Origin of the sequence: Pigmentiphaga sp. NML080357 (assembly GCF_002188465.1) — a bacterium.
Taxonomy (GTDB): Bacteria; Pseudomonadota; Gammaproteobacteria; order Burkholderiales; family Burkholderiaceae_B; genus Pigmentiphaga.
Genome location: NZ_NINW01000049.1, coordinates 111,164 through 222,444, shown reverse-complemented (window position 1 = coordinate 222,444; position 111,281 = coordinate 111,164). Strand labels below are relative to the sequence as shown.

Annotated in this window: 109 protein-coding genes, 1 tRNA gene and 1 riboswitch (2 of these 111 running past the window's edge); of the genes, 43 read left to right on the top strand and 67 right to left on the bottom strand. The window is 66.9% G+C overall.

Annotated elements, in window-relative coordinates:
- The 4 genes in view from CDO44_RS23515 to CDO44_RS23500 are tightly spaced (at most 42 nt apart) and all read left to right on the top strand, a layout consistent with a single transcriptional unit that may run on beyond the window.
- Nucleotides 1-212 carry the end of an amino acid ABC transporter substrate-binding protein gene (locus CDO44_RS23515; protein WP_087782673.1) on the top strand. It extends 997 nt beyond the left edge of the window, so the window shows 212 of its 1,209 coding nt (coding positions 998-1,209); its start codon lies off the left edge, out of view; the stop codon is at nt 210-212.
- The gene (locus tag CDO44_RS23510; protein WP_158213413.1) at nt 209-1,228 is read left to right on the top strand and encodes an acetamidase/formamidase family protein; all 1,020 of its coding nucleotides are present in this window, start codon (nt 209-211) and stop codon (nt 1,226-1,228) included. Before CDO44_RS23515 ends, CDO44_RS23510 begins: the two co-directional genes overlap by 4 nt.
- Before the next feature lie 42 nt (nt 1,229-1,270).
- Nucleotides 1,271-2,032, top strand: a complete 762-nt coding sequence (locus CDO44_RS23505) for an SDR family NAD(P)-dependent oxidoreductase (protein ID WP_087782671.1) — start codon at nt 1,271-1,273, stop codon at nt 2,030-2,032.
- Nucleotides 2,013-2,510 carry a 2,4'-dihydroxyacetophenone dioxygenase family protein gene (locus CDO44_RS23500; protein WP_087782670.1) on the top strand — a complete coding sequence of 166 codons (498 nt, stop codon included), beginning with the start codon at nt 2,013-2,015 and terminating at the stop codon, nt 2,508-2,510. The genes CDO44_RS23505 and CDO44_RS23500 overlap by 20 nt, the downstream gene beginning before the upstream one ends.
- Before the next feature lie 22 nt (nt 2,511-2,532).
- Here the strand turns inward: CDO44_RS23500 and CDO44_RS23495 are convergent, their stop codons facing one another.
- A complete protein-coding gene (locus CDO44_RS23495; protein WP_087782669.1) occupies nt 2,533-3,495 on the bottom strand; it encodes a LysR substrate-binding domain-containing protein in 963 nt (320 codons plus the stop codon).
- 149 nt (nt 3,496-3,644) lie between these two features.
- Between CDO44_RS23495 and CDO44_RS23490 the strand changes: the two genes are divergently transcribed.
- The 8 genes from CDO44_RS23490 to CDO44_RS23455 all read left to right on the top strand — a co-directional run bounded on the left by CDO44_RS23490 (nt 3,645) and on the right by CDO44_RS23455 (nt 10,023).
- On the top strand, nt 3,645-4,160 hold the full coding sequence (locus CDO44_RS23490) for a DUF4863 family protein (protein ID WP_087782668.1): 516 nt from the start codon (nt 3,645-3,647) through the stop codon (nt 4,158-4,160).
- A 66-nt stretch (nt 4,161-4,226) separates the two neighbouring features.
- On the top strand, nt 4,227-5,399 hold the full coding sequence (locus CDO44_RS23485) for an ABC transporter substrate-binding protein (protein WP_087782667.1): 1,173 nt from the start codon (nt 4,227-4,229) through the stop codon (nt 5,397-5,399).
- Between the two features lie 12 nt (nt 5,400-5,411).
- Nucleotides 5,412-5,999 carry an NADPH-dependent FMN reductase gene (locus tag CDO44_RS23480; protein ID WP_198951428.1) on the top strand — a complete coding sequence of 196 codons (588 nt, stop codon included), beginning with the start codon at nt 5,412-5,414 and terminating at the stop codon, nt 5,997-5,999.
- Nucleotides 5,996-6,910, top strand: a complete 915-nt coding sequence (locus CDO44_RS23475) for a branched-chain amino acid ABC transporter permease (protein WP_087782666.1) — start codon at nt 5,996-5,998, stop codon at nt 6,908-6,910. The genes CDO44_RS23480 and CDO44_RS23475 overlap by 4 nt, the downstream gene beginning before the upstream one ends.
- 3 nt (nt 6,911-6,913) lie before the next feature.
- Nucleotides 6,914-7,864, top strand: coding sequence for a branched-chain amino acid ABC transporter permease (locus CDO44_RS23470; protein ID WP_087782665.1), 951 nt, complete (start codon nt 6,914-6,916; stop codon nt 7,862-7,864).
- Entirely contained in the window at nt 7,857-8,615 is a 759-nt protein-coding gene (locus tag CDO44_RS23465) for an ABC transporter ATP-binding protein (protein ID WP_087782664.1), read from the top strand. Before CDO44_RS23470 ends, CDO44_RS23465 begins: the two co-directional genes overlap by 8 nt.
- A gap of 11 nt (nt 8,616-8,626) precedes the next feature.
- A complete protein-coding gene (locus CDO44_RS23460) occupies nt 8,627-9,337 on the top strand; it encodes an ABC transporter ATP-binding protein (RefSeq protein ID WP_087783087.1) in 711 nt (236 codons plus the stop codon).
- Nucleotides 9,338-9,372: 35 nt separating this feature from the next.
- Nucleotides 9,373-10,023 carry a flavin reductase family protein gene (locus CDO44_RS23455; RefSeq protein ID WP_087782663.1) on the top strand — a complete coding sequence of 217 codons (651 nt, stop codon included), beginning with the start codon at nt 9,373-9,375 and terminating at the stop codon, nt 10,021-10,023.
- Nucleotides 10,024-10,087: 64 nt separating this feature from the next.
- Here CDO44_RS23455 and CDO44_RS23450 read toward each other — a convergent pair whose 3' ends face one another.
- Both CDO44_RS23450 and CDO44_RS23445 read right to left on the bottom strand, forming a co-directional pair.
- Nucleotides 10,088-10,345: a YkgJ family cysteine cluster protein gene (locus CDO44_RS23450; protein ID WP_087782662.1), complete on the bottom strand. Its 258-nt coding sequence runs from the start codon at nt 10,343-10,345 to the stop codon at nt 10,088-10,090.
- A 16-nt stretch (nt 10,346-10,361) separates the two neighbouring features.
- A complete protein-coding gene (locus CDO44_RS23445; RefSeq protein WP_087782661.1) occupies nt 10,362-10,913 on the bottom strand; it encodes a hypothetical protein in 552 nt (183 codons plus the stop codon).
- A 147-nt stretch (nt 10,914-11,060) separates the two neighbouring features.
- On the opposite strand from CDO44_RS23445, the gene CDO44_RS23440 reads away from it, so the two are divergent.
- The 4 genes from CDO44_RS23440 (at nt 11,061) to CDO44_RS23425 (ending at nt 15,890) form a co-directional block, all read left to right on the top strand.
- Nucleotides 11,061-11,900: an alpha/beta hydrolase gene (locus CDO44_RS23440; RefSeq protein ID WP_233146322.1), complete on the top strand. Its 840-nt coding sequence runs from the start codon at nt 11,061-11,063 to the stop codon at nt 11,898-11,900.
- 274 nt (nt 11,901-12,174) lie between these two features.
- Nucleotides 12,175-12,594, top strand: a complete 420-nt coding sequence (gene rnk, locus CDO44_RS23435) for a nucleoside diphosphate kinase regulator (RefSeq protein WP_087782660.1) — start codon at nt 12,175-12,177, stop codon at nt 12,592-12,594.
- A gap of 66 nt (nt 12,595-12,660) precedes the next feature.
- Nucleotides 12,661-12,905: riboswitch (cobalamin riboswitch) on the top strand.
- A 146-nt stretch (nt 12,906-13,051) separates the two neighbouring features.
- Nucleotides 13,052-14,911, top strand: coding sequence for a TonB-dependent receptor domain-containing protein (locus CDO44_RS23430; protein WP_087782659.1), 1,860 nt, complete (start codon nt 13,052-13,054; stop codon nt 14,909-14,911).
- 10 nt (nt 14,912-14,921) lie between these two features.
- Nucleotides 14,922-15,890, top strand: coding sequence for a helical backbone metal receptor (locus tag CDO44_RS23425; RefSeq protein ID WP_087782658.1), 969 nt, complete (start codon nt 14,922-14,924; stop codon nt 15,888-15,890).
- Between the two features lie 77 nt (nt 15,891-15,967).
- On the opposite strand, the gene CDO44_RS23420 is transcribed toward CDO44_RS23425, so the two are convergent.
- Nucleotides 15,968-16,043: transfer RNA gene (locus CDO44_RS23420), tRNA-Arg, on the bottom strand.
- Nucleotides 16,044-16,329: 286 nt separating this feature from the next.
- Between CDO44_RS23420 and CDO44_RS23415 the strand changes: the two genes are divergently transcribed.
- Nucleotides 16,330-17,238: a cytochrome c5 family protein gene (locus tag CDO44_RS23415; RefSeq protein ID WP_087782657.1), complete on the top strand. Its 909-nt coding sequence runs from the start codon at nt 16,330-16,332 to the stop codon at nt 17,236-17,238.
- A gap of 105 nt (nt 17,239-17,343) precedes the next feature.
- On the opposite strand, the gene CDO44_RS23410 is transcribed toward CDO44_RS23415, so the two are convergent.
- From CDO44_RS23410 to CDO44_RS23400, 3 genes are all read right to left on the bottom strand, one after another.
- Nucleotides 17,344-18,576: a CaiB/BaiF CoA-transferase family protein gene (locus CDO44_RS23410; RefSeq protein ID WP_087782656.1), complete on the bottom strand. Its 1,233-nt coding sequence runs from the start codon at nt 18,574-18,576 to the stop codon at nt 17,344-17,346.
- A gap of 163 nt (nt 18,577-18,739) precedes the next feature.
- Entirely contained in the window at nt 18,740-19,906 is a 1,167-nt protein-coding gene (locus CDO44_RS23405) for an ABC transporter substrate-binding protein (protein ID WP_087782655.1), read from the bottom strand.
- Complete coding sequence (locus CDO44_RS23400; RefSeq protein ID WP_087782654.1) at nt 19,903-20,949, bottom strand: aromatic ring-hydroxylating dioxygenase subunit alpha; 1,047 nt, start codon at nt 20,947-20,949, stop codon at nt 19,903-19,905. The genes CDO44_RS23405 and CDO44_RS23400 overlap by 4 nt, the downstream gene beginning before the upstream one ends.
- Before the next feature lie 208 nt (nt 20,950-21,157).
- On the opposite strand from CDO44_RS23400, the gene CDO44_RS23395 reads away from it, so the two are divergent.
- On the top strand, nt 21,158-21,904 hold the full coding sequence (locus tag CDO44_RS23395) for a GntR family transcriptional regulator (RefSeq protein ID WP_087782653.1): 747 nt from the start codon (nt 21,158-21,160) through the stop codon (nt 21,902-21,904).
- A 283-nt stretch (nt 21,905-22,187) separates the two neighbouring features.
- Entirely contained in the window at nt 22,188-23,162 is a 975-nt protein-coding gene (locus CDO44_RS23390) for a tripartite tricarboxylate transporter substrate binding protein (RefSeq protein ID WP_158213412.1), read from the top strand.
- 27 nt (nt 23,163-23,189) lie between these two features.
- On the opposite strand, the gene CDO44_RS23385 is transcribed toward CDO44_RS23390, so the two are convergent.
- Nucleotides 23,190-23,963 (bottom strand): GntR family transcriptional regulator, encoded by a 774-nt coding sequence (locus CDO44_RS23385; RefSeq protein WP_087782651.1) that lies wholly within the window; start codon nt 23,961-23,963, stop codon nt 23,190-23,192.
- A gap of 131 nt (nt 23,964-24,094) precedes the next feature.
- On the opposite strand from CDO44_RS23385, the gene CDO44_RS23380 reads away from it, so the two are divergent.
- Nucleotides 24,095-24,562 (top strand): YbaK/EbsC family protein, encoded by a 468-nt coding sequence (locus CDO44_RS23380; protein ID WP_087782650.1) that lies wholly within the window; start codon nt 24,095-24,097, stop codon nt 24,560-24,562.
- A 32-nt stretch (nt 24,563-24,594) separates the two neighbouring features.
- Here CDO44_RS23380 and CDO44_RS23375 read toward each other — a convergent pair whose 3' ends face one another.
- The 13 genes from CDO44_RS23375 to CDO44_RS27730 all read right to left on the bottom strand — a co-directional run bounded on the left by CDO44_RS23375 (nt 24,595) and on the right by CDO44_RS27730 (nt 40,177).
- The gene (locus CDO44_RS23375) at nt 24,595-25,371 is read right to left on the bottom strand and encodes a GntR family transcriptional regulator (RefSeq protein WP_158213411.1); all 777 of its coding nucleotides are present in this window, start codon (nt 25,369-25,371) and stop codon (nt 24,595-24,597) included.
- Between the two features lie 94 nt (nt 25,372-25,465).
- The gene (locus tag CDO44_RS23370; RefSeq protein WP_158213410.1) at nt 25,466-25,861 is read right to left on the bottom strand and encodes a RidA family protein; all 396 of its coding nucleotides are present in this window, start codon (nt 25,859-25,861) and stop codon (nt 25,466-25,468) included.
- On the bottom strand, nt 25,854-26,999 hold the full coding sequence (locus CDO44_RS23365) for an alpha/beta fold hydrolase (RefSeq protein ID WP_158213409.1): 1,146 nt from the start codon (nt 26,997-26,999) through the stop codon (nt 25,854-25,856). Before CDO44_RS23365 ends, CDO44_RS23370 begins: the two co-directional genes overlap by 8 nt.
- Before the next feature lie 61 nt (nt 27,000-27,060).
- Nucleotides 27,061-27,885, bottom strand: a complete 825-nt coding sequence (locus tag CDO44_RS23360) for an extradiol dioxygenase (RefSeq protein WP_087782646.1) — start codon at nt 27,883-27,885, stop codon at nt 27,061-27,063.
- Nucleotides 27,882-28,652, bottom strand: a complete 771-nt coding sequence (locus tag CDO44_RS23355) for a dienelactone hydrolase family protein (RefSeq protein WP_158213408.1) — start codon at nt 28,650-28,652, stop codon at nt 27,882-27,884. The genes CDO44_RS23360 and CDO44_RS23355 overlap by 4 nt, the downstream gene beginning before the upstream one ends.
- A gap of 19 nt (nt 28,653-28,671) precedes the next feature.
- The gene (locus CDO44_RS23350; protein ID WP_087782644.1) at nt 28,672-30,858 is read right to left on the bottom strand and encodes a hydantoinase B/oxoprolinase family protein; all 2,187 of its coding nucleotides are present in this window, start codon (nt 30,856-30,858) and stop codon (nt 28,672-28,674) included.
- 16 nt (nt 30,859-30,874) lie between these two features.
- Entirely contained in the window at nt 30,875-32,968 is a 2,094-nt protein-coding gene (locus tag CDO44_RS23345) for a hydantoinase/oxoprolinase family protein (protein ID WP_144389578.1), read from the bottom strand.
- Between the two features lie 319 nt (nt 32,969-33,287).
- The gene (locus tag CDO44_RS23340) at nt 33,288-35,312 is read right to left on the bottom strand and encodes a UvrD-helicase domain-containing protein (protein WP_087783085.1); all 2,025 of its coding nucleotides are present in this window, start codon (nt 35,310-35,312) and stop codon (nt 33,288-33,290) included.
- A 193-nt stretch (nt 35,313-35,505) separates the two neighbouring features.
- Nucleotides 35,506-37,665, bottom strand: a complete 2,160-nt coding sequence (locus tag CDO44_RS23335) for a primosomal protein N' (RefSeq protein WP_087782642.1) — start codon at nt 37,663-37,665, stop codon at nt 35,506-35,508.
- Between the two features lie 437 nt (nt 37,666-38,102).
- Nucleotides 38,103-39,176 carry a uroporphyrinogen decarboxylase gene (gene hemE / locus CDO44_RS23330; RefSeq protein ID WP_087782641.1) on the bottom strand — a complete coding sequence of 358 codons (1,074 nt, stop codon included), beginning with the start codon at nt 39,174-39,176 and terminating at the stop codon, nt 38,103-38,105.
- 79 nt (nt 39,177-39,255) lie between these two features.
- On the bottom strand, nt 39,256-39,588 hold the full coding sequence (gene mdtI, locus CDO44_RS23325; RefSeq protein WP_087782640.1) for a multidrug/spermidine efflux SMR transporter subunit MdtI: 333 nt from the start codon (nt 39,586-39,588) through the stop codon (nt 39,256-39,258).
- 9 nt (nt 39,589-39,597) lie between these two features.
- Entirely contained in the window at nt 39,598-39,981 is a 384-nt protein-coding gene (locus tag CDO44_RS23320; protein WP_087782639.1) for an SMR family transporter, read from the bottom strand.
- Between the two features lie 40 nt (nt 39,982-40,021).
- Entirely contained in the window at nt 40,022-40,177 is a 156-nt protein-coding gene (locus CDO44_RS27730; RefSeq protein ID WP_158213407.1) for a hypothetical protein, read from the bottom strand.
- Between the two features lie 362 nt (nt 40,178-40,539).
- Here CDO44_RS27730 and CDO44_RS23315 point away from each other — a divergent pair, with 362 nt between their 5' ends.
- Nucleotides 40,540-41,439, top strand: a complete 900-nt coding sequence (locus tag CDO44_RS23315; protein ID WP_087782638.1) for a LysR family transcriptional regulator — start codon at nt 40,540-40,542, stop codon at nt 41,437-41,439.
- A 76-nt stretch (nt 41,440-41,515) separates the two neighbouring features.
- On the opposite strand, the gene CDO44_RS23310 is transcribed toward CDO44_RS23315, so the two are convergent.
- The 4 genes from CDO44_RS23310 to CDO44_RS23295 all read right to left on the bottom strand — a co-directional run bounded on the left by CDO44_RS23310 (nt 41,516) and on the right by CDO44_RS23295 (nt 46,139).
- Entirely contained in the window at nt 41,516-42,283 is a 768-nt protein-coding gene (locus tag CDO44_RS23310) for a helix-turn-helix domain-containing protein (protein ID WP_158213406.1), read from the bottom strand.
- Between the two features lie 135 nt (nt 42,284-42,418).
- The gene (locus tag CDO44_RS23305) at nt 42,419-44,698 is read right to left on the bottom strand and encodes a penicillin acylase family protein (RefSeq protein ID WP_087782636.1); all 2,280 of its coding nucleotides are present in this window, start codon (nt 44,696-44,698) and stop codon (nt 42,419-42,421) included.
- Nucleotides 44,695-45,075, bottom strand: coding sequence for a RidA family protein (locus CDO44_RS23300; RefSeq protein ID WP_087782635.1), 381 nt, complete (start codon nt 45,073-45,075; stop codon nt 44,695-44,697). Before CDO44_RS23300 ends, CDO44_RS23305 begins: the two co-directional genes overlap by 4 nt.
- Nucleotides 45,076-45,122: 47 nt before the next feature.
- Nucleotides 45,123-46,139 carry a tripartite tricarboxylate transporter substrate binding protein gene (locus CDO44_RS23295; RefSeq protein ID WP_158213405.1) on the bottom strand — a complete coding sequence of 339 codons (1,017 nt, stop codon included), beginning with the start codon at nt 46,137-46,139 and terminating at the stop codon, nt 45,123-45,125.
- A 68-nt stretch (nt 46,140-46,207) separates the two neighbouring features.
- Between CDO44_RS23295 and CDO44_RS23290 the strand changes: the two genes are divergently transcribed.
- Both CDO44_RS23290 and CDO44_RS23285 read left to right on the top strand, forming a co-directional pair.
- On the top strand, nt 46,208-47,284 hold the full coding sequence (locus tag CDO44_RS23290; protein WP_087782633.1) for an AraC family transcriptional regulator: 1,077 nt from the start codon (nt 46,208-46,210) through the stop codon (nt 47,282-47,284).
- 69 nt (nt 47,285-47,353) lie between these two features.
- Nucleotides 47,354-47,593: a hypothetical protein gene (locus CDO44_RS23285; protein ID WP_087782632.1), complete on the top strand. Its 240-nt coding sequence runs from the start codon at nt 47,354-47,356 to the stop codon at nt 47,591-47,593.
- 31 nt (nt 47,594-47,624) lie between these two features.
- Here the strand turns inward: CDO44_RS23285 and CDO44_RS23280 are convergent, their stop codons facing one another.
- Genes CDO44_RS23280 through CDO44_RS23270 form a run of 3 tightly spaced genes read right to left on the bottom strand, consistent with a single transcriptional unit; the run spans nt 47,625 to nt 50,942 of the window.
- Entirely contained in the window at nt 47,625-48,605 is a 981-nt protein-coding gene (locus tag CDO44_RS23280) for a fumarylacetoacetate hydrolase family protein (protein WP_087782631.1), read from the bottom strand.
- Between the two features lie 56 nt (nt 48,606-48,661).
- Nucleotides 48,662-49,963 (bottom strand): homogentisate 1,2-dioxygenase, encoded by a 1,302-nt coding sequence (gene hmgA, locus CDO44_RS23275; protein WP_087782630.1) that lies wholly within the window; start codon nt 49,961-49,963, stop codon nt 48,662-48,664.
- A gap of 16 nt (nt 49,964-49,979) precedes the next feature.
- The gene (locus tag CDO44_RS23270) at nt 49,980-50,942 is read right to left on the bottom strand and encodes a tripartite tricarboxylate transporter substrate binding protein (protein WP_087782629.1); all 963 of its coding nucleotides are present in this window, start codon (nt 50,940-50,942) and stop codon (nt 49,980-49,982) included.
- Nucleotides 50,943-51,069: 127 nt separating this feature from the next.
- Between CDO44_RS23270 and CDO44_RS23265 the strand changes: the two genes are divergently transcribed.
- The gene (locus CDO44_RS23265; protein WP_087782628.1) at nt 51,070-51,858 is read left to right on the top strand and encodes an IclR family transcriptional regulator; all 789 of its coding nucleotides are present in this window, start codon (nt 51,070-51,072) and stop codon (nt 51,856-51,858) included.
- A gap of 46 nt (nt 51,859-51,904) precedes the next feature.
- Here CDO44_RS23265 and CDO44_RS23260 read toward each other — a convergent pair whose 3' ends face one another.
- Together CDO44_RS23260 and CDO44_RS23255 are read right to left on the bottom strand one after the other, a co-directional pair.
- Nucleotides 51,905-53,008 (bottom strand): mechanosensitive ion channel family protein, encoded by a 1,104-nt coding sequence (locus CDO44_RS23260; protein WP_087782627.1) that lies wholly within the window; start codon nt 53,006-53,008, stop codon nt 51,905-51,907.
- Between the two features lie 191 nt (nt 53,009-53,199).
- Entirely contained in the window at nt 53,200-54,462 is a 1,263-nt protein-coding gene (locus CDO44_RS23255) for an MFS transporter (RefSeq protein WP_158213404.1), read from the bottom strand.
- A gap of 79 nt (nt 54,463-54,541) precedes the next feature.
- On the opposite strand from CDO44_RS23255, the gene CDO44_RS23250 reads away from it, so the two are divergent.
- Nucleotides 54,542-55,159 (top strand): TetR/AcrR family transcriptional regulator, encoded by a 618-nt coding sequence (locus tag CDO44_RS23250; protein ID WP_087782625.1) that lies wholly within the window; start codon nt 54,542-54,544, stop codon nt 55,157-55,159.
- 71 nt (nt 55,160-55,230) lie between these two features.
- On the opposite strand, the gene CDO44_RS23245 is transcribed toward CDO44_RS23250, so the two are convergent.
- From CDO44_RS23245 to CDO44_RS27505, 13 genes are all read right to left on the bottom strand, one after another.
- Nucleotides 55,231-55,653 (bottom strand): F0F1 ATP synthase subunit epsilon, encoded by a 423-nt coding sequence (locus CDO44_RS23245; RefSeq protein ID WP_087782624.1) that lies wholly within the window; start codon nt 55,651-55,653, stop codon nt 55,231-55,233.
- A gap of 142 nt (nt 55,654-55,795) precedes the next feature.
- Nucleotides 55,796-57,214, bottom strand: coding sequence for a F0F1 ATP synthase subunit beta (gene atpD, locus CDO44_RS23240; RefSeq protein WP_087782623.1), 1,419 nt, complete (start codon nt 57,212-57,214; stop codon nt 55,796-55,798).
- A gap of 42 nt (nt 57,215-57,256) precedes the next feature.
- Nucleotides 57,257-58,135, bottom strand: coding sequence for a F0F1 ATP synthase subunit gamma (gene atpG / locus CDO44_RS23235; protein ID WP_087782622.1), 879 nt, complete (start codon nt 58,133-58,135; stop codon nt 57,257-57,259).
- 125 nt (nt 58,136-58,260) lie between these two features.
- Nucleotides 58,261-59,799 (bottom strand): F0F1 ATP synthase subunit alpha, encoded by a 1,539-nt coding sequence (atpA, locus tag CDO44_RS23230; protein ID WP_087782621.1) that lies wholly within the window; start codon nt 59,797-59,799, stop codon nt 58,261-58,263.
- A gap of 53 nt (nt 59,800-59,852) precedes the next feature.
- Complete coding sequence (locus tag CDO44_RS23225; RefSeq protein ID WP_087782620.1) at nt 59,853-60,392, bottom strand: F0F1 ATP synthase subunit delta; 540 nt, start codon at nt 60,390-60,392, stop codon at nt 59,853-59,855.
- Between the two features lie 85 nt (nt 60,393-60,477).
- Nucleotides 60,478-60,948, bottom strand: coding sequence for a F0F1 ATP synthase subunit B (locus CDO44_RS23220; protein ID WP_087782619.1), 471 nt, complete (start codon nt 60,946-60,948; stop codon nt 60,478-60,480).
- Between the two features lie 82 nt (nt 60,949-61,030).
- The gene (gene atpE, locus CDO44_RS23215) at nt 61,031-61,273 is read right to left on the bottom strand and encodes a F0F1 ATP synthase subunit C (RefSeq protein ID WP_087782618.1); all 243 of its coding nucleotides are present in this window, start codon (nt 61,271-61,273) and stop codon (nt 61,031-61,033) included.
- A gap of 225 nt (nt 61,274-61,498) precedes the next feature.
- Complete coding sequence (gene atpB / locus CDO44_RS23210) at nt 61,499-62,365, bottom strand: F0F1 ATP synthase subunit A (RefSeq protein WP_087782617.1); 867 nt, start codon at nt 62,363-62,365, stop codon at nt 61,499-61,501.
- 78 nt (nt 62,366-62,443) lie between these two features.
- The gene (locus tag CDO44_RS23205) at nt 62,444-63,070 is read right to left on the bottom strand and encodes an ATP synthase subunit I (protein ID WP_087782616.1); all 627 of its coding nucleotides are present in this window, start codon (nt 63,068-63,070) and stop codon (nt 62,444-62,446) included.
- 209 nt (nt 63,071-63,279) lie between these two features.
- Nucleotides 63,280-64,041 (bottom strand): class II aldolase/adducin family protein, encoded by a 762-nt coding sequence (locus CDO44_RS23200; RefSeq protein WP_087782615.1) that lies wholly within the window; start codon nt 64,039-64,041, stop codon nt 63,280-63,282.
- A 153-nt stretch (nt 64,042-64,194) separates the two neighbouring features.
- Nucleotides 64,195-65,166 carry a tripartite tricarboxylate transporter substrate binding protein gene (locus CDO44_RS23195; RefSeq protein WP_087782614.1) on the bottom strand — a complete coding sequence of 324 codons (972 nt, stop codon included), beginning with the start codon at nt 65,164-65,166 and terminating at the stop codon, nt 64,195-64,197.
- 69 nt (nt 65,167-65,235) lie between these two features.
- A complete protein-coding gene (locus CDO44_RS23190) occupies nt 65,236-65,799 on the bottom strand; it encodes a cupin domain-containing protein (protein ID WP_158213403.1) in 564 nt (187 codons plus the stop codon).
- A 125-nt stretch (nt 65,800-65,924) separates the two neighbouring features.
- Complete coding sequence (locus CDO44_RS27505) at nt 65,925-66,875, bottom strand: LysR family transcriptional regulator (RefSeq protein WP_158213402.1); 951 nt, start codon at nt 66,873-66,875, stop codon at nt 65,925-65,927.
- 125 nt (nt 66,876-67,000) lie between these two features.
- Between CDO44_RS27505 and CDO44_RS23175 the strand changes: the two genes are divergently transcribed.
- The 4 genes from CDO44_RS23175 to CDO44_RS23160 all read left to right on the top strand — a co-directional run bounded on the left by CDO44_RS23175 (nt 67,001) and on the right by CDO44_RS23160 (nt 71,291).
- On the top strand, nt 67,001-67,951 hold the full coding sequence (locus CDO44_RS23175) for an alpha/beta hydrolase (protein WP_158213401.1): 951 nt from the start codon (nt 67,001-67,003) through the stop codon (nt 67,949-67,951).
- A gap of 96 nt (nt 67,952-68,047) precedes the next feature.
- A complete protein-coding gene (locus CDO44_RS23170; protein WP_087782611.1) occupies nt 68,048-68,971 on the top strand; it encodes a LysR family transcriptional regulator in 924 nt (307 codons plus the stop codon).
- A 320-nt stretch (nt 68,972-69,291) separates the two neighbouring features.
- Nucleotides 69,292-70,266 (top strand): tripartite tricarboxylate transporter substrate binding protein, encoded by a 975-nt coding sequence (locus CDO44_RS23165; RefSeq protein WP_158213400.1) that lies wholly within the window; start codon nt 69,292-69,294, stop codon nt 70,264-70,266.
- Nucleotides 70,267-70,298: 32 nt separating this feature from the next.
- The gene (locus CDO44_RS23160) at nt 70,299-71,291 is read left to right on the top strand and encodes a 4,5-dihydroxyphthalate decarboxylase (RefSeq protein ID WP_087782609.1); all 993 of its coding nucleotides are present in this window, start codon (nt 70,299-70,301) and stop codon (nt 71,289-71,291) included.
- Nucleotides 71,292-71,348: 57 nt separating this feature from the next.
- Here CDO44_RS23160 and CDO44_RS23155 read toward each other — a convergent pair whose 3' ends face one another.
- Nucleotides 71,349-72,398, bottom strand: a complete 1,050-nt coding sequence (locus CDO44_RS23155; protein ID WP_198951427.1) for an NADP(H)-dependent aldo-keto reductase — start codon at nt 72,396-72,398, stop codon at nt 71,349-71,351.
- A 130-nt stretch (nt 72,399-72,528) separates the two neighbouring features.
- On the opposite strand from CDO44_RS23155, the gene CDO44_RS23150 reads away from it, so the two are divergent.
- A complete protein-coding gene (locus tag CDO44_RS23150) occupies nt 72,529-72,870 on the top strand; it encodes a YidH family protein (RefSeq protein WP_087782607.1) in 342 nt (113 codons plus the stop codon).
- Nucleotides 72,867-73,175, top strand: a complete 309-nt coding sequence (locus CDO44_RS23145; RefSeq protein WP_087782606.1) for a DUF202 domain-containing protein — start codon at nt 72,867-72,869, stop codon at nt 73,173-73,175. Before CDO44_RS23150 ends, CDO44_RS23145 begins: the two co-directional genes overlap by 4 nt.
- A 6-nt stretch (nt 73,176-73,181) precedes the next feature.
- Here CDO44_RS23145 and CDO44_RS23140 read toward each other — a convergent pair whose 3' ends face one another.
- Nucleotides 73,182-74,018, bottom strand: a complete 837-nt coding sequence (locus tag CDO44_RS23140) for an alpha/beta hydrolase (protein WP_158213399.1) — start codon at nt 74,016-74,018, stop codon at nt 73,182-73,184.
- 41 nt (nt 74,019-74,059) lie between these two features.
- A complete protein-coding gene (locus tag CDO44_RS23135; RefSeq protein ID WP_087782604.1) occupies nt 74,060-75,019 on the bottom strand; it encodes a tripartite tricarboxylate transporter substrate binding protein in 960 nt (319 codons plus the stop codon).
- A gap of 96 nt (nt 75,020-75,115) precedes the next feature.
- Between CDO44_RS23135 and CDO44_RS23130 the strand changes: the two genes are divergently transcribed.
- Entirely contained in the window at nt 75,116-76,039 is a 924-nt protein-coding gene (locus CDO44_RS23130; RefSeq protein ID WP_087782603.1) for a LysR family transcriptional regulator, read from the top strand.
- 45 nt (nt 76,040-76,084) lie between these two features.
- Here CDO44_RS23130 and CDO44_RS23125 read toward each other — a convergent pair whose 3' ends face one another.
- Nucleotides 76,085-76,729 (bottom strand): cysteine hydrolase family protein, encoded by a 645-nt coding sequence (locus CDO44_RS23125; protein WP_087782602.1) that lies wholly within the window; start codon nt 76,727-76,729, stop codon nt 76,085-76,087.
- Here CDO44_RS23125 and CDO44_RS28260 point away from each other — a divergent pair.
- Nucleotides 76,728-76,853: a hypothetical protein gene (locus CDO44_RS28260; RefSeq protein ID WP_255407816.1), complete on the top strand. Its 126-nt coding sequence runs from the start codon at nt 76,728-76,730 to the stop codon at nt 76,851-76,853. The genes CDO44_RS23125 and CDO44_RS28260 overlap by 2 nt on opposite strands.
- An 18-nt stretch (nt 76,854-76,871) precedes the next feature.
- Here the strand turns inward: CDO44_RS28260 and CDO44_RS23120 are convergent, their stop codons facing one another.
- Nucleotides 76,872-77,981: a zinc-binding dehydrogenase gene (locus CDO44_RS23120; protein ID WP_087782601.1), complete on the bottom strand. Its 1,110-nt coding sequence runs from the start codon at nt 77,979-77,981 to the stop codon at nt 76,872-76,874.
- A gap of 5 nt (nt 77,982-77,986) precedes the next feature.
- Entirely contained in the window at nt 77,987-79,285 is a 1,299-nt protein-coding gene (locus tag CDO44_RS23115) for a Rieske 2Fe-2S domain-containing protein (protein WP_087782600.1), read from the bottom strand.
- Nucleotides 79,286-79,427: 142 nt separating this feature from the next.
- On the opposite strand from CDO44_RS23115, the gene CDO44_RS23110 reads away from it, so the two are divergent.
- The 3 genes from CDO44_RS23110 to CDO44_RS23100 all read left to right on the top strand — a co-directional run bounded on the left by CDO44_RS23110 (nt 79,428) and on the right by CDO44_RS23100 (nt 82,440).
- Nucleotides 79,428-80,399, top strand: a complete 972-nt coding sequence (locus CDO44_RS23110) for a tripartite tricarboxylate transporter substrate binding protein (RefSeq protein ID WP_087782599.1) — start codon at nt 79,428-79,430, stop codon at nt 80,397-80,399.
- Nucleotides 80,400-80,552: 153 nt separating this feature from the next.
- Complete coding sequence (locus CDO44_RS23105) at nt 80,553-81,332, top strand: IclR family transcriptional regulator (RefSeq protein WP_087782598.1); 780 nt, start codon at nt 80,553-80,555, stop codon at nt 81,330-81,332.
- 13 nt (nt 81,333-81,345) lie between these two features.
- Nucleotides 81,346-82,440 (top strand): GTP-binding protein, encoded by a 1,095-nt coding sequence (locus tag CDO44_RS23100; protein ID WP_087782597.1) that lies wholly within the window; start codon nt 81,346-81,348, stop codon nt 82,438-82,440.
- Between the two features lie 17 nt (nt 82,441-82,457).
- On the opposite strand, the gene CDO44_RS23095 is transcribed toward CDO44_RS23100, so the two are convergent.
- The 6 genes from CDO44_RS23095 to CDO44_RS23070 form a co-directional block, all read right to left on the bottom strand.
- Nucleotides 82,458-83,393, bottom strand: a complete 936-nt coding sequence (locus CDO44_RS23095; RefSeq protein ID WP_087783083.1) for a ParB/RepB/Spo0J family partition protein — start codon at nt 83,391-83,393, stop codon at nt 82,458-82,460.
- 20 nt (nt 83,394-83,413) lie between these two features.
- The gene (locus CDO44_RS23090) at nt 83,414-84,295 is read right to left on the bottom strand and encodes a ParA family protein (protein ID WP_233146321.1); all 882 of its coding nucleotides are present in this window, start codon (nt 84,293-84,295) and stop codon (nt 83,414-83,416) included.
- 57 nt (nt 84,296-84,352) lie between these two features.
- Nucleotides 84,353-85,066: a 16S rRNA (guanine(527)-N(7))-methyltransferase RsmG gene (gene rsmG, locus CDO44_RS23085; RefSeq protein WP_369824705.1), complete on the bottom strand. Its 714-nt coding sequence runs from the start codon at nt 85,064-85,066 to the stop codon at nt 84,353-84,355.
- Between the two features lie 2 nt (nt 85,067-85,068).
- Entirely contained in the window at nt 85,069-87,006 is a 1,938-nt protein-coding gene (gene mnmG, locus CDO44_RS23080) for a tRNA uridine-5-carboxymethylaminomethyl(34) synthesis enzyme MnmG (RefSeq protein WP_087782595.1), read from the bottom strand.
- 1,334 nt (nt 87,007-88,340) lie between these two features.
- Entirely contained in the window at nt 88,341-88,856 is a 516-nt protein-coding gene (locus CDO44_RS23075) for a MarR family winged helix-turn-helix transcriptional regulator (protein WP_144389575.1), read from the bottom strand.
- A 307-nt stretch (nt 88,857-89,163) separates the two neighbouring features.
- Nucleotides 89,164-89,637, bottom strand: a complete 474-nt coding sequence (locus tag CDO44_RS23070) for a fasciclin domain-containing protein (RefSeq protein WP_087783081.1) — start codon at nt 89,635-89,637, stop codon at nt 89,164-89,166.
- Nucleotides 89,638-89,880: 243 nt separating this feature from the next.
- Between CDO44_RS23070 and CDO44_RS23065 the strand changes: the two genes are divergently transcribed.
- The 3 genes from CDO44_RS23065 (at nt 89,881) to CDO44_RS23055 (ending at nt 93,140) form a co-directional block, all read left to right on the top strand.
- The gene (locus CDO44_RS23065) at nt 89,881-90,801 is read left to right on the top strand and encodes a LysR family transcriptional regulator (RefSeq protein ID WP_158213398.1); all 921 of its coding nucleotides are present in this window, start codon (nt 89,881-89,883) and stop codon (nt 90,799-90,801) included.
- A gap of 230 nt (nt 90,802-91,031) precedes the next feature.
- Nucleotides 91,032-92,117, top strand: a complete 1,086-nt coding sequence (locus CDO44_RS23060; RefSeq protein WP_087782592.1) for a porin — start codon at nt 91,032-91,034, stop codon at nt 92,115-92,117.
- Between the two features lie 57 nt (nt 92,118-92,174).
- Nucleotides 92,175-93,140: a tripartite tricarboxylate transporter substrate binding protein gene (locus tag CDO44_RS23055; protein WP_087782591.1), complete on the top strand. Its 966-nt coding sequence runs from the start codon at nt 92,175-92,177 to the stop codon at nt 93,138-93,140.
- A 7-nt stretch (nt 93,141-93,147) separates the two neighbouring features.
- Here CDO44_RS23055 and CDO44_RS23050 read toward each other — a convergent pair whose 3' ends face one another.
- Entirely contained in the window at nt 93,148-95,013 is a 1,866-nt protein-coding gene (locus tag CDO44_RS23050) for a phosphoenolpyruvate carboxykinase (GTP) (protein WP_087782590.1), read from the bottom strand.
- A gap of 205 nt (nt 95,014-95,218) precedes the next feature.
- On the opposite strand from CDO44_RS23050, the gene CDO44_RS23045 reads away from it, so the two are divergent.
- Nucleotides 95,219-96,223 carry a D-2-hydroxyacid dehydrogenase family protein gene (locus CDO44_RS23045; protein ID WP_087782589.1) on the top strand — a complete coding sequence of 335 codons (1,005 nt, stop codon included), beginning with the start codon at nt 95,219-95,221 and terminating at the stop codon, nt 96,221-96,223.
- 284 nt (nt 96,224-96,507) lie between these two features.
- Here the strand turns inward: CDO44_RS23045 and CDO44_RS23040 are convergent, their stop codons facing one another.
- A complete protein-coding gene (locus CDO44_RS23040) occupies nt 96,508-96,714 on the bottom strand; it encodes a cold-shock protein (RefSeq protein ID WP_087782588.1) in 207 nt (68 codons plus the stop codon).
- Between the two features lie 239 nt (nt 96,715-96,953).
- Entirely contained in the window at nt 96,954-97,991 is a 1,038-nt protein-coding gene (locus tag CDO44_RS23035) for an AbrB family transcriptional regulator (RefSeq protein WP_087782587.1), read from the bottom strand.
- 95 nt (nt 97,992-98,086) lie between these two features.
- Between CDO44_RS23035 and CDO44_RS23030 the strand changes: the two genes are divergently transcribed.
- Nucleotides 98,087-99,253, top strand: a complete 1,167-nt coding sequence (locus CDO44_RS23030) for a methionine aminotransferase (protein WP_087782586.1) — start codon at nt 98,087-98,089, stop codon at nt 99,251-99,253.
- Between the two features lie 24 nt (nt 99,254-99,277).
- Here the strand turns inward: CDO44_RS23030 and CDO44_RS23025 are convergent, their stop codons facing one another.
- From CDO44_RS23025 to CDO44_RS23005, 5 genes are all read right to left on the bottom strand, one after another.
- Nucleotides 99,278-100,816 carry a tripartite tricarboxylate transporter permease gene (locus CDO44_RS23025; RefSeq protein ID WP_087782585.1) on the bottom strand — a complete coding sequence of 513 codons (1,539 nt, stop codon included), beginning with the start codon at nt 100,814-100,816 and terminating at the stop codon, nt 99,278-99,280.
- Nucleotides 100,813-101,250, bottom strand: coding sequence for a tripartite tricarboxylate transporter TctB family protein (locus CDO44_RS23020; protein ID WP_087783080.1), 438 nt, complete (start codon nt 101,248-101,250; stop codon nt 100,813-100,815). Before CDO44_RS23020 ends, CDO44_RS23025 begins: the two co-directional genes overlap by 4 nt.
- Before the next feature lie 17 nt (nt 101,251-101,267).
- The gene (locus CDO44_RS23015) at nt 101,268-102,263 is read right to left on the bottom strand and encodes a tripartite tricarboxylate transporter substrate binding protein (RefSeq protein ID WP_087782584.1); all 996 of its coding nucleotides are present in this window, start codon (nt 102,261-102,263) and stop codon (nt 101,268-101,270) included.
- Nucleotides 102,264-102,429: 166 nt separating this feature from the next.
- The gene (locus CDO44_RS23010; RefSeq protein WP_087782583.1) at nt 102,430-103,854 is read right to left on the bottom strand and encodes a sensor histidine kinase; all 1,425 of its coding nucleotides are present in this window, start codon (nt 103,852-103,854) and stop codon (nt 102,430-102,432) included.
- Nucleotides 103,851-104,519: a response regulator gene (locus tag CDO44_RS23005; protein ID WP_087782582.1), complete on the bottom strand. Its 669-nt coding sequence runs from the start codon at nt 104,517-104,519 to the stop codon at nt 103,851-103,853. Before CDO44_RS23005 ends, CDO44_RS23010 begins: the two co-directional genes overlap by 4 nt.
- A gap of 584 nt (nt 104,520-105,103) precedes the next feature.
- Between CDO44_RS23005 and CDO44_RS23000 the strand changes: the two genes are divergently transcribed.
- Nucleotides 105,104-105,937, top strand: coding sequence for an NAD-dependent protein deacetylase (locus CDO44_RS23000; protein ID WP_087782581.1), 834 nt, complete (start codon nt 105,104-105,106; stop codon nt 105,935-105,937).
- Between the two features lie 37 nt (nt 105,938-105,974).
- Here the strand turns inward: CDO44_RS23000 and CDO44_RS22995 are convergent, their stop codons facing one another.
- Nucleotides 105,975-106,907 carry a LysR family transcriptional regulator gene (locus CDO44_RS22995; protein ID WP_087782580.1) on the bottom strand — a complete coding sequence of 311 codons (933 nt, stop codon included), beginning with the start codon at nt 106,905-106,907 and terminating at the stop codon, nt 105,975-105,977.
- A gap of 118 nt (nt 106,908-107,025) precedes the next feature.
- Between CDO44_RS22995 and CDO44_RS22990 the strand changes: the two genes are divergently transcribed.
- A complete protein-coding gene (locus CDO44_RS22990) occupies nt 107,026-108,564 on the top strand; it encodes a CoA-acylating methylmalonate-semialdehyde dehydrogenase (RefSeq protein ID WP_087782579.1) in 1,539 nt (512 codons plus the stop codon).
- A 15-nt stretch (nt 108,565-108,579) separates the two neighbouring features.
- Here CDO44_RS22990 and CDO44_RS22985 read toward each other — a convergent pair whose 3' ends face one another.
- The 3 genes from CDO44_RS22985 to leuC all read right to left on the bottom strand — a co-directional run.
- Nucleotides 108,580-109,479, bottom strand: a complete 900-nt coding sequence (locus CDO44_RS22985) for a LysR substrate-binding domain-containing protein (RefSeq protein WP_087782578.1) — start codon at nt 109,477-109,479, stop codon at nt 108,580-108,582.
- 128 nt (nt 109,480-109,607) lie between these two features.
- A complete protein-coding gene (leuD, locus tag CDO44_RS22980; protein WP_087782577.1) occupies nt 109,608-110,264 on the bottom strand; it encodes a 3-isopropylmalate dehydratase small subunit in 657 nt (218 codons plus the stop codon).
- 11 nt (nt 110,265-110,275) lie between these two features.
- On the bottom strand, nt 110,276-111,281 hold the 3' portion of the coding sequence (leuC, locus tag CDO44_RS22975; protein WP_087783079.1) for a 3-isopropylmalate dehydratase large subunit. The gene runs 395 nt beyond the window's last position; the window shows 1,006 of its 1,401 coding nt (coding positions 396-1,401); its start codon lies beyond the right edge, outside the window; it ends in the stop codon at nt 110,276-110,278.

Genomic DNA, 111,281 nt, shown 5'->3' with positions numbered 1-111,281 from the left:
CGCGCGCCGGATCGGTCGATCGCAAGGCGGTGTCCGAGCAGATCCGCACCGGCAGCTTCGACACGGTGCTCGGGCCGGTCAAGCTGACCAACCGCCTGTGGGCCGAAGCCTCGAGCGTGGGGCAATGGCAGAACGGCGTGTTCCAACCCATTGCGCCCAAGAACGCGATCGGCGTCAAGCCCGCCGTCTTCCCCAAGCCGGCCTGGAAATGATCGCCGCCACGCCCGACCACGTCCTGCCCTGCACGCCCGATACGGTGGTGTGGGGTTTCCTCGGGCCGGGCGTGCGCCCGGCGCTGCGCATACGCCCGGGGGAAACGGTACGCATCGACACCGTCAATCCGGTGGGCGTGCCGCTGCCCCCCGATGAAGCGCGGGCGTTCTTCGACGGTCACGGCATTCCGGTGGAAGGCGCCGTCGCCGAGATGCTCGAGATCATGCGTACCGTACCCAAGGACGTGGGTCCGCACATCCTGACGGGGCCGGTGCGCGTCGAAGGCGCCCTGCCCGGCGACGTGCTCGGGGTGGAGATCCTGGGCATCTCGCCACGCCTTCCGGCCTACGGCGTCAATTTCACGCGGCCCGGCGCGGGCAGCCTGCCCGGCCTGCCCAAGGCGCCCTGGCTCAAGGTGATGCGGCACGACCTCGCGCGCGGGACGGCGCGCTTCAGCGACCGCATCGGGATCCCCCTCGCGCCGTTCATGGGCACCATGGGCGTGGCCCCGACCCGCAAGGTATCGTCCGTCCCGCCCGGCCCCTTCGGCGGCAACATCGACCTGAAAGACCTGCGGCCGGGGGCGATCCTGTACTTGCCGGTACAGGTGGAGGGCGCGGACTTCTTCGTTGGCGACGGCCACGCCGCGCAAGGCCATGGCGAGGCCAACCTCACCGGCCTCGAGACGTCGATGACCGGCGTGTTCCGCTTCCAGCTGCACAAGGCGCGCGCCGTGCGCTGGCCGATGGCGGAAACCGCCGACCACTACATCGCCATGGGCCTGGACGCCGACCTGAACACCGCCGCCGAACTGGCCGTTTCGCAATCCGTCGCGGTACTGGAGCATTTCGGGGAACTGGAGGCCGAAGACGCCTACGCCCTGGCAAGCATGGCGGTGGATTTCGAAATCACGCAGCTGGTCGACGGGGTCAAGGGGGTCCACGGCCGCATTCCCAAGCGCCTGCTGGCGGGTTGCCCGCGCGCCGCGGCTCCACGCTGGGGCCCGCTACCCTGACCAGGCGCTCTCCAGCCATTCTTCCCTTCCAGGAAACGATCCATGAACATGAAGGACCAAGTCTGCATCGTTACCGGCGGCGCCGGCAGCCTCGGGCTGCACAGCGCGCTGGCCATGCTGGATCAAGGCGCGCGCGTCCTGCTGGTGGACCGGCACGCCGAGGCGCTGGAGACCGCGCGCCTGCAGGCCGCGGTCCATGGCGACCGCGTTGCCGTCTTTGCCGCCGACGTGACCGACGCCGCGCAGACCCGCGGCTATGTCGAGGAGGCGCTGCGGCGCTGGGGCCGGCTCGACGTGCTGGTCTGCAACGCCGGCATCAATGGCGCCATCAAACCGATCGCGGACTATCCCGATGACGTCTTCGACGCCGTCATGGCAGTCAACGTCAAGGGCACCTTCCTCGCGTGCAAGCACGCGCTGCCGCGCATGGCCGACGGCGGCAGCATCGTCATCGTTTCCAGCGTCATGGGGGTGACCGCCGACCCCGGCGTGTGCGCCTATGCCGCATCCAAGCACGCACTGGTCGGCTTGATGCGGGTGGCCGCCAAGGAAGCGGCCGGCCGCGGGATACGCGTCAACGTGGTCGCGCCCGGCCCCATCGCCAATGCCTTCCAGGCCGACATCGAACGCCGCCTGGGCGAAGTGCTGGGCCGGGACGCCACGCGCATGCTGGACGAAGCCATCCCGCTGGGCCGCCACGCGCGCGTGGAGGAAATCGCGCAAACGGTGCTGTTCCTCGCTTCGCCGCAAGGCAGCTTCTCCACCGGCAGCGTTTTCATGGCCGATGGCGGCATGCACGTCTGATCCTCCCGGGCTGCCGGGAACGTTCCTGTTCCTGGCGCGAACCGAGCTGGAAGACCCGCGCTACCTGGTGGCGCTGGACGAGGTCTTCTCGTTTCGCCCGATCTGGATCGCGCCGGACCGCAACATGTGGTGCGACGTGCTGACGGCCCGGCGGCCGGGTTCGGCGCGCCCCCACATGCATGCCCGTCCCGCCTTCGCCTATACCCTGAGCGGACGCTGGGGCTATGCCGAGCGCGACTGGACGGCGGCGCCCGGCGACTTCGTCTGCGAGCCGGCCGGCATGCGGCACACGCTGGTCGCGCATGCGGGCGACGCCCCCCTGCGCGTGCTGTTCGTCGTGCAGGGACCGCTGGTATGGCTCGACGACGACGGCAACCCCGACGGCTACTTCGACGTCCACCAATACGTGGCCCGCTGCGCAGCGCATTTCGAACGCGTGGGGCTGGGCGAGGCGCGGGTGCGCGCCTTGATGCGCTAGGCGCGGCGGCGCGGGCGGTGCCTCATGCCCGATGATGGGCCGGACGCTCGAGATGCGAGTCCGCCGGCGCGAGCGGCCATGCCGCCTTGTCGCGCATGGCCGGATCGGCCTTGAGCAGGTCGGCGATGAACTCGATGACGACACGCGTGCGCAACGGCAGGTTGCGGCGCGACGGATAGACGATGTAGAGCGGCAGGCGCGCGGGCGGAAACTCGGGCAGCACGGTCGTGAGCCGCCCGGTGCGCAGGTCGTCCGCCACCATCAAATGCGAAAGAATGGCGATGCCATTGCCCGCCAGCACGGCGTGGTGGACGGCCGAGGCATTGTTCGCGCGGAGCCGGCACGGCACGTTGACCGATACCTGCCCCTCGGGCGCCTCGAACCACCAGGTGTCGTCCCTGCCCCAGCGGCTGTAGACCACGCAGTCGTAGTTGACCAGGTCCTGCGGCGAACGCGGCTGTGCCTTGCCGGCCATATAGGACGGCGCGGCAACCAGGAATGCAGAGGTCATTCCCACCCGCCGCGATATCAATGAACTGTCGTCGATGGGCCCGATGCGCACTTCCAGGTCCAGGCCTTCCTCGATCAGGTTGCTGGTGCTGTCGCGCACCACCATGTCGAGGCTCAGGTGGAGGTGGCTGTCGAGCAGCGACCGGACATGGGAGCACATATGCAGCGCCAGCGGCGCCGGCAGGCTCAATCGAACCTTGCCCATGGGTCGCGCCTGGTCGGGATTGGCCGCCAGGCTGAGACTCTCGGCGGCCTCCACCAGGCTGCGCGCCGCGGGGAGCAGGTTGCGGCCCTCCTCGGTCAACACGACGCCGGTGGTGCTGCGCTGGACCAGGCGCATGCCGACATGCTCCTCGAGCGCGCGGACCTGCCGGGAAATGGCCGGCTGGGTGACGCCCCGTTCGCTGGCCACCACCGAGAACGAGCCGGTTTCCGCGACGCGCAGGAAAGCGAGGAGCGAGGAGATCAGGTCCATGGCGAGCTTCCCAGGATACGCGCGATGCCGGGCCGCGCTTTCATACTTTTTTTACGAACGATTATACGGACCGCGCTCCTAGTGCCGGAGGGGGATTGCCCCTAGGATGCGCTCGAAACACGAGTGCGGTCCAACACAAGGTAGCGTCGATGAACAAGCAGTCTGAATTGCCCACCGGCCCCAGCAAGCCCGAGATGATGCAAGCGGTCAGGGAATTGCTGGATTTCATAGGCAACCGTCCGCTCGGCCCGGAACTCGAAGCCGCGCTCAACGAGCGCTATGGCGCGCACACCGAGTCCTACGCCCGCCTGCTGACCCTGCTGCGCCGCGGCATGCAGGAGGGCTGGTCCTGTTACGCCGAGATCGACGGGCCGGACTACCGCCGCGGCCGGATCGCCCACGCATCGGCCGAGACCCACGGGTTCACCGTGGAAAGCGGCTGCCTGCGCAATGTGCTGGGCAACTATCACCGCCATCCGCTGGGCGAGATCAACATGATCGGACCGGTGGACGAGACGGGCCGCTTCTGCGGCAGCGGCGCGGGATGGAAAGTCTTCCCGCCCGACAGCTCGCACTTCCCGACCGTGACGGGCGGCGCGGTCACCATGCTGTTCTTCCTGCCCGGCGGCCAGATCGAATACAAGGACCCGCCCGGCCGGCCCTGAGCATGGAGCGGTTCCGCAGCACCCTGTCGTTCCTGTCGCAACGTTTCATGTCCAGGGGGTATCACCATGCACGTCAAGTGGCTCGCATTGCCGGTCGCAATGCTGTTGGCAGTATCCGCGCACGCCGCGGACAAGGTAAAGATAGGTTTCATCAGCACGCTGTCGGGCCCGCTGGCATCGCTGGGCACCGAGATCCGCGACGGGTTCCGCCTCGCGCTGGAGGAGACCGGCAACAAGCTGGGCGGCCTGCCCGTCGAGGTGGTGGAAGGCGACGACCAGGCCAATCCAGGGGTGGGCAAGCAGCTGGCCGACAAATTCCTCAAGCGCGACAAGGTCGATTTCATGACCGGCGTGGTCTATTCGAACGTCATGCAGGCGGTGGGCGCACCCACCTTCGCGGCCAAGACGTTCTACGTCAGCGCGGCGGCAGGCCCGGCCTCGCTGGCGGGCGCCCAGTGCAACCCCTACTTCTTCGCGCTGGCCTGGCAGAACGATGGCCAGAGCGAGGCAATGGGCCGCTACATGAGCGACCAGGGCTACCGGCGCGTCGTCATCATGGCGCCCAACTACACGGGCGGGAAAGAAAACCTCGAAGGCTTCAAGCGCATGTTCAAGGGTACGGTGGCCGACGAGATCTACGTCAAGCTGGGCGAGCTCGACTTCGCATCCGAGATCGCCAAGATCCGCGCCCAGAAACCCGACGCCCTGTTCTTCTTCCTGCCGGGCGGCATGGGGATCAATTTCATCAAGCAATTCCAGGCCTCGGGGCTGGCCGGCGAAGTGCCCTACTTCGTGCCCGGCTATTCCGCCGACGAGGACACCATCCAGGCGCTGGGCGACGCGATGATCGGCCTGCGCAACTCGTCCCACTGGGCATGGGACCTGGACAACGCAGCCAACCGCAATTTCGTGGCGCGGTTCCAGCAGCGCTATCGCCGGCTGCCGTCGATGTATGCCTTCCAGGGATACGACGTGGTGCGCCTGCTGGATCGCGCGGTGGCGGACGTGGGTGGCCGCCTCGAAGACAAGCGCGCGCTGCATGCCGCCATCGCCGCGGCCCGCTTCGAGTCCGTGCGCGGCAGCTTCAAGTTCAACACCAACCAGTTCCCGATCAACGACTTCTATCTGCGCGTCGTGCAGAAGGACGAATCGGGCCGCGTCACCAACAAGACGCTGGGCAGGATCATGACGGCGCATACCGACAGCTATGCCGGCGCCTGCAAGATGAAAGGCCTTTGAGGAACTTCGAGAATGCTCAACATGACTGCTCCCAAGATATTGGCTTTCGCCGGCAGTTCCCGCGGCGCGTCGCTGAACAAGCTCCTGCTGGCCGTGGCGGCCGAGGGCGCCCGCGCCGCCGGAGCCGACGTCACGCTGGTCGACCTGCGCGACTACCCGATGCCGATCTACGACGGCGACGACGAGATGCGGTCCGGCGTTCCGGGGAATGCGCTGGCATTGCGCGGACTGATCGCCGACCATGATGCCCTGCTCGTGGCGACGCCCGAATACAACGGATCGGTGAGCGCGCTGCTGAAGAACGCGCTGGATTGGTGTTCGCGTCCGGTGGATGGCGAGGACGGCCTGCTGCCCTATCGCGGCAAGATGGTCGGGCTGCTGGCGGCCTCGATGGGACCGTTCGGCGGCATCCGGGCGGTGGCCCACGCGCGCGGCATCTTCAGCAAGATGGGCGCGGTCGTATTGCCCGACGAGGTGCTGCTTGCGCAGGCGCAGCAAGCTTTCGACGCCGGCGGCAACCTGCTCAACGAGACCTCGCGCAAGCTGGCGCGGCAGCTGGGCGCCAACCTGGCCGTGCAGGCAGCGCGGTACGCCGCATGAGCGCGATCATCGAATCCGCGCTGAACGGCGTGCAGTTCGGCCTGATGCTGTTCCTGCTGGCAGCCGGCCTGACCCTCGTGTTCGGCATCATGGACATGATCAACCTGGCCCATGGCTCGCTGTACATGTTCGGCGCGTACCTGACCGCCGCGCTGGTGGGCCCCATGGGTTCGTTCCTGGCGGCCATGGCCACCGCGATGCTGGCCACGGCCGTCATCGGCATGCTGCTGGAGACCACGGTGCTGCGCACGCTCTACCAGCGCGACCACTTGTCGCAAGTGCTGGCCACGTTCGCGCTGATCCTGATCAGCAACGAGCTGGTCCGCATGATCTGGGGTCCGCAGCCGCGCGGACTGCCGCTGCCCGAACTGTTCTCCGGTCCCGTCGACATAGGCTGGGGCATCCAGTATCCGTCGTATCGCCTGCTGGTCATCGGCGTCGGCCTGGCGGTGGCCCTGCTGCTGTACCTGGTGGTGGCGCGTACGCGGGCCGGCATGTGGGTGCGGGCGGGCGCCTCGAACCGCGAAATGGCGACCGTCATGGGGGTGGACATCAAGCGCCTGTTCACGCTGGTGTTCGGCCTGGGCGCAATGCTGTGCGCCGTCGCGGGGGCGCTGCTCGGCCCGCTGTTGTCGGTCCAGGTTGGCATGGGCGAGAGCATCCTGATCCTGGCCTTCGTGGTCGTCGTGATCGGCGGCATAGGTTCGATTCGCGGCGCGCTCGCGGGGTCGCTGATGGTCGGCATGGTGGACACGGTCGGCCGCACGCTCGTGCCGGGCGCGCTGGGCACGGTCTTCTCCCCCTCGGTGGCGTCGAGCCTGGGGCCGACGCTGGCTTCGATCATGATCTACGTACTGATGGCGGCCGTGCTGTTCTGGAAGCCGCAAGGCCTGTTTCCGGCGCGAGGGTAGGACATGGCACCACTGGACCAAACCTTGCGCCGGTCGGCCGGCGCCGCGCTCCTGGCACTCGGGGCCGCGTTCCCGCTGGCCGCGGACTGGCTGGGGCAGGGCTTCTATATCGACCTGGCCGCCCGCATCATGATTTTCGCGCTCGCGGCGACCAGCCTGAACCTCGTCATGGGTTTCGGCGGGATGGTGTGCTTCGGCCATGCGGCGTTCCTGGGCATCGGCGCCTACACGGTGGCCATCCTGATGGACGCAGGCGTGGACGCGGCCTGGATCGGTTGGCCGGCGGCCGCCGCGGCGGCGGGCCTGGCCGCCTGGGTAATCGGTATGATCAGCCTGCGCACGCGCGGGGTGTACTTCATCATGATCACCCTGGCCTTCGCGCAGATGCTGTACTACGTGTTCGTCTCGCTGAACGTCTATGGCGGCGACGACGGCATGCCGCTTGCGGCACGCTCGGCGTTGCCTTTCGGCCTGGACGGGGCGTCCGACATCACGTTCTACTATGTCGTGCTGGCCATCCTGGCCGCGGCGATGTGGCTGATGCAACGGCTGGTCAATGCCCGCTTCGGACGCGCCCTGCAGGCCATACGCGAGAACGAGGTGCGCATGGAAGCCATCGGCTACCCGGTGTTCCGGATCAAGCTGACGGCCTTCGTCATCGCGGGCGCCGCGGCCGGGCTGGCCGGCGCGCTGATCGCGAACCAGACCGGCATGGTGAGCCCGGGCCTGATGTACTGGACCCAGTCGGGATCCCTGATGATCATGGTCATCCTGGGCGGGGTGGGCTACCTGTATGGCGGCGTGGTGGGCGCCGCGCTGCTCCTGGTGCTCGAGGAATACCTGTCCGGCCTCACGTTGTACTGGCAGCTTCCGCTGGGGCTCTTGCTGCTGGCCGCGGTGCTCTATGCGCGCAACGGCGCGCTCAGCCTTGCCGGGAGGTGGCGTCATGGCTGATTCCTGCAAGCTGCGTGTTTCCGGGCTGGTCAAGCGCTTCGGCGGGCTGACCGCCACCGACGGCGCCAGTTTCGAAGTCGCCACGGGGGAAGTGCATGCGCTGATCGGCCCGAACGGCGCGGGCAAGACGACGCTCATCCACCAGATCTCGGGGATGCTGCGGCCGGACGGGGGCCGGATATCCATGGACGGCGCCGACATCACCCTGCTTCCCATGCACAGGCGCGTGCATCTCGGCTTGGCGCGTTCCTACCAGATCACGAGCGTATTCAAGACATTCAGCGTGCTCGACAACGTGGCGATGGCGGTGCAGGCGCGCACCGGCGGGAGCAGGGGATTCTGGCGGCGGGCACGGGGCGAGGCAGACCTGTTCGGACAGGCCCTGCACGCGCTGGAACGCGTAGGACTGGCCGCGCGGGCCGACGCGCCTGCGCGCAGCCTGTCCCATGGCGAACAGCGCAGGCTGGAAGTCGCGCTGGCGCTGGCCACCGCCCCCAGCCTCCTGCTGCTGGACGAACCGATGGCAGGCATGGGTTCCGACGAGTCCGAAGCCATGGTGGACCTGCTGCTGGGTCTGCGGGGAGAAATCACCATGCTGCTGGTCGAGCACGACATGAATGCGGTATTCCGCCTGGCCGACCGCATTTCGGTACTGGTCTACGGCCGCGTGATCGCCACGGGATCCCCCGACGCGATCCGCCGCGACCCCGAGGTCTGCAAGGCCTATCTGGGCGACGAGGAGCCCGCATGACCGGAGGTCCGATGAACCAGGTACTGGAAGTGAAAGGCCTGCAGGCCGCCTATGGCAGCAGCCAGGTCCTGTTCGACGTCTCGCTCGATATCGCGGCGGGCACGATGCGCACCTTGCTGGGCCGCAACGGCATGGGCAAGACCACCACGATACGGACGCTGCTGGGGCTGACTCCCACGCACAGCGGCGAGGTCCGCTTTCTCGGCCAACGCATCGACCGCCTTCCGCCGCACCGCATCGGCCGGCTGGGAATCGCGGTCGTCCCGGAGGGGCGGCAGATATTCCCCAACCTGAGCGTGCGGGAGAATCTCACGGCGTTCGCGGCCAATCGCAGCCGCCAGGCCGAGCCCTGGACGCTGGACCGGATCTACGCGCTCTTCCCCCGCCTGCGCGAGCGCGAGGGAAACATGGGCAACCAGTTGTCGGGCGGCGAGCAGCAGATGCTGGCCATAGGCCGCGCCCTGATGACCAATCCCCACCTGCTGATCCTGGACGAGGCGACCGAAGGCCTGGCGCCGCTGATCCGCGAGGAAATCTGGGATTGCCTGACGGCGCTGCGGCGGGCCGGCCAGACGCTGCTGGTCATCGACAAGTACGTGGAGCGCTTGATCGGGATCGCGGATCGCCACACCATCATTGAACGAGGGCGCGTAGCCTGGGAAGGCAGCTCCCGCGAGCTGGACGCCAATCCGGCGATCTGGCAGCGCCATGTGGGACTGTGACGGAACGAGGCGGCGCATATGACCGGAGCAATCGAATGAAGCACGTATCCATGGCCGGGCTGAGCGAAATGCAGCGCTACTGGCTGATCACCGGCAGCGTCGGACCGCGGCCCATCGCCCTCGTCACCAGCCTGAACGAGGACGGCATGTGCAACGCCGCGCCGTTCAGCGCGTTCAACTACATGGGCGAGGATCCGCCCCTCTTCGCCATCGCCGTGGTCGCCTACGGGCAGGAAAGCCACCGGCCGGGCGAGGCCAAGGACACCCTGCGGAACATCCGGCGCAACGAGGAGTTCGTCGTCAACATGGTGGACGAGGCCATCGTCGACAAGGCGGTGCTGTGCGGCAGCGATTTTCCGGCCCACGTCTCGGAACCCGAGGCGGTGGGGCTTTCCCTTGCGCCCTGCGCCACGATACGTGTGCCGCGCATCGCGGAAGCGCCGATCTCGTGGGAGTGCCGGCTGTTCCGGATACTCGACATCACGACGCAGCGGGCCATTGTTTTCGGCGAGATCCTGGCGATGAATTTCCGGGATGACCTGCTCGACGAACAGGCCCTGCGAGTCGACGTCGGGCGCTTCGCGCCTGTCGGCAGACTGGGCGGTCCGAACTATTGCCTGACCAGCGAACGCCGCCGCATCCCGGTGCCGACGTATCTGGCCTGCGCCGGACAGCCGCGCGAGTAGCGGCGGCGAACCGCGCGCCCGGCGCGCCGGGATACGCTTCCGGCCGGGGCCCGCGGCCTGCGCCTCAAACAGGCCGGGTCTGCTCTTCCAGCCACCCCAGCCAACGCATCGCGTGCTCCCGGTCCGCCCCGCACATTTCCCGCCCGGGCAGCAGCGAGAGACAGACGGCTGGCCGCTCCGGCCGGCCGAACAGCCTGCAGCGTTCATCGTCGTCCAGCTGGACGCATCGCACGCCGGCCGGCTTGCCGCCGGGCATGCCCGGTATCGGCGAGGTGATGGACGGTGCGATGCAGCAGGCACCGCAGCCGAGACGGCAATCCATTTCCGGTTCCATCGGCTCAATCGGCCCTTGCCGATTGCACGAAAGTCTCGGCCGCGTCGCGCGGCAATTCGTCTTCGCGACCCAGCGCCACGACTTCGATCAGGTGATTGCCCAGGAGGTAGACGCGGCCCAGCAGCCACGAAGGCGCATTGGCCACGGTGCCGTGCACTTCCACTTCCACCGCGCGTTCGAGCTTGCGCGTGTCGGCCGGGGCCTGCCTGAGGGTGACGTCCCGCCGGTGAGCCAGCGTGCCGCGCAGGTTGGCGCGCAGGACTTCTTCGAAGGCGTCGGCCACCTTGGCCAGTTCGGCCGGATCGGCCATGATGGACTCGGGCAGCACGACGTGGCCGACCGCGAAGATGGACGTATCCACCGGCGCGATGTCGAAGGACAGCGGCAAGGTGTGGCCGGCGATATCCACGTCGCGCCGGTCGGGCTTGGGCCGGGCCGGGAAGGTGACGCGTATCGCGCCATCGGCCGCGGGCATCTCGCGCCAGTTGAATTTGGGCGAGCAGGCCGCCAGCAGGCCCAGGGCGAGAACGAAAAAGAGGCGAAGCAGCGAGGGCATGAGCATTCCACCGGCAGTCTGCGCCGCCGCCGTCCGCAAAACCGCGACAAAACGGTACAAGCTGTTACACCAGACCAGTCGGCCCGGCGTAAGCGGCTGAGCGACAATCCGCCTTTGAATCCAACACGAATCACACAGGACAACGAATTGTCGCTGATTTCCATGACGACCGCTCCCGACGGCACGCAACTCGCGGCGTACCGCTGGGACGTGCCGCCGCGCCCGGAAGGCTACCGGCCTGCCTACCTGCTGCACGGTCTGGGCGAACATGCCGGACGCTACGAGGGGCTGGTACGCTGGCTGGCCGCCCGCGGCTGGTCGCTGGCGGCGCACGATCACCGGGGCCATGGACGTTCCAGCGGCAAGCGCGGCTCCCTGCGCACCAGCGACGACCTGGTGGTGGACGCCGAGCACCGGCTGTCGGAATACGCGCGCGAAACGGGCACCCCGCCGCTCTTGGTCGGCCATAGCCTGGGCGGCCTGGTGGCGGCGCGCGTGGCGCTGCGCGGCAACGTGCCGCTGGCGGGACTGGTGCTGTCGTCGCCCACCTTCAACATGGAGCTGTCGGCCGGGCAGCGCTGGCTGCTCGACATGCTGGGCGGCCTCGCGCCCGACCTGCGGGTCGGCACGGGATTGAAGATCTCCAAGCTGTCGCATGACCAGGCCGTCATCGACGCCTATGCCAACGACCCGCTGGTGCACGACCGCATCAGCGCCCGCCTGATGCGCTTCATTACCGAGGCCGGCGCGCAATCCATCGCCGAGGCCTCCGAGCTCAGGCCGCGCACGCTGCTGATGGTGGCGGGCGCCGACGCCATCGTCCCGCCGGCGGGCAGCCGCAGTTTCGCGGACTCGGCCGCTCCCGGCAAACTGGCGCTGCGCTGGTATCACCAGGCCTATCACGAAGTCCTCAACGAGGCCCCCGCGCTGGCGGCGCCCGTCTACGCCGACCTGGAGACCTGGCTCGCCACCCTGGAGCCTGTTTGAACCGGCTGGCTGGAATGGGCTATCCTTGGCCTATGGAATCCATCCGGCGTGCCTCGCAGGCACCCGCCTCCTCGCATCGATCCCGCTCGACGCGCCTGTTCGCGCGTCGCGTGCCGTCGCGCGCATCGATTCTGTTCCCGACCATCCCGGCCTTTCACTCCTGAGCCCGGCGATCCCCACCCCCTCTACCGCTTTTGTCGTCATCGATCGCCGGGCTTTCTGAACGAATGCATCCAGCGCCGCCGTGCGGCACCACCGTTTTCAGGAGACAGGCATGCAATCCGGCAGCCCTCACTACATTACCGTCAGCGAACTCGATTACGTTCGCCTCGCCAACCTGCTGAGCCAGATGGAGCGCGAACCCGCGCCCGGCACCACCCAGGCCATCGTGGCCGATGCGCTCGACCAGGCCGACCAGGTCGACCCGCGCGAGATGCCGGCCGACGTCGTCACCATGCACACGCGCGTGGAAGTCGAGGACGACACCGGCACCCGGCTGATCACGCTTTGCTATCCCAGGGAGGCCGATGCCGGCAAAGGCATGGTGTCGGTCTTCTCGCCGCTGGGCGCCGCCCTGCTGGGCGCGCAGGTCCCGGGGACCATCAGCTGGACGCCGCCCGACGGCGAACGGCGGCAGTTGCGCGTCGTGCGCATCGACTACCAGCCCGAAGCCAACGGCGACTACACCGTCTGACTCCTCCCCGCGGCAGCCGAACAACACTCCCTCCCGCATCTGGCGGCCCCGGCTCCCGCGCCGTGCTAGAGTAGCCGCCGAGTCGGTGCTTAGCAGTTAAACGGGAAACAGGAGGACCCCCGCACCGGGGATCTAACCTGTGCTGCCCCCGCAACGGTAAGCATTCCGTCCGCGTGGCCTTGCCGCGCGCGACACGCCGCATCGAGCCCACTGTGCCCTGCCCCGCCGCATCCTCCGGCGCGGCCGCGCATGGGAAGGGGATGCGGCCGCGAATGCCAGCCCGGATACCGGCCGGCTCAACGGTCCCGAGGGACCACCAAGGGGGAAGCGCCGCGGGTGGGCGGCGAGCCGAGTACATCTGCCTGGATGGCATGCGCATGGCGCGTGCCCGCGCGCGACGCTTCCCGAATCGCAAGCCGACGTGCGGGGATGCGCGTCAACGACACAGCAGGCATTCATGTCATCCAGTCTCACCTCCAGGCGCCTGGCCGGCGCCGCCGGCGCGCTGCTTTGCGCCGCCAACGCCCAGGCCCAATCTCCCTCCGCGCCCGCTACCCTCGATCCTGTCACGGTCACGGCCTCTCGCACGGAACAGCCGCTGTCGCGCGCGCTGGGCGACGTCACCGTGATCGATGCCGACACCATCCAGCGCGCCGGGCAGAGCAGCATCGCCGAGCTGCTGCAGCGCGAGCACGGCGTGGACATCTCCACCAATGGCGGCCCCCAGACGACCACCAGCGTATTCCTGCGCGGCGCCAACAGCGGCCACACCGTGTTCCTGATCGACGGACAGCGCGTGGGCGGATCGACCTCGGGCATCATGGGGCTGGGCGCGGTCTCGCTGGCCGACGTGGAGCGCATCGAGATCCTTCGCGGCCCGGCCAGCGGCCTGTACGGTGCCGATGCGATCGGCGGGGTCGTCAACATCATCACGCGCCGCCCCGCCGCCGACGTGCCGCTGCAAGTGCGCGGCTCGGTCGGCCTGGGCTCCTGGAACACCCGCAAGGCCGACGCCGGCCTGTCCGGCAGCCAGGGCGGATGGACCTATTCGCTGTCGGCGGGCCATGCCCGCAGCGACGGCTACAGCGCCGCCAAGCCGAACAACCCCGGCGGCGTCTACAACCCCGACCGCGACGGCTACAAGCTCGAGCATGTGGCGGGCCGGCTCGGCTATGCCTGGCGGGAAGGACAGGAACTGGAAGCTTCGTTCTACCGCTCGCGGCTGAACGGCCAGTACGACGGAAGCCCGGCCTTCGACGACCGCAACATCCAGCGCATCGAAAGCTACGCCCTCGTCAGCCGCAACCGCATCAGCGACACCTGGTCCAGCCGGCTGAGCGTGGCGCGCACCGTGGACGACAACCTCAGCATCTACGCGCCCGGCGAACTGGGCCGCGGCGCCTTCCGCACCCGCCAGACGCTGTTCGCCTGGCAGAACGACATCGCGCTCTCGCCGTCGCAGTCCCTATCGCTGGCGGCCGAGCGCCGGGTCGAAGACGTGGACGGCACGACCCTGTTCGACCAGACCAACCGCATCACCAATTCGGCCGTGGGCGTCTATCGCGCCGACCTGGGCGCGCACCACGTGCAGGCGAACCTGCGGTACGACCACGTCGCCCGCTACGGCAGCCGCACCACGGGCGGCCTGTCCTACGGCTACGACCTGGCGCCGGGATGGCAGGTCACGGCCGCGGCCAACACCGGCTTCCGGCTGCCTACCTTCAACGACCTGTACTATCCGGTGTACGGCAATCCCGACCTGCGTCCCGAGACCTCGCGCAGCGTCGAGGCCGGCCTGCGCTACCGCCACGGCGGCACCGAGGCGGGCATCGTCGCGTATCGCAACAAGATCGAGAACCTGGTCCAATACCAGGGCTACACCCAGGTCGCCAACAAGGACGCCACCATCAAGGGCGTGACGCTGAGCGCCTCGCAGCGACTGGGGGCGACCGTCGTGCGGGGCAGCTTCGACTGGATGGATCCCAAGGACGACAATACCGGCCAGATGCTGGCGCGGCGGCCCCGGGCGGCGTTCAAGTTCTCGGCCGACCACCCGTTCGGTCCCTGGCGCATCGGCGCGGAATGGCTGGCCAGCGGCTACCGGATGGACACTTCCTACAACAGTGCCACGTTCGCCAACGAAACCACCCGCCTGGGCGGCTATAGCGTGATCAACCTGGTGGCCTCGTACGACATCAACCGGAAGACGCAAGTGCAGGTGCGATGGAACAACGTGACCGGCAAGGATTACGAACTGGTGCGCGGCTACGCCACGCCCGGCTCCAACGTGTTCGTCACCCTGAGCTACCGGCCTTGAGATCGCGGCCATGACGCGGCGCCGTTTCGTCACGTCCCCCCGCGGTTTGCCGGCACGGTTCGCGCTGGCCCTGCCGCTGGCCGCGTGCGCCGCCGCCCATGGCGCGCCGGTGCGCGACGACGCCGGCCGGGAGATCGTCCTGCCTGCACCGGCACGGCGCGTGATCGCGCTGGCTCCGCATGCGACGGAGCTCGTGTTCGCCGCCGGCGGCGGGCAGGCCCTGGTCGGCGTGGACCGCGACAGCGACTTTCCTCCGCCGGTGCGGGACCTGCCCAGGATCGGCGACGGCATGCGGCCCGATCCCGAGCGCCTCCTGGCGCTGCGGCCGGACCTGGTCGTGGCGTGGGCCTACGGCGGCCCCACCGCGGCCGGCGGCCTGCGCGCCGGCCTGCTGGGCCAGCTCGGCGTCGCCGTCTATTACAGCAGTCCCACGCGGCTGGCGGACATTCCGGACAGCATCGAGCGCCTGGGCGAACTGCTGGGCACGTCGGCGCAGGCCCGCGCCGCCGCCGCGCCCCTGCGCCGCCGGCTGGAGGACCTGGCCGCCCGGTATGCGGGCCGGCGTCCCGTGCGCGTGTTCTACCAGGTGGGCATCCAGCCCATGTACACCGTGAGCGACCGCGGCATCATCGGCGATGCCCTGCGCCTGTGCGGGGCGGTCAACGTGTTCGGGAACATGGCCGCCACCGCGCCGATGGTCGGCGCCGAAGGCGTGCTGCGAGCGAATCCGGAAGTCATCGTGATCGGCCAGTCGGGCAGGGAGGCCGAGGCGGCCCTGGAAGAATGGCGCGCTTTCGGCCCGGCGCTGGCGGCCGCGCCGGACCGCCTCTGGACGGTGGATCCCGATACCATGCACCGGCCCGGCCCGCGCATGATCGAGGCCACCGCGCGCTTGTGCGAACGCATCGACGAGGCCAGGCGGCACCCGCCGCACGGCGGCTCCGGGCAGCCCCGGGCACCCGGGCGGACGCTCCCCTGATGGCGCGCGGCAGCAACGCCATGCCGGGACGGCACGGGCCTGCGACGGAAGAAAAAAAGGGGGCGGAGAAGAAGGAATGGCGCGCCCGGCTGGGATCGAACCAGCAACCCCTGCCTTCGGAGAGCAGTACTCTATCCATTGAGCTACGGGCGCGTAGCCGCCTATTGTACCTTGCCCGGACGATTTCGTCTTTTCTCTTCCCGCAACGCCCGCGCGGAGCCCTTCTTGCACGATCGCGCACCGCTTCGAAACCGAACATTGAACCCAGATACAGGGCTGCCGTTATAATCAGGCGTTTATGTGCGGGAAAGCAGCCGACCGGGAGGAGACAGGCGGCCGCGCATCCAGCGCAGTACAAGTATCAAAGCAAGCAGTCATCAAATCCCATAAACCGTCACGTGTCGGGCGTGCCCGGCCCATAGACTTGCAGGACTTGGCAATGAGCAACGCGCAGCATAACCACTCGGAAGAACATACATCGCCGATCAGGACGCCCCGCCAACTGATCACGGTGGTCATACTGGCTTTCCTCGTCCCCATCATCGTCATCCTGCTGCTCGTGAATTTCGTCGCCAGCGGCACCAAGTCCAACGCCGGCTCCGACGCGCAGACGCCGGAAGCCATCGAGGCCCGCATCAAGCCCGTGGGCGGCTTCGAGCTGCGCGACGCCAACGCCCCGCGCGTGTTCCAGACCGGCGAAGCGGTCTACAAGGCCGTATGCTCCACCTGTCATGCCGCCGGCGTGGCGGGCGCGCCCAAGTTCGGCGACAACGCCTCGTGGGCCAAGTTCATCGCCACCGGCTTCGACGCCATGCTGCAGGTGGCCATCCACGGCAAGGGCGCCATGCCGGCCAAGGGCGGCAACCCCGACCTGGACGATTTCGAGGTGGCGCGCGCCGTGGTCTACATGGCCAACCACAGCGGCGGCAATTTCAAGGAACCGGCCGAGCCCGCTCCCGCCGCGCCGGCCGCGGAAGGCCAGGCTCCGGCCGAAGCGGCGGCACCTGCTGCCCCGGCCGCTCCCGCGCCGCAAGCCGCCGCCCCCGCACCGGCTCCTCAGGCCGCTGCCCCCGCTCCGCAGGCGGCCGCACCGGCGGCGGCTTCCACGGCCGACGGCAAGAAGCTCTACGATTCCACCTGTTTCGCCTGCCACGGCACGGGCGTTGCCGGAGCGCCGAAGTTCGGCGACAAGGCGGCCTGGGCGAAGTACATCGCCACCGGCATGGATGCGATGGTCTCCGTGGCCATGCAGGGCAAGGGCGCCATGCCGCCGAAGGGCGGCGCGGCGAATGCGAGCGAAGCGGAAATCCGGGCCGCCGTCCAATACATGGTTGACGCCGCCAAGTAATCGGCCGCCTCCAAGCGTGAAGAATAAGCCCGGCTGTCCGCAGGCAGCCGGGCTGTTTTTTGTGGCCGCGCGGGATTTCTCCGGATCGAGGAGCCCGCGCTCCCCTCAGCGTGTGGCGGGCGACGCGATCCGCCGCGCTTCTTCTTCGCTCATGCCCAAGTATTCCCGCAGCACCGCTTCGGTGTCCTGGCCCAGCAGTGGCGGCGCATTGCGGTAGCGTACGGGCGTGTCGGAAAGCCGCAGGGGGCTGGCGACGGAAGGCGCGGTGCCGGCAAGGGGGTGCGGCAGGTCCAGGCGCAGGCCGCGAGCCTGGACCTGGGGGTCGTCGAAGGTCTGGTCGATGGTATTGATGGGACCGCAGGGCACGCCGACGGCCTCGAGCCGCTCGAGCCAGTAGTCGCGCGGTTTTTTCTCCATGATCCCGGCCAGGATGGGCACCAGCTTGTCGCGGTTGATGACGCGGTTGCTGTTGATGCTGTAGTCCGGATGCTCGGCCAGGTGGGGCGCCTCCAGCACGCCGCAGTAGGCGCGGAACTGCCCGTCGTTGCCAACGGCGACGATGAGATGGCCATCGGATGCGGCGAACACCTGATAGGGCACGATATTCTGGTGGGCGTTGCCGGCGCGCCGGGGCGCGACGCCCGAGGTGAGGTAGTTGAGGGCCTGGTTGCCCAGCATGGCGACCACGCTGTCCAGCAGCGCGACGTCCAGGTGCTGGCCGAGGCCGCTGCGATGGCGCTCCTGCAGGGCTGCCAGGATGCCGACCGTGGCATACATGCCGGTGAGGATGTCGGCCACCGCCACGCCGGCCTTTTGCGGACCGGCGCCGGGCAGGCCGTCGCGCTCGCCGGTGATGCTCATGAAGCCGCCCAGTCCCTGGATCATAAAATCGTAGCCGGGACGCCGGGCATAGGGGCCGGTCTGGCCGAAGCCGGTGACGGAGCAATAGATCAGGCGGGGATTCACCGCCTTGAGCGAGGCGTAGTCCAGCCCGTACTTCGCCAGCCCGCCCACCTTGAAATTCTCGATCAGTATGTCGCACTTCGCCGCGAGCTCGCGCACCAGCCGCGCTCCTTCCGGCGTGGCGATGTCGAGGGCGACCGAACGCTTGTTGCGGTTGACGCTCAGGTAGTAGGCGGCCTCGGCGGTATCCCGGCCCTCGGTGTCCTTCAGAAACGGCGGCCCCCAGCCGCGCGTGTCGTCGCCGCTGCCCGGCCGCTCGATCTTGATCACCTCGGCGCCCAGGTCGGCCAGGTTCTGGGTACACCACGGACCGGCGAGCACGCGCGTCAGGTCGAGGACGCGAATGCCGGCCAGGGGGGAAGAACGTTCGGTCATTGTTCTGCTCTGTTTTGGTGGGGGAATGCCGGAGACCGGCGACCGCAATGCAGTTCGTAAGCTTACCCCAGCCCTCGCAGCGACCGCCGGGAACAAATGCCGATGCGGGCGGCGCGGTGCCCGCATCGGCGATACGTCGGCGGCCCTCCCCCGCTTTCCGCCTTCAGTCCATCCGGCACTCCCCGGCGTAGGAGTCGCGGCTGCGTTCGAAAATGACGCCCTTGCTGGCAAGCGCCGCCTGTCCGTCGCGCCCCTTGATCACGTCCACCCGATAGAACGGCGAGATGGGAAATTGGTTGGTGTTGAACGCGAAATACCCGCGCACGGATTGGAAGTCGGCAGCCTTCAACGCCGCGCGGAACGCCGCCTTGTCGTCGACGTTGCCTCCCGTGCGCCGCAACGCCGACGCGATGAGGCGCGCGGCATCGTAGGATTGCGCCGCGTACAGCGACGGCTCGCGGCCGTACTTCTTGCGGAAAGCCTGGACGAATTCCCTGTTGGCCGCATTGTCGAGGTCGGGGGCGTAGGGAGAACTCGTTACCGCGCCCAGCGCCACCTCGCCCAGGGCCGGCAGCGTAGAGCCATCGATGGTTGATACCGAGACCATCGGGATCTTCGTCATCAGCCCCGCCTGCTGGTACTGCTTGGTAAAGTTCACGCCCATTCCGCCGGGATAGAAGGTATAGATCGCGTCCGGCCTGGCGGCGGCCACGGTGGCAATTTCCACGGAGTAGTCCGGCTGGTTCACGGCGCTGAAGCGTTCCCCCACGATCTCGCCCTTGTAATTGCGCTTGAACCCTTCCATCGCGTCCTTGCCCGCCTGGTAGTTCGGCGCCAGCAGATAGACCCGCTTGACGCCCATGCGGTTGGCCAGTTCGCCCGCCGCCTCGTGCAGCTGGTCGTTATTCCATGACGTGGAGAAAAAATAGGGGGAACAGCCCTTTCCCGTAATGGGCGTGGGCCCGGCATTGGATCCGACCAGGAATACCTTCGCGGAGGTGATCGGGCGATGGACCGCCATCATGACGTTGGAGAACACGATGCCGGTGACGATGGAGACCCGGTCCCGATCGAGCAGTTGGCGGGCAATCTGCACGCCCTTCTCCGGCTTCATCTCGTCATCCTCGCGCAGGATCTTGACCTCGACGCCGCCGAGCCTGCCGTTTTCCTGGTCCACGGCCAGCATGAAGCCGTCGTACTGGTCGACGCCCAGCGCCGCGCCCGGCCCCGAAAGCGTCGACAGGAAGCCGATTCTTACCGGCGCCGCCGCGGCGGTACCGCCGAGCAGCAGGGTCGCCAGAACGATTGATCGCATAGCGCGCATGGTCATGCTCCCGTTGCTTCGCTGGCCGCCTCGGCGGCAATCATCCGCTTGACCGCGCGGCGCATGTGGACCCGGGCGGCGTCGGAAACGATGTCGATCAGGCCCTGCTCGCCGCGGGCGGTCAGCATGGCCTGCTGGGCCTCGACGATGGCCTTGTCCTCGCGGAATGCGGTGTCGATTTCATGAAAGAGCGCATCGGTCGCGCCGGGGTCGTCCTGCCTGTAGCCGTTGGCGGCCGACCAGAAATAGAAACAGGTCGTGTCGGTTTCCGGGGTCAGTCCATGGAAGATGCGCAGCGAAAACCCGGGCTGGTTCCGGTTTTCGACGGCGCCCTTGCCGCTGTCGATGCCCCCGGTCCACTGCAGCACCGCTCCGGGCGCGATGTACTGGAATTCCATCCAGCGATCGATGCGTTCGGCCAGGGGCACCGCCTTGGCATAGGTGGGAGGCGGCGCGGAGTCCATCAGCCAGCGGATGAAATGCAGGCCGTCGTCCGTCGGCGTCACCGTCATCTTGGCTTCCACGTGCGCCTTGGGATTGCCGCCTATGGTGTTCTTGTGCACGAAAGCCAGGTGGGTCAGGTCCATGAGGTTGTCCACCAGCAGCATGTAGTTGGCCTTGACGTGGTAGACCTGGCACTTGTGCGGCCAGCGGGCATGATCGTTGTGGAACGGATAGGGAACGATCTTGCCCGGGTCCGCGCGGTCCGGCTCTCCCATCCATATCCATATCAGCTCGTCCCGCTCGACCACCGGGAATGCCTGGACCCGGGCCTTGGGCGGAATCGAGGCCTGTCCGGGAATGCGGATACAGGCGCCGGCGGTGTCGAACACCATGCCGTGATAGCCGCATTCCAGCCCTTCCGGCACGACTTGCCCGAATCGCAACGGTGTGCCGCGATGGCAACAGCGGTCGAGAAGCGCCGCCGGCTTGCCCGTGCCGCGATCCCGGAACAGCACGACAGGAACGCCACACAGGGTGCGGGCGAACGGCACGGGCCCGATTTCGTGCGCCCAAGCGGCGACATACCAGGCGTTTTTGACGAACATCTCGCCTCCTTTGATGGGTGTGGGAGTTTGCGCTGTGTGCACGCCATTGTTTTTGAATTTCTATTCAGCGTATACGCAAAAAACTAAAAACACAATTTATTGCCTATTTTTTACGCATAAACCCCTATTAACGTATACTTCACGTATTCATTCCCCGTTCTAGAGACGTTCTGCACCATAATTGCGGACTCGCTCGCCCTCCTCTCCTATGGAAACCGATCCCAACCTGTCGCAAACCGAAAGGGCCGTCTATGGACTGCGCGGCTTGATCGTCCAAGGCAAGCTCAAGCCAGGCGACCGGGTCCTCGAACAAACCCTGGTCGATGCGTTCGGCGTTTCGCGCACGCCGGCACGCGCGGCCATGCAGCGCATCTGCGAAGAAGGGCTCATTTCCACCCTGCCCTCGGGCGGCTATGTGGTTTCCAGCTTCACGGAAGACGACGTCTTCGATGCGATCTCCATCCGCGGCACGCTGGAAGGCATGGCCGCGCGCATGGCGGCCGAGAAGGGCGCGCCGCCGCGCGTACTCAAGGCCATGCACGAATGCGTGAAGGAACTGGACGCGGTCGTGGCCGCGCCCGACGTGGCCGCTCGCCAGAACGATTACGTGGTGCTCAACGACCGGCTGCACGACCTGATCTGCAGCGCGGCGCAAAGCCCCATGGTCACGCGCGCTTTGCAGCGGCTGGTGGCCATTCCCTTTTCGGTCAACAACTCGTTCACCGACGTTCCTCCGTCGGCCGAGGCCGGGGTACGCGAGATCCTGTGCGGCGCCCAGGAGCAGCATCGCAACATTGTCGAGGCCATCGAGAACCGCGAGGGCACGCGCGCGCAGGCGCTGATGATCGAGCATTCGCGCTCGACGTGGAAATACCTCAACCTGATGCTGCACCTGCCGGAACCGGTGGCGCTCCCCGGCGGACTGGAAGCCGCGCTGCGGGCACGGCGCGCCTGAGCGGCGCAAGACCGCTCACGCGTCGTTCATCGCCAGCGAATCGGCGACCTGGGGCGCGATCATCAGGGAACGCCACATTACGGCGCAGTAGCCGCTCCTTCCTTCCGGCGATCACGCCGGACACGGGTTCCTGCCTTTGAGTCCGGGACGCCGCAGGGCGCGCCTATGCGGTTTATCCCTCTATCGCTCCATAATAACTAGTAGTATAGTTTACTGATCTACTAGCAAAGACGGCCGGACAAGCACCCGCCGCGCGCCCGTGCGGCGCAAGAAGGAGACGACCTTGCAGCTCTACCATTCGTGGCGCGCCGCCCTCGCCGCGCTGGCCCTGGTGTGCGCCGCCCCCGCGCACGGTGAAGACTTCCCGGCGCGGCCGATACGCCTCCTGACCCCTTATCCCGCCGGCCTGACGCCGGATGTCGCCACCCGCATCCTGGCCGAAAAACTGGGCAAGCTCTGGGGCAAGCCGCTCGTCATCGAAGCCAAGCCGGGCGCCAATGGTTTTCTGGCGCTGGGCGCCGCCAGGCAGGCCGCGCCGGACGGCTACACCTTGCTGGTGGTGGGCGATGCCCACATGACGACCAACCCCAAGCTGCTGTCCTCCGTCCCCTACGATCCGCAAAAGGATTTCGAGCCGGTATCGCTCTTCTTCCGCGCGCCGTTCCTGTTCTACACTTCGGCCTCGGCGCCCTATGCGTCCATGCGCGACCTCATCGAGGCGGCGCGCAAGGATCCGAAGAAAATCACCTACGGCACTCCCTACGTGGGCAGCCCGGCCCATTTCGGCGGCGCCATCCTGGCGCAGGCCACCCAGACCCGGATGATGCCGGTGCACTACAAGGAAGGCGCGCAGATCTACACCGCGGTCTCGAACGGCGACATCAGCTTCAGCGTGGCCACCATCGGCTCGGGCCTGCCGCTGGTCAAGGCCGGAAAAATGAAGATGCTGGCCACCGCTTCGAAGGAGCGGCTGGCCGACTATCCCCAGGTGCCTACGGTCCGGGAATCGGGCGGCCCGGACCTGGTCGTCGAGACCTGGGTCGGCCTGGTCGCGCCCGCGGGCACGCCGCCCGCCATCGTCCAGAAGCTCAACGCCGGCATCGCGCAGGTCCTGAAGGACCCGGAGCTGGTCGAGAAATTCGCCGCGCTCGGCATCGCGCCGCAAAGCAGCACCCCGGCCGAACTGGCCACGCGGGTGCGCGACGAACTGGCCGAAGTGGAAACGCGCATCAAGCGCCTGGGCATTACCATCGAATAGCGGCCCTGGAGGGCGCGGGGGCCGCGCCTACTTCAACCGCATGTGCACCCGCACGAAATCGCTGCGGAACAGCCCTTGCGACTCGTACATCAGGACCTCGTCCTTGTCGAACACCGAGCGGGTAACCACCATGATGGCGGTGTTCACCGGCACGTCGAGCAGCTGGGCCACCTCGAAATCGGCATTGCTGGCCTGTATGGTCTGCTCGGCGCGGCCGATGCGGTTGCCCGAGTGATTCTGTATCAGCTGCATGGGCACGGGCGAATTGAATGCCTTCTTGCCGATTTCGCGGAAAATCGTGCGCTCCACGTAGGAGTCGCCGACGAAATAAGGGATGTGGTTGTGCTTCTGCAGCCGGCGCAGATGCTGGTAGCCGTCGGGCGAGAGCGTGCCGCCGTGGTGGTTGATCGATTGCGGCCGCATGACGGTACTGGTTTCCAGCCACTCGATCTGGATGTCGGGAACGTGGTTGACCAGGGTGTCCCAGCTGGTGGGGATGTCGTAGAACACCTCGCTCTGCGGGCGCCGCAGCACGAAGGTTCCCCGGCCCCGGTAGCGGCCGATCAGGCCCTCGGCCTCGAGAAAACCGATCGCATGGCGGATGGTCGCGCGCGCCACGCCCTCTTCGCGCGCCAGTTCGTCCAGCGAAGGAATCTGCTGGTCGACCGCCCATTCCCCCGATTCGATGCGCTTCCTGAACGCCATTACCAGCTTGACGTAGATAGGGGTGCCTACTTGTGCCAGGTTCGCGATGGCGGTCGACGAGGTCGTGCGCGATGCGGAGGGCGGAGGCAGCGTCATAGGATGGTTATGCTGGTTGACTAGATGTTTATTCTATCAGCGCCTCTTCCCCTGATACGCGCGCGGGCACGGGTCGGGCGGCCTCATCCGTGGGCTATATTCGTCGGTTGTTCCGCCAACGTGCTTGCCCCATGAGCCTCGAATCCGTCCGCACCTTCCTCGCCGCCAAGGCGCCCGACATCTCCATCATCGAACTGGAACAAAGCACCGCGACCGTCGAACTGGCGGCGCGGCACCACGGCGTCGAGCCGGGGCAGATCGCCAAGACCCTGTCGCTGCGAGCGGGTGATCGCGAGGTGCTGGTGGTCACGCGAGGCGACGCCCGGCTCGACAACAAGAAGGCCAAGGCGGTGTTCGGCGGACGGGTGAAGATGCTGTCCGCCGACGAAGTGGTGGCCGTTACCGGCCATCCGGTAGGCGGCGTGTGCCCCTTCGGGCTCGCCCGGCCGCTGCCCGTGTATTGCGACGTCTCGCTGCGGGCCTATGACCAAGTGCTGCCCGCCGCCGGCTCCACGCACAGCGCGGTGCGCATCGATCCGCTGCGCATGGCGCAGCTGGTCGAGGCGGAATGGGTGGACGTCTGCCAGGCGGCCGCCTGACGGCCCGCCGGCGGGCCCCCTTGCGGGCCGGCCTACTTCAGGTCGGTGTGGATCTCGACGAAGTCGCCGCGGAAGATGCCCAGCGATTCATAGACCAGCATGCCCTCGCGGTCGAGGACCGACCGCGTCACCTGGATGACCGGGGCCCCTGACGTCAGGTCCAGGAGGCGGGCGGTATCGAGGTCCGCCACGCTCGCGCGGACGGTCTGCTCGGCATGGCCGATGCCGCCCGGCAGCCGGGCATCGAGGATCTTCAGCGGGATGGGCTTGGCGAGCACGTCGGCGCCGATGGCCTCGTATACGTTTTTCTCGATGTAGGTATGGCCGATGCCATAGGGAATGCGGTGGCGCAGCAGCCGGCGCTTCAAGGCCTGGTAGGCCTCGCCGAGCCTGGCGCTCGCGTGGACCGAGGCCGGCGGCTGCGCGCATTCGTGGGTCTCCAGCCATTCGACCTCGATGTCGGGCTGCGCGCCGGTGAGTTCGTCCCAGTTCATCGGGATGCGATACCAGATGTTGGACTGGGGCCGCGCCATCACGAAAGTGCCGCGGCCACGGTAGCGCCCGACCAGCCCTTCGGCCTCCAGCATGCCGAGTGCGTGCCGGACGGTAACGCGTCCCACGCCGAATTCCTGCATCAGTTCGTCGAGCGAGGGAATGCACTCGTTCAGCGGCCAGGTGCCGTTCTCGATGCGCTGGCGGAACAGCGCGAAGAGCTGGGCGTACATCGGCAAGCCGCCGCGCGCGCCATTGCCCGCGGCGCCGCGGGCGGCGGAATCGGTATCGGCGGTCTGCCGTCGTGCTGATGCCATGGGACGAATCATCTGCCGGGAAGGATGCGCGCAAGACGCAAACGCGTATTGTGCCGGGGCGCCCGGCGCGCTGGCAATCGCATGCGGATGCCGGTCAAGGCGCCAGCGCGATCACGTCCAGGACATAGTGCGCGTTGCCGCCCGGCGCCGCATTGGCGTCGGCCACGCCCACCGCCAGCCGGGCGGGCGGATCCTCTGGGAAGAACTCCATCCAGGCTCGATGGAAGGCCTGGCGCGCCTCGAGATCATGCAGGTAGAGCGTCACCTTCACCACGTGCCGCCGCGTCGCGCCGGAGGCGGCCAGCACCGCCTCGAGATTGCGCAGCGCCTGGCACGCCTGTTCGTAGGGATCGTCCGGCATGCGGTTGGTGGCCGGGTCGCGTCCGCGTATGGCCGACAGGAACAGGAAACCGCCCGCGCGCACCCCGGGCACCATGCCGGCCATGCGCTCCGGCGCGTCGGGCGACTGCGGCATGGTCCGCCTATCCATTGAGGAACTCCCGGATGATGGCGGCGGCGCGGTCCGGCGCGTCGGTCTGCACCTGGTGGCCGGCGCCCTCCACCCATTCGATGCGCGCATCGGGCAGCATCTCGGCCAGGGCGTGTCCGGTGGCCGGCACGGCGAAGGTATCGTCGGTGCCCCACAGGATGAGGGTGGGGATGCGGCGCGTGAGCGCGGGCAGCGCCTCCTGCCATTGCGTCTGTAGCTTGAGCACGGGGTCATTGCGCACGAAATCGATGCCCTGCGCCATGCGCCGGAAGGCCTCGAGCGCGCCGGGCCGCGTGGCGGCGCGCTGGCGATCGTCGATGAGCTGGTCGGTGATGCGCGACTTGTCGATGATCAGCGCCTCCAGGAGGCGCTTCATCCCTTCCCGGCTGCCGTCGTAGCCCATCAGCGCCCGCATCGCTTCGTTGGGCTCCTGCTTGATGCCCATGGACGTGGCGATGGTGAGCGACGACACGATGATCAGCTTCTCGACGCGGTCCGGATGCAGCATGGCGTAGTACGCCCCCGACCACGCGCCTTGCGAATTGCCCAGCACGCTGAATTTGTCGAGACAGAGGGCGTCGACGAAATCGGCGGTATGGGCGGCGCGGCTGATGAGGCCATACGGCGTGGGCACGCTGGTGTCGGTCAGGCCGAAGCCGCCGATGGAATCGGGCGCGACCACGCGGAAGTCCCGGCCCAGCAGCGGCAGCACGGGCCCCATGCCCGACGCGCCCGACGAACCGGCGCCGCCGCCGTGCAGCGCGACCAGCGTCCTGCCGTCATGGCCGGCCTCCGAATAATGCGTGCGCACGCCATTGGCCAGCACCCAGCGGGAACGTATGTCGGTTTCCTTCATGGTCGATGTCTCCGTTCGATGTAATGAAAAAGGTTCGCGTAGGGGGGTGCCGAGTCCGCGCGCCCGGTAGGCCTGCACGTAGCTCAGGCCCAGCGTGCCGGCAAAATTGCGTATCAGGAGCGGATGCACGCCCCATTCGTACAAGGTGGCGAGGTCGCGCTCGCGCAGCGTGCGCCGCTCCTCCTCGTCCAGGCCGTAGCCGTCGAAGGCGTCGGCGGCATCCGCCTCGAGCGCCGCCTGCAGGGCGGGCTCCTTGTCGAAGCGGAAGAGGAATCTTTCCAATCCGGCGCGGCTCATCGATGTTCCCTCCCGCGCTCCGCATCCTTCCCAGGGACGAAAGCGCTCATGACTCGAGCTCCGTCACCGCGATGCCGGTCACCCATGCGCCGACGGGCTCGTAGGCCCGCACGCGCGCAGCGCGGGCACGCGCCGCGCCCGCCGCCAGCAGCCAGTTGCGGATCTCGGCCGCCCCGTTGCCGGCGCTGCGCACCACCTCGTCCGCATCCCAGGCGGCGATGTGGTCGAAGCGGCCCGCCGAATAGTGCTCGAGGAAACGGCGGTCGAACGCCTGGTTGATGTGTCCGGTCTCGGGCATGCCGACCCAATGGCTGAGCCCGCCGGTGCCGATGACGGCGACGCGCGGCGCGAGCGTCTGGCGCCGCAGCGCCTCGCCCATCGCCCGCCCGAATGCCAGGCAGCGGTCCAGGCGAGGCAGCGGCTCCACCGTGCAATTCACGTATATGGGCAGGACGGGCGCGTCCCAGCCGGCCAGCAGCAACTGCAGCGGGCACGAGAAGCTGTGGTCCAGCGGCAGCTCGCGCGCGCTGGCGGCGTCGAAGCCCGCCGCCACCAGGTCCGCATGCACGGCCTCGCCCAGGCCCGCCACGCCCGCGTAATCGCGCTTGGGCACGCCGAATTCGCCATGGCCGGGAAAATGCGTGCCGGTGCCGACGGCGAACAGCGGCAAGGCGGCGTAGTCGAAGGTCAGGAAGTGGTCGGTGGCCGCCACCACGATCACGTCGGGCCGCGCCGCCTTCAACGAGGCGGACAACGCCGCGAATCCGGCGAATACCCGCTCGGCCCGTGCCAGGTCGTCGGGATCGCCCTTGGGCGCGCGCATCATCGCGCCCGTATGGGCGGTGGCCGCGGCCCAGACGATCTCGCTCATCGCCCCGCCCCCGCATCCAGGTGGCGATGCAGGAACGCCACGAAGCGCGCATAGGTCAGCGCGGCGGCTTCGGGCGAATACCGGTCCAGCGTGCTGTCCATGTACGCGTGGCGCGCGCCGGGATAGACGTGGAACTCCACCGGCTGCGGCGATTCCGCGTCGAGCGCGGCCTTGAGCGCCCGCGTCTGGTCCATGGGGATTGCCTCGTCGGCCTCGCCGAAATGCAGCTGCATCGGGCTCTGGATGCGCGGCGCCAGGGCGATGCGCGAGCGCTCGCGGCCGTCCGGCGCATAGGCCGCCGGCACCACCGGCAAGGCGTACAGCACCACCGCGCAGGCCAGGTCTTTCGTCTGTGCCGCCCAGGCCAGCACCGTGCCGCCGCCTAGGCAGTAGCCGATGGCGCCGATGCGGTCAGGCGCCACGCGCGGGTGCGTGCGCAGCCATGCCAGCGCGGCTTGGCAATCGGGCACGACCACTTCGTCGCGGGCGGCAATGAAAGCCTTGCTGCGCCGCTCTTCGGCGGTGGTGTAGTCCTGGGGCGGGCGCCCGCCTATGCGGCTGTACGGATCCACCGTCAACACGATGAAGCCTTCGGCCGCCAGGCGCCGGGTCTCCTCTTGCCGGTGTCCGGTCACGCCCAGGTTCTCCGGCGCGCACACCACCGCGCCCAGCACCTCGTCGCCATCGGGTTCGGCCAGATAGCCGCGAACCTGGTCGCCGCCGCTGGGGAAGGTCACCCAGCGGCCCTGGCTCGTCCTCGTCGTCATGCTGCCTCCTCGCGCGCGCTCATGCCGCCACTTGTATGTCGAACAACGATGCCTCGCCCTTGCGCCGCACCTCCACGTCGAGCAGGGTCGCGCAATGCGGGCAGGCATGCTGGACCACTTCGAGATCGTGGTGGATGCGCACGCGCGGACCGAGCTCTTCGGCCGCGGCCAGGTGATGGCGTGCGTAGTCCTTCCAGTTCTCCGCAGCCGGCGCGATGGCGTTGTCGCACTGGTTGCAGACCAGGTAAGGGGTACCGGCCTCGCGCACGATGCGCGCCACGTCTCCGACGATGGCGACCGGCTCGGCCCGCGCCACCGCGGGCCGGGCCGCCAGCGTCTTGTCCGCCGGCCAGGCCAGCCGCCGCCGGCGGATCGCGGCGCGCGCCGCCTGGGTGGCCGCCTCGTCGGCAACGCCGTCCCGGATCACCACGCCGAAGATGCGCTCGGCCACCAGCGCCGAGAAAGCGCCCGCCGCGACGTCGCCGGCGACGCTTGCCGCAGGCCGCGCCAGCGGATCGCCCCAGCCGCCGCCGGCGGTGGGGTTGCACTCGTACACGTCGTCCTTGCCGAACTCGAATTCGGGCGGCTTGGCGTTGAACTCGACGGCTTCGCCTTCGAGCCCGTCCATGCGGTCGGGAAAGACGCCGTCGGCCAGCAGTTGCCGGATATTGGTGTGCCGCAGGAAACGCCGATGATTGCAGCCGCTGGGATAGCCGCCGAACAGGCCGCGCGAGGTGGGCGACTCGTAGCCGTGGCAAGCCACCAGCGATTCGACTTCGTCCACGCCGTGCAGCACGAAGGCCGCGCCGGCGGCCTGGCCGCCCACGTTGCGGCCGGCGCCCGAGCTGTCGGTAACGATGCGGCGGTACATGTAGAGCACCGGCAGCTTGAGTTCGGTGGTCTCGACGTTGGGTGCGCGGCCGGCGGTGATGTTGCGCTGGCCCGATACGTTCACGCCGTCGCGGTGCGCATAGGCGCCGCCGCCGGACAGCATCACCTCGAGGATGGGCGCGGTAGCGGGTTCGCCGTACTGGTTCTTGCCATGGATGTGGAACAGGTCCGGCCCGCTGGCCGGCGCGGCCTGCGCCTCGGCAAGGTAGTCCGGATGCGTGGCCATCAGCTTGGAGATGACCTCGGTGGTCGTGACCTCCACCAGCCACATCGCTCCCAGCGGCCCCTGGCTGCACGGCGCGGGGAACTTGCACGAGACGATGGACCCTTCGTGCGCGAGCACTTCCAGCGGCCGCAAGAGTCCTTCATTCCACGGCAGGTCGTAGGCGATCACCGGCAGGATGCCGGCATAGACGCCGGCCAGCAATCCGGTGCGCGTGGCGTTGACGAAGCCCGGCGCCTGCGGATCGGACCCGGTGTAGTCGAACTCGATGCGGTCGCCCCGCTTGCGCAGCTCGACGTGGATCTTGTAGACCTTGTTCTCGAAGCCGTCGTGGTCCAGGAAGGCCTGGGCGCGGAACACGCCGTCGGGCAACTCCTTGAGCCGGTTGCGCATCTTGGTCTCGGACAGGGTCATCATGCCGTCCATCACCGTCAGCACGGTATCGACGCCATACTTGGCGATAGTATCCAGGACGCTTTTCACGCCTATGTTGTTGGCCGCCATCAACCCCTTCAGGTCCAGGCTGATGTTGGTGGGCAGGCGCGACATGCCGGTGATGAAATTGAGCACGTCGCTGCGCAGCTCGCCGCGGTCGATGATCTTGACCGGCGGGATCAGCATGCCCTCCTGCCGGATGTCCTTGGCCATGGACGCGAAGCTGCCCGGCACCATGCCGCCCACGTCGAGCTGGTGCGCGCAGGCGCCGGTCCAGCCAATGCGCTTGCCGTCCACGAAGATGGGCGCCAGCACGCCCACGTCGGGGCAGTGCAGCGCGCCCTTGTGCGGGTGGTTGACAATGAACATGTCGCCCGGATTGATGCCGACGGTGTCTTCGCAATCCTCGATCACGTGCTTGACCATCAGCGACAGCGAGGCGGCGTGGAAGGTCACCGTCTTGCCCATGGTGACCACTTCGCCGAAGGCGCGATATAGCCCGGTGTTGAAGTCGGTGGCCTCGTTCACCAGCGCCGACCCCGACACCGACGCCAGCGTGGCGGCCTGCTCGTCGGTGATCGACAGCAGCCGGTGCCGGATCACCTCGAAGGTGATCGGGTCGACCTCCTTGGCCGTGTATTCATAGACCTGATGCATGGTTGTCTCGATCCCGTTATTGATTGCGCGCAATGGAAATCACGAAGTTGCCGTAGGGCTCCATCTCGGCCGTCTGGCCGGGGCCGACCACGATGGTGGTGTCGGGCCGCTCGATGATGCAGGGCCCCTCGATCGCGTGGCCCGGCCCCACGTCTTCGCTGCGGTAGATGTCGGTGCGGATGAAGCCATGGCCGTAGAAGTAGACCTGGCGGTCGGAGACCGGCCGGTTCGAGCGGCCGCCGCCGTCCACCTGGCGCGGCATGGGCTTGATCACGGGCGAGGTGCCTTCCACCCGCACCACGGTGAACTCCACGCCCGAACTGCGCAGCGCGGTGTTCTTTCCGTAGATGCGCTCGTACTGGGCCTCAAACGCGTCCACCAGCGCGTCCACGTCGGCGGCCTCGAGCTCGCCCGCCGGGACCTCGACGCCGATCTCGTGCACCTGCTGGCGAAAGCGCATGCCGATGTAGCGATGGATGGTCACGTCGTCGCCCAGCGCTTCGCGCGCGCGCCCCTCGATCTGGGCAAAGCCTTCGTTCAGCGCGGCGATGTCGATGTGGTCGGACGCGCGCTTGAAGCGCGCCGGCGCATGCTGGCCCACCGCCAGCGAGAACGACCGGTGGCGATCGCCCGTCACGGTGCCGTAGGCCGAGTGCGCCGGCCCGGTATTGGGCACGACCACCTTGCCGATGCCGGCCACCTCGGCGTATTGGTGCGCATGGGTAGCGCCCGCCCCGCCGTAGGCCATCAGCACGAAATCGCGCGGATCGTAGCCGGCACGCAGCGTGACGCGGCGCAGGAGGTCGGCCATCTGGTTGTTGGCCACTTCGCGGATGCCGGCCGCCGCCTCTTCCACGCTCATGCCCAGCGGCTCGGCCACGTGCTTGCGCACCGCCTCGCGCGCGGCCTCGACGTCCAGGCCCATGCGCCCGCCCAGGAAGTAGCGCGGATCGATGATGCCCAGCACCACGTCGGCGTCGGTGATGGTGGGTTCGACCCCGCCGCGCCCATAGCAGGCCGGTCCCGGCGTGGACCCGGCGCTTTCCGGGCCCACGGTCAGATGGCCGTCCTGCACGCGGGCGATGGAACCGCCGCCCGCGCCAATGGCGGTGACCTTGATGGACGGCAGGGCCACGTGGAAGCGCCCCACTTCGCGCACGGTTTCCAGCAACGGCTGGCCGTCCACGATCAGGCCCACGTCGAAGCTGGTGCCGCCCATGTCGGCCGTCAGCACATTGCGATAGCCCAGCAGCTCGCCCAGCTTCTGCGAGGCCAGCACGCCGCCGGCGGGCCCCGAAGTCAGCAGGTTGGCGGCCTGGAACGCGGCCTCGGCAGCCGGCAGCACCCCGCCGCCCGACTCCATGATCGAGATCGGCCCCGTGAAGCCGAAGCGGCGGATCGCGCCTTCCAGCCCATTGATGTAGCGGTGGATGACCGGGCCGAGGTAGGCGTTGATCGAGGTCGTGGACGTACGCTCGTATTCGCCGATGATGGGCACCAGCAGCGAGGAGGTGGTGACGAACAGGCCCGGCGCTTCCTCGTCCACCAGCTCCGCCAGGCGGCGCTCATGCGCGGGATTGCGGAACGACCACAGCAGGCTGATGGCGATGGCCTCCACGCCGGCGTCGCGCAGCTCGCGTATGGCCTGGCGCGCCTGCGCCTCGTCCAGCGGCACGATGACCTCGCCCTTGTAGTCGACCCGCTCGACCACGCCTTTGATCAGGCCGAGCGGCACGATGGGATCGGGCACGCGGCGCTTGGAGAAATGCGAGATCTCGTGCGTCGGCATGCCGATCCACCCGCCCATGGCACGCTGGATGCGCAGCGTGTCCTCGAAGCCGCGCGTGGTGAGCAGGCCCGTCTTCGCACCCTTGCGTTCGATGAACGCGTTGGTGGCGGCCGTCGTGCCGTGCGAAAAGTACTTCAGTTCCGCCACCAGCCGGTCGGCCGGAATGCCCAGCTCCTCGGCCGCCAGCTTCATGGCGTCCAGCACGCCGCGCGTGCGGTCATCTGGCGTGGTCAGCGCCTTGAAGATGCGCACCTCGCCGTCGTCGGACAGAAGAACGAGGTCGGTGAACGTCCCTCCGATATCCGTACCAATGTAAGACACGAGTCTTTCCTCCAAATGCCGCCCCGCGGGGCGATCGGGTCGCCGGAAGGCGGGCCGGCCATGCCGGGACCGCCGCTTCCGAATCTGGCGCCATTAGACTCCGAAAAACATTCTATGTATAGAACTATAGAATGTTAAAAGTCTAGGTAATTACCCTTTATGGACCGGACATTGCCAGGCCGCCGAATCGCTCGAGCACGCTCATGGGTCAAGCAGGAACGCAGTGTCTCGCAGCCGGGAATCCTGCGCGGTCGATGGCGGTTTCTCGCAACGATCGGCCTCGGCCGCCAAGGGAAAGATCAGGGCTTGTTGCGGACCGCTAGTCCTTCTTCAACAACGACTTCAGCCGGTCCAGCCTTTCCTTCGCGCTGAGCCCCGGCGTGGCGTCGGCGACCTTGTCGTCTTCCAGCCCCATTTCCTTGATGAAGCGCGACGGCTCGCGGGCGATGTCCTCGCGGCCGCGCTTGCGCTTCTTGCACCAGGTGACGTTGAGCGTGCGGCGCGCGCGCGTGATCCCCACGTACATCAGGCGCCGCTCTTCCTGCACCCGGGCCTCGAACGATTCGGCGGCCTTGGCCGGGTCGCCTTCCTCTTCGTCCTTGCCGAGGTGAGGCAGCAGCCCTTCCTCGGCGCCGACCAGGAACACGTGCGGATACTCCAGCCCCTTGGAGGCATGCAGCGTGGACAGGCGCACCAGGTCGGGATCCTCGTCGTCGCTTTTCTCCAGCATGGTGATGAGGGCGATGTGCTGGACGAGCTCCATGAGGGTCATCTTGTCTTCCTCGGCCTTGCGCTTGAGCCAGCCGAGCAGGTCGAGCACCGTCTGCCAGCGCGTCTGGGCGCCGCGCTCGTCGAAGTGGTCGTACAGGTAGCGTTCGTAGCCGATCGCCCGGACCAGGTCGTCGAGGATCTCGGACGCGGTTTCGCCGGAAGGGGCGCCATCGCCCTTCGCGGCGCCGGCGCGCCACTGCATGCGGTTGATGAATTCGCAGAACTCGCGCAGCGGCGCAAGCTGGCGCGGCTGCAGGCGCTGCTCGAGCCCGGTTTCGAATACCGCGGTGAACAGCGGGATCTCGCGCTCGCCGGCGTAGGTGCCGAGCGCCTCGAGCGTGGATTGCCCGACGCCGCGCTTGGGCGTGGTGATGGCGCGGATGAAGGCCGGGTCGTCCTCGTCGTTGGCGATGAGCCGCAGGTAGGCCATGATGTCGCGCACCTCGGCCTTGTCGAAGAAGCTCTGGCCGCCCGAGACCATGTAGGGAATCTTCAGGTTGCGCAGCGCCTGCTCCAGGATGCGCGCCTGGTGGTTGCTGCGATAGAGGATGGCGAAGTCGCGCCAGTCGGCCTTGAGCTCGAAGCGGGCGGCGGAAATGCGCATGGCGACGGACTCGGCCTCGGCTTCTTCGTCGTCCATCGGAATGACGGCGATCGGGTCCCCGACGCCGAGGTCGGACCACAACTTCTTCTCGAACAGCTTGGGGTTGTGCGCGATCACGTTGTTGGCCGCGGCGAGGATGCGCTGCATCGACCGGTAGTTCTGTTCGAGCTTGATGACCCGCAGGTGAGGATAGTCGGTGGTGAGCTTGGCGAGGTTCTCGATGGTGGCGCCGCGCCATGCGTAGATGGCCTGGTCGTCGTCGCCGACGGCGGTGAACATGGCGCGCGGGCCGGTCAGCAGCTGCACCAGCCGGTACTGGCAGGCATTGGTGTCCTGGTATTCGTCCACCAGCAGATAGCGCAGGCGCGATTGCCAGCGCTCGCGCGCCTCGGGGTCGGCCTCAAGCAGCCGGGCGGGCAGCCGGATCAGGTCGTCGAAATCGACCGACTGGTACGAGCGCAGGGTGGCGTTGTAGCTGCGGTAGACCCGCGCGGCGTCGCGTTCGCTTTCGGTCGACGCGCAGCGCTCGGCCTCGTCGGGCTCGATCAGCGCGTTCTTCCACAGCGAAATGGCCGTTTGTACCGCGCGGATGTGGCCTTTGTCGGTGGTGGCGGTGAGGTCCTGCACGATGCCCATGGCATCGTCGGCGGCCAGAATGGAGAACTGCGGCTTGAGCCCGACCTGCTTGGCTTCCTCGCGCAGCATCTTGACCCCGAGCGAATGGAAGGTGCTGATGGTCAGCCCCTTGAGCGCGTTGGGCGGGGCGATGGCCTTGACCCGCTCGGCCATTTCGCGCGCGGCCTTGTTGGTGAACGTCAGCGCCGCGACGTTGCGCGCGGCGTAGCCGCAATCGCGCAGCAGGTAGCCGATCTTTTGCGTGATGACGCGCGTCTTGCCGCTGCCGGCCCCGGCAAGGACCAGGCAAGGGCCGTCGAGATAGCGCACCGCATCGCGCTGGGCCGGGTTCATCCCCGCATCGAGCGGCGGCAAGGCGGCCGGCGCGCCGGCACCGGGTTTGTTCAACCGCGATTCGGCGCGGTCCATGGCACGGGTCGCGGCGGAAGAAGAGGAGGCAGTCATTCGGCTCGGGTGGAATCTAGGGTCGCGCAGGCGCGCGGACGGCATGCGGAAGCGGGTGCGGACGGCGGCGGGCGAACGGGCATCAGATTTCCAGCGGATCGACTTCCAGGTGCCAGCGCACCCGCGAGGCGGATGCCAGGCGAGGCAGCGCGGCGGCCCAGGCGCGCAGGAAACCTTGCAAGGCGGGACGGCTATCGCTTTCCACCAGCAATTGAGCGCGTTCGACGTTGGCCACGCGCACCACGCGCAGCGGTACAGGATCATAGAGCGTAATGCGCGACAGCTCCGCGGCCTGGGACAAATCGATCCCGTTCTCCGTATCGGGCGCTTCGGCCAGGCTCCGTGCCTGCGCCAGGAACCCTTGGGCCTGCGCCAGCTCGCGCGCCTCCGCGGTCAGCAGCGCCTGGTAGGCGAACGGCGGCAGGCCCGCGGCCTCGCGCTCCTTCAGCGCGTAGCGCGCGAAGCCCGGATAGTCGTGGCGGACCAGCGCCTGGTACAGCGGCTGCTCGGGATAGCCGGTCTGGATATAGACCTCGGCCGGCGTCCCGGCACGGCCGGCGCGGCCCGCCACCTGCATCAGCTGCGCGAACAGGCGCTCGGGTGCGCGGAAGTCGTGGGAGAACAGCATGGCATCGGCATTGAGCACGCCGACGAAACCCAGGTTCTGGAAATCGTGCCCCTTGGCCACCATCTGCGTGCCGACCAGGATGTCGATCTCGCCCGCGTGCATGCGGGCGAACAATTCCTGCGCACTGCCCTTGCGCCGCGTGCTGTCGGCATCGATGCGCGCGATGCGGGCGCCGGGAAAAAGCTCACCCAGGTGTTCTTCCAGCCGCTGGGTTCCCCGCCCCATGGGTTGCAGATCCTGGTTGCCGCAATCAGGGCAGGCCGCCGGCACGCGGTGCTGCCAGCCGCAATGATGGCAGCGCAGCTCGTGCCGCCCCGGCCCCCCCGGCACCCGCGGCGGCTGCCGGTGCAGCACCATGTACGCCGAGCAGCGGTTGCAGCCGCTGACCCAGCCGCAGGCATCGCAGTGCAGGACCGGCGCATAGCCGCGGCGGTTCAGGAAGATCAGTGATTGCTCGCCCTGCTCCAGCCGCTGCGCCACCGCTTGCACCAGTTGCGGCGCCAATCCCTGTTTCAGGCGCTGGTTGCGGGTGTCCAGCAGCCGGATCCGGGGCGGCTCGGCCGCCAGCGCGCGCTGGGGCAAGGTCAGCAGCAGATAGCGCCCGCTTTGCGCGTGGTGCCAGGTCTCGAGCGAAGGCGTCGCCGAGCCGAGCACCACCGGTACGCCGCGCTCGCGCGCGCGCCAGATCGCCAGGTCGCGGGCCGAATAGCGCAGCCCTTCCTGCTGCTTGTACGAAGGATCGTGCTCTTCGTCGACGACGATGAGCCCCAGCTCGGGCAACGGCGTAAACAGGGACAGGCGCGTGCCCAGCAGCACCCGCGCCTGCCCCCGCACCGCCCGCAGCCAGGCCTCCAGCCGCTCGCCATCGGCCAGGCCGCTGTGCAGGACGGCCACGCCGGCCTTCCCGGCGATGGCCTCCAGGCGCCGCCGGAAGACATTCTCCAGTTGCGGCGTCAGATTGATTTCGGGCACCAGCAGCATGACCTGCCGGCCTTGCCCCAGCACCCGCTCGGCCATTCGCAGATAGACCTCGGTCTTGCCGCTGCCCGTCACCCCGTGCAGCAGGACCGGCTTGAAACCGGAGAGTGCCGCGAGGGCGTCCACGGCTTCCTGCTGCGCCGGATTCAGGGTGGGAAGCGGCGGCGAACTCGGGGGCATGCTCGCCAGCGCACCCTCCACCGGCGTTGACCGCAAGCACTCACTTTCATCGTTTGCCGCTTTTTTCTTCGCCTTGGTGGAACGTGCGGCGCGAGCGTCCAGCCGTGCCACCGGCCCGCCACCAGCCCGCTTGCCCTGATAGGCGGCCGGCTTGCGCAATGGACCGGGGAGTGCCGGCAACATGACCTCGCCCACCGGGCGCTGATAGTAATCCGCGGCAAACGTCGCCAACTTCAGCCAATCTGCCGGTAACGGCGGCAGATCGTCGAGTATCTGCACCACTTCCTTGACCTGCCCGGTATCCACCGCCGGCGCGGGGGGCGTCTCCATGACAATGCCGACCAGTTCCCGCCGCCCGAAAGGCACGATGACACGTACGCCCGGCACCACGGCTCTGGGTGCCCGATAGTCGAACAGGCCCGGCAAGGGAACATCGAGGGCTACGCGCACCCACATCGCCGTGCCCGTCCCGGCAGGCGGGGCGGAAGAGACAGAAGGGAAAGGCTGTGTGGACAACTGGGCAGCTCCGGCTCAAGGCGGCAGTAAAACCGGCATCGAAAGTTAAAGTAAAACCTCTGAAACCGTTCTAACCCCCGCCTCCATCAAGAGATTTTTTTGGCCGGAACAAGCTGTGGATAACTTTGGGGACAACCGTTCGACAAATTCGGTAATGGGCCGTACCACAAAAGTCTTTGCTTTGGTGGCTAATGATACAAATCCCATAAAACCTATATAAATCAATTGCTTAGGATAAGAATCCACACCAGGGGTCAGCTTGCAAATCTCATGCCCGGCTCAGGGCCAGTTGTGCATAAGTCGAATCGCAACGATGCACAAGCAGGGTTAGCACTAGCCGCAAACGACCGACCACGGTCCTTATTCACAACGGCGGATCAATTCGCCTTGCGCTGTCGCCGGCTGTGCTCGTGCACCGTTTCCACCAGCACGGCAACCGCTTCGGGCGGCGTGAACTGCGAGATCCCGTGGCCCAGGTTGAAGACATGCCCCGGTCCGGACCCGAAGCTGTCCAGGGTACGGATGACTTCGGCCCGGATAGCCTCGGGGCCGCCGAACAGGGCCATGGGGTCGAGATTGCCCTGCAAGGCCACGCGGCCGCCGACCGCCGCCCGGGCGGCGCCCAGGTTGACGGTCCAGTCCAGCCCCACCGCGTCGCAGCCGGAAGCGGCGATGTCTTCCAGCCAAATCCCGCCACCCTTGGTGAAAACGATCGAAGGCACCTTGTGGCCATCGCGTTCGCGCGTGAGCCGATCGAGCACCAGGCGCGTGTAGTGCAGCGAAAACCGCTGGAACAGGCCGTCGGCCAGCACGCCGCCCCAGCTGTCGAAAATCATGACCGCCTGGGCGCCGGCCTCGATCTGCGCATTGAGGTATTGCGCCACGGCCTCCGCATTGATCGCGAGGATGCGGTGCATGAGATCGGGGCGGCTGTACATCATGGTCTTCACGGTGCGGTAGTCGCTCGAGCCGGCGCCTTCCACCATGTAACAGGCCAGCGTCCAGGGGCTGCCCGAGAAGCCGATCAGCGGCACACGTCCATGCAGTTCGCGCCGGATCTGCGCCACCGCCGCGAACACGTAGCCCAGCTCGGCCATGTCCGGCACGGCCAGCCTGGCGACGTCATCCTCAGTGCGCAAGGGGCGGGCGAACCGGGGCCCTTCCCCCACGGCGAAGCCCAGTCCCAGGCCCATGGCGTCGGGCACGGTCAGGATGTCGGAAAAGAGAATGGCCGCATCGAGCGGATAGCGCTCGAGCGGCTGCAGCGTCACCTCGGTCGCGTAGTCCGGGTTCTTGGCCAGGCCCAGGAACGAACCGGCGCGGGCGCGCGTGGCGTTGTATTCGGGCAGGTAGCGCCCGGCCTGGCGCATGAGCCATACCGGCGTGTAGTCGGTGGCCTGGCGCGCAAGAGCCCGCAAAAAGACATCGTTCCGGAGAGTGGGCTCAGACACGTCGTACCTCGGCAAAGGGAAGCCTGGGATTTTACCCGGGCTCGGGGGATTCGCCTCCGCAGGGAAAGCGCAGCGCCGCTCAGGCAAATTTCATCAGCAGCAGGCCCGCCAGCAACAGGCCCATCCCGGCCCAGCCGGCGGGCCGGATCCTTTGGCCGAACAAGGCCCAGCCGGCCAGGGCCGTGGCCAGAATGCCCAGGCCGCCCCAGGCGGCATAGGCGACCGATAGCTCGATGCCGGGCAGCGCCAGGTAAAGACAGGTGAAGGCGGCCAGCACCAGCGCGATGGAAAGCGCGCCATGGGCCTTGCGCCGGAAACCGTTGGAGAGCTTCAGGAAAATGTTGGCGACTACCTCGAGCGCGACGGCAGCCAGCAACATGGCGCCATGAAACCAAGTGAAAGTATCAAGCATGCCGCCCCCTCAGCCGGCGGCGGCGGACACCGGCTCGGCGTGGGGTTGCGGCCGCACGCGCGGCGAGGCGTCCGCGGCCATGCCGCGCTTCAGGAGCAGGATGCCCAGCAATACGGTCGCGATGCCGGCGGCCTTGCCCGGCCCGATGGACTCCTGGAAAACGGCCAGGCTGACCAGCGAAATGGCGACCAGGCCCACGCCTTCCCAGATGGCATAGGCCAATCCCACGGGAACGCGCGTAACCGCCAGCGACAGCGCGTAGTACGACGCCCCCAGCAGGGCGAACATGATGAACAGCCCGCCAAGATGGCCCTGGTCGCTGCTCCATTTCATGAAACTCGTGCCGGCGACCTCGGCCGTAATGGCGAGGGAAAGAAAAAGCCAGTGACGCATGGGTTCTCCCGATTGTTATTGTGTGGTTGTTGCCGAATTGTTACCGCGCGAGCAACAATATCCCGGCCATGACCACGAACGGCAGCAGCACCCTGGCGGCAGCCGTCAGCACTTCGGGCAAACCGTAGTCGAACGGCTTGGCGGCCGGCGTCAAAGCGGTTCCGGCCTCGATGGGAGTCGTAGTATGGGTAGTCATGATGTGCTTCCTCGTCTGTGCGCGCGCGGGCCGGCCCTTGGGCGGCGGGCGTGCGCGGATGGTTCGGTGAACGGTGCCCGGCATGGGCACGCCGGCGTCGTGCGGACGACGCTAACGGTCGGGTTCGGGGACCGAGGAAGCGCGAGAGACACGGGCAGAACAGCGGCTGGGGGCGCCATGCGAGACATGCGCGCGATAACCAGACACTCCTGCGGCGGACGTGGCAGGGCGCCTTGCGCTCGGTCCGCGGAATTGCGGGCTGAACATGGGGTCGCTCCTTGGAGAAGGACGTTATTTGGTACATCCAGTATAGACCTTCATTGCTTGCGCGCCGTAACAACATTGTTCTGTAGAATTGAACAATGGATCGCCTGACCCCTCTTCGCGCCTTTCTAGCCGTGGCCGACACCGGCAGCTTCACGGCCGCGGCCCGCAAACTGGGCGTATCGCGTTCCGCCGTGACGGGCCACATCCAGGAGCTGGAGCGCCACCTCGGCACCCAGCTCCTGAACCGCACCACGCGCCGGGTCTGGCTGACGCGCGAAGGGCAGCGCTACGCGGACCGCGCCGGCCGGCTGCTGGGGGGCCTGGAAGCGCTCGACGCCGAAATGCAGTCGCGCAGCGGCCGCACGGAAGGCCACCTGCACGTCGAAATGGCGGAATCCGTAGCCAACGCACGCGTCATTCCCCGCCTGCCCGAATTCGTCCGGGCCTATCCCGATGTCTCCCTGCGCATCTCGCTGAACGAAGGCGTGGTCGATCCCACCGTGTCGGGCGCGGACATCGGGCTGCGCGTCGGGCCGCTGCGCGATTCGACACTGCGCTTCAAGCTGCTGGGACGCGGCAACTACATCATGGCGGCCAGCCCCGGATATCTGCAGCTCTACCCGCCGCCGCGCCATCCGGACGAACTGCGGCAACATCGCCTCATCGAATTCTGGGATCCCGACACGGGGCGTCCCTACGACTGGCAACTCGTGAAGGGCAAGCAGACGGCGAGCCTGCCGGCCCAGGGTCACCTCATCGTCGACAACACGCGGGCCGGGCTTACATGCGCGCTGGCGGGCCTGGGCATCTACGAAGACCTGGACTTCCTGCTGGCGCAATCGCTCGCGGAAAAAAGGCTGATACAGGTGTTGCCCGACTGGAAGCGGCCGGGACCCCCCATTGCCGCGCTGTATACGGCGCGGCGGCCGGTGCCGCCGCACGTGAAGGCGTTCGTCGATTTCCTGGCGTCGGTATTCGGGACCGGGCGGTCCTGAGGCGCCCGGCCGGCAGGCGGCGCATCGGCGGCCTCATGCGAAGGCCGGATCGAATCACGCGCCCGCCGGTTCAGGTTCAGAAGTTGGCCGAATGGACGGAGCCCGGTCGGGACGGCCTCGGCAAGATCGGCCGCTCCTTCCTGCGATAAGGCTCGGCCGCGATCTCATGCTTGCGCATCAATTGCCAGAAGGCCCGCCGGTTCTTGCTCGCGGCGCGCGCCGCCTGCGAGATGTTGCCCTGGTAGCGCGCAAGCATCTCTGCAATGTAGCCCCGTTCGAACTCGGTCACGACACGGGCCTTGGCGACCTGGAAGGCTTCGCGCTCGCCTTCGGCGGGCGCGGTCGCGGCGTCCGCGGCTTCCTCTTCCTCGGCGGTGCCCGCGATCGCGGCGGAGCATTCGGCGCGCTCCCCGCGATCGGCGCCACCCGGTCCGGCCATCTGCACCAGCCGCGTCTTGAATTCCTCGGCGCACATCGGATAGCGCATGAAATCGTCCAGCCCGAACGAGAGCAGGTCCTGCAGGCCGGCGGCGCTCATCTCGCGCACCAGGCCCAGCACGGGCGTTTGCAGCGCGCCGCGCGCAGCGGCCAACACGGTGCGCGTCCAGCCCAGCGTCGCGAGCGTGACAGGCAGCAGGCAGGCGTCATAGCGCTTGAGCGCCAGCGCTTGCCGCTGCAGCGCATCGGCGGCGGGCGGCGACGACCCGGCGCCGCCCGCCGCTTCCAGATAGACGCAGTGCAAGGCGATCCGCTCGCGCGCGGCCGACCAGTCTTCCACAAGCTCGAGCATCCATTGGATGTGGTCAGGCACCATCAGTATGGCGCAATCGATTGTTCCCCTCATGGTCATGTCCCATATTGTCCGAAGCGCCAGACTAGAGACATGCCGGCCGGGTCTCAATTCGCGGAACACACAAACGCGGATTTGCGTATTCAGTCGCGCGCGCGGCGGCCGTTAATGCATGGCCGCCGCGCGTCCCTACTCGGTCAGCCGCAGCGTTTCCACCGCAGCCGCGGCCACCTCGTCTTCCATGAAGGGCGCATCGACGAGCTGCTTGCGCGACAGCAGCGCCACCTGGTCGTCATGATGGGGCGAACCCGGCTCCGTGGACTGCCCGTTGGCCGCCATTACCTTGGCGACGACCTTGCCCGCGCGCCAGGTCACGACCTGCACGTACGCGGTGCCCGCCACGATATCGCCATAGCCTTGGGGTCCGAGCGGGGCACCCTCCATGGCATTGAGCACGCCCTGGTCCCCTCGCCCGCCATGCAGCGGCACTCTTCCCGCCGCCGTGGGACGCGCCAGCATGGCGCCCCACGGTTCGTCGCCCTTCAGGCCGACCTCGGCCAGGGCGGCGGCCGTTTGCGCCAGCGCCGACCGTACCGCCTCCTGGACCGCCGGCGCCGTGGACATCGTCCGGACCGCCAAGGGAGCGGCAGGATCGTAGGGCTGCGCATACAGATCCGCGATCGCACCGAGCCGCGGCCACAGCTCGTTGAACAGCAGCGCGCCGCGGCTGCCGCCATCGTTGCGGCGATCCCAGTTCGCCAGTACGGCGCACGCACGAGCCGTTTCGCCGCCTGCGCCGGCGCAGGCGGCTTCGATGCCGTCCAGCAGGGTCTCGGCGGCATAGTTGCGGTTGCCGAAGACCACATCCACGGCCTGGTCCACGTCTACCTTGCCTTTCGCCAGCATTTCGCCGATAAGGCAGTGCGACATGCGGGTGCGGCCCCCGGGTTCGGCGACCGGTGCGCCGAACAGCACGGAGTAATTGTCATGCCGCTGGCCATAGATCGACAGGCTGTAGCTGTCGTTGGCATTGTGCGCCACGCCCCGCGTGGCAAGCGCGGGAACCCGCTGCGCCGGCGCGAGCCGGGGGCGGCCCTGGGCGTCGCGTACCAGGCACGCGCCGCGGCTGCCGTCCAGCGCGGCCGGTACCTGACCTGTCGGAGTGGCCTCCACGGCGCAGCCGGCCAACGCGGCATCGTCGATGTCGAGGATGGGGCCCGATTCGATGAACATGGCGGTGCCCTGGCTGTCGCCGGCCACCAGGTGCGCGGCAATGCCGCGGTGCTGCGCGACGGCGCGCTCGAACCCGGCGATGTCGCGCGCCTTGGCCACCTGCAGCATCTGGTCCAGCCCTCGCGCATCGCCCGCGGCGGCATCGGTGACGGCATACCATCCCGCCGGCCGGCCCGGCGCGGCGGGCAGCCGGTACAGGGGGCCGAGCGCCGAGTACGGCACGCCGAAGACTTGGGTTCGCGTCGTCCCGTCGCCCTGCATGATCTTCATCTCGATAGTCCGCCGCTCGATATCGCGCGGCTTGCCGTCCACCATGTAGACGGGCCTGGCGCCGGTGCGGACATCCAGCTTGAGAGGCAATCCATAAGTGACCGTCGCGGGCGCCTCGATGCTCCATGCCAGGTTGCGGGTAAAGCCCGTCAAGGGCAGCGGCACGCCAAGGAAGTCGGCGCCCATCACGTCGATTTCGCCGGGGATGGTCAGGTGTACCTGGTGCATCAACAGCCAGTGGTCCTGCCAGTACGTGTGGGGGTTGGCGACCACGATGGAGGTGCCCGAGCCGGTGGCGTCGGCGCCGTAGGCCCAGGTGTTGCTCGCCATGCCCAGGCGCGGGCGGGGCGGCGACACCGCCGCGGAGGCGGGCTCGTCCAGGTGCTCCCACAACGAGGCCGAGGCGAAAGGCGCGGCCATGAACGAGCGGTTCAGCGTTCCGATCTGCATGACCGCGCGCAGTACGTCGGCCGCGGTCATCGCCGGCGGCTCGAATCCTTTGCACGGCGGCGCGGAAGCGTTGCGTTCCGCGGCGTAGCGGTTGAAGCCGGCCGCATAGCCTTCCGCCAGCGCGCGCGCATCATCCGACAGCGACTGCCACGCGGCATCCAGGTATTCGGTCGACAACTGCATGCGATAGAACAGGTCGCTGTCCAGGTTGGGCAAGGGCAGGAACCCGACCAGCGCCCGGCCGTCCGCGCCGAAATGGGCAGACCGTTCGCCCCGCAGCGTGATCACCCGATCGGCCAGCACGCAGAACTGGTCGCGCGCCACGGCATAGCCGTAGCCATAGCCCAGGCCGGCATAATCGTTCGCCTTGACGTGCGGCACGCCGTAGGCCGTCCATCGCACCTGCGCATCGAAGCGGGTTGCCGGCGGCGGCGGTGCGGGCGGATCGTCGCCGCCGCCGCAGCCGGCGGCCAGGAAGACCGCCGCGCAGGCCCGTACCCAGCGCGGCGCCCTCATGACCGCACCGCCGGCTTGCGGGCGATGACCTGCATCTCGACGTGCGCGCCGGGGTAGGCGATGCCGGCGATCATGGCCGTGCCCGTCGGCTTGCAAGGCAATTCGTCGGCCAGGGTATCGATGACTGCGCCGACGTGTTCGGCGTTGTCGATGATCAGCGTGTAGTTGACGATGTGCTCGAGGCGGGCGTCGGCCGCGGCCAGATACGAGGCAATGTTCGCGAGCATCAGCCGCGTCTGCTCCTGGACCGTGGGCGCCAGTTTCCGCGCGGTGTAGTCCATGCCTATGGTGCCCGAAACGAACACCCAGTCTTCGTCGAACATGACACGGCTATAGGGCGCGCGCGAAAAAGGCAGGGGGAAGTCTGCGATCTGCATGAAGCTTGCTCCGTATGCTGGGAAGGAATGGACGCCGCCGCCCGGATTCAATCGAGCTTGAACCCCAGCTTGCGGACGATGGGGGCGTATCGCTCCAGGTCGGTGTCGATGCGCGCCTTCAGCGCCTGCGGATCGGTCCGCGCGGCGGGCTCGAATCCGAACACCAGCAGCTTGTCGACCACGTCGGGCTGGCGCACCGCCCATTCCACGGCATCGGACAGGCGCTGGACCACGTCGGCGGGCAGACCCGCGGGGCCAACGATGCCGAACCAGACGGACATGTCGATGCCCTTGAATCCCAGTTCGTCGAGCGTGGGCACGTCGGGCAGGCCCGAGAAACGCCGCGCCGAGCTGACCGCCAGGATGCGCGCACGGCCCGACTTGGCGAAGGGGACGTAGGGCGCGATGCCGTCGAACGCGGCGTCGACGCTGCCGGCCATGAGCGCCTGGGCCACTTCTGCGCTGCCTTTGAAGGGAACGCGATTGGCGTGGATGCCGGCCGCGTTGTTAAACATCTCGAGCAGGATCTGCGAGACGATCGCGCTGGCTCCGATGTTCAGTTCGCCCTGCCGCAAGCGGCCGCGCTCGACCAGGTCCGCCACGCTGGCCGGATCCTTGGGCTGGCTGCGCGCAACGACGGCATTGGGAGCGGTCACAGCCAGCGCCACGGGCGTGAAATCCTTCCTGGGATCGTAGGACAGCTTCTGGTAGAGCGCGGGGTTCAGGACGAAGGTCTGGTCGATGGACCACAGCAGCGTATAGCCGTCGGCCGGTGCGCGCAGGATTTCCTGCACGCCGATGAGCGTATTGCCGCCGGCCTTGTTTTCGACCACGATGGGCTGCCCCAGCCGCTCCTGCAGCTTGAGCGCAATCATGCGGGCGGCCACGTCGGCGCCGCCTCCCGCCACGAAAGGCACCACCAGCCGCACGGGACGCGCGGGCCAGGGCTGCGCGGCGGAGACCGCGGATCCCGCGAGGGCGCATACCAGCGCGAAGCAGGCTTGCAGCAGGCGGCGGCTGGGAATCCGATGCGGGTCGCGCGCAGCGCGGCGAAGCATCGACATGCCGAATATCATCATTACACTCCGTCGAAAAGTTGTCATAATGCTAATGTCGCGCCCCGGGGCCATGTATGCAGATCCAGACGCAAACTGTGCCGATCCACACTCCGGGCCCGGTGCTGCGGGAAGACGATCTCAACGCCATTCTTGCGCCGCCCGAGCCCGAACCGGCAGGCCTTACCCTGGGCGACATGCTGGGCGGATCGCATTGCAGCGTGCCCTGGCCCAGCGGCGGCGGCCACGTGACGCGCCTGCACACCCTGCCCTGGGAAGGCGCGAGCGCCCGCTATTTCGACTTCAGCCTGAACGACCGCCTGCGGGTGCGACTGGATCCCGACAAGGAGCTGCTCCTGACCTTCTTCCTCGAAGGGCACGTCAGCGGCCACGTGGGCGATGAAAGGGGTCCCGAACTCGACTTCCGCCTGAACCGGGTCCTGCTGCGCACCCCCAATCGCAACGGCGGCTACCTCATCGATATCCCGGGTGCGGATACGCACCGCTTCGTGCAGTTCCGCCTGCGCCGAGACCTGCTGCCACGCTGGCTGAAGGCGCTCGGCGTGCGCATCTCGGCCGCCCAGCTGGAAGACATGGTCGACCGCGACGACGGCCGCATCCTGTGCAATGCCGCCATCACGCCCAAGCTGCGCGGCTGCCTGGAACGCATACGCGGCGAGCGCAGCGACCAGCCCGCGTTCGTACCGCTTTTCCACGCACGCGCCACCGAGTTGCTGCTTTGCGTGCTGCAGGAACTGGACGACCTGCTCCGTCCGGCGCGCTCGCCGTCGGCCGACGCCAAGGCGGTCGTGGCACGGCTGCGCGAGGTGATTGCCGAAGAGCCGTCACGCCCGTGGACGATCACGGAACTGGCGCGGCGCGCCGGCTGCACCAATGCCCGCCTGCAGCAGCACGTGCGCGATGCCACCGGCCATTCGGTCTACAACTTCCTCGTCGCCCAGCGGCTGGAACTCGCCGCCGCGCTGCTGCGCGACTCCCGCCTGGGCGTGCAGGCCGTCGCCGCCGAGGCGGGGTGGCAATGCCATTCCCGTTTCGCGGCAGTGTTCCGCGCGCACTATGGCAGCACGCCGCGGGAATACCGGCTGCGCCATGCCCAGCCGACGGCGCAGGGTTCATATCCTGCTACAAATTGACTGTTTCTGCGCGCTTTCCTGCAGCATTTCTACGGCACACTAAAGCCCGTATCACGCAGGAACCGCAGCATGACCAAGCCCAAGACCCTCCGCTCCGCCGCCTCCATGATTCTCGTCACCACGGCGCTGGCCTGGGGCTTGCCCGTACGCGCCGACGACATGCGCACCCTGGAGTCCGAACAGGACAGCCTGATCGACGCGATTCCCGCCGGCGCCGCCGGCGCGTTCCGCCTGCTCTCGTCCGATCGCGCCGAGTCGGGCGCCGACACGGCGGCCGGCCCCGGCCAGGACGACCGGGACGCAAAGTAGGCATTACGGCGCAGGCCTCTTTACCGGCTTCCTACCCGAGCGGCGCGAACCGCTGCTCGATGGCGCCGAATACGCTGTTGCCCGCCCGGTCGAAGTGCTCGATGCGTACCGTGTCGCCAAAACGAAAGAACGCCGTGCGCGGCTGGCCTTCTTTCAGCGTCTCCAGCGCGCGCCGCTCGCCCAGGCACCCCACGCCCACCGCTTCGTCCTCGTTCGACACCGTGCCCAGCCCGACCAGCGTGCCGGCCTCGAAGGCGCGGGTCCGGGCCGCGTGGGCAATCAGGTCGCCATAGTGGAAGGCGGCGTCGATGCCGGTTTCGATGGCGCCGGCAAGTTCGCCGCGCACCCAGCATTTCATGGTGCCCGACACCAGCTTGCCGTCCCAGAGCTCGCCGAGCTCGTCGGGCGTCACCGCGATCGGTCCCAGGCTCGAGGCCGGCTTGCCCACCAGGAAGCCGAAGGTACGCTTGAGCTCGCCTGGGATGATGGCCCGCAGCGACACGTCGTTGAGCAGTACGAAAAGACGAATATGCCGCGCAGCCTCGTCGGCCGGCGTTCCCAGCGGCACGTCGCCGGTCACCGCCGCGATCTCGGCCTCGAAGTCGATGCCGTCGTCCTCCGAAGGCAGGCGCACTGTCTCGTTCCATGCCATGAAGCCGTGCGAGATGCCTTGGTACATCAATGGCTTCTGGAAGAAATCGTCAGGCAGGGCTTCGCCCCGCGCATGGCGGTTGCGCCGTATGTGGCTGGGGTACGCAGCGCCATCCAGATACTGGAAAGCGCGCGGCAGCGGCGCGGCCAGCGTCGACAGGTCGAGGTCGAACGCGTCCTGCGCGCGCCCGGCATTGAGCGCCTCGTACAGCGCCTGGAGGCGGGGGCCCGCCTCGTCCCAATCGTCCAGCGCCCGCTGCAGGGTAGGCGCGATGTCCCCCGCGCTGACCGCCTTGGCGAGGTCGCGGCTGACCACCACGAGCGCGCCGTCGCGCCCATGGCGTTGCGATGCCAGTTTCATTTTGCGTTTCTCCGGGAAATGACGGCGCGCTGCCCGTTGCCGCGCGCCCGGGTGCGCTACGCCGGTCCGGGCCGGAAGCCGTCCCACACCTCGTCGTAGTCGGGTTGCAGATTGGGCGCGGCCAGCGCCTGCGCGGTGGGCCGGAACACGTGCCGGCTCTCGAACATGAAGGCCATGATGTCGGCCAGCCGGCGCGGCGCCAGCGCCTCGTTGCTGGCGCGTTCGAACGTCGCGGCATCGGGGCCATGCGGCAGCATGCAGTTGTGCAGGCTGATGCCGCCGGGCACGAAGCCTTCGGCCTTGGCGTCGTATACCCCGCGCACCAGTCCCATCAGTTCGCTCATCACGTTGCGATGAAACCAGGGCGGACGAAAGGTGTCCTCGGCCACCAGCCAGCGCGGCGGGAAGATCACGAAATCGCAGTTCGCGGTGCCGGCGGTTTCCGACGGCGAAGTCAGCACCGTATTGATGGAAGGATCGGGATGGTCGAAGGTGACGCTGCCCATCGCCATGAAACGGGAGAGATCGTATTTGCAGGGCGTCAGGTTGCCGTGCCAGGCCACGACGTCGAGCGGCGTGGCGTCGCGCTCGACTTCCCAGAAGCCACCCAGGAACTTGCGCACGATGCGGACCGGTCCGGCAGCGGCTTCGCACGCGGCGACGGGCGCAAGAAAGTCACGGGGATTGGCCAGGCCGTTGGACCCCAGCGGACCGAGCTCGGGCAGGCGGAACGGCGCGCCGTAGTTCTCGCAGAGGTAGCCGCGCGCGGCGCCGTCCGGCAGGTCTACCCGCAGGTGCACGCCGCGCGGCAAGAGCAGGATCTCGCCCGGCGCGACGTGGAGCCGCCCCATCTCGGTCAATACGTCGAGCGCCCCCGCCTGGGGCACGACGAGCATTTCGGCGTCGGCATTCAGCAGATAGCGGCCGCGCATCGGCGTGTTGGCCCGGTAGACGTGAACCGCCACGCCGCTCTGCCCCTCGGTGCTGCCGTTGCCGGCGACGGTGACGATGCCGTCGACGAAATCCGCCGGCCCGTCGGGATCGGGCCAGGGGTTCCAGCGCAGGCGGTTGGCCGGCGTCGGCACCTGGTCGAACGGCGCCGAGAGCCAGGTGGCATGCGGCATGGGCCGCAGCTTGCGATGCATGGCCGAAGGACGGCGCCGGTAGGTCCAGGTGCGCAGGTTGACCGCGCGCGGCGCGGTGAACGCCGTGCCCGATATCAGCTCCGCGTACAGGCCATGCGCCACGCGCTGCGGCGAGTTGCGGCCCGATGGCAGCGTGCCCGCCACCGCTTCGGTGGCGAATTCGTTGCCGAAACCGCTCTGGTAGCGCAGGCCTAGCCAGGTTCCCGTGTCCATCCTCTTCCCGCTCCCTTCAGTTGGCCGCGATGTTGGCGCGCTCGACGACTTTCTTCCATCGCGCGATCTCGGACTCGATCATGGCGCGCATCTGCTCCGGCGTGCTGCCGCTCGCCTGGCTGCCGATATCGTCGATCGACTTGCGGAAGGCCGGATCCTCGACCATGGCCGCCAGCGCGGCATGGAGCTTGTCGACGATGGGCTTGGGGGTGCGGGCCGGCGCGGCGATGCCCAGCCATGAGTACACCTGGAAGCCTGGCAGTGTCTCGCCCGCCACCGGCACGCCCGGCAGCTGCGGCCACGGCGTGGCGCTGGTGACGGCCAGCGCGCGCATGGTGCCGGCCTTGATCTGCGGCGCCGACACGGTGGCCGTGTCGACCAGCACGTCGACTTCGCCCGCCAGCACCGCCTGGACCGGCGCGGCGCCACCGCGGTACGGCACGTGCAGCATGTTCACGCCGGCGGTCGCGGCCAGTAGCTCGCCGGTCAGATGCTGCGTAGAACCCACCCCGACCGACGAGAACGACACGCCGCCCGGCTTGGCTTGCGCCGTCGCCAGCAGATCGGCCAGCGTGCGTGCGGGGTTGTCGGCCTTGACGCTCACCACGAACGGAAAGGTCGTGACCGTTGAGATCGGCTGGAAATCGCCGATGGGGTCGTAGGGGATGTTCTTGTTCACGGCCGCCGATACGGTATGGCCGCCAGTGAGCATCACCAGGGTGTAGCCGTCGGGCTCGGCCTTGGCGACATGGCTGGAAGCCACCATGCCGCCGGCGCCGGTCCTGATCTCCACTACCACCGGTTGGCCCAGCACCCCCTGCAGGTACTTGCCGACCAGCCTCGAGACGGTATCGGCGTTGCCGCCGGCGCCGAAACCGTGAACGAGCTGGATGGGCCTCTCGGGATAGGCGGCGACGGCGGTGGCGCCCACCACCGCCGTCGCCGCCGTCAATGCCATCTTGATGAAACGGTCGCGCATCGTCTGTCTCCTCGCTTATCGTGTCGCGGGTTTCCGCTCTATGGAAAAACCGCGTCCCGCATGGAGGAGCAATATATGATCGGCCCGACCGGCGAACACCGGAATTTCCGCAGAATGGACATGAGTTATGGCAAGCGGCGGCACCCCCGGCGAACCGGGCACCATTGAACGGGCAGTCCAGCTGTTGAAGCTGCTGGCGACGGCCGGCAAGCGAGGGCGGGCGCTGACCCAACTGGCCGAGGCTACCGCCCTTCCCCATTCCACCGTGCATCGGCTGCTGCGCCGTCTGATTCGCGAGCGCCTGGTCACCCAGAAAGAATCGGACAAGTGGTATGCGCTCGGCCCGCTGGCGTTCGAACTGGGGCTGGCGGCCACGGCGTCCTACGACTTGCGCGAGCATTGCCGCGCCAGCCTGGACCGGCTGGCCGAAGAGGTCGGCGATACCATCTACCTGTCGGTGCGCAGCGGCAGCGAAGCCGTGTGCGAGGCGCGGCACGAGGGGCCATCCCCGATACGGGTGAACACGCTCTCGATCGGCAGCCGACGTCCACTGGGGCTCGGCGCGGGCGGGCTTGCCATCCTCTCGTACCTGCCCGACGCCGAGCGGGAAGACATCATCGCCACCGACGGGCAACGCATCTGCGAAGAGGGCCGGTTCAGCGAGCAGGACCTGCGCGCCGCCATCGAGGCCTGCCGCCGACTGGGCCATTCGCTGATCCGCAACCGCGTCACGCGGGGTGTCACCGCCGCCGGCGTGCCGATACGCGACACCCTGGGCCGGCCCATCGCGGCCATCAGCGTGGCGGCCATCGACGACCGCATGCGGGAAGACCGCGTGGCGATGCTGGCGCGCAAACTCCACGAGCACGCCAGGGAAATCGAGGCGTCGCTGCGAGGCCGCGCGGGCGGCAACTGAAGCGCGGCAACCGGCGAATGTCGCCGCGCCGCCCGGCTACCGATCGCTACACCGGGATCACGCGGCCTTCCGGCGTGGCATCATCCCGCTCCCGGCCCAGCTGCGCGCGCACGCGCGGCAACCCGCCGGGATAGCGTTCGCTGATGAACGCGATCAGCCGCTCGCGCAAATAGCATCGCAAATCGAAGGCCTGGCCGGAATTGGCGGCGCTCACCAGGAAGCGCACCTGCATCGCGCGGTCAGTGGTGTCCGTCACCTGCACCACCGCCACGCGCGTGTCCCAGAGCGGCGACTCCTTGCACAAGCGCTCGAACTCCTTGCGTACCGGCTCCAGCGGCACCGAGAAATCGAGCCACAGGAAAACGGTGCCCAGCAGCGACGCCGTCCGGTGCGTCCAGTTCTCGAACGGATTCTCGATGAACCACTGCAAGGGCACGATCATGCGCCGTTCGTCCCAGATGCGCACCACGACGAAGGTGCCGGTGATCTCCTCGACCCTGCCCCACTCGCCGTTGACGATAAGCACGTCGTCGATCCGTATGGGCTGGCTGAAAGCGATCTGCAGGCCGGCAATGAAATTGCCCAGCACCGGGCGCGCCGCGATGCCGGCAATCAGGCCCGCCACGCCGGCCGAGGCCAGCAGGCTGGCGCCGATCTGGCGCACGCCCGGCAAGGTCAGCAACACGAATGACAGGCCCAGCAGCAGGATCACGGCATGGGCGCTGCGCGCCAGCACCCGGGTCTGCGTCAGCATGCGGCGCGCGCGCAGGTTGTCGGCCACGTCGTAGGGATTGAGCCGGATGGCCGTATCGCTGAGCGACTTGATGCAGCTGTTGGCCCACCACGTCAGGCACAGGATGAGGGCCACGGTGACGACGTAGGCCAGGCCGCGGGTATAAGGCATGTCCGCGGGCGCGCCGCTGAGCACCACGCGTATCGCCAGCAGCGCCATCACGAACTGGCTGGCGGTGCATCCACCTACCACCACGGCGTGGAGATAGGGACGCGGCGCGGTGATTCGCCTGAGCACCAGAAAGCCGATGCGGTGGACGATCAGGGCGATGATGACGGCGACGACCATGGCGATCGCCAGTACGAACCACGCCCGGTATGCCTCCGGCAGGAAGTCGAGAGGTAGGGAAGCCAACATGTTGACGCCTCGTCTTGGCCGACTCAGCGGTCATGCTAGCAAGCATGCGGAAGGCCCGCGGCCCGCCCTGGGATACCGTTGTTTTCGATTTGTTGGCAGCGGCCCGGGGCCCGCCGGGCGCAGGTTGCCGCGAGGCCGCGGCATGCGGCGCCTCGCAAGGCGCCGGCTTCCTGCCCCGGTCCGTCGATTCGTTACAACTCGGAGCGAGGGGAAGCAGCCTGGATGCGCGTGGACGGCGCTGCCCTTGCCGCGCCCAGCCAGGCCAGCGCGCCCAATAGCAGCACGCCGGCGCCGAACTCGCGCGCGGTGAAGACGATGTCGCCACGCTGCGCCACATCGTAGCCGGCAAGAATGGCCGGCACGCCCATCGCCAGGTAGGACACGACGAACAGCACGGACAGGACACCGGCCCGATCGGTTGGCGGCAGAGGCGCGATCACGTTGCGCAGCGCGCCCTGGAAACCGGTGCCGAACCCGGTGCCCGCGATCGCGGTCCCGACCATGAACAGTGCCAACGAATGCAGGGAAAGCGCCGCCAGCACGGCCGCCATGCCGATCATCAGCGCGACTGCGCCAAAGCGCGCCAGCATCCGGGCCGAACGGTCGCGCAGCACCGCCACGGCAATCACGCCGCTGACGGCCAGGAGGAACAGCGCCAGGCCTCCGAGCAGGACGGAGCTCGACCCGACCAGGCTGCGCAGCAGCGTGGGACCCAGCGAAGCATAGAAACCGCCCAGCCCCCAGACCGCAACCACGATCGGCAGCGCCAGCAGCAGCGGTGTGCGCACGGAAGCCGGCATGGCGAAACTGGGCACGAGCGAAGCCAGCGCGCCGCGCCGCCGCGGCGCCGTTTCCGCGATAAAGAAAATACCTATGCCCTGCAAGACGAAGACCACGCCCAGCACGGCGTACACCAGGTGCGTCGGGGCCGGCAGGTACTGGACCATGATCCCGGCCATGATGCCGCCCACCGCCGTGCCCAGCATGGGCGCCAGCGCATTGGCCAACGCGCCGCGCGCCTTGTCGATATCGAGCATGCCGGCGCCCACCGCGGCGATGGCGGCGCCCGCGGACAGGCCCTGGATCACGCGCCCCGCCAGCAAGTCGGACAGGCCGTCCGCGGTGGCAAAGACCACCATGGCCGCCGCCTGCACCGCCGCGGCAGCCATGAGCACCGGCCGGCGGCCGATATAGTCCGACAGGCGGCCAGCCACCAAAAGCGACACGAGCACCGCCAAGGCGTAGCTGCCGAACGCCACTGTCAGCATGGTGGCAGAGAATCCCCATTGCTGCTGGTAGATCGCGTATAGCGGGGTCGGCGCCGCCGACCCCGCCAGGAACGCCAGGGTGATCGATGCCAGCAGATGGAAGCTGAACCGCGGCGACAGCCGGCCGTGGGCCCGGGGGCAGGCGGGAACGGGGGCGGCGGCCTTGGCGGCAGAAGCGCAAGTCATGAGTGGAATCCGGAACATTAAACAGACAGGTCTGTCTGAATTGCTTGAAGTGTACAGACCTGTCTGGTAATGTCAAGGCATGGACACGAATACGACAAAAGACCCGGCGACCCGCCGTTCGGCGCGCCAGCGCCTGCTCGACGCCGCGGACGAGCTGTTCTACGAAGGGAGCATCCACACGGTCGGCATAGACCGGATCATCGAACGCGCCGGCGTGGCCAAGGCATCGCTGTACGACACCTTTGGCAGCAAGGAAGCGCTGATCCAGGCCTACCTGCTTGCCCGGCACGAGGCGCGGCAGGCGCGCATCGCCGCCCGCCTTGCCCAGTGCGTCGATCCCCGCGAACGCTTGCTGGCCATCTTCGACAGCATGCGGGAAACCATGGCCGCGCCCCGCTACCGCGGCTGCCCCTTCAGCCGCGCCGCCTCCGAATCCGCGCCCAGCGCCGGCATCCGGGGAGCCTGCGACACGGCGCGCGGCTGGATGCGCGACCTGTTCACCAGCCTGGCCCGGGAAGCCGGCGCAGCCGATCCAGAGTCCCTGGCTTACCAGCTGATGCTGCTCTACGATGGCGCGTCCGTCTCCACCCATGTCGACGCCAATCTGAAAGCCGCCGACGCCGCCCGCGCCACCGCCGAACAGCTCCTGAACGCCGCCCTTCCCGCCCCCGCGGCAGCTCAGCAGCCGACCCCATAAAAAAATCGCGGAGCCTCTTAGGACACCGCGATTCACATTCCAACCTGGGCGCGCGAAGCGCTAGGGAGGACCTAGCTTCTTCCACCCCGCAACTTGCGGATGGCGGCCAGCTGCGCAGCCAGCATCGCCAGCTCGGCCTCGACCACGGCCACTTCGGCCTTGTCCTTGGCATTGCGCAGCGCTTCTTCCGCCGCCCTGCGCGCCTGCTCGGCCTTGGCCTCGTCCAGGTCGTGGCTGCGGATGGCCGTATCGGCCAGCACCGTCACGGTACCCGGCTGGATCTCGAGCAGCCCGCCCGCGACGAAGATGTGCTCTTCCTCGCCGTTGTCCGCGCGCGAGATCTTCACCGTACCCGGACGGATACGCGAGATCAGCGGCGTATGGCCGGGCAGGATCCCCAGCTCGCCCGCCTCGCCAGGCAGCGCAACGAACTTCGCCTCGCCGGCGAAGATCGACGCTTCCGCACTGACGACATCTACATGAATAGTTGCCATACTCAATTCTCCTGGACTGCGCTTCGCGCAGCCCCAGCGCCCCTACCCAAAATAACTGCCCCGAACCCAGGGCACAGCGGATCCGGCTTTGCCGGTCCGCCAGTGCCGCCCCCTGGGGGGCGCGCGTAAGCGCGTAGGGGGGTTACAGTTTTTTTGCTTTCTCGAACGCTTCGTCGATCGTGCCGACCATGTAGAAGGCCTGCTCGGGCAGCGCGTCGCACTCGCCTTCGACGATCATCTTGAAGCCGCGGATGGTTTCCTTCAGCGGCACGTACTTGCCGGGCGAACCCGTGAACACTTCGGCCACGTGGAAGGGCTGCGACAGGAAGCGCTGGATCTTGCGGGCGCGGCTGACGGCCTGCTTGTCTTCCGGCGACAGTTCGTCCATGCCCAGGATCGCGATGATGTCGCGCAGTTCCTTGTAGCGCTGCAGCGTCTGCTGCACGCCGCGGGCCACCGCGTAGTGCTCTTCGCCCACGACCTGCGGATCGAGCTGGCGGCTGGTGGAGTCGAGCGGATCGACGGCGGGGTAGATACCCAGCGCGGCGATGTCACGCGACAGCACGACGGTCGAGTCCAGGTGCAGGAAGGTCGTGGCGGGCGACGGGTCGGTCAAGTCATCCGCGGGCACGTACACGGCCTGGATCGACGTGATCGAGCCGGTCTTGGTCGAGGTGATGCGCTCCTGCAGCTTGCCCATTTCCTCGGCCAGCGTCGGCTGGTAGCCCACGGCGGAGGGCATGCGGCCCAGCAGCGCGGACACTTCGGTGCCGGCCAGCGTGTAGCGGTAGATGTTGTCGACGAAGAACAGGATGTCGCGGCCTTCGTCGCGGAACTTCTCGGCCATCGTCAGGCCCGACAGCGCCACGCGCAGGCGGTTGCCCGGAGGCTCGTTCATCTGGCCGAACACCATCGCCACCTTGGACTCTTCGATCTTGTCCAGGTTAATGACGCCCGCTTCCGCCATTTCGTGGTAGAAGTCGTTGCCTTCGCGAGTCCGCTCGCCCACGCCCGCGAACACCGACAGGCCGCTGTGCTGCTTGGCGATGTTGTTGATGAGCTCGAGCATGTTCACGGTCTTGCCCACGCCGGCGCCGCCGAACAGGCCGACCTTGCCGCCCTTGGCGAACGGGCACACCAGGTCGATAACCTTGATGCCGGTCTCGAGCAGCTCTACGGAGGGCGACAGCTCGTCGAACTTGGGCGCGTCCTGGTGGATGGCGCGACGCTCTTCCGACTTGATCGGGCCGGCTTCGTCGATGGGACGGCCCAGCACGTCCATGATGCGGCCCAGCGTGCCGGTGCCCACGGGCACCGAGATGGGCGCGCCGCTGGCGGCCACGGCCATGCCGCGGCGCAGGCCGTCGGACGAGCCCATGGCGATGGTGCGGACGACGCCGTCACCCAGCTGCTGCTGCACTTCGAAGGTCAAGCCCTTCTCGGCGAAGGCCGAGCTCTCGTCGGCCAGCGTGAGGGCCTCGTAGATCTTGGGCATGCTGTCGCGGGGGAACTGGATGTCCACCACGGCACCGATGCACTGAACGATGGTTCCGTTGCTCATATCGATTCCTCGATTCCTGATTCTTTAAGGCGTCGCGCCGGCTTACACCGCCGCCGCACCACCCACGATTTCCGAAATTTCCTTGGTGATGGCAGCCTGGCGGGTCTTGTTGTAGACCAGTTGCAGGTCGCCGATCACCTTCTTGGCGTTGTCCGATGCAGCCTTCATGGCCACCATCCGGGCGGACTGCTCGGACGCCATGTTTTCGGCAACGGCTTGGTACACCAGCGCTTCCACGTAGCGCAGCAGGAGTTCATCGACGACCGACTTCGCATCCGGTTCGTAGATGTAGTCCCACGAGTAGGCCTTCTTTTCTTCCTCGGTCTGCGCGAAGCGCTCGGCCGACAGCGGCAGCAGCTGCTCGATCACGGGCTCCTGCTTCATCGTGTTGATGAAGCGGTTGTACGCCAGGTACACCACGTCGACCTTGCCCTCGGCATAGGCGTCGAGCTGCACCTTGATCGCGCCGATCAGGCGCTCGAGGTTGGGCGCATCGCCCAGCTGCACCACCTGGGACACGACGTTGGCGTCCAGACGGGTCAGGAAGCCCAGGCCCTTGTTGCCGATGGCCGTGGTCTGGACCTTGATGCCCTTCGCTTCGGATTCCTTCAGGCGATTGAGCACCGCGCGCAGAACGTTGGTGTTCAGCGCGCCGCACAGGCCCTTGTCGGTGGTGACCACGATCAGACCGGCAGCCTTGATGTCTTCCCGCTTGGCCAGGTAGGCGTGCTCGTAGTCGGGATTGGCTTGCGCCATGTGCGCGGCGATATTGCGCACCTTGTCGGCATACGGGCGGGCAGCGCGCATCCGATCCTGCGCCTTGCGCATCTTGGACGCGGCGACCATCTCCATCGCCTTGGTGATCTTGCGCGTGTTTTGCACGCTCTTGATCTTGGTTCGGATTTCCTTGATTCCGGGCATCTATCTTCCCTTCTCTGTTTCCCTCTAAGCCGTTGCTGCCCCGCCTTCCAGGGCACGGCGGATCCGGCTTTGCCGGTCCGCCGGTGCCGCCCCCTGGGGGGCGCGCGTAGCGCGTCGAGGGGGGTTCAGATAGCGTTTTTCTTGAAATCCTTGACCGCTTCGTGCAGCGCGGCTTCGTCGTCCTTGGACAGTTCCTTGGTGTCCTCGATACGGCCGACCAGCGCGGCGTACTTGGACTTCAGGTATTCCTTCAGCGCCTTTTCGAACGCCAGGACGTCCTTCACTTCAACGTCGTCGAGATAGCCGTTGTTGGCGGCGAACAGCGACACGGCCAGCTCCCAGACCTGCAGCGGCTGGTACTGGGGCTGCTTGAGCAACTCCACCACGCGGCGGCCGCGCTCGAGCTGGCGGCGGGTCGATTCGTCGAGGTCGGACGCGAACTGCGCGAACGCGGCCAGTTCACGGTACTGGGCCAGGTCGGTACGGATACCGCCGGACAGCTTCTTGATGACCTTGGTCTGGGCGGCGCCACCCACGCGCGACACCGAGATACCGGCGTTGATGGCGGGACGGATGCCGGCGTTGAACAGGTCCGATTCCAGGAAGATCTGGCCGTCGGTGATCGAGATCACGTTGGTCGGAACGAAGGCGGACACGTCGCCGGCCTGCGTTTCGATGATGGGCAGCGCGGTCAGCGAACCGGTCTTGCCCTTCACCGCGCCGTTGGTGAACTTCTCGACGTACTCTTCGTTGACGCGCGCGGCGCGCTCGAGCAGGCGCGAGTGCAGGTAGAACACGTCGCCGGGATAGGCTTCGCGGCCGGGCGGGCGGCGCAGCAGCAGCGAAACCTGGCGGTAGGCCCAGGCCTGCTTGGTCAGGTCGTCATAGATGATCAGGGCGTCTTCGCCGCGGTCGCGGAAGTACTCGCCCATCGTGCAGCCCGAGTAGGCGGCGATGTATTGCATCGCGGCCGAGTCGGAGGCCGAGGCGGCCACGACGATGGTGTATTCCAGCGCGCCGTGCTCTTCGAGCTTGCGGACCACGTTGTTGATGGTCGAGGCCTTCTGGCCGATCGCCACGTACACGCAGGTCAGGCCCTTGCCCTTCTGGCTGATGATGGTGTCGACGGCGACGGCGGTCTTGCCGGTCTGGCGGTCGCCGATGATCAGCTCGCGCTGGCCGCGGCCGATGGGCACCATGGCGTCGATGGCCTTCAGGCCCGTCTGCACCGGCTGCGACACCGACTTGCGCGCGATCACGCCCGGGGCGACCTTCTCGATCACGTCGGTCGCCTTGGCGTTGATCGGGCCCTTGCCGTCGATGGGCTGGCCGAGCGCGTCGACCACGCGGCCCTTCAGCTCCGGACCCACCGGCACTTCCAGGATGCGGCCGGTCGTCTTGACCGTGTCGCCTTCGGAAATGTGGGTGTAGTCGCCCAGAATCACGGCGCCGACGGAGTCGCGCTCGAGGTTGAGCGCCATGCCGTAGGTGTTGTTGGGGAACTCGAGCATTTCGCCCTGCATCACGTCCGACAGGCCGTGGATGCGGGTGATACCGTCGGTCACGGAAACGACCGTGCCTTGGGTGCGAATGTCAGCAGAGCTGCTCAGGCCCTCGATGCGGCTCTTGAGCAGTTCGCTGATCTCAGACGGATTGAGTTGCATGGTTGACTCCTGGAATCCTTTCTCTCGGTGCCGATAAGGGCGCAGCGACCGAACTATGCGACGAGCGCGTCGCGCATGCGATCAAGCTGCGCACGCACGGAGGTATCGAGCACCTGGTCCCCGACGGACACGCGCACGCCGCCGATCAGCGAAGCGTCGACCCGGACGGTGGGCTTGATCTTCACGCCGAATTTCTTTTCCAGCCCGGCGACCAGGTCGGCAACCTGGGCATCGGTCAACGCGAATGCGCTGGCGATCTCGGCATCCGCGGTGCCCTCGTGGCGATTCTTGAGCCACAGGAATTGCGATGCGATCTCGGGCAACAGCAGCAAGCGGCCGTTTTCGACCAGCAGCTTCACGAAATTGCGCGCGGCCGGCGACAGCGGCGTCTTCAGCGTGGCCGTGAACAATTCGACTCGCTGCTCGTTGTCGAGCTTGGGATCGGCGATGGCGCTGCGCACGTCGGGGTGCGCGGCGGCCTGCGCCATTTCGGCGACAAGCTCGGCCCAGGCGGCAAGGCCTGCGCTATCTGCACGGGCAACGCCGAACAGCGCTTCAGCGTATGGCCGGGCGATGGTGGACAGTTCAGCCATGGTGGCTCTCGATGCCTGATACGGTTAGCGAGGTGATTCGCAAACGCGAGAGCGGCACGCTGCCGTGCCACCCGCGCGGGTTCATTTACAACTGCGCCTTGAGCTGGCCGAGCAGTTCGGCATGCACCTGGGCGTTGACTTCGCGCTTGAGGATTTCCTCGGCGCCCTTGACGGCCAGTTGCGCCACGGCGTCGCGCAGGCCTTCGCGGGCGCGCTGGGCTTCCTGCTGCGCTTCCTGGCGGGCTTGCTCGAGAATGCGGGCGCGTTCGGCCTCGGCGTCCTTGCGGGCCTGCTCGATCAGGGCGGCAGCCTGCTTCTCGGCCTGGGCCAGGCGAGCCTGGTTCTCGGCCTTGGCGGCGGCTTCGATCTGACCGATGCGGGCCTCGGCCTGCACCAGCTCGGCCTTGCCCTTCTCGGCCGAGGCGAGGCCTTCGGCGATCTTCAGACGGCGCTCTTCGATGGACTTCATCAGAGGCGGCCACACGAACTTCATCGTGAACCACGCCAGAATGAAGAACACGAGCATCTGGAAGACGAGTGTCGCGTTCAGATTCACGGTGTTTCCTTATTCGGAAAAGAACATCATCCGTGACGAGGGCGAGGGCCGCGTCACGGAGCGGTCATGTCGAATAGAGGTCTTAGCCGACGAACGGGTTCGCGAAAGCGAACAGCATGGCAATACCCACGCCGATCAGGAAGGCCGCGTCGATCAGGCCGGCCAGCAGGAACAGCTTGGTCTGCAGGGGGTTCATCAGCTCGGGCTGGCGAGCCGAAGCCTCGATGTACTTGCCACCGACGATCGCGATTCCCAGGCAAGCGCCGATGGCACCCAGACCGATGATCAGACCGCAAGCGAGAGCGACGAGAGCGACGTTGGTCATGACAACTCCTTGATATGAATCGAAAAACGACTAGTTATGTTGAAGATTGGAACGACGGATACTGCTAACTTGCTACTGGACCGCGGCAACCCACCGCGCCCCGGTATTTCTACACACACCTGCACATCTCCACTTTCCCCCGACCCCACGGGCGCCGCAGATCCGGCTCCGCCGGCCTGCCAGCGCCGCCCCTGGGGGCGCCCGAAGGACGTACGGGAGGCCCGATCAATGCCCTTCGTGCGCCTGGCTCACGTACACCAGGGTCAGCATCATGAAAATGAATGCCTGCAGCACGACGATCAGGATGTGGAAAATGGCCCAGATCGACCCGGCGATGAGGTGGCCGATGCCAAGGAACACGCTGGTTGCGTTCAATCCGGCCCATGCGCCGCCCAGCAGGGCGATCAGCATGAAGATCAGTTCGCCGGCGAACATGTTGCCGAACAACCGCATGCCGAGCGAAACCGTCTTGGCGGCGTATTCGATGAGGTTCAGCAGGAAATTGAAGGGGGCCAGGATGACGGCGCCGATGCCGTGCGCATGGAACGGCGCGGTGAACAGCTCCTTGACGAAGCCGCCGGGCGACTTGATCTTGATGCCGTAGTAGAGCATCAGCAGCAGCACGCCGAGCGACATGCCGATGGTGGCGTTCAGGTCGGCCGTGGGCACGATGCGATGGTAGTGGATGACGTCGCCCAGTCCGACCAGGCCGAACAGATAGTGGGGCAGGTCCACCGGCAGCAGATCCAGCGCGTTCATGAAGATGATCCACATGAACACCGTGAGCGCGAGCGGCGCGACGAACTGGCGGGAGGTGGCGTTATGGACGATGCCCTTGGCCTGTTCGTCGACCATCTCGACCAGGATCTCGACGAAGGCCTGCATCTTGCCCGGCACGCCGGCGGTGGCGCGGCGGGCGCCCAGCCACATCAGGAACACGACCAGCAGGCCCATGGAGATGGACCAGAAGAGCGTGTCGTAGTTGACGACCGAGAAATCGGCAATGAGAGTCTGCTTGTGTCCGGTGTTGTTCAGGTGTCCCAGGTGGTGGACGATGTACTCGGACGCGGTCGGCGCTGTGGTGGAAGCCATATCGGGGGGTTCTATCCTACGACCTGATTTTGAAATGCTTGCGATGCCGGCCGGGATGTCCTGCCCGTGCCGTCACCTTCAATCCTTCTTGCCGAAAGCCAGTACCAGCCACTGGCTTTTCAGCGCACACACCAAACCCGCCAGAAAGGCGGGCCAAACAAGCCACTCACGACCGAACTTCGCCGCCGCGACAATGAACACGGCAGCGATGGCGATCTTGAGGAACTCGCCGAAGAAAAACGTTGCGGGGTTTGCTCCCCCCGGCTTGTGCACACTCAGAATCAGCCTGAATGCGAACAAGGCGTTGGGAATGACGTATGCCGCGGCACCGACCAGCGCCGACCCTCCGGCGGCGCTCCCTGACACCGCGTAGGCCAGCACGGCAACGACTACGCTGACGGCAACCTGAATAATTATCGCATGCAGCAAGTCCCGCACGGCCCGCTGACGCAACACTATCCGTTCTGCTTCGGTAAGCCGAAGCGGTTCTACCTGTTCATTGGATCGCAGACGCTCGGCGTCGCGGGCCTCCCAACCCCATGGATCGGGTTCGCCGGCCTCCCTTTGGTCGCGCACACCGGATATTTCCCGCTGCGCCTTCCCCGTGGCGGCGTTCCCGCCAGCCGCTTTTGCGTTGGCCGCTTTTCCGTTGGCCGCTTTTCCGTTGGCATTTGAAGGGCGCGGATCGTCTTCGATCGTCTTCATCGGACGACTAGCACCTTTTCAAGACCTGCTTTCCGACAAACCATACGAGTATAGCGGGTTTACCCGGGCCGATCAAATCAAAATCCCCCCTACGCGCTAAAGCGCGCCCCCCAGGGGGCGGCACCGGCGGACCGGCGAAGCCGGATCCGCTGTGCCCTGGATCTGCAAGGGGTGTCTGGTGCGGGGCACCGCGTCCTGCGTGGCTCCGCTTAGTTTCTATAGGAGTTGTCGCGGCGGTCCAGCAGGCGCAGCAGGGCGGGCCATTCGAGCAGGCCGAAGGGACGGCGGGTGGTGGGCTTGTAGAGGTGGTTGGTGAGCTCGACCACTGCGGAGGCGGGCAAGTGCAGGGGAGTATTGCAGGCCATGGCCATTGCTTGCGCCTGGCAGGCGCGCTCCAGCCAGTACATGGCGGTGAAGGCCTCGGGTATGGACGGCCCCACCGTCAGGAGACCGTGGTTGCGCAGGATCATGGCCTGGCTGTCGCCGAGATCGTCGACGATCCGCCGCTGCTCGCCCAGGTCCACCACCACGCCCTCGTACTCGTGCATGGCCACCTTGCCGAAGAACATCGCAGTCTGCGTCAGCGGCAAGAGGCCGCACTCGAGCGCGGATACCGCCATGCCGGCGGGCGTGTGGGTGTGGATCACGCAATCGACGTCCGGCCGCGCCCGGTGCACCGCCGAGTGGATCACGAAGCCCGCATGGTTCACGCCATAGCCCTGGCCGCCGTCGTCCACCACATTGCCGTCCAGATCGATCCTGACCAGGCTGGACGCCGTGATCTCCTCGTAGGCCATTCCGTAGGGGTTGATCAGGAAATGCTCATCCGCGCCCGGCACGCGGGCCGAAATGTGGTTGTAGATCAGGTCGTCCATCCCGAAATGCGCCACCAGCCGATAACACGCCGCCAGATCCACCCGCACCTTCCACTCCGCCTCCCCCACCCCCGCCCGCGTAGTCGTGATATTCATACATCCCTTTCAAAAAAATAGCGTGCGACGCCAACAAAGCCCCGACGCCCCAACCAAGAAGAAGGTACTAGACCCAGGATGCGGTGGATCCGGCTCCGCCGGTCCACCCGCATCGCCCCCTGGGGGGCGCGCGTCAGCGCGTAGGGGGGTCACTCAGTCGATCCGCATGCGCCGGATCACCCCGCCCCACTTATCGATATCCGCCGCGATGATCGCCGCCATTTCCCTGGGCGACGTGGGCCACGCCTGGATGCCCAGGGTGTCGAACTTGCCCGCGGTCTCGGGCAGCGCCAGCACGGCGGCGATCTCCTTGTTCAGCCGTTCGACCACCGCGGGCGGCGTACCCGCGGGCGCTTCCACGCCCTGCCAGCCGTCGGCCTCGAAACCCGGCACCACCTCGGAGATGGCCGGCGTACCGGGCAACGCGGGCAGGCGCTTCCTGCCTGTGCTGCCGAGCGGGATCACCGTACCGGCCTTGACCTGTTCGATCGCGGTGGTGGTGGGCTGGAAGATGAGCGGCACCTGGCCGCCTATGACGTCGACCAGCGCGCCGCTCTTGTAGGGCACGTGGGTCAGGCGCACCCCGGCCAGCGAGGTCATCAGTTCCATGATCACGTGGCCGGCGCCGCCCACGCCCATCGAGGCATAGTTGATCGACCCGGGCCGGGCCTTCGCCGCGGCAATCAGCTCGGCCAACGTACGCTGGGGAAAATCCTTGTTGGCGATGAGCACGTAGGGAACGGCGGCCACGATGCTGACCGGCGCGAAATCCCTGACCGGGTCATAGGGCAGTTTCTTGTAGATGAACTGGTTCATGGTCACGATGGAATTGACCATGAAGAAGATCGTGTGGCCGTCGGGCGGCGCCTTGGCGACCGCCTCGGCCCCCAGCATGCCGCCCGCGCCTGCGCGGTTGTCCACCACGAAGGGCTGGCCCATGCGTTCTGCCAGCTTGCCCGACAGGTAGCGCGCCACGATGTCCGGCGAACTGCCCGCCGGGAACGGCACGATGACCCGCACGGGCTTGGACGGATAGTTTTCCACGGCGCCGGCAGCCATCGCCGCACAGGCCAGCGCAACGGCGCACCATCTTGCCGCCACGCAGGAAATCGAGGTCTTTCTCATTGTCGTCTCCCTCTCACGCCTCCGGCGGCCATGGCGCCGGTCGATGCCGACATCGCCGTGGCGGCGACGTCAGATGACGGATCCTTCCACGTCTTCCGGCATCTTGAAGTTGGGCAGCCGCTTCAAGTTGCCCTTCTCGTCGATCGCGAGTCCGGACTCGGCGGCCGCCCGGTTCAGCACCTCGTCGTGCCAGGTCACCGCCCCGCCGCCGTTGTGCCCGCCCACCAGCGCCAGCATGGTCAGTTCGTGCTCGCCATAGTTGCGGAAACCGCGCATCACGCCGGTGGGCACCGAAATCACGTCCAGCGGTTGCAGCACGATCTCTTCCTTGTCGTCGCCGATCAGCACGTGCACGGGTCCGGTGATGGGAATGAAGACCTCGGCGGTCTTGTGCGCATGCAGGCCGGCGCCGCCGCCCGGCGGCACGACAATGTACGAGATGGTGAATCCGTGGTCCTCGGCGATGGGCGGCTGCATGTCGGCGTTCTCGACCACGCCGCGGCCGATGACCTTCAGGTTCTTCTTCCTGCCTTCGGGCAGCAGCGAATCGACGAAGGCGAGACTGAACGGCTTGAGTTGGGAAAAGCGCGCGACGCGCGTGCGCGCGATGGTGTCTAGCAACGGGCTGGCCATGCATGCTCCTCGACGTGCGCGGCATGGGGATGCGCCGCGATGTCTCATCATGGCCGCGTACGCGGCGCCGATAAATTATCGATTTGCTATGCCCGCGATGCCGCGCCGGCATGGCGCGGCCCATTTCAGGCGCGCGACCCGCGGCGGCGCCCCATGAGCCGGGCTCCCTGCCATTGACCCCGCTCGACCTGCGCCATGATGAGCTCGCGCACCATGGGCAGCACCTCGCTGGCCACCCGCGACAGGGGCCGCGATACCGGCCACGCCAGGCTGCGCTGCAGCCACAGGCCGGAGATGGGCGCGGCCGCCAGGCCCGCCTCCAGCGCGACGCTGGACGGCAGGTACACCGTATAGCCCATGCCCCGGCGTACCAGTTGCGCGGCCAGCGCGAACGCCCCGACTTCCGCCTCGATGCGCAGCGGCACCCGCTGGCGCGCCGCCAGCGCCTCGATCTCGTTGCGTATGCCGGCGCGCGACACGCCGGTCAGGATCAGCGGGAGCCCCCGCAGCTGGCGCACGGGGATCTCGCTGCGCTCGAGCAGCGGATCGCCTTCGCGTCCCACCAGGCACAGCCGGTCTTCGAACAGGGGTTCGACGGCGATCATGTGCGAGGGAGGCGGCGCCGGCGTCGCGCCGCTCAGCAGCGCGATATCGACGGCGTTGTCGCGCAGCATGTCGTGCATGGCGGGACTGAAGGCCTGGACGATGTGCGGCTGGGCCTCGGGAAAGCGCTGCTTGATCGCCATCGTGAGCGAAGCGCCGATGACCGACACGTAGTTGGGCGTCATGCCGATGATGACCGGCCCCGACGGCGGGCCCTGCGTATCGTGCACGTCGCTCCTGAGCTGGTCGAAGCTGCGCAGCAGGTATTGCGCGCGATCCAGCAGGCGCCGCCCTTCCGGCGTAAGGGTGGCGCCGCGCAGGTGGCGTTCGAACAGCCGCACGCCCAGTTCGTCCTCCAGCGCGCGTATCCGCCGGCTGAGCGCGGGCTGCGCCACGAACAGTTGCTGCGCCGCCTTGGAGAAATTCTCGTGCGTCGCGACGGTCACGAAGTACTTAAGCTGACGAATGTCCATGGCGCCTGCCATCCCCCCGGATTCGTTCGCCATACCGCGGCGGCATGGCCCCTGGACCGCGGAAATATGAAGCGGCGGCGAGGGACCGGACCTATGATAATCAAACCGAGACCTGCGCATCCGACATGAAACCCGACGAGACGCTCATCGCCCGGCTGGACCCCGATATCGCGCCGCTCGTCATGCGGATGGTCGAAGCCGAAGCGGGCGCGACGCCGCCGCATCTGCTGGACCCGGCGCAGGTGCGGGCCGCGTTCCTGCGCAGCCGGCGGCCGCTGCGGCGCCCTCCGGTTCCGCTGGACATCGAGGACGTCCGCATCGCGGTCGACGGCGCGCCGCTGGCATTGCGGCTTTACCGGCCGCGCGCGCCGCGGCCTGCCGCCCTGCTCTACATGCACGGCGGCGCGTTCACCAACGGCGACCTCGACAGCCACGATGCCATCTGCTGCATGCTCGCCATGGACGCCGGCGTACTGGTGGCCAGCGTCGATTACCGGGTGCTGCCCGAGCACCGGTTTCCCGCCGCGCTCAACGACACCGTCGGCGCGTTGCGATGGCTGCACGGCCATGCCGCCGCGCTGGGCGCGGACCCCGCGCGCCTGGCCGCCGGCGGCGACAGCTCGGGCGCCAACCTGGCGCTGGCGGCCGCGCTCGAAACCCGCGGAACGATCGCGCTGCGGGCCATGTGGCTGGCCTATCCCATCATCGGCATCGATTTCGACACGCCCTCGTACCGGGAGAACGCCAACGCGCCGCTGCTTACCCGCGCCCGCTGCCAACGCATCCTGCGCGACTACCTGGGCCGCGAACCGGACGCACGCGACTGGCGGGCCGCGCCCCTGCTGGCGCCGGATCTCGCCGGCCTGCCGCCCGCGGTAGCGGTGGCCGCCGACCTGGATCCGCTGCGCAGCGACGCGGAGATCCTGGCCGACCGGCTGGGGGCGGCCGGCACCGCATGCGAACTGGTGCGGGCGAACGGCATGCCGCACGGCTTCCTGCGATGGATCGGCGATAGCCGGGCCAGCCGCCGCATCGCCCGCGAAAGCGCCTCCGCGCTTGCCCGCCTGCTGGCCTGAACCGCGGCGGACCCGGTACCGATAAAATCGGGGAGTCGCCGCTCTCCGCGCCCGCTCGCCTTCCCGCCGCGGCCGCCTCCGCCAAAGAAGACCGCCGTGGAACTCCGCCAGATCCAGTATTTCATCTGCCTATTCGAGGAAGGCACCGTCACCGGCGCGGCGCGCCGCGTGAACGTCGTGCAGCCGGCGCTCAGCGCGCAGATCGTCAAGCTGGAAGAAGAGCTCGGCCAGAAGCTGTTCGTCCGCAGCGCCCGGGGCATGGAACCCACCGAGGCGGGCCGGCGCATGTACCAGCTGTACCTGCCCATCCTGCGCGACCTCGCCCACGCGCGCGAACAGATGACTTTGCGCGGCGGCGAGGTAGGCGGCGAGGTCGTGGTGGGCATGATTTCGTCGCTGGCCGAAAGCGTGCTGAGCGAAGCGCTCATCGACTTCGCGCGCGCCTATCCCAAGGTCAACATCACCGTCACCAACGGCCCCCTGCTGGATTGGGTGGCGGCCGGCAAGATCGACGCCGCCATCGTCGACAAGCCGCGCCGGCCTTTCTCCCTGAGCGTCGAGCCCATCATCGACGAAGAGCTCGTGCTGGCGGGACCGGATGACGATGCGGTCCCCGCCGCCCTGCCCTTGTCGGCCGCGGCCGCCCTGCCCCTGGTATTCACGCCGCGCGAGCACAACCTGCGCGAGATCCTGGAAGACTACGCGCGCCAGGAGAACCTGGTGTTCAAGCCCGTCTTCGAGATCTACTCGATGACGGCGCTGCTCAACCTCGTCGAGGACGCGAACCTCTACGCCATCCTGCCTCGTTCCGTCGTCCGCCGCCACGCCCGCCGCGCATCGCTGCGCATCCGCACCATCGAGGCTCCCGCCATGACGCGGCAGATCGTCTGCGTGACTCATCCGCGCCGGCCCTTGAACACGGCATCGGCGCTGTTCGTGGAAGCGCTGCGCAATCACATACGCGGGCAGTCCGACGGCGCTCGCGCTTTCCCCGCACCGGCCACCGGGAAAGACGCGTAGCCAGCCGAGCCGCTACGGCAGTCCCGCCCCCGCGGCGATATCGATCGGTGATGGCTGCGATCAGTATTAATCATGGCCTCCGGCCGGTTCGAAGGCCGCTTCCCGCCTTAGAATTTCCGCAACGCCGCACGCCCCCGCCAGGCGACGATCCGCAACGCCGCACGCCCCCGCCAGGCGACGATCCGCGGCGCCCCAAGCCGCACCGGGCGTGGCTTTCCACGCGCCGGCGCGCACATTCCCCTCATCCATGAAGCGGCCGTGTCCTGCGTGGCATGGGGAGTTTTGTTCGAATCATTGCAGAAGTACCGAAGGAGACTTGCATGAAAGCACCGGCACGCGCCTTGTTTGCCGCATTGTCCATGGCCGTGGCGGCCGCCTCGCCCGTCGCGATGGCGGACAACTATCCCTCCAAGCCCGTGCGCGTCATCGTGCCCGTCACCGCGGGGGGTGGAGTGGATACCGCCGCGCGCCTGGTCGCCACCCACCTGCGGTCCGAACTGGGCCAGACGTTCGTGGTGGAGAACAAGCCGGGCGCCGGCGGCAACATCGGCCTGGACCAGCTGGCGAAGGCGCCGGCCGACGGCTATACGCTGGCCATCATCCCCAACACCATGACCATCAACCATACGTTGATGAGCAAGCTGCCGTTCGACACGCTCAAGAGCTTCGCGCCGGTGGTGCAGATCGGCACGACGCCCGCCGTGCTGGGCGCGCGCGCCGACCTGGCGCCCAAGTCGCTCAAGGACCTGGTGGCCTACGCCAAGAGCCACCCGGGCAAGCTTTCGTACGCCGGCTGCGACACCGGCTCGGCCCTGCACCTGGCGGGCGAGATGTTCAAGCAGCAGGCCGACGTGGACATCACCCACGTGCCGTACAAGGGCTGCTCGGACTCCGTGCCCAACGTGCTGGGCGGCCAGGTGGACCTGATCTTCATCACGCTGACCAACATCGCCGGCTACCTCAAGGACGGCCGCATGCGCGTCTACGCCGTCGCGGCGGACAAGCGCACGCCCTACGCGCCCGAGCTGCCCACCGGCGCCGAGCAAGGTTTCCCGGGCTTCAACATCGACATCTGGTATGGCATGCTGGCTCCCGCCGGCACGCCGCGCGAGATCGTCGCCAAGCTCAACGGGGCGGTGAACGCCGTCCTGAAGAAACCCGAGGTGCAGGCTTCGCTGGCCACCAGCTACCTGACGCCGGTAGGCGGCACGCCCGAGCAATTCGGCCAGAAGATCCGTTCCGACATCGACCGCTACGGCGCCGTCATCAAGAAAGCCGGCATCCGCATCGAATAACTTCGTCCACCGTTCACTTTATCGAGATCGCCATGTCCAAACTGAGACTTTCGCTGGGTTGCTGGGACTACGACCGTACCCGCGCGCTGATGGACGGTACCGTCGTTGCCGACGGCATCGACCTGAACTACCTGAACATGCCGGTGGAGGAGACCTTCTTCCGCATGCTGCGGCACCGCGAGTTCGACGTGGCCGAGATGTCGCTGTCGTCCTATACCGTGTCGCTGTTCAAGCCCGAGAAGCCTTTCATCGCCATTCCGGTCTTCCCGTCGCGCTTCTTCCGCCACTCCTGCATCTACGTGAACGCGGATGCCGGCATCCGCGAACCCAAGGACCTGATCGGCAAACGCATCGGCACGCCCGAATACCAGATGACGGCGCCGGTGTGGATACGCGGCATCCTGGACGAGCACTATGGCGTGCCGGTCGACAGCGTCACCTACGTCACCGGCGGCGAGGAGGAGCCGGGCCGCCCCGAAAAGCTCAAGCTCGACCTGCCGCCGAACATCAAGATCGAGCAGATCGGTCCCACGCAAACGCTGTCGCAGATGCTGCTGGACGGCGAGATCGACGCCCTGCACACCGCGCGCATGCCGTCCACCTTCCTGACCGGCAAGGGCAAGGTCAAGCGCCTGTTCCCCGACTTCGAGGCGGTCGAGCGCGACTACTTCCGCAAGACGGGCATCTTCCCCATCATGCACACGGTGGTCATCCGCCGCGAGATCTACGAAGCCAACCGCTGGGTCGCGCAGTCGCTGTACAAGGCCTTCGCTCAGGCGCAACAGGTGGCCTACCAGAACCTGCGCGAGACCGCCGCGCTCAAGATCATGCATCCCTGGCTGCTGGGCAACATGGAGGAAGTGGTCAAGGAAATGGGCGAGGACTTCTGGGCCTACGGCTTCGAGAACAACCGCAAGACGCTGGAGACTTTCCTGCGCTATCACCACGAAGGCGGGTTGTCGAAGAAGCTGCTGACGCCCGAAGATCTGTTCGCGCCCGAGACGTTCGAGGCGTTCAAGATCTGAGCGGCCGCGGCGCCCTCGGGGGCGCCGCGCGTCGCAAGAGGAGCCGGCCGCCCGCGCTCAGGGGCAGGGATTGGGCTGGCTGCGGTGGATGCGCTCGATACCCTCGAGCACTTCGGGCGGCAGCGTGATCTGCGCGCTGGCGATGTTTTCCTGGAGCTGCGCCATCGTCGTCGCGCCGATCAGGTTGCTGGCGACGAACGGCCGGCTGTTCACCCAGGCCAGGGCCATCTGCGCCGGCGACAGGCCGTGGTCGCGCGCGAGCTGGACGTACTGCCGCGCGGCCGATTCCGCCTCGCGCCCATCGTAGCGGGTAAAGCGCGTGAACAGCGTCAGCCGGGCGCCCTCGGGCCGCGCACCGTCGAGGTACTTGCCCGACAGCACGCCCATTCCCAGCGGCGAATAAGCGAGCAGGCTGACGTCTTCGAAGTGCGTGAACTCGGATAACCCGATCTCGAACACACGGTTGAGCAGGTTGTAGGGATTCTGGATGGACGCGATGCGCGGCAAGCCCCTGGTCTCGGACAGCTTGAGGAATTGCGCCACGCCCCACGGCGTCTCGTTCGATACGCCGACGTGCCGGACCTTGCCCGCGCGCACGAAGTCCTGCAGCACCGACAGCGTCTCTTCGATCGGCACGGTGTAGTCGTCCTTCACCCACGGGTAGGCGAGCTGGCCGAACGTGGCCGTGGTGCGGTCTGGCCAGTGCAGCTGGTAGAGGTCGATGTAGTCGGTCTGCAGGCGCTTGAGGCTGTCGTCCAGGGCGGCCGTCAGGTTCTTGCGGTCCAGGAAAGGCTTGCCGTCGCGGATGTGGCCGGGACGCTTGGCATCGCGCAGGGGCCCGGCAACCTTGCTGGTCAGCACGATGTCGTGCCGGCGGCCGGTCTTGGCCAGCCACGTGCCGATGTAGGATTCGGTGCGCCCCTGGGTCTCGGCCTTGGGTGGCACAGGATACATCTCGGCGGTGTCCACGAGGTTCACGCCCTGCCCCAGCGCATAGTCCAGCTGCCCGTGCGCGTCGGCCTCGCTGTTCTGTTCTCCCCATGTCATGGTGCCCAGCCCGATCACGCTGACTTCTAGATCGGTGCGGCCAAGTTTGCGGTATTCCACGTGCATGCTCCGGTTGTCGATGATGCCCTGTCCAAGATTACCGCAACGCCGCTTGCACCCGCATGAACGCCGGGCCGGAGAGACCTAAAATAGCGGGCGACACCGGATCGACACCGCAGGAACCCCGAGCATGCAAGAAAACGAAGGCCACGAGCCCGACTATCGCTTCACGCTGGCCAACGAGCGCACCTTCCTGGCGTGGATACGGACGGCGCTGGCGGTGCTGGCAGGCGCCATCCTGCTCCACCAGTTCGGCGGGACGGTCCGGCCGCACTGGCCGCTCATCGCGCTGAGCGCGGCCATGACGCTGGCCGGCCTCGTATTCTGCAGCGGCGCCTATTTCCAATGGAAGGCGAACCAGCAGGCCATGCGCCATTCGCGGCCCCTGCCCCGTTCCACGCTCATTCCTCTCGCGGCCGGCATCACGATGCTCGTTGCCGCGGTGGCGGGCGTCTTCGTGCTGATCCAATGAGCCCGCAACAGGATCCCGGGCTCCAGCCGCAGCGGACCGCCCTCGCGTGGGGCCGCACGGGGCTCTCCATGGCGGCCGTGGCGTTGCTGGTGCTGCGGGCGGGCGTACAGGGGCATCGTCCCGCTGTCCTGGCCGTGGGAACGCTGGACATGGCCTGCGCCGTCCTGCTTTGCCTGGCCGCGGGCTGGCGCCGGTCGGCCCTGGGCCGGGAAGCGATCCGTCCGGTGCCCCCGGCATGGATGGCAGGCATTTCCGCCGCCGTCGCGCTCGCCTGCCTGGCCGGCGCCTGGCTGGTACTGCAGTAACTGCCGCTACGAGAGCTGCCGGGCCAGCCAATCCGACAACGCATCGGCCACGCGCTGGTGCCGGTCGCCGTACATGTGATCCGCGCCCTCCACGGTTACCCGCGCCACGGATTCGGCTGCGGTCAATGCGCGCTCCATGTCGCGCGCGAAACCGAGCTGCGGTTTTTCCTCCGAGCCCGCCAGCAGGAAGACCGGCAACCGGAATTCCGAAGCGAAGCGGAGCGCCGTGGTGGAAGCGTCGGGACCATACTTGTTGAGGTAGGTGCGCGCACTCATCAGCCCGCGCAGGGCCGGCGTGTTGGTGGGCATCTCGACTTCCATCAGCTCGCTGCCGCGGTCCTGGGCGATGAGCTCCCTGCAGCGCGCCAGCAGCGCTTCGTGGGCAGGCCAGTCCCATTCCTGCTCGTCCGGCAGGCGCGGCGACGAAAGCATGACCAGCGCCGCGACCTGCCCGGTTCCGAGACGGCGGCACGCGAACGCGGCTTTCAGGCCGCCGAGGCTGTGACCGCCCAGCACCACGCGCCCATGGCCACGCGCAGCCAGCCAGTCGAGCGCCGCCTCGAAGTCCAGCGCGCTTTCCTCGAATATTTCGTGGGCGGCTCCCAGCCAGCGCCTGTCGATGGGGTTGGAGGTTACCCAGTCATGGCCGCGGTTGTTGAGGAGCGCCACGCCGTGGCCGCGCGCATGCAGGTGCTCGGCCACGGTCCACAAGGGCGTCGTGACGAAATTGTTGGCAACGCCGTGCGTCAGCAACAGCACTGGCGCACCCTCGTCGGCGGGGGCAAAGAAGGCGAGATGCAGCAAGACCCCGTCGCGCGTGGTCAGCGGATGAATCGTCGGCATGGCATGAACCGGAGAAAGTGGATGGAAAGAACGGTCGCTGGCTAGTCCACCTGGATGCCGGCCCGCCGAACGACTTGCGTCCATCGGTCCAGGTCTTCGCGCGTCAAGCGGGCGAACTCATCCGACGCCCCGCCGGTGGCCGTCAGGCCCTGGCGCGAGAAGACTTCCCGCACGGCATCGATGCGCAGGATTTCGTTGACGTCCTCGTTCAGCTTCCTGACGATGGCGGCCGGCGTTCCCCTGGGCGCATACATGCCGTACCAGATATCGCCATCGAGTTTGATGTCCACCGCCTCGGACAGGGACGGCACGTCGGGCGTGACATCGGACCGTTCCAGGCCGCCTGAGGCGAGCAGCACCAGCCGGTTCTCGCGCACGTGCGGCAGCGCGACGTGGATGGGGAAGAACATCACCTTCACGTGTCCGCCCAGCAAGGCCTGCAGCGCGCCCCCGGTGGTCGAGAACGGAACGTGCGTGAGATTGGCGTGGGTAGCCTGCTTGAACAGTTCCATGGCCAGATGGTGAGGCGTGCCGTTGCCGGGCGAACCATAGTTGATGGCGCCCGGCGTCTTCCTGGCCGCGGCGACCAGTTCCTTGGCGGTCTTCACGCCCAAGGTGGGATGAGCCACCAGCGTCAGGCGCCCGATGGCGAGGGGCAAGACCGCGTCGAGTCCGTTGACCGGGTCGTAGGGGGCTTGCGGACGCAGGCTCTTGTTGATGACGGGGGTGTTGGCCGTCACCATCAAGGTGTAGCCGTCGGGCGCCGACTTCTGGACGTGCTCGGTTCCTATGGCGGTGCTGGCGCCGGGCCGGTTCTCGACGATGACCGGCGTCTTCCATTTCTCGGCCAGCCGCTGGCCGAGCGTGCGCGCGAGGATGTCGGCACCGGTGCCGGGATCATAGGGCACGACGATGCGGACCAGGCGCTCCGGATAACTGGCGTGGGCAACCCCGGCCAGCGCGGCCAGCATTGCCAGGACGGCCGTCAGCATGCGTCTCATACCCCTGCTCCGTCGAATGTGATCGAGCGATGCATTGAAAACCAGGGCGTCGCGGATAACAATCCGGACTTCGGAATGAATTCATAAGTGGCCGGTATGAATGTCAGCATTCGCCAGTTGTCCGCTTTCGTCCAAGTGGCGCGGCTGCGCAGCTTCACGCGCGCCGCCGAACAGCTGCACATCACCCAGGCGGGGCTCAGCAGCATGATGCGCGAGCTGGAGGCGCAACTGGGATTCCGGCTGCTCAATCGCACCACGCGCTCCGTGGCGCTTACCCCGGCTGGCGAACGGTTCTATCCGGTCGCGGCGCAGTTCTCCGAGCAATTGGCCGGCACCGTCGAAGCCATCGACCGATGGGAAAACCAGCGCCAGAAGAAGGTGCGCGTGGCCTGCACGCCCATGCTGGCCTCGACGCTGCTGCCCTTCATCCACAACGCGTTCGGGCCGCACCAGGCAGAGATCGCCGTCGAGTACTCGGATGCCGAAGCCACCCAGATCCTCGCTCGCCTGGACGAAGGAAGCATCGATTGCGGCATCGGCTTCTTCTACAAGCCGATCGCCGGCTACGCGCGTACCCTGATCTGCCAGACGCGGCTGATTTATGTGCGGGCACCGGCACGCGCCGCCCGCCGCTCGAGCAAGGCCATGGCGCCGTTGCGGTGGGAGGAACTGCTCTATACCCCCCTGCTGCGCCTCGAGAGCCACAGCGCGATACAGCAGGCCATCGACAAGCAACTGACCGCCATTGGCCGGTCGCCCCATGCGCAGAACAGCGTCGTGCTCAGCCACATCGAGACCGTGCTGGCGATGGCCGCCAGCGGAGCGGGAGGCGCCATCCTTCCCTCGCTGGCGCTCGAGCGCTGCCGCCAGTACCAGCTCGAGACCTTCCTGCTGGAGGAGCCTCCCGTGAACGTGGGGGTCTACCTCATCACCGACCGCGGCCGCATCCCCCGCCATGGCGATTCGGAAGCGTGCTCGGCCCTGATCCAGTCGATCCGCTCGTTCATCGACGAGCGGTGAAGGCGGCAACCGCGGAGCGGCCTGCGCCGCCCGCGGGCCGCGGCATTATCCGCGCCCCTTCTCCACCAGCGACTTGAACTCCTCCACGTTCATCACGTGTGCGGTCGAGAACGCCAGTATCGTCAAGGTCGCCTTGTGCACCTCGGCCGCGCTCATTGCTCCCCAGCCCACGTCGGGATAATCGAAGGTGCCGGTCGCGTCGGCCAGGAACGCGACCTTGTAGTTGTGGAACATGGCGTCGCGCGCAGTGGCATGGCAGCAGTTCTCGGTGGTGGTGCCCGAGATCACGACGTTCCGTATGCCCCACTCGCGCAGGATGATGTCGAGATCGGTGCCGTAGAAGCCGCTGTAGCGATGCTTCTTGATCACGTGCTCGCCTTCGGCAGGCGCAAGTTCGGGATAGATGTCGGCCCCGGCCGTGCCGTCGACCAGTGATGAATGATCGGCGATGGGGGAGTACAGGTCGCGGAACAGCCCCATGTCGCAGCCGTCGTCGCGATGCACGTGCGCGGTGTAGAGGACGCGGATGCCCTGCTCGCGGCAGAAGCGCAGCGTCTGGGCCAGTTTGCCCACCATCTCCTTGGCTTGCCGGGACTGCAGCTTGGCGCCGTCGGCAACGAAATCGTTTTGCATGTCGACCACGATCATCGCGGTCTGGCTGGGATCGATGCGGTCAAAGCGGTAGGGCATGGCAGTCTCCTTGATCGTGCCGCCGGCGCCGGCCGGCGTGTCGGGCGAGCCCGTCGAGTATGGCTCATGCACGGATCAAGTCAATGCCATGCCCGGCTATACGGGCTATCACCCCGATGAATGACACCCTCGCCTCGGCTGCTCAATTCCAGGGATCGATGGTCATGTGGATCGCGCCCTCCACGCCCTGGCCGGCCAGGCTGCGCAAGGCCAGGTCGGTATCCTCCAGTCCGAAGGCGTGGGTGCTCATCTGCCTGACGCCGTGCCGGTCGCCGGCGATGAGCTGCAGCGCGAGCTCCACCGATTCGTAGCTGTGGCCGCGCATGCCCTTGACGGTCAGGAAGCGGGCGATGATGCGGTCGCTGTCGAACTCGGGAATGCGGCGGCGCTTCTGCCCCCCGAGGATGACGCGGCCGCGCTTGCGTGCCAGCTGGATCGCGGTGCCGACGGATTCCGTCCCGCCGGCCGCGCAATCGATGACCAGGTCCGCCATCTGTCCGCCGGTCAGGTCGGCCACGGTTTCGAGCAGGTCCTGCGACTCGATGTCGATGGTGTAGTGCGCGCCCAGTTCACGCGCCAGCGCCAGGCGCCTGGCATCGGTCTCGTTCGATAGCCCGGTGACGATGATGCGTTCGGCCCCCGCTTCGCGCGCCGCCACCACGCACGAGAGCCCTTGCTGCCCGGGGCCTTGGATGAGCACCGTCTGGCCCGGCCCTGCGCCGCCCTGCAGGTACGTCCACTCGATGCCGTTGGCAAGCGGCAGCGCGAGCGCCGCATGGCGCGGCGATACGCCCGAGGGCACGCGGTGGAACACCGTGTTCAAGTGCAGGTACTGGTACTGGCTGAAGCCGCCCCATAGTCCCGGCGCCACCGACAGGCCGGTGGCGCCGTAGCGCAGGCCGCCCAGCCGCCAGTCGGTGGCGTCGCACAACCGGAATTCGCCGCTGCGGCAGAACTCGCAGTGGCCGCAGGGCAGGTACTCTTCGAGCGCCACCAGGTCGCCTTCCTGCACCCCCCATTTGGCGCGCGCGACGTCGCCCAGCTCGGCCACGTGGCCGACGGTCTCATGGCCGAGTACCAGCGGGCCGCGGCTGGGCGGCAATTGCTGGTAGTAGGGCCAGTCGCTGCCGCACACGCCGGTGACGGCGACCTTGAGCAGGCCGCTGGTCTCCGACGTGGATGGCGCCGCCAGCTCCCGCAGCTCGGTCTTGCCTGCTTCCACCGCCACGGCGGCTCGTACGGTAAGCGCCATGGTCGCTACACCGACGCGTGGGGCTGGCCCGGCTGCACCGTCAGCGCCTCGGCCGCCGCTTCCTTGAAGGACTGGTCGCGCGGCAGGATGACCGCGGCCGAGCGCACGTGATGCGCCGAAGGATGGGTGCCCGGAGGCGCGACGCCCTCTTCGGCCAGCGCCTTGACCGCCTTCATCAGCGCACGCCGCATCTTCACGATGCCATTGTCGGTCGAGGTCAGGTGCTCCTTGGTGCGGTCCTGGATGGGGCCCATGCTCTCCTGCAGCGAGGCGTCCTGCATGCCTATGCCTTCCACGCCGCTGAAGGTCTTGCCCGCTTTCTGCGCGGCGCGGTCCATCAGGTAGTCGTTGTCCTTGTTCTGCAAGGGCCTGAAGGTGCCCGGCACGTAGCGCACGTGGATGCCCTTGCCGTCCTCCATGGCCCGGACCTCGGCCTCGGTGAGCGGACGCGCGGCATGGTAGTCGAAGCTCCATGCCCAGCAGTTCTCGTCATCGATGGGCACCCAGAAGTGGCCGTGCACGGGATGGTCGCCGCGCGGCGGCACCATGGTGAAACACGGCATCAGCCAGGGCGTGATGCGCCAGTAGTAGGTGTCCTCGTCGGCATTGCGGCGCACGCCCACGAGCAGGCCGGTATCGGTGTCGACCACCTCGAACACGGGGCGCAGGTCCTTGAAGTTGTACTGGTTGCCCGCCGCGCCCTTGAACAGCGGATCGGACTTCAGGCTGTCGCGGTGCAGCCACGAGACATGGCTGGAATCGATGCCGCCTTCGAGCGCCTGCAGCCAGTTGTTTTCCTGGATGCGCTTGGAGATGAAGCGCTGGTTCTCCGGCACCATGGCGAACTCGTATTCGGGCAGGGGCGGCTGGTGTTCGGGCGGCCCCATGTAGGTCCACAGAATGCCGCCGCGCTCGACCAGGGGATAGGCGGTGAGCTTGATGCGATCGCGAAAGCCGCTGTCTTCCGGTTCGGAAGGCACGTCCAGGCATTGGCCATCCACGCTGTATTTCCAGCCGTGGTAGGGGCACCGTATGCCGCCGCCCTGCCCTTTCTCGTCGTAGCGGCCGAACCAGAGCGACACGCCCCGATGGGCACAGAACTCGTCGATGAGGCCCAGGTTGTCTTCCTCGTCGCGGATGGCAAGCAGCCGTTCGGACAGCAGCTTGACGCGCACCGGCTCGCAGCCCGGTTCGGGCAGTTCACGGCTGAGCAACACCGGCAGCCAATAGCGTCGGAACAATTCGCCCAGAGGCGTACCCGGCCCCGACTGGGTGAGCAAATCGTTCTGTTCCTTCTTCAGCATTCAAGTCCCCTCGTTGCGAATCGTTCCGTATAAAGGAACGTTGTTCCTTGATAGGAAACGAAGTTATCATTCGCTCGAACAGGATGTCAATCCGGCTCGCACGTCAGCCGGTCCCAGAAACCTGAACCAAGGAGACACGCCGATGAGGTTTCATTCCCTTGCGCACGTGCTGTGCGCGACCCTTGCCGCGGGCGCTTTCGCCGCGCCCGCCTGTGCCCAGGACCCGTGGCCCAACCGCCCGGTGAAGATCGTGGTTCCCTATGCCCCCGGCGGCAGTGCCGACACGCTGGGGCGGCTGATCTCGCGCCACCTTTCCGAGACGTTCAAGCAGAGCTTCGTGGTCGAGAACCGCGGCGGCGCGGGCGGTGTCATCGGATCTCAGATGGTGGCGCGGGCCGAACCCGACGGCTACACGCTGGTGGTGTCCGGCATCGGCTCGCACGTCGTCGCGCCGCTCACCAATGCGTCAAGCTTCGACCCGATCAAGGACTTCACGCACATCGCGCTGCTGGGCGGCCCGCCCACGGTGCTCGCGGTCAACGTCGCCCAGCCCATCAAGGACGTGCCCGGCTTCATCAAGCACGTGAAGACGCTGCCCGAAGGACTGAGCTGGGCCTCGCCCGGACAAGGCACGCACGGCGCACTCATCGGCGAGGCATTCCGGCAGATCACCAAGCTGAACCTGGTGCACATCAGCTACAAGGGTGCCGGTCCGGCCGTGGCCGACGTCGCGGCCAATCAGGTGCCCGCGGCCTTCATCACGCTGAGCACCGCCGCAGGCAACATCAAGTCGGGCAAGCTGCGCCCGCTGGCGGTGACCGCCGCGCAACGCGTCCCCGACTTCCCGGACATCCCGACCTTCAAGGAACTCGGCTATCCGCAGCTGACCGGCACCACGTGGTTCTCGTTGTCGGGCCCGGCCGGCATGTCGCCCGACCTGGTCGGAAAGCTCAATCTCGCCGTGCGCAAGGCCCTGCAATCGCCGGAAGGCCAGACGGAACTGCGCAACCAGACGATGGAGACCTTCGATTGGGATGCACCGACTTTCAACAAGTTCGTGAAGGACGAGATTGCCCACTGGAGCCCATATATAAGTTCCCCGCCTACGCGCTGACGCGCGCCCTCCAGGGGGCGATGCAGATGGACCGGCAAAGCCGGATCCATCGCATCCTGGATCTTATGCCCTTCTTGGGTTGAGGGAGCGGACAAGGGGCGAACTTTCCCTCCAGTGGTACTGTACGGATTGGTGCAACCTTCTCCATTACTCATGCAAGACTCTCAGGACGGCGCCGAAGGACGGCTTTCTTCGGTCGCCTCGGCCATCCGGGTTCTCAAGGCATTCTCGGAAACGGAAGTGGAAATCGGCATCAGCACGCTCGCCAAGCGGCTGGGGCTGGCCAAGAGCACGGTCCACCGGCTGGCCAGCACCCTGGCGGCAGAAGGGCTGCTCGAACAGAATACGGAGAACGGCCGCTACCGGCTGGGGCTCGGGCTGTTCGCCCTCGGCGCGCTGGTGCGGCGGCGCATGGACATCTCGACCCAGGCCCTGCCCTATCTGCACGAATTGCGTGAAATCACGGGCGAGACCGTGCACCTGGCCACCCTGGAGCAGAGCAACATTATTTATCTCTTCAACCTGGAAAGCCACCAGGCGATACGGATGCGCTCGTACGTCGGCGCGCGCAAGCCCGCCTTCTGCACCAGCGAAGGCCGCGCGCTGCTGGCGTTCCAGGGACCGGAGATCCTGGCGCGCGTGCTCAAGGACGGCCTGGCGGCGCGCACGCCCCAGACCCAGACCGATCCGGCCGAACTGCGCAAGACGCTGGAACAGGCGCGCCGCGAGGGCTATGCCGTGGACGACGAGGAAAGCGAAGTGGGCATGCGCGGGCTCGCCGCGCCGGTGCGCGACCACAGCGGCCAGGTCATCGCCGCCATCGGCATTGCCGGGCCGGTCCAGCGTTTGACCAAGAAAGCCATCCGCGGCTTCATCGCACCGGTGGTCCAGACGGCCGACGCGGTCTCCGCGCGGCTGGGCTACCAGCCCTGAGTTCGCCAAGGTCATGGCCCCCCCGCCCCGCGCGCGCATCCCCGTCTACCTGCTGACGGGCTTTCTGGGCAGCGGCAAGACGACGCTGCTCGCCGCATGGCTGGCGCAACCGGCGCTCGAAGGTGCCGCCGTCATCGTCAACGAACTGGGCGAGGTGGGACTGGATGGAACGCTGCTGGGCGTGACCGACCAGGCCGCCCTCGTCTCGGGCGCCTGCGTCTGCTGCACGGGCCTGCCCGGCCTGGAACAGGCGCTCGAGGATTTGTTCTGGGCGCGGTTGCAGCGCCGCATGGCCTTCCCCGCGGTGGCGGTGGAAACCACGGGACTCGCCGACCCCGCCCCGGTGGTGCGGGCGTTTCGCGACCATCCCCTGCTGCGCGAACGTTATCGGCTGGAGGCCGTCATCGCGGTGGCCGGGGCGCCCGCCGGCGCGGCGTTGATCGACCGGCATCCCGAGGCAGGGGCCCAGGTTCTCGCGGCGCAGGCCCTGGTCATGACCAAGACGCGCGAGGCCACCGACACGGACAGGCAGGCGTTGCATGCGCGATTCGCAGCCTTGAATCCCCATGCGCCGGTGCTGGTTTCCAATCACGCCGACCTGCCGCTGGATGCTGTGTTGCAAGCGACGGGCAGAGGCAACGATGCCCAGGTCGGAGATACGTCCTCTCCGGACCTTGCCGAGCCCGCATGGCCGGACGAGGCGAAACACGTCGAGACCCACCCGCATGATCACCCGCAAGCCGCGGGTGGTGCCGACGATCACGATCATCTATGTGATGAACACGGCAACGCGCACGATCACCACCATGCGGCGCAGGCGAGCTTCGTTCCTTTGCCGCAGCCCGTGGCCCGCGACTGGCTGCTGATCCGCCTGCACACGCTGGCCGGCGCGCTGGCGGATGACTTGCTGCGCGTAAAAGGCATCGTCGCGCTGGACGACGGACGGCGCTGCGTGGTCCAGTTCGCTCCCGGCGACAGGCGCTTCGACGTACGGCCGCTCGACGAAGCGCCTGGACCCGCCGCCTCGCAGCCCGGCCTGACCGTCATCGCGCTGCATGCCGACGCCGAACGAGTGTCCGCGGCGTTCCTCGGCCGCGGACACGCATAGCCGCCGCGTCTTCGCGGCTAGCTGTTCTCCAGCACGTCGGCCAGGCCCTGCTTTTCGAGCAGGGAAGAAAGATGCTCCCAGCCGTGGAAGTCGATGATGATCTGGCCGCGCTCCTTGGCGCCGATCTTGAACACCACTTGGGTGCCGAGGCGATCGGACAAGGCTTCTTCCAGGCGCAGCACGTCGCGTGACTTGGCGGCAGGCTTGCGGCTGGATTTCTGCGCGGATTCCTGCAAGGTCTGGGCGACGAGCTTTTCGGCCTCGCGCACCGACAAGCGCTTGGCGACGATCTGCGTCGCAAGCTGGATCTGCGTCGCCGCATCGACCGCGAGCAGCGCCCGTGCATGACCCATGTCCAGGTCGCCCGCCAGCAGCATGGTCTGCACCGGGCCGGCCAGGTTCAGCAAACGCAGCAGGTTGCTGGTGGCCGAGCGCGAGCGGCCGATGGCCTGCGCCGCCTGCTCATGGGTCATGCCGAACTCGCCGATCAGGCGCTGCACGCCTTGCGCCTCTTCCAGCGGATTCAGGTCTTCGCGCTGGATGTTCTCGATCAGCGCCATGACGGCGGCGTTCTCGTCGCTGACCTCGCGCACCAGCACCGGCACCTCGGCCAGCCCCGCGAGCTGCGCGGCACGGAAGCGACGTTCTCCGGCAATGATCTCGTAGCGATCGCCTTCGATCGCGCGCACCAGGATGGGCTGCATCACGCCCTGCGTGCGTATCGACTCCGCCAGCTCGGCCAGCGCGCCTTCGTCCATGCGCGAACGCGGCTGGTACTTGCCCGCCTGCAGTCGGGCGACAGGCAGCGAGCTGGGCGGGCCTTCCTTTGGCGCCGCGCCTTCGGACGTCTTGTTGCCCAGCGTGCTCACCGCCGGCATGTCGGCGCCCAGGAGGGCATCGAGCCCCCTGCCGAGTCCCTTGGGCTTCTTCACGCCTTTCTGTCCTGCTTTCATTTCCATGATATTTCCCGACGCTACAGCGTTTTCATGCGCTCTATCATTTCCGCCCCGAACGCCACGTAGGCTTGCGCCCCCTTGGACGCGGGATCGAACACCACGCCCGGCATGCCGTAGCTGGGCGCCTCGGCCAGCCTCACGTTGCGGGGGATGATGCTCTTGAAGACTTTGTCGCCGAAATGGCTTTCCAACTGGGCCGACACCTGCTGCTGCAAGGTCACGCGCGGATCGAACATCACGCGCAGCAACCCGATCACGCGCAGGTCTGGATTGAGGTTCGCATGTACCCGCTTGATGGTATTGACCAGGTCCGACAAGCCTTCCAGCGCGAAGTATTCGCACTGCATCGGAATGATCACGCCATGCGCGGCCGCCAGCCCATTGAGCGTCAGCAGCGACAGCGTGGGCGGGCAGTCGATCAGCACGAAGTCGTAGCGGTCGGCGACGGCGGCAATCGCATGCTTGAGCTGGCGCTCGCGCTCTTCGAGTTCCACGAGGTCGATCTCGGCGCCCGCCAGTTCGCGGTTGGACGGCAGCACGTCATAGCCGCCGCTTTCCGAAGGCTTGGCCGCCTCGGCAATGCCCGCCTCGCCGATCAGCACCTGGTAGAGCGTGGCCTGCAGGTCGCGCTTGTCGATGCCGCTGCCCATGGTGGCATTGCCCTGCGGGTCGAGGTCGACCAGCAGCACGCGCTGCTTCTGGGCCGCCAGTCCGGCCGCCAGGTTCACTGCGGTCGTGGTCTTGCCTACGCCGCCTTTCTGGTTCGCGATGCAAAAGATGCGGGCGGTGGCGCGCTCGCCCTTGGCGGCCAGCGGCTCGGCGCCGGTGATGGCCGCCAGTTCGTCGGACCGTTCGCCGGCCTGCGCCGCCTCGTTGACCATGCTGGAATGGGAAGACATCGAATGTGACTGCCTGATTATTGGAGTTGAATCTGACGCGCCGGCGGCCGGCGCCGGCTAGCTGGTGCCCTGCGACGTAGCATCTTCGATGCGGTCCATCCACACCAGGCAGCGGCGGGCGGACAATCTCGGCACATACAGGGTGGTGACGCCTTCCACGCGCCAGACTCCCTGGTCCTTCAGCGATTGCATCTCGTCTTCGGGCGGGTGCCCTTTCATGGCCGCCAGCACGCCCCCCTGCCTGACGTGGCGCCCGGCCAGCGCGGCAAAATCCTGCAGCGAAGCAAACGCTCGCGAGATGACGATATCGCTTTCGGCAGGCTCGAGTTCTTCCACCCGGCCATGTTCGGCGCTCAGGTTGGGCAGCCGCAATACGCCCGCCACATGGGTGACGAAAGCGGTCTTCTTTTCCACCGCATCCACGCAACGGACCTGCCACTCGGGGCGGCATATGGCCAATACGACGCCCGGCAGGCCGCCGCCCGAGCCAACGTCCAGGATGCGGGCGTCGCGTCCGGCCAGGCGCTGGGCAAGTTCGGGGACCACCGACAGGCTGTCGGTGATGTGATGCAAAAGCATCTGAGCGGGATCGCGAATCGCCGTCAGGTTGTAAGTGCCGTTCCACCGCAGCATTTGCGCGAGGTAATTGAGCAGCAGGTCGATGCGCGGATGGTCGAGTGGGAGGCGCAACGCCGCGCAATCGGCTTCGAGCTGCGCGGCGAACACGGCGCCGTTGAAGGGTTCCTGGAGCGGGCGGGGTTTCTGGGTCACGCTCATGCCGCCCGGTTCGCGTCGACGGAATCCGCGGGGAGCCGTCCGAACTGGCGGCGCTTCAGGTGTATCAGCAGCAGCGAGATGGCGGCGGGCGTCACGCCCGAGATGCGCGCGGCTTGGCCAATGGTTTCCGGCCGATGGGTCTTGAGTTTTTGCCGGACCTCGAACGACAGGCTGCGCACCGAGTCGTAGTCGATGTCTTCGGGTATGCGCTGGTTCTCGTGCCCCGCCTGCTTGTCGATCTCGGCCTGCTGGCGCGTGATGTAGCCGGCGTACTTGACCTGGATCTCGACTTGTTCGGCGACGATCTTGTCCGCAACCCCCGGCCCGGCCAGCAATTCGTCATCCGCGTTCTTCGCTTGCATAAGCGCATCATAGGAAACGTTGGGGCGCTTGAGCAAGTCGAATAGTGTGTACTCACGCTCAATCGCTTTGCCCAATAGCGTCTCGGCAGCCTGGGCAGGGAAAATCCTCGGGTTCACCCACGTGGAACGCAGGCGTTCGATTTCGCTTGCGACCGCGTCGCGCTTGCGGTTGAAAGCATCCCAACGCGCATCGTCCACTAATCCCAGGCGGCGCCCGATCTCGGTCAAGCGCCAATCGGCGTTGTCCTCGCGCAAGCTCAGGCGATATTCCGCCCGCGACGTGAACATGCGATAAGGCTCGGTCACGCCACGCGTGACCAGGTCGTCGGCCAGCACCCCCAAGTAGGCCTGGTCGCGGCGCGGCACCCAGGCCTCCTCGCCCTTGACCTTCAGCGCGGCATTGATGCCCGCAAGCAGTCCCTGGGCAGCCGCTTCTTCATAGCCCGTCGTGCCGTTGATCTGGCCCGCGAAGAACAATCCGGAAATGGCGCGGGTTTCCAGCGAGGCCTTCAGCCCGCGCGGGTCGAAATAATCGTATTCGATGGCGTAGCCCGGACGCAGGATATGGGCATTCTCCAGCCCGGGCAGGGAATGGATGAGCTCGAGCTGCACGTCGAACGGCAGGCTGGTGGAGACGCCGTTCGGATAGAACTCGTGCGTAGTCAGCCCTTCCGGTTCCAGGAATACCTGGTGCGAAGCCTTGTCGGCAAACCGGTGGATCTTGTCTTCGATAGACGGACAATAGCGCGGACCGACACCCTCGATGACGCCCGTATACATGGGGGAGCGGTCCAAACCGCTCCGGATGATGTCGTGGGTGCGCGCGTTGGTGTGCGTAATCCAGCACGGCATCTGCCGCGGATGCATGGCGGCGTCGCCCAGGTACGAGAATACCGGGACCGGATCCAGGTCTCCAGGCTGTTCTTCCAGTACGCTGAAATCGATGGTCCGGCCGTCAATGCGTGGCGGGGTTCCGGTCTTCAGGCGACCTTGTCCCAGCTTCAATTCCTGCAGGCGCTTGCCCAGCGATATGGCGGGGGGATCGCCGGCCCGGCCGGCGGAGTAATTCTGCAGACCTACGTGCACCAACCCATTCAGGAAGGTCCCCGCCGTCAGCACGACCGCGCGCGCACGGAAACGCAAGCCGATCTGCGTTACCGCCCCGACTACCTTGTCGCCTTCCAGCATGAGGTCATCCACCGCCTGCTGGAACAGCCACAGATTGGGCTGGTTTTCCAGACGGTGGCGGATGGCCTTGCGGTAGAGGACGCGGTCGGCTTGCGCCCGAGTGGCGCGCACGGCCGGGCCCTTCGAAGCGTTCAGGATGCGGAATTGGATCCCCGCTTCGTCCGTGGCCAGCGCCATGGCCCCGCCCAGCGCATCGACTTCCTTGACCAGGTGCCCCTTGCCTATCCCGCCTATGGAAGGATTGCAGGACATCTGGCCCAGCGTCTCGATGTTATGCGTAAGCAGCAGCGTCTTGCATCCCGCCCGGGCAGACGCAAGTGCGGCTTCGGTGCCGGCGTGACCACCGCCCACAACGATGACATCAAATTCAGTCGGATACAGCATGGTGAGATCCAGAGGGGTGCCGGACGGTTTCCGGCTCGGCCCTATTCCGTTTGGGAAGCAAAAGGGCCTGAAGGCGTCGCGTAGAGAAGCGACCGTCAAACAGCGATTATAGGATCCCGCACCGCGCAAAGCGAGCCATGGACTGCCAACAAGCCATGTTTCACGTGAAACAGTGGACGAACGGCTACCACGAGAATGTCCACTAGACTTTTGACCAGAAGAGTACCGGCTGATCGGCCGGGTTCTGGCGCAGTAGGAGTGAGGACGGCTTCTGCTCCCACTATTCGGCGGACTTGAATGCCAGGCCGACGGCGTCACCGGAGCTAACGGAGCCACCGAAGATGACGTCGAACTTGTATCCCCGTAAGAAGGATGAGGCGATCTGGCCGAGCGGGCGTGAGCCCCTTGGTAGCCGGAGGCTCTCCGGCGCCCCTCCCCTAAATGACGAGGCTCGCCGAACCACGAGCCGAGCGCCCACACCAAATTGTCCATTCTCGCTGGCCGGCTTCCGGCCCCGCGGAGCAAGGGAGAATTACCCCGCTCATCCATGCGTACTAATACCGGCGGGCGTGGATATCGAGCCAGCCATACGTTGTGATGCCACCATACGGGCGAACACGACCAGGATCTTCCTCGTCTCATCCTTGGGAGGCATCCGCAGTCCTCCGGCTGACGGTGGGTTGCCACGGCGATTGGCGTCCTGGCTAAGGGCGCATGTCAGATAATCGCCGTCCATCTATTGAATCTGTCTTTTTATACAGCGGATTAGTCCGCGGCCGGACATGTGCTTGCCACCGCGAAGCTTCCCGTGCGCCGTCAGCAGACGATCGATGCGAATCCGCTCGGAGGGTCGGACCAAGCCCATCCATCACTTGTGCTAAGTCGATTGGATGGATGGTCAACAAGCTCCGCGTCGCCAGGCTTAATACCATCGGGCATGCGTCCGCGGGAGTTCAACCGTTCTGTGCCATCCAGCATCGTTCGTCCCTCGGGGAGGATGTCGACCGTATTTTCTTTGCCTCACGTGAAAGCCCGGGAGTTTACGCACTCCCCTGCCAGACAGCGAAAAACCCGGTCGCGATCTTGCTACCCTTGATTGTCGGACGGGCTATCCCCCGCTTCGCTATGTGTCCAGTAGCGCCACGGAGCGGCATGGGACCACTCTCATTTCAACACGACCACTTAAGCTGTCAGGACGACAGGTTGATCACTGCCGCTCACCCGAAGAGAACTCAGTACTACCTGGGGATGCGAGTGTTTCACGTGAAACATCGGGATCGCTATAGAAAGAGAACGGCTGCCCGCTCTGGCGATCTCCCGTCCGGCAAAACACCTTACGCATCCCGCGGTCCGTCTGCCTCTTCCCTCATTGCGCGGGCAATCAATACATCAAGCATGTCGAAGAGTTCAGCGACCTTCGCAGGATCGAACCCCTCCAGCAATCGAGCATTTCGTTTCACGGCTACCTGCCGGATGGCAAGCGCGATCTCCATGCCTTCGGGTGTAAGGCTCAACTCGGCCTCCCGGCTGTCGCGTGCCGATCGGCCCCGCTCGACCAAGCCGCGCTGTGACAAGGCGGCCACGGCCCGGCTGACCTGTGCCGCATCCACGAGCGCCGTATAAGCGAGTTCGCGTATGGACACTGGCTGGAAGACGCCCAGCAGGGTAACGACCTGCCACTCCACCTGCGACAAGCCGAATTCCCCTCGCGCGTATTGCACCGCCGCGCGGGTCAGCGCCTTGCTCAAGGTGGCGACCTTGGGAGCGAGCAAGACATCCTGTCCGCGCATGGTCGGCGATTCCGGGTCAACGGCGGGCGCGATCCGCCCGGTTTCACGTTTGGTGGTCAATGTGTTCCTCGTCGTAGGCGTGGCAGGAGGAGACGCGGCAATCCCGGCGCAACAGCGGCAAGTCGAATCGTCGCAGCGATCGCATTATTGCCTTTGCTCCACCGGAAAGCGGCAATCCGACGATACCGGCGCCATTGCGTGCAAAGCGCAAAGTCGTCCTCCGGGCAATGACCTGGTATTTTGAATGATTTCCACATGAGCTGCACGAATTCCCGTGCAGATACATGACTAAGTCATCTAATTGGGCGCGCAGAAAAGCGGCCCCGCCGGTCATGGGGCCGCTCATGCATCGATATCGAGGGCAATGCTAGGGGAACAACACCATGTCGAGCACGTTGATCACGCCGTTGTCCACCTCGACATCCGGTTCCAGCACCTCCGCTTCGTTGAGCCTCAGGCTGCGATCCTTCCTGTGCACGGTCAGGGTCTTGCCGGCTTCGGTCTCGATCCGCGTGCCTTCCTTGGCGTCCTTGAGCAGGATTTTGCCGGCCGCCATGTGCAACTTGACGACGCGCACCAAGGTTTCCTTGTCCTTGAGCGCGTCCCGCTGGGCCGCCGGCAATTTAGCGAAGGCCTCGTCGGACGGCGCGAACACGGTATAAGGCCCCTGGCTTTTCAAGGCCTGCTCCATCCCCGCCTCGCGCACGGCGTTCAACCATGAGCTGAACATGCCCGCGGTCGCGGCCGTATCGACAATGTTGCGCGACATGGCCGGCATCGAGCTCATCAGGCCCAAGGCCAGCACCATCGCGGCGACTCCCGGTATATGCGTGATCCGCATGCGCTTCTCCCGAGCGATGATGGTCTCCTTGCTGAGTGGCCGGCAGGCGGGCGACTCGCGCCTGTCCGCGCTGGAACCCTAATGGTGACTCCCCTGGCTGTAACCAGGGCCATCGCTTGGCAAGGGGGCGCAACAACGCATGGACGAGCTGCTCCCCACGGCCCGCGCGAGCGGAGGCGGACTTCGAGACGCGCGCCGCCGTGTGCCAGAATGCGCTCTCGTCGCGGCCCAGCCGGAGTGCTCATGAACTGGATTCAACGTCTGCGTATCAGGCAGCTGTACGTGCTCGCCGCCTTGCACGAAACGGGCAATCTCAGCCTGACGGCGGAGCGGCTGCACATGACGCAGCCCGCGCTCTCGAAATGGCTGAGGGAGCTGGAATCCGACCTCGAGGTGGAGCTGTTCGAGCGGCATTCCAAGGGCCTGATTCCCACGCAATTCTGCGACATGCTGGTCATCCATGCGCGCGCCGTCATGGGCGAGCTCGAACGCAGCGAGGAAACGCTGGCCGCGGTGCGCGAAGGACTCAGCGGCCAATTGATCGTCGGCACCTCGCCCACCGATACCCATGGGCTGCTGCCCTCCTGCATCGCAGAATTCCGGCGCATGCATCCGGGCATATGCATCGCCGTGCACGAGAACTCCGTGGACAAGCTTCTGCCGTTGCTGATGGAAGGCCGGCTGGACTTCGTCATCGGGCGGATCGACGCCGCCCCCGACCCGGCGATCGCGTGGGAAGCGCTATACGACGAACCCATGACGATCGTGGCCGGCAGCCATCACCCGTTGGCGAATTCGCCGCATCCCACCTGGGCCGATACGCGCCACTATCCCTGGATCATGCCTCCGAAACGGGCGCCGCTGCGGCGGGAGCTGGAACTCGCCTTGGCCGCCGAGGGCGAAGCGCCTCCCAAGGCCGCGGTGGAAACGTTTTCGACCGTGCTCATCACCTCGCTTCTGCAGCAGGGCGAAATGCTGGCAGTCATGTCCCGGTCGATGCAGCGGGCCTTCGCCCGCTCGGCGGGCATCGTGGCCCTGCCCTTGCCCCTGCAGCGGAGAATCACGATCGGCGTGTTGCGGCGGCGAGCCGCCGGCAGGATCCCCGCCTACGACGATTTCCTCGCGTGCGTGCGCAGCGCCACCAACGCTGGCAACGAGGAATAACCCCGAAAATAACGAAAATTCATGGCGGCGGGTGGATTAGTCATTGTCCATATTTTCCGCCGCGCCCAATACTCTGCGCCTGACTCCGAACCGACGGAGGCCGGGCGCGATGCACTCCCCCGGGCCCGAGGAACGGTTTCTCCCCGCGATGCGCCGCGCATCGATCCGACATCCGCGCGGAAGGGATCCGTCCATACGACAAGAATCAGGACGCAGGCTTGGAGGAGAGCATGCCACACATGAAAACGGCGCTGGCCGCCGCCACCGTGCTGGGTCTATCGTCGTCGCCGGTGCAGGCGGACGCCGTGGCTTACGGCATCGTCGATCTGGCGATATCGATGGACGACGGCGGCCGGAACGGACGCAGCTATCAGGCCAAGAGCGGCCTGATGAGCGCCTCGAGGCTCGGATTTCGCGGCCAGGAGGAACTGGGCAACGGCTTTCGCGCCTTGTTCCACCTGGAGCTGGGCTTTGCGGCCGATACCGGCGTCCAGAACAGCTATGCGCCGGCCGGCGCAACGGCGCCCTCGGTCGGATGGAACCGCAAGGCCTATGTCGGCGCGGCCCACGAGCGCTGGGGCACGCTGCTCCTGGGACGCAACAACACGCCCTTCTTCCATGCGGCAATGGCGACGGACGCATTGTCGTTCGGTCTCTACGGCAGCAACATCTTCCTGACCACGCTTACGGGCAGTCCCGAAAACGTGCGCATTGCAGGCAATGGGGTCTACTACCTTTCGCCCGCGTGGGGCGGGCTGTCTTTCAACGCGGTGGCCACCACCGGCGCCGAACGACCGACATCGCCGCGGGACGAGCGCCGTCTCCTGGGCCTCGGCGTGCAATACGAGCGCGGCGGCCTGCTGCTGGCGGCCGCCTATCAATCCGATCACGTGCCCATGCCGGGCGGCGCGCAGACCGGCAAGCGGGAAGACCACATCCTGGGCGGCCGCTACGACTTCGGCGGCTACTCGCTGTCCGCCGGCTATGCCGCGGTGAAGATGCCCACGCAAACCGCCGATCGCCACGCCTTGTGGCTGGGCGGATCGGTCTCGGTCGGCCGGGGAAAGATCCTCGCGCAATTCAGCCAGACGCGGTCCGAAGCGCCGGCCGGCGTGAAGGATGGAAAGGCCCGCTCCTTCGGCCTCGCCTATACCTATTCTCTTTCGCGGCGGACCACGGGTTACCTCTCCTATGGCCGTGTGTGGAACAACGCGACTTCCCGCCTTGGCCTGCAGGGCGGCTCGGCCACCGTCGCCGCGGACGCGCCGGGTGCCGACCCGAGCGGCCTGGCCGTCGGGATACGGCACCGGTTCTAGGCCCGAGCGCCAGGCCGGCATGGCAGGACCCCCAAAGTACTTCGTACAGGAGACGACATGAGAAGGACATTTCTGAAGCGCACGGCGGCCATCGCCGCGGCCGCCGCAGCGCGCGCCGCATTCGCGAACGATTGGCCGCAGCGCAGCGTGCGCATCATCATTCCGTCCGCTGCGGGCAGCCCCTGGGATCCGCTGGCGCGACTGCTCGCAGCGGAGCTGACCACGCGACTGGGCCAGACCTTCTATGTGGAGAACAAGCCGGGAGGAACGGGCCTCTTGGGCATGAACCAGGTCGTATCGGCCAACGACGGCCACACGCTGGGTTTCATGTTCATGCCCCACGTCGTGATCCCGTCGCTCTTCAAGAACATGCCGTACGACACGGAACGCGACATCGTGCCGGTGACCATGACGAACGTGCTTTACAACGTCCTGGTCGTGCATCCCTCAGTCCAGGCACGGACGATCAAGGACCTGGTGGCGCTGGCCAAGGACAAACCGGGAACGATGACGGTGGCATCGGGCGGCAATGGATCGCCGGCCCATATCCTGGCCGAGTACTTCCAGCAGGTCACCGGCACATCGCTGATTCACGTGCCCTACCGCGGGCCGGTTGGCGCGCTGCAGGACCTCGCGGCCGGTCAGGTCCAGTCGATGTTCGCAGTCAGCACGACCGCGCTGCCCCATATCCGCGCCGGACGGGTGAGAGCCGTCGCAGTGGCGGCCGAACAGCGGCTGGATGTCCTGCCGGACGTCCCGACGATCGCGGAGGAAGGCTACCCCCAGCTCGAATTCAGGCAATGGGCCGGGCTGGTCGCGGGACGATCGGTGCCGGCCGCGGCTATCGCCCGGCTCAACGCCGACATCCGCCAGATCCTGGCCGATCCGGCCATCGTCGGGCAATTCCGCGAGACCGGCCTGTACATCGAGACCGGCAGCGCGGAGGATTTCGGCAGGACCATACGCGAGGACCTGCGCAAATGGGCGCAGGTCCTGCGGAAGGTCAATATCAAGATGGGTTGACCGCCGGTTACCCCTGGAGCCGCTGGGTCAGCTTCTGTTTGACCTCGACCAGTTCGCCGGGCAGCCCATGCTTGAGCAGGGCGAACAGCTCGTCATGCAGGCGGAATTCCTCCTGCCACGCCTTCGCGTCGATGGCGGTGATCTTGTCGAACTGCTCGCGGCTGAAATTCAGGCCGTCCCACGTGAGGTCCTGGTACGAAGGCGTCACGCCGAACACGTGGTCCACGCCCTGCGCCTTGCCCTCGATGCGCTCGAGCATCCACTTGAGCACGCGCATGTTCTCGCCGAAGCCGGGCCATACGAACTTGCCGTTCTCGTCGGTGCGGAACCAGTTCACGCAGAAGATGCGCGGCAGGACCACGCCGGCCGATTCGAGCTTGGCACCCAGCTGCAGCCAGTGGCTGAAGTATTCGCTCATGTTGTAGCCGCAGAACGGCAGCATGGCGAACGGATCGCGGCGCACCACGCCCTGCTTGCCGGTGGCGGCGGCGGTGGTTTCCGAGCCCATGGTGGCGGCCATGTACACGCCCTCGACCCAGTTGCGCGCTTCGGTGACCAGCGGCACGGTGGTGGAGCGGCGGCCGCCGAACACGAAGGCATCGATGGTCACGCCGGCGGGGTTGTCCCATTCGGCGTCGATGGCGGGATTCTGGTCGGCCGCGACGGTGAAGCGGGCATTCGGATGCGCTGCCTTGCGGCCCGTGGTCTTGCCGATCTCGGGCGTCCAGTCCTGGCCCTGCCAGTCGATGCAGTGCGCGGGCGGCTCGCTCATGCCTTCCCACCAGACGTCGCCGTCGTCGGTAAGCGCGACGTTGGTGAAGATCACGTTCTCGCGGAGCGTGGCCATGCAGTTGAAGTTGGTCTTCTCGTTGGTGCCCGGCGCCACGCCGAAATAACCGGCTTCGGGATTGATGGCGCGCAGCTTGCCGTCGGGACCCGGCTTGATCCAGGCGATGTCGTCGCCGATGGTCGTGACTTTCCAGCCCGGCATCGAAGCCGGCGGAATCAGCATGGCAAAGTTGGTCTTGCCGCAGGCCGACGGGAAGGCCGCCGCCACGTGCATCTTCTTGCCCTCGGGCGAGGTCACGCCCAGGATCAGCATGTGCTCGGCCAGCCAGCCCTGGTCGCGCCCCATCTTGGAGGCGATGCGCAGCGCCAGGCATTTCTTGCCCAGCAGCGCGTTGCCGCCGTAGCCCGAGCCGAACGACCAGATCTCGCGGGTCTCGGGATAATGGACGATGTACTTGGTTTCGTTGCACGGCCAGGCCACGTCGGCCTCGCCGGCTGCCAGGGGCTTGCCCACGGTATGCACGCAGGGCACGAATTCGCCGTCGGAGCCGAGCACGTCGTAGACCTTGCGTCCCATGCGGGTCATGATCCGCATGTTGGTCACGACGTAGGGGGAATCGGACAGCTCGACGCCGATCTGCGCAATGGGCGAACCGAGCGGCCCCATCGAGAACGGGATCACGTACATGGTACGGCCGCGCATGGAACCGGCGAACAGCCCGTCCAGCGTGCTGCGCATTTCCGCCGGATCGACCCAGTTGTTCGTGGGGCCGGCGTCTTCCTTGCGCTCCGAGCAGATGAAGGTGCGGTCTTCGACACGCGCCACATCCGAGGGATCGGACCAGGCGAGGTAGGAATTGCGGCGCTTGGCGGGATTCAGCCGGCGCAGCGTTCCGGCTTGCACCATCTGCTCGCAGAGCCGGTCATACTCTTCCTGCGACCCGTCGCACCACTCGATGCGATCGGGCTGCGTCAGCGCGGCAATCTCGGCCACCCAGGCCTTGAGCCGCTCGTGGCGTACCCAATCAGGAGCATCGAGCGCCGCAAGATGTTTGGAGACCGCTGTTTTAGGCACGGCGTTCATGGATGACATTCTCCTCGACGCTTTCGAAAGCGCCTGATTATGTAAAAAATAAAGATCCGGGCATCGATTGGCACGGATCGACTTAACTTAATATACCCCACCCCCTCCGGCCAAAAGTTTCCAGGAGGAAAGGGTCGGTTACCGTTGGCTGCTAACGCCCCCAAGACCAATTGGACTACCATCGCGTCTGATCGAAGGAAAGCCCATGCGCATTACGATTCTTGACGACTACCAAGACGCGGTACGCAAGCTCGACTGCTTCAGCTTGTTAGAAGGCCACGAAGTTAAGGTTTATAACAATACGGTCAAGGGATTAGGCCAGTTGGCCGTCCGGCTGCGCGATACGGAGACTTTGGTATTGATCCGCGAGCGCACGTCCATTACCCGCGCCCTGCTGGACAAGCTCCCGCAATTGAAGCTGATCTCCCAGACGGGGCGCGTCGGCTCGCACATCGATGTGGCCGCCTGCACCGAGCGCGGGATCGCCGTCGCCCAGGGAGTCGGCTCACCCATCGCGCCGGCTGAACTGACATGGGCGCTCATTATGGCCGCGATGAGGCGAATTCCTCAATATGCAGCCAATCTCAAGCATGGTGCATGGCAGCAATCCGGCATGAAGGCTTCGTCCATGCCAGCCAATTTCGGGCTGGGGCGCAGCTTGCACGGCCGCAACCTGGGGCTGTTCGGCTACGGCAGGATCGCCAAGATGGTGGCGAACTACGGCAAGGCATTCGGCATGAAGGTCACGGTCTGGGGACGCGAGTCCACCCTGGAACGCGCCCGGGCCGACGGCCTGGATACCGCGGCCAGCAAGGAAGCGCTGTTCGAATCCAGCGACGTGCTGTGCCTGCTGCTGAAACTGACCGACGAGACCCGCGGCATCGTTACGCTGGCCGACTTGCAGCGCATGGGGCCCGAGGCCCTCCTGGTGAATACCTCGCGGGCGGAACTGATCGAGTCCGATGCGCTGGTGCTGGCGCTCAATCGCGGCCGCCCCGGCATGGCCGCGGTCGACGTGTTCGAGACCGAACCCATTCTGCAAGGCCATCCGCTGCTGCGGATGGAGAACGTCATCTGCACGCCCCACATCGGTTTCGTGGAAGCCGACAGCTACAACCTCTATTTCAAGGTCGCTTTCGAGAACATCGTGGCGTGGGTGGCCGGCACGCCCCGAAATATAGTGAACGGAGTGCCCGCCGCTACGCGTTGATGGGCGCCCCCCCAGGGGGGCGACGCGGGTGGACCGGCAGAGCTGGATCCACCGCATCCCGAGTCCAGTACGAGCTTCTTGGAATGCCACCGGTCTACCGTTGCAGCCGGCAACGAGTCCGCGATGGCGGGCCAGGACCGACGATTATTCTGGGAAGGGAGAATTGAACAGCGTGCCGCGGAATGACCGGGATAGGAAGGAAACTAAAAAACGGTACCGCCCCGCCCGCACGGCGGGGTAGGAGGCGCGGCGCACGTGCGCCGCGGGATAAGAAACTTCTGTGGTTACAGCGGTTTGATGTCCGCGGCCTGGGGGCCCTTGGGACCATCCTTCACTTCGTATTCGACTTCCTGGCCTTCGGTCAGGCTGCGATAGCCGCGGCCGACGATGGCGGAAAAGTGAGCGAACACATCCGGACCACCGGACTCCGGCGTGATGAAGCCGTATCCCTTGTCCGCGTTAAACCATTTGACCTTGCCCTTCTGTGCCATGTGCGGCGTCCTCTAATAATAAACAATGCAATAGAACCAAGAACGCCGACACGAACTGAAATGCGGTAATGGCGGACATCCGCAAATGGCAGACGGGACTTGCGTGCTGCTTGAATTCAACTGCGAATGGCAGCATACCCGCGCGCACTTTGCGAATCAATAACATTTAGCGGGCGTATCGCAAATGACGCGTACGCTTCGCGCAACAGGGGAAAACGGACTTCGGCGAGGGCGGAAACTTACTCGCGCAGCGCCGGGAAACGCTTGAGCAAGACACGGTAGAGCGGCGCGCTGACAAGCAGTACGGCGGCCAGGCGGAACACCTGGAAAGCGGTGACCAGCGGGACGCCCAATTGCAGAACCTTGGCGGTAATGCACATCTCGGCGACGCCGCCGGGAGCCAGCCCCAGGATCAGCGTGGGCGAGGAAATGCCGGTGGCCGGCGCCAGCGCCATACTGAGTCCGACCGACAGGGCGATCGCTATCAGGGTATACACCAGGATCAGCGCCATGAACCGCGGCGCGGTGCGGAAGAAATCAGGCGTATAGCGGTCCCCCAGCGACCACCCGATCAGCAATTGCGCGCCGTTCAGCAGGAAGGACGGCATGGCCGACAGCGCCATGTCCTGGGAAGTCAGGAAGATGGTGACGGCCATGGGCCCCAATACCCAGGCGTTCGGGATCTGGCTGCGCCGGGCGAGCAGCGCGCCGCAGCCGCCCAGGGCGAACAGGATGGCCAGCCCGGCGGGATCGATCACCTGCGTGGCCGGAGCGAAAAGGCCGATTCCGGTCACGCCCGAGAGCCGGAACCCCAGGGGCACCAGCACGACTACCAGTAAAATGCGCAGGCTGTGGGCCGAGGCGACGAGCGAGACCCTTCCCCCGTAGCGGTCCGACAGGTTCGCCATTTCGGCGGCGCCCCCGATGGTGGACGAAAAAAACGCCGTGCTGAACTCGACCCCGGCCGCCCGCCGGAGGAACCATGCGCCGCCCAGGCCCACGACGACCGCGAACACGGCACCGACGACGAGCGGCAGGAGATTGCGTACGATCTCTTCGATCACCGCGGGCGTGAAATACAGTCCCAGGCCCACGCCGATCACCCATTGGCCCGCGCAGCGCAGCGCCGAACGGCTCTCGGACCGCACGCCGGCGATCTTGGTGGCCGCCGTGGCCACCAGCGCGCCCAGCATCCAGGGCAGCGGCGTATGCAGCGACACGGCGATCAGCGAACCGCAGAGCGCGATGGAAAAACCTAGAAGCAGGCGGACGGGCATGGGCAAGGGAGGAAACCGGCATGTCCGCCGGAAAACGCGCGGGGGTAGACTGATCCAATGAGGGCCAATGGTACATCCAAGGTACGAGCAAGCTGATGATTAACTCCAAACTGCCTGACGTCGGCGTCACCATCTTCACGGTCATGAGCCGGCTGGCAACCGAGACCCGGGCCATCAACCTGGGCCAGGGCTTTCCCGATTTCGATCCCGATGCCGGACTGCTGGCCAAGGTCGAGGCCGCCATGGCGGCCGGCCATAACCAGTACGCCCCGATGGCCGGCATCCCGGCGCTGCGCACGGCCATCGCGGCCAAGACGCGGGCCCTGTACGGCATGGCCTACGATCCGGAAACCGAGGTCACCGTAACGAGCGGCGCCACCCAGGCGCTGATGACGGCCATTCTGGCAGTGGCCGGCGCGGGCGACGAAGTCATCGTGCTGGAACCCACCTACGATTCTTACGTGCCCGCCATCAAGCTCGCCGGCGCGACGCCGGTCGCGGTGCAGCTGCTCGCGCCGACGCCGCAGTCGCCCTGCTACCGGCCCGACTGGGAAGCGGTGCGGCGCGCGATCACGCCGCGCACCCGGGCCCTGATGATCAATTTCCCGCACAACCCCACCGGCGCGGTGCTGGCCGACGCCGACCTGGACGAGCTCGAGCGCATCCTGGCCGACACGGGCATCCTGCTCATCTCCGACGAGGTGTACGAACACATCGTCTTCGACGGCCGCCGCCATGCCTCCATCGCCCGCAGGCCGGCGCTGGCGGCGCGCAGCTTCCTCGTTTCCTCGTTCGGCAAGACCTTCCACACCACCGGCTGGAAGATCGGCTATTGCTGCGCGCCGGCGGCGCTGTCGCTGGAATTCCGCAAGATCCACCAGTTCATGGTGTTCGCGGTATCCACGCCCATGCAGTACGCGCTGGCCGCCTTCCTCGAAGACCCTCGCCACTATCTCGAGCTCCCTGCCTTCTACCAGGCCAAGCGCGACCGGCTTGAAGCCGGCCTGCGGCAGACCCGCTTCAAGCCGCTGCCGTGCCCCGGCACGTATTTCCTGCTCGCCGACTACAGCGCGATCTCGGATGCTCCCGAAAGCGAATTCGCGCGCTGGCTGACCATCGAACATGGCGTGGCCGTGATTCCCATCGCGGCCTTCCATGCCGATCCGGACGCGCCGGCCTCGAACCGGCAGCTGGCGCGGTTCTGCTTCGCCAAGAAGGACACCACCCTGGACGCGGCGCTGGAGCGGCTCCGGAGCGTCTGACCCCTCCACCGGAGGGGCCACCCGTCACGCCGAGGGCGCGGAGGATACGGCCGCCCCGCCGCGCCGGCGCGCCAGTGCGCGCAGCGTGACGGGCACCACCAGCACGGCCGCGGCGCATGCCCACAGGCCGATGCTGACCGGGCTTTCCCACAGGATGGCGGTGTCGCCGTTGGTGATGGACAGGGCCCGGCGCAGGTTCTGCTCCATCATGTTGCCCAGCACCAGCCCCAGGATGAGCGGCGCCATCGGCACCGACATCTTGCGCAGCAAATACCCCACCACGCCCAGCGCCACCATCATGACGAGGTCGAAGGTGGTGGCATGCACCGAATACACGCCGATGGCGCTGACCGTGACGATGAACGGCACCAGGGCCCAGGTCGGCACCGACAGCATGCGCGCGAACAGGCCCACCATCGGGATGTTCATCGCCAGCAGCATGAAATTGCCGATGAACAGCGACGCGATCAGGCCCCATACGATTTCCGGACGCTGGTCGAACAGCGCGGGGCCCGGCGTGATGTTGTAGAGCGCCAGCACGCCCATCATCACCGCGGTGGTTCCCGACCCCGGCACGCCCAGGGTGAGCATGGGCACGAAGGACCCCGTGGCCGAGGCATTGTTGGCCGCCTCCGGCGAGGCCAGTCCGCGGATGTCGCCCTTGCCGAAATGCGCGCCTTCCGGGTCGGACTGCTCCACCAGGCGCTTTTCGGTCGAATAGGCCATTGCCGACGCGACGGTCGCGCCCGCGCCCGGCAGCACGCCTACCACGAATCCGATCAGCGAACCGCGCACCGTGCCCCACCAGGTCTGCGCCATTTCGCGCAGGTTGAACAAGGTACGGCCGGTGGGCTTAACCGCGGCAGTGCCCGTTACCGATTGCTCGAGCAGCAACAGCATTTCGCTGACCGAGAACAAGCCGATCACCACCACCACGAACTGGATGCCATCGCTCAAGTGCAGCGAATCGAAGGTGTAGCGGTAGATTCCCGAGTTCTCGTCGATGCCCACGGTGGACAGGGCCAGCCCGACGGCGGCGGCCAGCAGTGCCTTGACGGGTTGCTCGCCCATCAGTCCCGCCAGACAGCAGAAAGCGAACACCATCAGCGCGAAGTATTCGGCGGGCCCGAAGGCGAGCGCCCACCTGGCAAGCAGCGGCGCCGCGATTGCGATGCCGACGGTGGCCACGGCGGAACCGACGAACGAGCTCCACGCAGAAATGGACAAGGCCACGCCGGCCTTGCCTTGCCGCGCCATCGGGTAGCCGTCGAGCGCCGTCATGATGGCCGAGGCTTCGCCCGGCACGTTGATCAGGATGGAACTGATGCGGCCGCCATATTCGCAACCGATATAGACCGCAGCCAGCAGGATGAGCGAACTCTCCGGCGGCAGTTGCATCGCGAATGCCAGAGGCATCAGGATCGCCACGCCGTTGATGGGTCCGAGTCCCGGCAGCACGCCGACGATGGTGCCGATGAAAGCCCCGATGGCCGCGATCAGCAGATTGAGCGGCGTCAGCGCGACCGAAAAACCGGTGGCCAGGTGGCCGAAGATCTCGTTCACAGGAGGCCTCCCAGCAGACCAGTGGGCAGCACGACGTCGAGCACCTTGTCGAACAGCAGGAAAACGGCCACGCCCAGGACCAGCCCGGCGGCGCCCGACTTGAACCACGATCCGCCGAAGGCGCGGCCCACGGGCAGGCTCATCAGGAAGGTGGCGAAGACCACGCCCAGCCATTGAAACAGGAAGGCATAGACCGCCAGCGCCGCGGCCACGGCGAAGACGCGCCCCTTCACACCCGGGGCGGCGGGCTCCACCGGATTGCCGCCCTTGACCGCCAGCCACAGCCCGCACAGGCCGATGATCAGCGACAGCAGCATGGGAAAGGCGCGCGGGCCGACCGGCTCGTAGGCGAAAGGCGCCTCGAGGCCGTAGCCCTGCCACGCCATCACGGCGGCGAATGCGAGCGCCGCCGTGCCCAGCAGCCGGTCGTTCAATACGACGCGGCTGCCCGTCATTTGCGCACCAATCCGAATTCGTCGGCCAGCTTGCGGTATTCGGCCACTTGTTTCTTGACGTAGTCGTCCACCGCCTTGCCGGTGAGGTTGAACGGGAACAGGCCCCGCTCTTCACGCAGCTTGGCGAATTCCGGCGTGGCCATCATCTTGTCGAAGGTGGCGACCCACCACTGGTAGTCGGCGTCCGATACCTTGGGTCCGACGTAGAAGCCGCGGATGATGGGCCACTGGATGTCGAAACCCTGCTCCTTGGCGGTGGGAACGTCGGCCAGCTTGCCGGGCAGCCGCTGCTCGGAGAACACCGCCAGAATGCGAATGGGCACCCCGGCGTCGAGGATGGCGGCCACCTCCCCCGCGTCGCCCGAATACACCTGCACGTGACCGCCCTGCAGGGCGGTGAGCGACTCGCCGCCGCCTTCGAAGGCCACGAAGCGCATGGTCTTGTAATCGATGCCGGCGGCCCGCGCGGTCAGCGCGGCCTTCATCCAGTCCTGGCTGCCGATGGTGCCGCCCGCGCCGAACACCACCTTGGTGGGATCGGCCTTGATGGCGGCCATCAGGCTCTTCAAGTCCTTCCAGGGGGAATCCTTGCGCACCACGACGGCGCCATAGTCGGTGCCGATGCCGGCCACCCAGCGCACGTCCGATTCCGTGTACCGGCCGAACTTGCCCTGGGCGATGTTGAGCAGCGAACCGCCGGAGAACGCGACGATGGTGCCGGCTTCGGCCGGGCGCTGCGCAATGATGGTGTTATAGGCCACGGCGCCGATGCCGCCGGGCATGTACACCGAGCGCATGGGCGAAGCCAGGAATTTGCCTTCCTGCAACCCGGTCTGGGCCAGCTTGCAGGTCAGGTCGAAACCGCCGCCGGGCTTGGCCGGCGCGATGCATTCGGGCCGCTCGGGCGCGGCGGCGACGGGTTGCGCGGCCAATCCCGCAAGCAGCAATGCCGCGGCACATGCCGCAGCCCGCAGACGGACTGTGGGGTTCATCAGTCACCTCCATTCATTGTTGTCGATATGACGGCTAGCCTGCCGTACGAGGGCGACTGTACGAATTCCCGGCTTTCAATAGGCTTTCAATCGGGGCCCTTTTTCGCCGCTGGTGGACCGGCAAAGCCGGATCCACGGCGCCCCGGTCAGGGCGTCGCGGTTTTCTTCATGCCGCGGGGAAAACCAGGGACACCCTCAGGCCGGGCCCGGGTACGCGGTTCTCGAGCACGAGGCTGCCCTTGTGAAGCCTGGCGATGCGCTGCGCGATGGCCAGCCCCAGCCCGGCACCGGGTTTGCCCTTGCCGGACTCGCCTCGCCTGAAACGCACGCCGGCCCGCTCGATGTCCGCCGCCGACATGCCCGGCCCGCCATCTTCCACGCGGATCACCACTTGCTCGCCCTCGCGCGCGACCGACAAGGTCACCATGCCCGCCTCGGGGCTGTAGCGAATGGCGTTGTCCAGCAGATTGACCAGCGCTTCGCGCAGCAGCAGCGCCGAACCGAAGAACGGCAGGGTCTCCTCCTGGGCGTCGAAACCGTAATCGAGCTGCTTGGCGCGCGCAGCCGGCAGCAGGCTGCGCGCGCACTCGCCTGCCAGCTCGACCAGGTCTACCCGGGCGAACGGCACGCTGCCTTCGGCCAGCGAGGCATCGTGCACCCTTGCCAGTGCCAGCATCTGGTTGGCCATCCGTATGGACCGGTCGATGCCACCATGCATGGCCTGCAGCACCTGCCGTACGGCCTGCGGGTCGTTCTCGCGCAGCGCGAAATCCACCTGGGTCTTCAGTACCGTCAAGGGCGTGCGCAACTGGTGCGAGGCATCGTCGAGGAACTGGCGCTGGGCCCGCGCCTGGGCTTCGTGACGGGCGATGTGCCGGTTGATGGCGGCCACCAGGGGCTGCACCTCCGAGGGGACCTGGCTGTCGTCCACTGGCCGCAGGTCGTCGGGACCGCGCGCATCGATCTCTTCGCTCAGGCGTACCAGGGGCCGCAGCGCAATGATGACGCCGGCCGTGAGCAGCAGGGCGCTCAACAGGATCTGCAGCGTATCCCGCTCGATCGCCCGCATCAGCACCGTGCGGGTAAAGCCCGCGCGCGAGTCGATGCTCTCGGCAACCTGGATGATCACGCGCTGCCCTTCCTTGGCGCCGTACAGCGGCGGATCCAGCCGGCGCGCCAGCACGCCGACCCGCACCGGTTCGCCGAAGTACCGCGCATTGAAGAACTCCGCCTTGCCCGAACGCAGCGGATGTTCGGGCAGAGGCAGTTCCGGATTGCCGATCTCGGTCAGGTTGTCTTCCGTCGCCACCCGGAAATAGACGTTGCCGCTGGCGGTCAGCTCGAAAAATTGCAGCAGCCGGTAAGGCAGTTCAACGGCCAGCCCGCCGCTTTCGGTGGAGATGTTCAGGTCGATGGCGCGCAGCGCGCCCGCCAGCGACCGGTCGTAGGCGGCGTTGGCCAGGTCGTCGAGCAGGCGCACGGACAGCCACAGGCCGCCGCCCGCCACCATGGCCAGGGCGGGCAGCATCCACCAGAGCAGCGTCGATTTCAGGCTGCGGCGTTTGGTCCGGCCGCCGCCGGGGTTCGTCATGCCGGCTCCAGGCAATAACCCAGGCCGCGCAGCGTCACGATCTGCACGCCGGTGTCTCCCAGACGCTTGCGCAGCCGGTGGATGAGCACTTCGATCGCGTCGGGGCCGACGTCCTGGTCATCGCTGAACACCCGGTCCAGGATCTGCTGCTTGGTCACGGGCTCGCCGCTGCGCTGGATCAGCGCCCGCAATACCGCGTGTTCGCGCGGGGAAAGGGCCAGCACCTGGCTGCCGAGCAGGAATTTTTGCGCGGCGGCATCGAAAGTCAGCGGACCGCAGGCCAGGCGGGGGTGTTCCCGTCCGCGGCTGCGGCGGATCAAGGCCACCAGCCTTGCCTCCAGTTCCGCGACGTTGAAGGGCTTCGGAAGGAAGTCGTCGGCGCCCTCGTGCAGGGTACTTACCCGCTCAGTCAGCGAATCGCGCGCGGTCAATATCAGTACGGGCGTACGGTCGTCACGGGCTCGCAGCTTGGCGAGCAGGCCATGGCCATCCAGGCCCGGCAAGCCCAGGTCCAGGACGATCGCGTCGAAATCCTCCATTTGCAGCCGTTTTTCCGCAATGACCCCGTCGTTCGCCCATTCCACGACGAATCCGGCGTGCCTGGCCAGGGTGCCGGACAGCCACCGGGCGAGTTCGGGTTCGTCTTCAACCAACAGGATGCGCATGGCGGGCTTGTTTATATAGATATAGAGGCATGGAAGCGAATGGGATGCTAGGTGTTCGCCCCGGCAGGGTCAACCGGACCGCGGAGGACCCGAAGGGACCGCTGGCGGTCCGTCGTCGTGGTAGGAAGAAAAATGTTTTGGGCTTTAACCTAAAACTATCTATCCCACTCGTAGTAGGTAATAGGAGCCTGTGGATAACTTTTCCTCGCGGAAAATTCCTTTTCGATTCAATGCCTTGCCTACTTTTTAGGCATGTGGATAACCTTGCCCACATGGTGTACCCCCAAGTCGAACAAGTTTTTCGGTCCGGAGAAAAAGCGGAGTTATCCAGAAAGGGCCAACAGATTGTGCACAACGGTGCTTCCTAGAGGTTATCCACAGCCCCCCCTACGCGCTGACGCGCGCCCCCCAGGGGGCTCTACTTACGGACCGGCGGAGCCGGATCCGCTGTGCCCTGCGGTACTACCAGGCTGGTGGGGGTAGCGTTCTTTTGGATTGGTTTTGATTTTCGCTGTCATGTCTGCGGGCTTGGAGTGGGAAGGAGGATTGGGGGGTATGCTTGGTTCCTGCCTGTGGGGTCTTGTATGGATGCATCTTCCGTTTCCGCGCTTGCCGAGTTCGTTGCCCGCCATGAGCGGTTGTTCGTGCTGACGGGGGCCGGATGCAGCACGGATTCGGGGATTCCCGATTACCGGGATGCCGATGGCCGGTGGAAGCGGACGCCGCCTATCGATTTCCAGGCGTTCATGGGCAGCGGGCTCGCTCGGTCGCGTTACTGGGCGCGCAGCATGGTGGGATGGCGGCGCTTTGGCAAGGCGGGGCCGAATGATGCGCACCGGGCCCTGGCGCGGCTCGAGGCGGCGGGGAAGGTGGGGCTGCTGGTCACCCAGAATGTCGATGGCCTGCACCAGGCCGCCGGCAGCCGCGCGGTGGTCGACCTGCACGGGCGGTTGGACGAAGTCCGTTGCATGGAGTGTGCGCATCGTGAAGCGCGCGCGGGGTTCCAGCAGCGCATGGAGGCGATGAACCCGGGTTGGGTGGCGCTGGAGGCGGCGGATGCGCCCGATGGCGACGCCGATCTGGAGGTTGCGGATTTCTCGCGCTTCGCGGTGCCGCCCTGTCCCGCCTGTGGCGGCATCCTGAAGCCGGACGTGGTGTTCTTCGGCGAGCAGGTGCCCGCCACCAGGGTGGCGACGGTGCTGCGCGCGCTGGAGGCGGCCGATGCCATCCTGGTGGTGGGGTCCTCGCTGATGGTGCATTCCGGCTATCGCTATGTACGCGCCGGCGCCGCGGCGGGCTTGCCCGTGGCCGCGGTCAACGTGGGCCGTACCCGCGCCGACGATCTGTTGTCCCTGAAGGTGGCGCAGCCATGCGCCCAGGCGCTGGCCTTCATGCTCGAGGACCGCGCGGCGGCCTGACGCCGGGAGACAACCCCACCACGCGGTGGCGCCGCGCCTACTCCGGCAGCGGAAAGCCCGGCGCCAGCGATTCGCGCAGATGCTGCACGAAGCACTGCACCGCGCGCGGCACCTGCGGCGCCCAGGGGCGCAGGGCGTACAGCCGGTTGCCGAAAAAACCGTGTACGCGCCAGTCCGGCAGCACCGGCTTGAGCCGGCGCATGGCGGGTGCGGCGCTGAAGTCGGGCAGCAGGCCGATGCCCAGTCCGTCCAGGACGGCGTCGCGCAGGACCTCGCTGTTGTTGGCCTTGAAGGGGCCTTGCACCGGCACGGACAAAGGATCGGCGTCCGCGCCACCGGCGGGAACGAAGGTCCAGGTATCCGCGCCGGTGCCCAGGTACAGCAGGCAATCGTGCGTCGCCAGGTCGCGCGGGTGCCGGGGCGTCCCGCGCCGGCGCAGGTAGGCGGGGCTCGCCACCAGCAGCGAGCGCGTCTCGCACAATGGCCAGGCCACGTAGCTTTCCGGCGCCGCGCCGGTGTGGCGGATGGCCAGGTCGTAGCCCTCCTGGGCCAGGTTCACGAAACGGTCGGTCAGGTCCAGGTGGATGCGCACGTCGGGATAGCGGCGGATGAACGGCGCCAGTTGCGGCGCGACGTGCTGCCGGCCCAGCGCCACCGGGGCCGTGACCCGGACCGTGCCGCGCGGCGTGCCGGAGAGATCCTTGACCGCGATGAAGCCGGCGTCGATGCGTTCGAACGCCGGCGCCGCGTCGGCCACCAGCTGGCGTCCGGCTTCGGTAAGCCCCACCGAGCGCGTGGTGCGCTGGACCAGCGGCACGCCGGCCGCGCGTTCCAGCGCGCCGATGCGCATGCTCACCGAGGCCTTGGAGAGGCCGAGCCGGCGCGCGGTCTGGGTGAAGCTGCGCGTCTCGGCCAATACGGTCAGCAAGTGGATGTCGGCCACCCAGGGAGCGATCACGTCGGATGCCATGGTTTCTCACCCGCATTGTTCAAAATAATGAACACTTTAATTGGATTTGGCCGGCTTATCCAAGCCGCCGGGGCGGCCTAGACTGGGATCCTCGCCGTTCACTCCAGGATTCTTCGCCATGTCCACCGTCGCCGTTCCCGTTTCCAGCACGCTTTCTTCCATCGTCCATTGGGTGGACGGCCGCCAGGTGCCGTCGTCCGGCTCTCGCACGGCCGACGTGTACAACCCCGCCACCGGCGCCGTGACCGGCCAGGTGGCGTTGGCCAATGCCGCCGACGTGGATGCCGCCGTGGCCAGCGCCCGGCGCGCCTTTCCCGCCTGGGCCGACACGCCGCCCATCCGCCGGGCGCGGGTCATGTTCCGTTTCCTGGAACTGCTCAACCGTCACAAGGACGACTTGGCCCGCGCCATTACGGCGGAGCACGGCAAGGTGTTCACCGATGCCCAGGGCGAGGTCGCGCGCGGCATCGACATCGTCGAATTCGCCTGCGGCATTCCGCAACTGCTCAAGACCCAGTTCACCGACCAGGTGTCCACCGGCATGGACAACTGGACGCTGCGCCAGCCGCTGGGCGTGGTGGCCGGCATCACGCCCTTCAACTTCCCGGTCATGGTGCCGATGTGGATGTTCCCCGTGGCCATCGCCGCCGGCAATTGCTTCGTGCTCAAGCCGAGCCCGATCGACCCCACGCCTTCCCTGATGATCGGCGACCTGCTCAAGCAGGCAGGCCTGCCCGACGGCGTGTTCAACGTCGTGCAGGGCGACAAGGAAGCGGTGGATGCGCTGCTGGCCCATCCCGACGTGGCGGCCGTGTCCTTCGTCGGTTCCACCCCCATTGCGCAAAGCATCTATGAAACGGGTGCGCGCAACGGCAAGCGCGTCCAGGCGCTGGGCGGCGCGAAGAACCACATGGTGGTCATGCCCGATGCGGACCTGGACCAGGCCGTGGATGCGCTGATCGGCGCGGGCTACGGCTCTGCCGGCGAGCGCTGCATGGCCATCTCGGTGGCGGTGCTGGTGGGGGACGTGGCCGACCGCATCATGCCGCGCCTGATCGAGCGCACGCACGCGCTGAAGGTCAAGAACGGCATGGAACTCGATGCGGAGATGGGACCCATCGTGCACGCGGCCGCGCACCGCCGCATCAGCGACTACATCGGGATAGGCGTCGAGGAAGGCGCGCAGCTGCTGGTGGATGGGCGCCAGTTCGACGCCGCCTCGACCGGCGCCGGCTGCGAGCGCGGGTTCTGGATGGGCGGCACGCTGTTCGACCGGGTCACGCCCGACATGCGTATCTATCGCGAAGAGATCTTCGGTCCGGTGCTGTCCTGCGTGCGGGTGCCCGATTTCGCTTCCGCGGTCGAACTGATCAATGACCACGAGTTCGGCAATGGCGTGAGCTGCTTCACGACCGACGGCAACATCGCCCGGGAATTCGGGCGCCGCATCCAGGTCGGCATGGTGGGCATCAACGTGCCGATTCCGGTTCCCATGGCCTGGCACGGCTTCGGCGGCTGGAAGCGCTCGCTGTTCGGCGACATGCACGCCTACGGCGAGGAGGGGGTGCGCTTCTACACCAGGCAGAAGAGCATCATGCAGCGCTGGCCGAGCAGCATCGAGAAAGGCGCTGAATTCGTGATGCCTACTGCCAAGTAATTCGCAGCAAAGCCTTTAGCGGTTCGTCAAAAAGTTGACCAGCGCTGCGGCGGGGGCCGAGAGGCCCTCGCGCTGCCTGAAGACCACGAAGAGTTCGCGTGCGGCCCAGGATTCCTCGATGGGGATCAGCGCCAGGTCCAGCGTGTCCACGTAGAGTTCGCCGCTGTGCTGCGGCACCACCGCGACGCCCAGGCCCACGTGCACCATGCGGCACAGGGCGTCCAGGCTGCTGACGCTGATCTTGACGTTCAGCGGCGCGCCCAGGCGGCTCGCTTCCTTGACCAGCAACCGGGTCAGCGACGTGCCCTGCCCCATGCCGACGATGTTCTCCTCCATGAAGTCGCGCAGGCGCACGACCGGCGCCTTGGCCAGGCGGTGTCGGCGCGGCACGGCGAGGTACAGGCGGTCGCTGCGGTAAGGCAGGTGCTCGAGCTGCTCGATGCCGGGCACCTTGTTGCAAAAGCCCAGGTCGAAATCGCTTTCCGTCAGGCTGCGCAGCACCTGGCTGCTGGTCTGCTCGTCGATGTGGATGTCCACGTCCGGAAAGACGCGCTTGAAGGCGGCGATGTCCTCGGGCAGGAATTGCACGATGGAGGACATGTTGCCGACGATGCGTATCGTGCCCTTGGCGCCGGTGGCGTATTGCGAGAGTTCGGCTTCCAGGCGCTCGATGTCGGCCAGGACTTCCCTGGCGTGGCGCAGGACCGCTTCGCCGATGGGCGTGACCGAGATGCCGCGCGACTCGCGGTGAATGAGCGGCTGGCCGACCACGCTTTCGATTTCCGCGATGCGGCGGCTGACGGCCGAAGGCGCGATGGCCTCGCGCTCGGCGGCACGCGCGATGTTGCGTTCCTGGCAGACCGCGACGAACAGGCGCAGCGAAGTCAGGTCGAGTTTTCTGACGAGATTGCTCATGCTGGCGGCCGGCGTTCGCAATGGACGAAGGCCGCGCGGGCCGCGCGAAGGCGGCGGACGGCGCACGGCCGGAAAGCCGGATTGTTGCACGCTGGCACGGCCGCGGCAACGCGCCGGGCCGTGCCTGCTCAGCTTGCCGGGCGTGCCTGCGAGAGCCAGGGAAACGCCCGCAGATGCGCGCTTTCGAACGCGCGGATCTGGTCGGCCTTGCGCAGCGTCAATGCGATGTCGTCCAGGCCGTTCAGCAGACAGTACTTGCGGAAGGGCGCGATGTCGAAGTGCAGCGCCAGGGCGCCGTCCGCAGTCGTCACGCGCTGCGCCTCGAGATCGATCGCCAGGCGCAAGGGCTCGTCTCCCGTCGCCCGCGCGAAGAGCGCGTCCACCTCGGCTTCGGCAAGCACCACGGGCAGCAGCCCGTTCTGCAGCGCGTTGTTGTAGAAGATGTCGCCGAAGCTGGGCGCGATCACGGCGCGAAAGCCGTATTGCTGCATGGCCCAGGGCGCATGCTCGCGCGAGGAGCCGCAGCCGAAGTTGGCGCGTGCCAGCAATATCGTGGCGCCCTGGTATCGCGGCTGGTTGAGCACGAAGTCCGGGTTAAGCGGCCGGTTGGCGCATTCCTGCCCAGGTTCGCCCCGGTCGAGGTAGCGCCACTCGTCGAACAGGTTGGGTCCGAAGCCCGTGCGCCGTATGGACTTGAGGAACTGCTTGGGGATGATGGCATCCGTATCGACGTTGCTGCGGTCGAGCGGCGCGACGATGCCTTCCAGAAGATCGAATTTTTCCATGCTGGGGATCCTTACAGGGAACGCACGTCGACGAAGCGTCCGGCGATCGCGGCGGCGGCCGCCATGGCGGGGCTCACCAGGTGCGTGCGTCCGCCGGCTCCCTGCCTGCCTTCGAAGTTGCGATTGGAGGTGGAGGCGCAGCGTTCGCCCGGCGCAAGCCGGTCGGCATTCATCGCCATGCACATCGAGCAGCCCGATTCGCGCCATTCGAAGCCCGCATCGAGGAAGATCCGGTCCAGTCCTTCCTCTTCGGCCTGCGCCTTGACCAGGCCCGAGCCTGGCACCACCATGGCCAGGCGGATGTTCTGCGCCTTGCGCCGCCCCTTGACCACGGCCGCGGCGGCGCGCAGATCTTCGATGCGCGAATTGGTGCACGACCCGATGAAGACTTTGTCGAGCTCGATGTCGGCGATGGGCGTGCCGGCGGCGAGCCCCATGTAGGCCAGAGCCTTGCGCATGCCTTCGCGCCTGACCGGATCGGACTCGGCCTCCGGGTCCGGCACCTTGCCGTCCACAGGCACCACCATCTCGGGCGAGGTTCCCCACGTGACTTGCGGCACGATGGCCGAGGCGTCGATCTCCACCACCGTGTCGAATACCGCGCCGTCGTCCGAGCGCAGGGTGCGCCAGTAGGAAACCGCCTGGTCCCACAGCGCTCCCGACGGCGCGAAAGGGCGGCCGCGCAGGTATTCGATGGTGGTGTCGTCCACGGCGATCATGCCGGCGCGCGCGCCGGCCTCGATGGACATATTGCAGACGGTCATGCGCCCTTCCATCGACAGCGCGCGTATGGCGGATCCCGCATACTCGATGGCATGGCCGGTCGCGCCCGCGGTCCCTATCCTGCCGATCAGCGCCAGCACGATGTCCTTGGCGACCACGCCGGGCTGGAGCCGGCCTTCCACGCGCACCAGCATGGACTTCATCTTGCGGGCGATGAGCGTCTGGGTGGCCAGGACATGCTCGACCTCCGAGGTGCCGATGCCGTGCGCCAGGCAGGCGAAGGCGCCGTGCGTG

Excerpts from the sequence above, each read along its gene's own strand:
- CDO44_RS23510 (WP_158213413.1), top strand. The coding sequence starts at position 209 with ATGATCGCCGCCACGCCCGACCACGTCCTGCCCTGCACGCCCGATACG.
- CDO44_RS23505 (WP_087782671.1), top strand. The coding sequence starts at position 1,271 with ATGAACATGAAGGACCAAGTCTGCATCGTTACCGGCGGCGCCGGCAGC.
- CDO44_RS23500 (WP_087782670.1), top strand. The coding sequence starts at position 2,013 with ATGGCGGCATGCACGTCTGATCCTCCCGGGCTGCCGGGAACGTTCCTG.
- CDO44_RS23495 (WP_087782669.1), bottom strand. The coding sequence starts at position 3,495 with ATGGACCTGATCTCCTCGCTCCTCGCTTTCCTGCGCGTCGCGGAAACC.
- CDO44_RS23490 (WP_087782668.1), top strand. The coding sequence starts at position 3,645 with ATGAACAAGCAGTCTGAATTGCCCACCGGCCCCAGCAAGCCCGAGATG.
- CDO44_RS23485 (WP_087782667.1), top strand. The coding sequence starts at position 4,227 with ATGCACGTCAAGTGGCTCGCATTGCCGGTCGCAATGCTGTTGGCAGTA.
- CDO44_RS23480 (WP_198951428.1), top strand. The coding sequence starts at position 5,412 with ATGCTCAACATGACTGCTCCCAAGATATTGGCTTTCGCCGGCAGTTCC.
- CDO44_RS23475 (WP_087782666.1), top strand. The coding sequence starts at position 5,996 with ATGAGCGCGATCATCGAATCCGCGCTGAACGGCGTGCAGTTCGGCCTG.
- CDO44_RS23470 (WP_087782665.1), top strand. The coding sequence starts at position 6,914 with ATGGCACCACTGGACCAAACCTTGCGCCGGTCGGCCGGCGCCGCGCTC.
- CDO44_RS23465 (WP_087782664.1), top strand. The coding sequence starts at position 7,857 with ATGGCTGATTCCTGCAAGCTGCGTGTTTCCGGGCTGGTCAAGCGCTTC.
- CDO44_RS23460 (WP_087783087.1), top strand. The coding sequence starts at position 8,627 with ATGAACCAGGTACTGGAAGTGAAAGGCCTGCAGGCCGCCTATGGCAGC.
- CDO44_RS23455 (WP_087782663.1), top strand. The coding sequence starts at position 9,373 with ATGAAGCACGTATCCATGGCCGGGCTGAGCGAAATGCAGCGCTACTGG.
- CDO44_RS23450 (WP_087782662.1), bottom strand. The coding sequence starts at position 10,345 with ATGGATTGCCGTCTCGGCTGCGGTGCCTGCTGCATCGCACCGTCCATC.
- CDO44_RS23445 (WP_087782661.1), bottom strand. The coding sequence starts at position 10,913 with ATGCCCTCGCTGCTTCGCCTCTTTTTCGTTCTCGCCCTGGGCCTGCTG.
- rnk (WP_087782660.1), top strand. The coding sequence starts at position 12,175 with ATGCAATCCGGCAGCCCTCACTACATTACCGTCAGCGAACTCGATTAC.
- CDO44_RS23430 (WP_087782659.1), top strand. The coding sequence starts at position 13,052 with ATGTCATCCAGTCTCACCTCCAGGCGCCTGGCCGGCGCCGCCGGCGCG.
- CDO44_RS23425 (WP_087782658.1), top strand. The coding sequence starts at position 14,922 with ATGACGCGGCGCCGTTTCGTCACGTCCCCCCGCGGTTTGCCGGCACGG.
- CDO44_RS23415 (WP_087782657.1), top strand. The coding sequence starts at position 16,330 with ATGAGCAACGCGCAGCATAACCACTCGGAAGAACATACATCGCCGATC.
- CDO44_RS23410 (WP_087782656.1), bottom strand. The coding sequence starts at position 18,576 with ATGACCGAACGTTCTTCCCCCCTGGCCGGCATTCGCGTCCTCGACCTG.
- CDO44_RS23405 (WP_087782655.1), bottom strand. The coding sequence starts at position 19,906 with ATGACCATGCGCGCTATGCGATCAATCGTTCTGGCGACCCTGCTGCTC.
- CDO44_RS23400 (WP_087782654.1), bottom strand. The coding sequence starts at position 20,949 with ATGTTCGTCAAAAACGCCTGGTATGTCGCCGCTTGGGCGCACGAAATC.
- CDO44_RS23395 (WP_087782653.1), top strand. The coding sequence starts at position 21,158 with ATGGAAACCGATCCCAACCTGTCGCAAACCGAAAGGGCCGTCTATGGA.
- CDO44_RS23385 (WP_087782651.1), bottom strand. The coding sequence starts at position 23,963 with ATGACGCTGCCTCCGCCCTCCGCATCGCGCACGACCTCGTCGACCGCC.
- CDO44_RS23380 (WP_087782650.1), top strand. The coding sequence starts at position 24,095 with ATGAGCCTCGAATCCGTCCGCACCTTCCTCGCCGCCAAGGCGCCCGAC.
- CDO44_RS23375 (WP_158213411.1), bottom strand. The coding sequence starts at position 25,371 with ATGGCATCAGCACGACGGCAGACCGCCGATACCGATTCCGCCGCCCGC.
- CDO44_RS23370 (WP_158213410.1), bottom strand. The coding sequence starts at position 25,861 with ATGGATAGGCGGACCATGCCGCAGTCGCCCGACGCGCCGGAGCGCATG.
- CDO44_RS23360 (WP_087782646.1), bottom strand. The coding sequence starts at position 27,885 with ATGAGCGAGATCGTCTGGGCCGCGGCCACCGCCCATACGGGCGCGATG.
- CDO44_RS23355 (WP_158213408.1), bottom strand. The coding sequence starts at position 28,652 with ATGACGACGAGGACGAGCCAGGGCCGCTGGGTGACCTTCCCCAGCGGC.
- CDO44_RS23350 (WP_087782644.1), bottom strand. The coding sequence starts at position 30,858 with ATGCATCAGGTCTATGAATACACGGCCAAGGAGGTCGACCCGATCACC.
- CDO44_RS23340 (WP_087783085.1), bottom strand. The coding sequence starts at position 35,312 with ATGAACCCGGCCCAGCGCGATGCGGTGCGCTATCTCGACGGCCCTTGC.
- CDO44_RS23335 (WP_087782642.1), bottom strand. The coding sequence starts at position 37,665 with ATGTGGGTGCGCGTAGCCCTCGATGTTCCCTTGCCGGGCCTGTTCGAC.
- mdtI (WP_087782640.1), bottom strand. The coding sequence starts at position 39,588 with ATGCTTGATACTTTCACTTGGTTTCATGGCGCCATGTTGCTGGCTGCC.
- CDO44_RS23320 (WP_087782639.1), bottom strand. The coding sequence starts at position 39,981 with ATGCGTCACTGGCTTTTTCTTTCCCTCGCCATTACGGCCGAGGTCGCC.
- CDO44_RS27730 (WP_158213407.1), bottom strand. The coding sequence starts at position 40,177 with ATGACTACCCATACTACGACTCCCATCGAGGCCGGAACCGCTTTGACG.
- CDO44_RS23315 (WP_087782638.1), top strand. The coding sequence starts at position 40,540 with ATGGATCGCCTGACCCCTCTTCGCGCCTTTCTAGCCGTGGCCGACACC.
- CDO44_RS23310 (WP_158213406.1), bottom strand. The coding sequence starts at position 42,283 with ATGAGGGGAACAATCGATTGCGCCATACTGATGGTGCCTGACCACATC.
- CDO44_RS23305 (WP_087782636.1), bottom strand. The coding sequence starts at position 44,698 with ATGAGGGCGCCGCGCTGGGTACGGGCCTGCGCGGCGGTCTTCCTGGCC.
- CDO44_RS23300 (WP_087782635.1), bottom strand. The coding sequence starts at position 45,075 with ATGCAGATCGCAGACTTCCCCCTGCCTTTTTCGCGCGCGCCCTATAGC.
- CDO44_RS23295 (WP_158213405.1), bottom strand. The coding sequence starts at position 46,139 with ATGTCGATGCTTCGCCGCGCTGCGCGCGACCCGCATCGGATTCCCAGC.
- CDO44_RS23290 (WP_087782633.1), top strand. The coding sequence starts at position 46,208 with ATGCAGATCCAGACGCAAACTGTGCCGATCCACACTCCGGGCCCGGTG.
- CDO44_RS23285 (WP_087782632.1), top strand. The coding sequence starts at position 47,354 with ATGACCAAGCCCAAGACCCTCCGCTCCGCCGCCTCCATGATTCTCGTC.
- CDO44_RS23280 (WP_087782631.1), bottom strand. The coding sequence starts at position 48,605 with ATGAAACTGGCATCGCAACGCCATGGGCGCGACGGCGCGCTCGTGGTG.
- hmgA (WP_087782630.1), bottom strand. The coding sequence starts at position 49,963 with ATGGACACGGGAACCTGGCTAGGCCTGCGCTACCAGAGCGGTTTCGGC.
- CDO44_RS23270 (WP_087782629.1), bottom strand. The coding sequence starts at position 50,942 with ATGCGCGACCGTTTCATCAAGATGGCATTGACGGCGGCGACGGCGGTG.
- CDO44_RS23265 (WP_087782628.1), top strand. The coding sequence starts at position 51,070 with ATGGCAAGCGGCGGCACCCCCGGCGAACCGGGCACCATTGAACGGGCA.
- CDO44_RS23260 (WP_087782627.1), bottom strand. The coding sequence starts at position 53,008 with ATGTTGGCTTCCCTACCTCTCGACTTCCTGCCGGAGGCATACCGGGCG.
- CDO44_RS23255 (WP_158213404.1), bottom strand. The coding sequence starts at position 54,462 with ATGACTTGCGCTTCTGCCGCCAAGGCCGCCGCCCCCGTTCCCGCCTGC.
- CDO44_RS23250 (WP_087782625.1), top strand. The coding sequence starts at position 54,542 with ATGGACACGAATACGACAAAAGACCCGGCGACCCGCCGTTCGGCGCGC.
- CDO44_RS23245 (WP_087782624.1), bottom strand. The coding sequence starts at position 55,653 with ATGGCAACTATTCATGTAGATGTCGTCAGTGCGGAAGCGTCGATCTTC.
- atpD (WP_087782623.1), bottom strand. The coding sequence starts at position 57,214 with ATGAGCAACGGAACCATCGTTCAGTGCATCGGTGCCGTGGTGGACATC.
- atpG (WP_087782622.1), bottom strand. The coding sequence starts at position 58,135 with ATGCCCGGAATCAAGGAAATCCGAACCAAGATCAAGAGCGTGCAAAAC.
- atpA (WP_087782621.1), bottom strand. The coding sequence starts at position 59,799 with ATGCAACTCAATCCGTCTGAGATCAGCGAACTGCTCAAGAGCCGCATC.
- CDO44_RS23225 (WP_087782620.1), bottom strand. The coding sequence starts at position 60,392 with ATGGCTGAACTGTCCACCATCGCCCGGCCATACGCTGAAGCGCTGTTC.
- atpE (WP_087782618.1), bottom strand. The coding sequence starts at position 61,273 with ATGACCAACGTCGCTCTCGTCGCTCTCGCTTGCGGTCTGATCATCGGT.
- atpB (WP_087782617.1), bottom strand. The coding sequence starts at position 62,365 with ATGGCTTCCACCACAGCGCCGACCGCGTCCGAGTACATCGTCCACCAC.
- CDO44_RS23205 (WP_087782616.1), bottom strand. The coding sequence starts at position 63,070 with ATGAAGACGATCGAAGACGATCCGCGCCCTTCAAATGCCAACGGAAAA.
- CDO44_RS23200 (WP_087782615.1), bottom strand. The coding sequence starts at position 64,041 with ATGAATATCACGACTACGCGGGCGGGGGTGGGGGAGGCGGAGTGGAAG.
- CDO44_RS23195 (WP_087782614.1), bottom strand. The coding sequence starts at position 65,166 with ATGAGAAAGACCTCGATTTCCTGCGTGGCGGCAAGATGGTGCGCCGTT.
- CDO44_RS23190 (WP_158213403.1), bottom strand. The coding sequence starts at position 65,799 with ATGGCCAGCCCGTTGCTAGACACCATCGCGCGCACGCGCGTCGCGCGC.
- CDO44_RS27505 (WP_158213402.1), bottom strand. The coding sequence starts at position 66,875 with ATGGACATTCGTCAGCTTAAGTACTTCGTGACCGTCGCGACGCACGAG.
- CDO44_RS23175 (WP_158213401.1), top strand. The coding sequence starts at position 67,001 with ATGAAACCCGACGAGACGCTCATCGCCCGGCTGGACCCCGATATCGCG.
- CDO44_RS23165 (WP_158213400.1), top strand. The coding sequence starts at position 69,292 with ATGAAAGCACCGGCACGCGCCTTGTTTGCCGCATTGTCCATGGCCGTG.
- CDO44_RS23160 (WP_087782609.1), top strand. The coding sequence starts at position 70,299 with ATGTCCAAACTGAGACTTTCGCTGGGTTGCTGGGACTACGACCGTACC.
- CDO44_RS23150 (WP_087782607.1), top strand. The coding sequence starts at position 72,529 with ATGCAAGAAAACGAAGGCCACGAGCCCGACTATCGCTTCACGCTGGCC.
- CDO44_RS23145 (WP_087782606.1), top strand. The coding sequence starts at position 72,867 with ATGAGCCCGCAACAGGATCCCGGGCTCCAGCCGCAGCGGACCGCCCTC.
- CDO44_RS23140 (WP_158213399.1), bottom strand. The coding sequence starts at position 74,018 with ATGCCGACGATTCATCCGCTGACCACGCGCGACGGGGTCTTGCTGCAT.
- CDO44_RS23135 (WP_087782604.1), bottom strand. The coding sequence starts at position 75,019 with ATGAGACGCATGCTGACGGCCGTCCTGGCAATGCTGGCCGCGCTGGCC.
- CDO44_RS23130 (WP_087782603.1), top strand. The coding sequence starts at position 75,116 with ATGAATGTCAGCATTCGCCAGTTGTCCGCTTTCGTCCAAGTGGCGCGG.
- CDO44_RS28260 (WP_255407816.1), top strand. The coding sequence starts at position 76,728 with ATGGCAGTCTCCTTGATCGTGCCGCCGGCGCCGGCCGGCGTGTCGGGC.
- CDO44_RS23125 (WP_087782602.1), bottom strand. The coding sequence starts at position 76,729 with ATGCCCTACCGCTTTGACCGCATCGATCCCAGCCAGACCGCGATGATC.
- CDO44_RS23120 (WP_087782601.1), bottom strand. The coding sequence starts at position 77,981 with ATGGCGCTTACCGTACGAGCCGCCGTGGCGGTGGAAGCAGGCAAGACC.
- CDO44_RS23115 (WP_087782600.1), bottom strand. The coding sequence starts at position 79,285 with ATGCTGAAGAAGGAACAGAACGATTTGCTCACCCAGTCGGGGCCGGGT.
- CDO44_RS23110 (WP_087782599.1), top strand. The coding sequence starts at position 79,428 with ATGAGGTTTCATTCCCTTGCGCACGTGCTGTGCGCGACCCTTGCCGCG.
- CDO44_RS23105 (WP_087782598.1), top strand. The coding sequence starts at position 80,553 with ATGCAAGACTCTCAGGACGGCGCCGAAGGACGGCTTTCTTCGGTCGCC.
- CDO44_RS23100 (WP_087782597.1), top strand. The coding sequence starts at position 81,346 with ATGGCCCCCCCGCCCCGCGCGCGCATCCCCGTCTACCTGCTGACGGGC.
- CDO44_RS23095 (WP_087783083.1), bottom strand. The coding sequence starts at position 83,393 with ATGAAAGCAGGACAGAAAGGCGTGAAGAAGCCCAAGGGACTCGGCAGG.
- CDO44_RS23090 (WP_233146321.1), bottom strand. The coding sequence starts at position 84,295 with ATGTCTTCCCATTCCAGCATGGTCAACGAGGCGGCGCAGGCCGGCGAA.
- mnmG (WP_087782595.1), bottom strand. The coding sequence starts at position 87,006 with ATGCTGTATCCGACTGAATTTGATGTCATCGTTGTGGGCGGTGGTCAC.
- CDO44_RS23070 (WP_087783081.1), bottom strand. The coding sequence starts at position 89,637 with ATGCGGATCACGCATATACCGGGAGTCGCCGCGATGGTGCTGGCCTTG.
- CDO44_RS23065 (WP_158213398.1), top strand. The coding sequence starts at position 89,881 with ATGAACTGGATTCAACGTCTGCGTATCAGGCAGCTGTACGTGCTCGCC.
- CDO44_RS23060 (WP_087782592.1), top strand. The coding sequence starts at position 91,032 with ATGCCACACATGAAAACGGCGCTGGCCGCCGCCACCGTGCTGGGTCTA.
- CDO44_RS23055 (WP_087782591.1), top strand. The coding sequence starts at position 92,175 with ATGAGAAGGACATTTCTGAAGCGCACGGCGGCCATCGCCGCGGCCGCC.
- CDO44_RS23050 (WP_087782590.1), bottom strand. The coding sequence starts at position 95,013 with ATGAACGCCGTGCCTAAAACAGCGGTCTCCAAACATCTTGCGGCGCTC.
- CDO44_RS23045 (WP_087782589.1), top strand. The coding sequence starts at position 95,219 with ATGCGCATTACGATTCTTGACGACTACCAAGACGCGGTACGCAAGCTC.
- CDO44_RS23040 (WP_087782588.1), bottom strand. The coding sequence starts at position 96,714 with ATGGCACAGAAGGGCAAGGTCAAATGGTTTAACGCGGACAAGGGATAC.
- CDO44_RS23035 (WP_087782587.1), bottom strand. The coding sequence starts at position 97,991 with ATGCCCGTCCGCCTGCTTCTAGGTTTTTCCATCGCGCTCTGCGGTTCG.
- CDO44_RS23030 (WP_087782586.1), top strand. The coding sequence starts at position 98,087 with ATGATTAACTCCAAACTGCCTGACGTCGGCGTCACCATCTTCACGGTC.
- CDO44_RS23015 (WP_087782584.1), bottom strand. The coding sequence starts at position 102,263 with ATGAACCCCACAGTCCGTCTGCGGGCTGCGGCATGTGCCGCGGCATTG.
- CDO44_RS23010 (WP_087782583.1), bottom strand. The coding sequence starts at position 103,854 with ATGACGAACCCCGGCGGCGGCCGGACCAAACGCCGCAGCCTGAAATCG.
- CDO44_RS23005 (WP_087782582.1), bottom strand. The coding sequence starts at position 104,519 with ATGCGCATCCTGTTGGTTGAAGACGAACCCGAACTCGCCCGGTGGCTG.
- CDO44_RS23000 (WP_087782581.1), top strand. The coding sequence starts at position 105,104 with ATGGATGCATCTTCCGTTTCCGCGCTTGCCGAGTTCGTTGCCCGCCAT.
- CDO44_RS22995 (WP_087782580.1), bottom strand. The coding sequence starts at position 106,907 with ATGGCATCCGACGTGATCGCTCCCTGGGTGGCCGACATCCACTTGCTG.
- CDO44_RS22990 (WP_087782579.1), top strand. The coding sequence starts at position 107,026 with ATGTCCACCGTCGCCGTTCCCGTTTCCAGCACGCTTTCTTCCATCGTC.
- CDO44_RS22985 (WP_087782578.1), bottom strand. The coding sequence starts at position 109,479 with ATGAGCAATCTCGTCAGAAAACTCGACCTGACTTCGCTGCGCCTGTTC.
- leuD (WP_087782577.1), bottom strand. The coding sequence starts at position 110,264 with ATGGAAAAATTCGATCTTCTGGAAGGCATCGTCGCGCCGCTCGACCGC.